General features: G+C 62.1%; 99 protein-coding genes, 1 tRNA gene and 4 pseudogenes. 68 read left to right on the top strand and 36 right to left on the bottom strand.

The features are described 5' to 3' along the window. Positions 1–69: 69 nt before the first annotated feature. Positions 70–141: transfer RNA gene (locus VJX68_RS13485), tRNA-Thr, on the bottom strand. Positions 142–383: 242 nt separating this feature from the next. On the opposite strand from VJX68_RS13485, the gene VJX68_RS13480 reads away from it, so the two are divergent. Then, positions 384–743: a hypothetical protein gene (locus VJX68_RS13480; RefSeq protein WP_324096223.1), complete on the top strand. Its 360-nt coding sequence runs from the start codon at positions 384–386 to the stop codon at positions 741–743. On the opposite strand, the gene rlmB is transcribed toward VJX68_RS13480, so the two are convergent. Continuing rightward, positions 744–1,655 carry a 23S rRNA (guanosine(2251)-2'-O)-methyltransferase RlmB gene (gene rlmB, locus VJX68_RS13475; protein WP_324096222.1) on the bottom strand — a complete coding sequence of 304 codons (912 nt, stop codon included), beginning with the start codon at positions 1,653–1,655 and terminating at the stop codon, positions 744–746. Positions 1,656–1,813: 158 nt separating this feature from the next. On the opposite strand from rlmB, the gene lptF reads away from it, so the two are divergent. The 3 genes from lptF to VJX68_RS13460 all read left to right on the top strand — a co-directional run bounded on the left by lptF (position 1,814) and on the right by VJX68_RS13460 (position 5,222). After that, the gene (lptF, locus tag VJX68_RS13470; RefSeq protein ID WP_324096221.1) at positions 1,814–3,004 is read left to right on the top strand and encodes an LPS export ABC transporter permease LptF; all 1,191 of its coding nucleotides are present in this window, start codon (positions 1,814–1,816) and stop codon (positions 3,002–3,004) included. After that, positions 3,001–4,101: an LPS export ABC transporter permease LptG gene (gene lptG, locus VJX68_RS13465; RefSeq protein ID WP_324096220.1), complete on the top strand. Its 1,101-nt coding sequence runs from the start codon at positions 3,001–3,003 to the stop codon at positions 4,099–4,101. Before lptF ends, lptG begins: the two co-directional genes overlap by 4 nt. A gap of 725 nt (positions 4,102–4,826) precedes the next feature. Beyond that, positions 4,827–5,222, top strand: coding sequence for a hypothetical protein (locus VJX68_RS13460; RefSeq protein WP_324096219.1), 396 nt, complete (start codon positions 4,827–4,829; stop codon positions 5,220–5,222). Between the two features lie 700 nt (positions 5,223–5,922). On the opposite strand, the gene moaA is transcribed toward VJX68_RS13460, so the two are convergent. Further along, a complete protein-coding gene (gene moaA / locus VJX68_RS13455) occupies positions 5,923–6,918 on the bottom strand; it encodes a GTP 3',8-cyclase MoaA (protein WP_324096218.1) in 996 nt (331 codons plus the stop codon). Positions 6,919–7,020: 102 nt separating this feature from the next. Here moaA and VJX68_RS13450 point away from each other — a divergent pair, with 102 nt between their 5' ends. Then, positions 7,021–7,695 (top strand): tetratricopeptide repeat protein, encoded by a 675-nt coding sequence (locus VJX68_RS13450; protein WP_324096217.1) that lies wholly within the window; start codon positions 7,021–7,023, stop codon positions 7,693–7,695. Positions 7,696–7,711: 16 nt separating this feature from the next. Here the strand turns inward: VJX68_RS13450 and VJX68_RS13445 are convergent, their stop codons facing one another. After that, positions 7,712–8,305, bottom strand: coding sequence for a hypothetical protein (locus tag VJX68_RS13445; protein WP_324096216.1), 594 nt, complete (start codon positions 8,303–8,305; stop codon positions 7,712–7,714). Positions 8,306–8,338: 33 nt separating this feature from the next. Beyond that, positions 8,339–8,674 carry a gamma-butyrobetaine hydroxylase-like domain-containing protein gene (locus VJX68_RS13440; protein ID WP_324096215.1) on the bottom strand — a complete coding sequence of 112 codons (336 nt, stop codon included), beginning with the start codon at positions 8,672–8,674 and terminating at the stop codon, positions 8,339–8,341. Positions 8,675–8,753: 79 nt separating this feature from the next. Between VJX68_RS13440 and VJX68_RS13435 the strand changes: the two genes are divergently transcribed. The 3 genes from VJX68_RS13435 to VJX68_RS13425 are packed head-to-tail and all read left to right on the top strand — an operon-like array spanning position 8,754 to position 11,348. Beyond that, positions 8,754–9,230: a flavin reductase family protein gene (locus VJX68_RS13435; protein ID WP_324096214.1), complete on the top strand. Its 477-nt coding sequence runs from the start codon at positions 8,754–8,756 to the stop codon at positions 9,228–9,230. Positions 9,231–9,243: 13 nt separating this feature from the next. Then, complete coding sequence (locus VJX68_RS13430; protein WP_324096213.1) at positions 9,244–10,314, top strand: glycoside hydrolase family 88 protein; 1,071 nt, start codon at positions 9,244–9,246, stop codon at positions 10,312–10,314. Beyond that, on the top strand, positions 10,293–11,348 hold the full coding sequence (locus VJX68_RS13425; RefSeq protein WP_324096212.1) for an isocitrate/isopropylmalate dehydrogenase family protein: 1,056 nt from the start codon (positions 10,293–10,295) through the stop codon (positions 11,346–11,348). Before VJX68_RS13430 ends, VJX68_RS13425 begins: the two co-directional genes overlap by 22 nt. A 370-nt stretch (positions 11,349–11,718) precedes the next feature. Here the strand turns inward: VJX68_RS13425 and VJX68_RS13420 are convergent, their stop codons facing one another. Beyond that, positions 11,719–12,594 (bottom strand): 5'-3' exonuclease, encoded by an 876-nt coding sequence (locus VJX68_RS13420; protein ID WP_324096211.1) that lies wholly within the window; start codon positions 12,592–12,594, stop codon positions 11,719–11,721. 331 nt (positions 12,595–12,925) lie between these two features. Here VJX68_RS13420 and VJX68_RS13415 point away from each other — a divergent pair, with 331 nt between their 5' ends. The 6 genes and pseudogenes from VJX68_RS13415 to VJX68_RS13400 all read left to right on the top strand — a co-directional run bounded on the left by VJX68_RS13415 (position 12,926) and on the right by VJX68_RS13400 (position 19,031). Beyond that, on the top strand, positions 12,926–13,933 hold the full coding sequence (locus VJX68_RS13415) for a SphA family protein (protein ID WP_324096210.1): 1,008 nt from the start codon (positions 12,926–12,928) through the stop codon (positions 13,931–13,933). 3 nt (positions 13,934–13,936) lie between these two features. Then, a pseudogene (locus VJX68_RS19355) lies at positions 13,937–14,671 on the top strand (PAS domain-containing protein); the annotation flags it as partial. A gap of 34 nt (positions 14,672–14,705) precedes the next feature. Next, positions 14,706–17,918 (top strand): PAS domain-containing hybrid sensor histidine kinase/response regulator, encoded by a 3,213-nt coding sequence (locus VJX68_RS13405; RefSeq protein ID WP_324096208.1) that lies wholly within the window; start codon positions 14,706–14,708, stop codon positions 17,916–17,918. A 133-nt stretch (positions 17,919–18,051) separates the two neighbouring features. Next, positions 18,052–18,348: pseudogene (locus VJX68_RS19350) on the top strand (alpha/beta fold hydrolase); the annotation flags it as partial. Positions 18,349–18,364: 16 nt separating this feature from the next. Then, positions 18,365–18,541, top strand: a pseudogene (locus tag VJX68_RS19345) (alpha/beta fold hydrolase); the annotation flags it as partial. 112 nt (positions 18,542–18,653) lie between these two features. Beyond that, on the top strand, positions 18,654–19,031 hold the full coding sequence (locus tag VJX68_RS13400; RefSeq protein WP_324096207.1) for an alpha/beta fold hydrolase: 378 nt from the start codon (positions 18,654–18,656) through the stop codon (positions 19,029–19,031). A gap of 5 nt (positions 19,032–19,036) precedes the next feature. On the opposite strand, the gene VJX68_RS13395 is transcribed toward VJX68_RS13400, so the two are convergent. The 4 genes from VJX68_RS13395 to VJX68_RS13380 form a co-directional block, all read right to left on the bottom strand. Continuing rightward, positions 19,037–19,417, bottom strand: a complete 381-nt coding sequence (locus VJX68_RS13395) for an EthD domain-containing protein (RefSeq protein ID WP_324096206.1) — start codon at positions 19,415–19,417, stop codon at positions 19,037–19,039. A 7-nt stretch (positions 19,418–19,424) separates the two neighbouring features. Further along, positions 19,425–20,666, bottom strand: coding sequence for an FAD-dependent oxidoreductase (locus VJX68_RS13390; RefSeq protein ID WP_324096205.1), 1,242 nt, complete (start codon positions 20,664–20,666; stop codon positions 19,425–19,427). A 1-nt stretch (position 20,667) separates the two neighbouring features. Beyond that, a complete protein-coding gene (locus tag VJX68_RS13385) occupies positions 20,668–24,027 on the bottom strand; it encodes an adenylate/guanylate cyclase domain-containing protein (RefSeq protein ID WP_324096204.1) in 3,360 nt (1,119 codons plus the stop codon). A gap of 117 nt (positions 24,028–24,144) precedes the next feature. Continuing rightward, positions 24,145–24,672, bottom strand: a complete 528-nt coding sequence (locus VJX68_RS13380) for a YybH family protein (protein WP_324096203.1) — start codon at positions 24,670–24,672, stop codon at positions 24,145–24,147. 355 nt (positions 24,673–25,027) lie between these two features. Between VJX68_RS13380 and VJX68_RS13375 the strand changes: the two genes are divergently transcribed. The 5 genes from VJX68_RS13375 (at position 25,028) to VJX68_RS13355 (ending at position 28,842) form a co-directional block, all read left to right on the top strand. Beyond that, on the top strand, positions 25,028–25,390 hold the full coding sequence (locus VJX68_RS13375) for a hypothetical protein (RefSeq protein ID WP_324096202.1): 363 nt from the start codon (positions 25,028–25,030) through the stop codon (positions 25,388–25,390). Beyond that, positions 25,339–26,205 carry a hypothetical protein gene (locus VJX68_RS13370; protein ID WP_324096201.1) on the top strand — a complete coding sequence of 289 codons (867 nt, stop codon included), beginning with the start codon at positions 25,339–25,341 and terminating at the stop codon, positions 26,203–26,205. The genes VJX68_RS13375 and VJX68_RS13370 overlap by 52 nt, the downstream gene beginning before the upstream one ends. A 381-nt stretch (positions 26,206–26,586) precedes the next feature. Continuing rightward, positions 26,587–27,330 carry an RIO1 family regulatory kinase/ATPase domain-containing protein gene (locus tag VJX68_RS13365; protein ID WP_324096200.1) on the top strand — a complete coding sequence of 248 codons (744 nt, stop codon included), beginning with the start codon at positions 26,587–26,589 and terminating at the stop codon, positions 27,328–27,330. Positions 27,331–27,400: 70 nt separating this feature from the next. Continuing rightward, complete coding sequence (locus tag VJX68_RS13360) at positions 27,401–28,216, top strand: SDR family NAD(P)-dependent oxidoreductase (RefSeq protein ID WP_324096199.1); 816 nt, start codon at positions 27,401–27,403, stop codon at positions 28,214–28,216. A 5-nt stretch (positions 28,217–28,221) separates the two neighbouring features. Continuing rightward, positions 28,222–28,842: a TetR/AcrR family transcriptional regulator gene (locus VJX68_RS13355; RefSeq protein ID WP_324096198.1), complete on the top strand. Its 621-nt coding sequence runs from the start codon at positions 28,222–28,224 to the stop codon at positions 28,840–28,842. On the opposite strand, the gene VJX68_RS13350 is transcribed toward VJX68_RS13355, so the two are convergent. Together VJX68_RS13350 and gspD are read right to left on the bottom strand one after the other, a co-directional pair. Next, positions 28,839–29,759 (bottom strand): lysophospholipid acyltransferase family protein, encoded by a 921-nt coding sequence (locus VJX68_RS13350; RefSeq protein ID WP_324096197.1) that lies wholly within the window; start codon positions 29,757–29,759, stop codon positions 28,839–28,841. The two genes, VJX68_RS13355 and VJX68_RS13350, sit on opposite strands and share 4 nt — an antisense overlap. 160 nt (positions 29,760–29,919) lie before the next feature. Continuing rightward, a complete protein-coding gene (gspD, locus tag VJX68_RS13345) occupies positions 29,920–32,637 on the bottom strand; it encodes a type II secretion system secretin GspD (RefSeq protein ID WP_324096196.1) in 2,718 nt (905 codons plus the stop codon). Positions 32,638–32,852: 215 nt separating this feature from the next. Between gspD and VJX68_RS13340 the strand changes: the two genes are divergently transcribed. The 18 genes from VJX68_RS13340 (at position 32,853) to VJX68_RS13255 (ending at position 49,277) form a co-directional block, all read left to right on the top strand. Beyond that, positions 32,853–34,145, top strand: coding sequence for an FtsX-like permease family protein (locus VJX68_RS13340; RefSeq protein WP_324096195.1), 1,293 nt, complete (start codon positions 32,853–32,855; stop codon positions 34,143–34,145). Next, positions 34,138–34,860, top strand: coding sequence for an ABC transporter ATP-binding protein (locus VJX68_RS13335; protein WP_324096194.1), 723 nt, complete (start codon positions 34,138–34,140; stop codon positions 34,858–34,860). Before VJX68_RS13340 ends, VJX68_RS13335 begins: the two co-directional genes overlap by 8 nt. A 238-nt stretch (positions 34,861–35,098) precedes the next feature. Beyond that, on the top strand, positions 35,099–37,531 hold the full coding sequence (gene bamA, locus VJX68_RS13330) for an outer membrane protein assembly factor BamA (RefSeq protein ID WP_324096193.1): 2,433 nt from the start codon (positions 35,099–35,101) through the stop codon (positions 37,529–37,531). Positions 37,532–37,717: 186 nt separating this feature from the next. After that, entirely contained in the window at positions 37,718–38,368 is a 651-nt protein-coding gene (locus VJX68_RS13325; protein ID WP_324096192.1) for an OmpH/Skp family outer membrane protein, read from the top strand. A 32-nt stretch (positions 38,369–38,400) separates the two neighbouring features. Then, positions 38,401–38,856, top strand: a complete 456-nt coding sequence (fabZ, locus tag VJX68_RS13320; protein WP_324096191.1) for a 3-hydroxyacyl-ACP dehydratase FabZ — start codon at positions 38,401–38,403, stop codon at positions 38,854–38,856. Continuing rightward, positions 38,853–39,647 carry an acyl-ACP--UDP-N-acetylglucosamine O-acyltransferase gene (gene lpxA, locus VJX68_RS13315; RefSeq protein ID WP_349255916.1) on the top strand — a complete coding sequence of 265 codons (795 nt, stop codon included), beginning with the start codon at positions 38,853–38,855 and terminating at the stop codon, positions 39,645–39,647. Before fabZ ends, lpxA begins: the two co-directional genes overlap by 4 nt. Continuing rightward, complete coding sequence (locus VJX68_RS13310; protein ID WP_324096189.1) at positions 39,628–40,455, top strand: LpxI family protein; 828 nt, start codon at positions 39,628–39,630, stop codon at positions 40,453–40,455. The genes lpxA and VJX68_RS13310 overlap by 20 nt, the downstream gene beginning before the upstream one ends. Further along, on the top strand, positions 40,436–41,398 hold the full coding sequence (locus tag VJX68_RS13305; RefSeq protein ID WP_324096188.1) for a Gfo/Idh/MocA family protein: 963 nt from the start codon (positions 40,436–40,438) through the stop codon (positions 41,396–41,398). The genes VJX68_RS13310 and VJX68_RS13305 overlap by 20 nt, the downstream gene beginning before the upstream one ends. 34 nt (positions 41,399–41,432) lie before the next feature. Continuing rightward, positions 41,433–41,879 carry a Fe-S-containing protein gene (locus VJX68_RS13300; protein WP_324096187.1) on the top strand — a complete coding sequence of 149 codons (447 nt, stop codon included), beginning with the start codon at positions 41,433–41,435 and terminating at the stop codon, positions 41,877–41,879. Between the two features lie 25 nt (positions 41,880–41,904). Next, positions 41,905–42,516 (top strand): SCO family protein, encoded by a 612-nt coding sequence (locus VJX68_RS13295; RefSeq protein WP_324096186.1) that lies wholly within the window; start codon positions 41,905–41,907, stop codon positions 42,514–42,516. A 17-nt stretch (positions 42,517–42,533) separates the two neighbouring features. Beyond that, positions 42,534–42,854, top strand: a complete 321-nt coding sequence (locus VJX68_RS13290) for a hypothetical protein (protein WP_324096185.1) — start codon at positions 42,534–42,536, stop codon at positions 42,852–42,854. 97 nt (positions 42,855–42,951) lie between these two features. After that, positions 42,952–43,872, top strand: a complete 921-nt coding sequence (locus VJX68_RS13285) for a hypothetical protein (protein ID WP_324096184.1) — start codon at positions 42,952–42,954, stop codon at positions 43,870–43,872. 62 nt (positions 43,873–43,934) lie between these two features. Further along, a complete protein-coding gene (locus tag VJX68_RS13280; RefSeq protein ID WP_324096183.1) occupies positions 43,935–44,249 on the top strand; it encodes a copper resistance CopC family protein in 315 nt (104 codons plus the stop codon). A gap of 26 nt (positions 44,250–44,275) precedes the next feature. Then, entirely contained in the window at positions 44,276–45,112 is an 837-nt protein-coding gene (locus VJX68_RS13275; RefSeq protein WP_324096182.1) for a CopD family protein, read from the top strand. Positions 45,113–45,197: 85 nt separating this feature from the next. Then, positions 45,198–45,761 carry an SCO family protein gene (locus tag VJX68_RS13270; RefSeq protein ID WP_324096181.1) on the top strand — a complete coding sequence of 188 codons (564 nt, stop codon included), beginning with the start codon at positions 45,198–45,200 and terminating at the stop codon, positions 45,759–45,761. A gap of 10 nt (positions 45,762–45,771) precedes the next feature. Further along, positions 45,772–46,233: a CYCXC family (seleno)protein gene (locus VJX68_RS13265; RefSeq protein WP_324096180.1), complete on the top strand. Its 462-nt coding sequence runs from the start codon at positions 45,772–45,774 to the stop codon at positions 46,231–46,233. Between the two features lie 54 nt (positions 46,234–46,287). Continuing rightward, the gene (gene lpxB / locus VJX68_RS13260; protein WP_324096179.1) at positions 46,288–47,487 is read left to right on the top strand and encodes a lipid-A-disaccharide synthase; all 1,200 of its coding nucleotides are present in this window, start codon (positions 46,288–46,290) and stop codon (positions 47,485–47,487) included. Beyond that, a complete protein-coding gene (locus tag VJX68_RS13255) occupies positions 47,484–49,277 on the top strand; it encodes an ABC transporter ATP-binding protein (RefSeq protein ID WP_324096178.1) in 1,794 nt (597 codons plus the stop codon). Before lpxB ends, VJX68_RS13255 begins: the two co-directional genes overlap by 4 nt. Before the next feature lie 430 nt (positions 49,278–49,707). On the opposite strand, the gene VJX68_RS13250 is transcribed toward VJX68_RS13255, so the two are convergent. Next, positions 49,708–50,229: a hypothetical protein gene (locus tag VJX68_RS13250; RefSeq protein WP_324096177.1), complete on the bottom strand. Its 522-nt coding sequence runs from the start codon at positions 50,227–50,229 to the stop codon at positions 49,708–49,710. 225 nt (positions 50,230–50,454) lie between these two features. Here VJX68_RS13250 and VJX68_RS13245 point away from each other — a divergent pair, with 225 nt between their 5' ends. From VJX68_RS13245 to VJX68_RS13225, 5 genes are read left to right on the top strand one after another with little or no spacing between them, the layout of a single operon-like run. Further along, complete coding sequence (locus VJX68_RS13245; protein WP_324096176.1) at positions 50,455–51,723, top strand: 3-deoxy-D-manno-octulosonic acid transferase; 1,269 nt, start codon at positions 50,455–50,457, stop codon at positions 51,721–51,723. A 3-nt stretch (positions 51,724–51,726) separates the two neighbouring features. Continuing rightward, a complete protein-coding gene (lpxK, locus tag VJX68_RS13240; protein ID WP_324096175.1) occupies positions 51,727–52,842 on the top strand; it encodes a tetraacyldisaccharide 4'-kinase in 1,116 nt (371 codons plus the stop codon). Positions 52,843–52,875: 33 nt separating this feature from the next. Continuing rightward, entirely contained in the window at positions 52,876–53,046 is a 171-nt protein-coding gene (locus tag VJX68_RS13235) for a Trm112 family protein (protein WP_324096174.1), read from the top strand. Then, the gene (locus tag VJX68_RS13230; RefSeq protein ID WP_324096173.1) at positions 53,043–54,266 is read left to right on the top strand and encodes a glycosyltransferase family 87 protein; all 1,224 of its coding nucleotides are present in this window, start codon (positions 53,043–53,045) and stop codon (positions 54,264–54,266) included. The genes VJX68_RS13235 and VJX68_RS13230 overlap by 4 nt, the downstream gene beginning before the upstream one ends. Before the next feature lie 2 nt (positions 54,267–54,268). Continuing rightward, entirely contained in the window at positions 54,269–55,015 is a 747-nt protein-coding gene (locus VJX68_RS13225) for a lipopolysaccharide kinase InaA family protein (protein ID WP_324096172.1), read from the top strand. A gap of 9 nt (positions 55,016–55,024) precedes the next feature. Here the strand turns inward: VJX68_RS13225 and VJX68_RS13220 are convergent, their stop codons facing one another. From VJX68_RS13220 to VJX68_RS13180, 8 genes and pseudogenes are all read right to left on the bottom strand, one after another. Then, complete coding sequence (locus VJX68_RS13220) at positions 55,025–55,408, bottom strand: RidA family protein (protein WP_324096171.1); 384 nt, start codon at positions 55,406–55,408, stop codon at positions 55,025–55,027. Further along, a pseudogene (locus VJX68_RS19140) lies at positions 55,408–57,629 on the bottom strand (RelA/SpoT family protein). Before VJX68_RS19140 ends, VJX68_RS13220 begins: the two are co-directional and overlap by 1 nt. Continuing rightward, a complete protein-coding gene (gmk, locus tag VJX68_RS13205; RefSeq protein WP_324096169.1) occupies positions 57,617–58,228 on the bottom strand; it encodes a guanylate kinase in 612 nt (203 codons plus the stop codon). Before gmk ends, VJX68_RS19140 begins: the two are co-directional and overlap by 13 nt. Positions 58,229–58,291: 63 nt before the next feature. Then, positions 58,292–59,167: a YicC/YloC family endoribonuclease gene (locus VJX68_RS13200; protein ID WP_324096168.1), complete on the bottom strand. Its 876-nt coding sequence runs from the start codon at positions 59,165–59,167 to the stop codon at positions 58,292–58,294. Further along, positions 59,164–60,357 carry a glycosyltransferase family 4 protein gene (locus VJX68_RS13195; protein WP_324096167.1) on the bottom strand — a complete coding sequence of 398 codons (1,194 nt, stop codon included), beginning with the start codon at positions 60,355–60,357 and terminating at the stop codon, positions 59,164–59,166. The genes VJX68_RS13200 and VJX68_RS13195 overlap by 4 nt, the downstream gene beginning before the upstream one ends. Before the next feature lie 18 nt (positions 60,358–60,375). Further along, entirely contained in the window at positions 60,376–61,068 is a 693-nt protein-coding gene (locus VJX68_RS13190; protein WP_324096166.1) for a glycosyltransferase family 2 protein, read from the bottom strand. Continuing rightward, positions 61,068–61,922, bottom strand: a complete 855-nt coding sequence (locus VJX68_RS13185) for a lipopolysaccharide kinase InaA family protein (protein WP_324096165.1) — start codon at positions 61,920–61,922, stop codon at positions 61,068–61,070. The genes VJX68_RS13190 and VJX68_RS13185 overlap by 1 nt, the downstream gene beginning before the upstream one ends. Before the next feature lie 8 nt (positions 61,923–61,930). Continuing rightward, positions 61,931–63,010, bottom strand: a complete 1,080-nt coding sequence (locus VJX68_RS13180; protein WP_324096164.1) for a glycosyltransferase family 9 protein — start codon at positions 63,008–63,010, stop codon at positions 61,931–61,933. A 142-nt stretch (positions 63,011–63,152) separates the two neighbouring features. Between VJX68_RS13180 and VJX68_RS13175 the strand changes: the two genes are divergently transcribed. Continuing rightward, a complete protein-coding gene (locus VJX68_RS13175) occupies positions 63,153–65,522 on the top strand; it encodes a M20/M25/M40 family metallo-hydrolase (protein ID WP_324096163.1) in 2,370 nt (789 codons plus the stop codon). On the opposite strand, the gene VJX68_RS13170 is transcribed toward VJX68_RS13175, so the two are convergent. From VJX68_RS13170 to VJX68_RS13160, 3 genes are read right to left on the bottom strand one after another with little or no spacing between them, the layout of a single operon-like run. After that, a complete protein-coding gene (locus tag VJX68_RS13170; RefSeq protein ID WP_324096161.1) occupies positions 65,519–66,733 on the bottom strand; it encodes an NADH-quinone oxidoreductase subunit D in 1,215 nt (404 codons plus the stop codon). The genes VJX68_RS13175 and VJX68_RS13170 overlap by 4 nt on opposite strands. Before the next feature lie 21 nt (positions 66,734–66,754). Continuing rightward, on the bottom strand, positions 66,755–67,255 hold the full coding sequence (locus VJX68_RS13165; protein WP_324096160.1) for an NADH-quinone oxidoreductase subunit C: 501 nt from the start codon (positions 67,253–67,255) through the stop codon (positions 66,755–66,757). A 9-nt stretch (positions 67,256–67,264) separates the two neighbouring features. Then, positions 67,265–67,618 (bottom strand): NADH-quinone oxidoreductase subunit A, encoded by a 354-nt coding sequence (locus tag VJX68_RS13160; RefSeq protein ID WP_324096159.1) that lies wholly within the window; start codon positions 67,616–67,618, stop codon positions 67,265–67,267. Positions 67,619–67,663: 45 nt separating this feature from the next. Between VJX68_RS13160 and VJX68_RS13155 the strand changes: the two genes are divergently transcribed. The 4 genes from VJX68_RS13155 to VJX68_RS13140 all read left to right on the top strand — a co-directional run bounded on the left by VJX68_RS13155 (position 67,664) and on the right by VJX68_RS13140 (position 71,341). Beyond that, on the top strand, positions 67,664–67,975 hold the full coding sequence (locus tag VJX68_RS13155; RefSeq protein ID WP_324096158.1) for a hypothetical protein: 312 nt from the start codon (positions 67,664–67,666) through the stop codon (positions 67,973–67,975). 69 nt (positions 67,976–68,044) lie between these two features. Continuing rightward, positions 68,045–69,364 (top strand): DUF1329 domain-containing protein, encoded by a 1,320-nt coding sequence (locus VJX68_RS13150; protein ID WP_324096157.1) that lies wholly within the window; start codon positions 68,045–68,047, stop codon positions 69,362–69,364. Positions 69,365–69,509: 145 nt separating this feature from the next. Beyond that, positions 69,510–70,565, top strand: a complete 1,056-nt coding sequence (locus VJX68_RS13145) for a phosphotransferase (protein WP_324096156.1) — start codon at positions 69,510–69,512, stop codon at positions 70,563–70,565. Continuing rightward, positions 70,562–71,341: a nucleotidyltransferase family protein gene (locus tag VJX68_RS13140; RefSeq protein WP_324096155.1), complete on the top strand. Its 780-nt coding sequence runs from the start codon at positions 70,562–70,564 to the stop codon at positions 71,339–71,341. Before VJX68_RS13145 ends, VJX68_RS13140 begins: the two co-directional genes overlap by 4 nt. Positions 71,342–71,344: 3 nt before the next feature. Here VJX68_RS13140 and menA read toward each other — a convergent pair whose 3' ends face one another. From menA to VJX68_RS13115, 5 genes are read right to left on the bottom strand one after another with little or no spacing between them, the layout of a single operon-like run. Then, positions 71,345–72,283 carry a 1,4-dihydroxy-2-naphthoate octaprenyltransferase gene (gene menA, locus VJX68_RS13135; protein ID WP_324096154.1) on the bottom strand — a complete coding sequence of 313 codons (939 nt, stop codon included), beginning with the start codon at positions 72,281–72,283 and terminating at the stop codon, positions 71,345–71,347. 2 nt (positions 72,284–72,285) lie between these two features. After that, positions 72,286–73,494 carry a CaiB/BaiF CoA transferase family protein gene (locus VJX68_RS13130; protein ID WP_324096153.1) on the bottom strand — a complete coding sequence of 403 codons (1,209 nt, stop codon included), beginning with the start codon at positions 73,492–73,494 and terminating at the stop codon, positions 72,286–72,288. Further along, entirely contained in the window at positions 73,494–74,762 is a 1,269-nt protein-coding gene (locus VJX68_RS13125) for a CaiB/BaiF CoA transferase family protein (protein ID WP_324096152.1), read from the bottom strand. The genes VJX68_RS13130 and VJX68_RS13125 overlap by 1 nt, the downstream gene beginning before the upstream one ends. A gap of 2 nt (positions 74,763–74,764) precedes the next feature. After that, positions 74,765–75,457, bottom strand: coding sequence for an HAD family hydrolase (locus VJX68_RS13120; protein WP_324096151.1), 693 nt, complete (start codon positions 75,455–75,457; stop codon positions 74,765–74,767). Positions 75,458–75,517: 60 nt separating this feature from the next. Next, a complete protein-coding gene (locus VJX68_RS13115) occupies positions 75,518–77,659 on the bottom strand; it encodes a transglycosylase SLT domain-containing protein (protein ID WP_324096150.1) in 2,142 nt (713 codons plus the stop codon). 42 nt (positions 77,660–77,701) lie between these two features. On the opposite strand from VJX68_RS13115, the gene VJX68_RS13110 reads away from it, so the two are divergent. The 10 genes from VJX68_RS13110 to VJX68_RS13065 all read left to right on the top strand — a co-directional run bounded on the left by VJX68_RS13110 (position 77,702) and on the right by VJX68_RS13065 (position 86,009). Beyond that, positions 77,702–78,283 carry a Maf family protein gene (locus VJX68_RS13110; protein WP_324096149.1) on the top strand — a complete coding sequence of 194 codons (582 nt, stop codon included), beginning with the start codon at positions 77,702–77,704 and terminating at the stop codon, positions 78,281–78,283. Between the two features lie 5 nt (positions 78,284–78,288). Next, positions 78,289–78,978 (top strand): YggS family pyridoxal phosphate-dependent enzyme, encoded by a 690-nt coding sequence (locus VJX68_RS13105; RefSeq protein ID WP_324096148.1) that lies wholly within the window; start codon positions 78,289–78,291, stop codon positions 78,976–78,978. Continuing rightward, the gene (gene proC / locus VJX68_RS13100; RefSeq protein ID WP_324096147.1) at positions 78,975–79,814 is read left to right on the top strand and encodes a pyrroline-5-carboxylate reductase; all 840 of its coding nucleotides are present in this window, start codon (positions 78,975–78,977) and stop codon (positions 79,812–79,814) included. The genes VJX68_RS13105 and proC overlap by 4 nt, the downstream gene beginning before the upstream one ends. 11 nt (positions 79,815–79,825) lie before the next feature. After that, a complete protein-coding gene (locus VJX68_RS13095; RefSeq protein ID WP_324096146.1) occupies positions 79,826–80,128 on the top strand; it encodes a YggT family protein in 303 nt (100 codons plus the stop codon). Then, the gene (locus VJX68_RS13090) at positions 80,125–80,460 is read left to right on the top strand and encodes a DUF167 domain-containing protein (RefSeq protein ID WP_324096145.1); all 336 of its coding nucleotides are present in this window, start codon (positions 80,125–80,127) and stop codon (positions 80,458–80,460) included. The genes VJX68_RS13095 and VJX68_RS13090 overlap by 4 nt, the downstream gene beginning before the upstream one ends. Positions 80,461–80,585: 125 nt before the next feature. Then, the gene (locus tag VJX68_RS13085) at positions 80,586–80,972 is read left to right on the top strand and encodes an FmdB family zinc ribbon protein (protein ID WP_324096144.1); all 387 of its coding nucleotides are present in this window, start codon (positions 80,586–80,588) and stop codon (positions 80,970–80,972) included. A gap of 65 nt (positions 80,973–81,037) precedes the next feature. Continuing rightward, complete coding sequence (locus VJX68_RS13080) at positions 81,038–82,012, top strand: MDR/zinc-dependent alcohol dehydrogenase-like family protein (protein WP_324096143.1); 975 nt, start codon at positions 81,038–81,040, stop codon at positions 82,010–82,012. Then, positions 82,009–83,991 carry a hydantoinase/oxoprolinase family protein gene (locus tag VJX68_RS13075; RefSeq protein WP_324096142.1) on the top strand — a complete coding sequence of 661 codons (1,983 nt, stop codon included), beginning with the start codon at positions 82,009–82,011 and terminating at the stop codon, positions 83,989–83,991. Before VJX68_RS13080 ends, VJX68_RS13075 begins: the two co-directional genes overlap by 4 nt. Then, the gene (locus VJX68_RS13070; RefSeq protein WP_324096141.1) at positions 83,988–85,553 is read left to right on the top strand and encodes a hydantoinase B/oxoprolinase family protein; all 1,566 of its coding nucleotides are present in this window, start codon (positions 83,988–83,990) and stop codon (positions 85,551–85,553) included. Before VJX68_RS13075 ends, VJX68_RS13070 begins: the two co-directional genes overlap by 4 nt. Before the next feature lie 45 nt (positions 85,554–85,598). Beyond that, positions 85,599–86,009, top strand: coding sequence for an NUDIX hydrolase (locus tag VJX68_RS13065; protein WP_324096140.1), 411 nt, complete (start codon positions 85,599–85,601; stop codon positions 86,007–86,009). A 16-nt stretch (positions 86,010–86,025) separates the two neighbouring features. Here the strand turns inward: VJX68_RS13065 and VJX68_RS13060 are convergent, their stop codons facing one another. The 3 genes from VJX68_RS13060 to thiI all read right to left on the bottom strand — a co-directional run bounded on the left by VJX68_RS13060 (position 86,026) and on the right by thiI (position 89,628). Beyond that, entirely contained in the window at positions 86,026–86,928 is a 903-nt protein-coding gene (locus tag VJX68_RS13060; protein ID WP_324096139.1) for a glycosyltransferase family 2 protein, read from the bottom strand. Between the two features lie 134 nt (positions 86,929–87,062). Continuing rightward, the gene (locus VJX68_RS13055) at positions 87,063–88,235 is read right to left on the bottom strand and encodes a hypothetical protein (RefSeq protein WP_324096138.1); all 1,173 of its coding nucleotides are present in this window, start codon (positions 88,233–88,235) and stop codon (positions 87,063–87,065) included. 187 nt (positions 88,236–88,422) lie between these two features. Then, positions 88,423–89,628: a tRNA uracil 4-sulfurtransferase ThiI gene (gene thiI, locus VJX68_RS13050; protein WP_324096137.1), complete on the bottom strand. Its 1,206-nt coding sequence runs from the start codon at positions 89,626–89,628 to the stop codon at positions 88,423–88,425. A 114-nt stretch (positions 89,629–89,742) separates the two neighbouring features. Here thiI and VJX68_RS13045 point away from each other — a divergent pair, with 114 nt between their 5' ends. The 4 genes from VJX68_RS13045 to VJX68_RS13030 all read left to right on the top strand — a co-directional run bounded on the left by VJX68_RS13045 (position 89,743) and on the right by VJX68_RS13030 (position 93,873). Next, complete coding sequence (locus VJX68_RS13045; protein ID WP_324096136.1) at positions 89,743–90,363, top strand: NUDIX hydrolase; 621 nt, start codon at positions 89,743–89,745, stop codon at positions 90,361–90,363. A gap of 32 nt (positions 90,364–90,395) precedes the next feature. Next, entirely contained in the window at positions 90,396–91,004 is a 609-nt protein-coding gene (locus VJX68_RS13040; protein ID WP_324096135.1) for a TetR/AcrR family transcriptional regulator, read from the top strand. A gap of 32 nt (positions 91,005–91,036) precedes the next feature. Continuing rightward, a complete protein-coding gene (locus tag VJX68_RS13035; protein WP_324096134.1) occupies positions 91,037–92,614 on the top strand; it encodes a sulfatase family protein in 1,578 nt (525 codons plus the stop codon). A gap of 230 nt (positions 92,615–92,844) precedes the next feature. After that, positions 92,845–93,873 carry a glutathione S-transferase N-terminal domain-containing protein gene (locus tag VJX68_RS13030; RefSeq protein ID WP_324096133.1) on the top strand — a complete coding sequence of 343 codons (1,029 nt, stop codon included), beginning with the start codon at positions 92,845–92,847 and terminating at the stop codon, positions 93,871–93,873. A gap of 110 nt (positions 93,874–93,983) precedes the next feature. On the opposite strand, the gene VJX68_RS13025 is transcribed toward VJX68_RS13030, so the two are convergent. Further along, positions 93,984–95,135, bottom strand: a complete 1,152-nt coding sequence (locus VJX68_RS13025) for a hypothetical protein (RefSeq protein WP_324096132.1) — start codon at positions 95,133–95,135, stop codon at positions 93,984–93,986. A 384-nt stretch (positions 95,136–95,519) separates the two neighbouring features. Here VJX68_RS13025 and VJX68_RS13020 point away from each other — a divergent pair, with 384 nt between their 5' ends. Next, complete coding sequence (locus VJX68_RS13020; RefSeq protein ID WP_324096131.1) at positions 95,520–96,698, top strand: hypothetical protein; 1,179 nt, start codon at positions 95,520–95,522, stop codon at positions 96,696–96,698. An 86-nt stretch (positions 96,699–96,784) separates the two neighbouring features. Here the strand turns inward: VJX68_RS13020 and VJX68_RS13015 are convergent, their stop codons facing one another. The 3 genes from VJX68_RS13015 to VJX68_RS13005 form a co-directional block, all read right to left on the bottom strand. After that, positions 96,785–97,411, bottom strand: a complete 627-nt coding sequence (locus tag VJX68_RS13015) for a ribonuclease HII (RefSeq protein WP_324096130.1) — start codon at positions 97,409–97,411, stop codon at positions 96,785–96,787. Between the two features lie 43 nt (positions 97,412–97,454). After that, positions 97,455–97,994 carry a PH domain-containing protein gene (locus VJX68_RS13010; RefSeq protein ID WP_324096129.1) on the bottom strand — a complete coding sequence of 180 codons (540 nt, stop codon included), beginning with the start codon at positions 97,992–97,994 and terminating at the stop codon, positions 97,455–97,457. A 125-nt stretch (positions 97,995–98,119) separates the two neighbouring features. After that, entirely contained in the window at positions 98,120–100,210 is a 2,091-nt protein-coding gene (locus tag VJX68_RS13005; RefSeq protein ID WP_324096128.1) for a lytic transglycosylase domain-containing protein, read from the bottom strand. 250 nt (positions 100,211–100,460) lie between these two features. Here VJX68_RS13005 and VJX68_RS13000 point away from each other — a divergent pair, with 250 nt between their 5' ends. From VJX68_RS13000 to ltaE, 6 genes are all read left to right on the top strand, one after another. Continuing rightward, the gene (locus tag VJX68_RS13000) at positions 100,461–100,976 is read left to right on the top strand and encodes an alpha-isopropylmalate synthase regulatory domain-containing protein (protein ID WP_324096127.1); all 516 of its coding nucleotides are present in this window, start codon (positions 100,461–100,463) and stop codon (positions 100,974–100,976) included. A gap of 24 nt (positions 100,977–101,000) precedes the next feature. After that, on the top strand, positions 101,001–101,429 hold the full coding sequence (locus VJX68_RS12995) for a thiol-disulfide oxidoreductase DCC family protein (protein WP_324096126.1): 429 nt from the start codon (positions 101,001–101,003) through the stop codon (positions 101,427–101,429). Between the two features lie 53 nt (positions 101,430–101,482). After that, positions 101,483–102,913 carry a cysteine--tRNA ligase gene (cysS, locus tag VJX68_RS12990; RefSeq protein ID WP_324096125.1) on the top strand — a complete coding sequence of 477 codons (1,431 nt, stop codon included), beginning with the start codon at positions 101,483–101,485 and terminating at the stop codon, positions 102,911–102,913. Positions 102,914–103,146: 233 nt separating this feature from the next. Further along, positions 103,147–104,013 (top strand): CbbQ/NirQ/NorQ/GpvN family protein, encoded by an 867-nt coding sequence (locus VJX68_RS12985; protein ID WP_324096124.1) that lies wholly within the window; start codon positions 103,147–103,149, stop codon positions 104,011–104,013. A 61-nt stretch (positions 104,014–104,074) separates the two neighbouring features. Further along, the gene (locus VJX68_RS12980; protein ID WP_324096123.1) at positions 104,075–105,109 is read left to right on the top strand and encodes an NHL repeat-containing protein; all 1,035 of its coding nucleotides are present in this window, start codon (positions 104,075–104,077) and stop codon (positions 105,107–105,109) included. A 24-nt stretch (positions 105,110–105,133) separates the two neighbouring features. Beyond that, positions 105,134–106,180 carry a low-specificity L-threonine aldolase gene (gene ltaE, locus VJX68_RS12975; protein ID WP_324096122.1) on the top strand — a complete coding sequence of 349 codons (1,047 nt, stop codon included), beginning with the start codon at positions 105,134–105,136 and terminating at the stop codon, positions 106,178–106,180. Positions 106,181–106,221 lie beyond the last annotated feature (41 nt).

The raw sequence follows: 106,221 nt of genomic DNA, 5'->3' as shown, positions 1-106,221 counted from the left end.
CGGCAGATTTACAGTCTGCTCCCTTTGGCCACTCGGGAACCTCTCCTCCCAAGGCTATCGTGCCGACCAAGCCGATGGCGAGAATCGAACTCGCAACCACCTGATTACAAATCAGGTGCTCTACCGTTGAGCTACATCGGCGAACGACGTTAAGAAGGAAAAGCTATTCGGCGGGGGAACGACTGTCAAGCTAAACGGCGTTTCGGGGTCTGCTTCTTGCCTTTGGTGAGGGGGGGGGCTCCGCGCAGGACGCGGCTTCACTGGATCCGCCGACCAGCCGGCGAGAGCGTTTCACATTCACGGCGCGAAGACTCCGCCTGAAAGTTCCGCAGGTAACAGCACGATACTTGCGCTTATCTACATCAATCGGGAAAGTGATCGTCATGCCGAGAGCCAAACCTACCAGCAGCACCCTGATGGACCTCGAATGGGCGCGAGTCTATGCGGACCGCATCAAGGACGAACTCAAGCTGATTGCCAAGACGCTCTCGGACCTCAACGCGCACGCGATGCATCCGCATCTCGTCAAGGGTGCGGTGGCGCTCAAAGCGCAGATGAAGGAGGCCAGTCAGCAGGTTGGCTCGATGAGAAAGATCGCGAGCCAGTACGAATCCAACTGGATGAGCACGATCAAGAAGGCGCTGGCGCGGAAGTATCCGGGCTTCAACGAGCGCAAATCTAGGCGCGCCAGACCTGCGGCGAAGAAGACTGCGAAGAAATCGCGCCGGATTGGACCGGCTTAGCTAGACTGTTTCTTTCGCAGCGGCGCGGCGGCGGGCGATTTCGAACAACGCCACCGCGGCCGCGACCGACACGTTGAGCGAGCCGACTTTGCCGCGCATCGGGATGTCCACGACGAAGTCCGCGCCCTTCTTCACGATGTCGCGGACGCCTCGCCCCTCGGAGCCAACGATTATCGCGAGCTTGCGCGAGGTGTCGAGCGTGTAGATGGACGTCTCGCCGCCGGGCGCGAGCGCCGTGGTCCAGTAGCCGGCCTCTTTGAGCTGCTCGATCGTGCGCGCGACGTTGCCGCATCGCGCGATTTTCAGATGTATCCACGCACCGGCCGACGACTTGACCGCCGCGGGCGTGATGCCCGCAGTGCGGTCCTTCGCGATGACGATTGCGCCGACCCCGGCGCCTTCCGCCGAGCGCATCAGTGCGCCCAGGTTGCGCGGATCGGTGACGCCGTCGACCAGCACGATCGGGTCGGGCTGATCGGCGAGAATTTGTTCGAGCGGCATGTACTCGTACTCGCGCATCAAGGCGGCGATTCCCTGGTGGCGCGCAGCCGGTCCCGCCAGTCGCTCCAGTCCGGCTTCATCGGCGAACTCGACGCGACCGCCGCCGGTTCTGACGAGATCGATTTCGGCGGCGAAGCGCCGCTCGTCGCCGGATTTCACGTAGAGCACTCGAATCGAGGCGGGCGCCGCGGCGACCAGCTCGCGGATTGGCTCGACGCCGTAGACTATTTCGCGATCGTTGCCGCTCGCGCGCCGCGGCTCGCGCTCGCCCGCATCGACGCGTTGATAGTCGCGCGCAGGGGGCGGCGCCGCCGACGGTTTGGTAGGTGACGCCGGAGAATCGCGCCGCGGCGGGCGCGGCGCGTTGCGGTTGAAGCGCGGATGGCGGTCCTTGTCGCGAAAGTCTCTCATCGTGGAGCGATACTACCAGAGCGCCGAGCAAGTAGCGCGCGTCCGAATTACCTCGCCCGTTTGTCGGGAGAGGCAAGTCAGGAGAAAATCAAATCGCAAGTTTCAATCTGGCGGCTGGATGTCTAGACTTGAGCGCGACAGTTGGCGCTCATCACACAATGAGACTGGCAATTCCGGGATTTGCGATTATCGACCGCTACGTAGCGCGCGAAGTGCTTGCGCCGTTTGCGGTTGACGTCGGTCTGCTGACCTTTGCGCTGGTCACCGGCAAATTGCTCAAGCTGATGGACATGGTCGTCAATCATGGCGTCAGCCTCGGCGAGGTGTGCGGGATAATCGGGTACATCATGCCGGCCTTCCTCGAGCTCACGTTTCCGATGGCGGTGCTGCTCGGCGTGTTGATGGGATTCGGGCGGATGTCGAGCGACCAGGAGATGATTGCGGCGCGCGCATGCGGGGTCAGCCTGTATCGGCTGGCGGTGCCGGTGATGATAGTGGCGCTGGGCGTGTACGCGATTTCGAGCTACTTCGCGTTCTCGCTGCGGCCGTGGGCGAATTCCAATCTGCGCAACAAGCTCTACGAGCTCAGCCAGACCCGCACCAGTGCCGGGCTGAAGGAAAAAATCTTCAACAGCAATTTCCCCGGCCTGGTGGTTTACGTCGACGAGATGTCCGACACCGACTCCAGCATGAAGGGCGTCATGATTTCGGACGCGCGCGATCCGCACAATCAGAACACGATAATCGCCAAGCGCGGAGCGATGGTCCCCGACACCAAGAACAAGTCGATCACGCTGCGGCTGTACGACGGGTCGATCTTCGGCGTCGAGCCGCAGGACAACGCGACGCACGTTACCAGCTTCAAGACCTACGATCTCAGCGTCAGCCCCGAGGAATCGCTCGGCGTGACCGATGTGGAGCCGGACGAGATGAAGTACTCGGTTCTGCGCGCCACGATCAAGGCGGCTCGCGCCAAGGGCAAGCCGGACTACGACGCCGAGACCGAGATGGCGAGCAAGTTCACCGTCCCGTTCGCCACGATGTTGTTCGCGCTGCTCGGCATCTCGCTCGGGCTCAAGCCGGCGCGCGGCGGGCATTCGGAGCGCTTCGGCGTCAGCGTGGCGCTGTTCTTTCTCTACTACTCGCTGATGCGCGTGGGCGAGACGCTGGCGCAGCGCGGCAAGCTCGACTCGTGGATCGCGATGAGCATCCCGGACCTCGTGTTCATGGCGCTGGCGTTCTGGTTCTTCTATCGCGCCGCTTCCGACAAGGCCGACCAGGGCCGGGGCCCCGGCGACGTCATCTGGGATCTGGTCGAGCGCTACGAACGCAGCAGGCAGGCCGCATGAGACTTCGACCGCGCCTATCGCCGGTGATGGATCGCTTTATCGCCGGCCAGTTCTTCGGCCCGTTCATGGTTTGCCTAGCGGCATTCACGGCGGCCTATCTGCTCGGCGACATGTTCGATCGATTCGACGATCTGATCCGCTACGGCGGGCTGGGACTGTTGGGCCTTGAGTACTTCGCGCTCAAGCTGCCGCTGATCATCTCGCAGGTCCTGCCGGTCGCGTGCCTGGCGGGAGTGCTGCTCGGCTTCGCGCTGCTCAATCGCTCGGGCGAGGTGCTCGCATGCCAGCAACTCGGCATCAGCCGGCTTGAGATGGCGGTGCCGGTGCTGCTGGTCGCCGTGTTGATTTCGGGATTTGATTTTCTCATCAGCGAAACCGTGGTGCCCGCCGCGACGCGCCAGGCGAAATATATTTACGCGGTCGAACTCAAGAAGCGTCAGCTGAAGGCGGTGTTCGCCAACAAGCGCATCTGGGTGCGCGTGCGCGACGGCTTCATTTCGGTGGACAGCCTGGACAAGAAGCAGGATCTGCTAACGGGAATCACTCACTATCGACTCGACGGCGACTTCGGACTCAAGGACCTCGAGCATGCGGCGAGCGCGCGATGGGACGGTCACGACTGGGTCGAGGTCGGACTGAATTCTTTCCAGGTCGCGGAGGGCGGCACGGTCACCAAGACTGGTGACACGCGCTTCGATCTCGGACTGACGCCGGCCGACTTCGGGCTGCTGCGCTTCGACCCCGAGGAGTTCAGCCTGTGGGAGCTCGACCGCTACATCGCGGACCTGCGCAGCAAGGGACTCGACCCGGGCGGCTACGTGGTCGATCGAGATCTGAAATACGCGATGCCGCTGGCGTGCGTGATAATGGTCGCGCTGGGGATGGCGCTGAGCCTCGATCCGCTGCCGCGCAACCTGAGTCTCGGCCGCAGCTTCGGGCTGGCAATCATCATCGGCTTCGCCTACTGGACCTCGCTCGGCATCACGTCTGCGTTAGGCCGCTCAGCACTGCTGCCCGCGCCAGTCGCCGCATGGATTCCAAATTTCATGTTCGCAATGATCGCGATCTCAATCTTCCTATTCGGCGAGGAACGCTGACGGTGTCTACATGCGTGCGTGCCGGCTCAGCCGCCGATCTGGTACTTCGTGGCAGGTTGTCCGCTGCTGTTCACAAGAAGTGTTAAGGGACGCATTCTCAACGAGCCGAGTCCGCGCGTGACCGCGCCCGTACATCGCAGTTCGCGCCCGTGGCTGTCAAGAGTGGCTGTCAGAAAGGAAATGCTCGGCTGCCCCCGCGCCCGTCATTACACCGGGCCGCGCGCCAAAGAGGAATCCCGCTATTGGCCCCGTCGCTCCGTAGTGAAGCCGTGCGAAATCAGTTAGCTCGACCTGGCAGATCTGGTTTTCTCGTCAATTTCAGTCGAAGATCTAATTTTTTTGGTGAGTTGATCGCTCGGCATCTCCAGTGATCGCCAACCCGTTGGAGGGGTTGCCCCGCCCCGGGGGGTGTGGGGACTTTTGTGGGGACTCACAATAATTTCCAGTATCGCTCAGTGGCAGTCGCTTTCGGTACGGAGACAAGGATAGTCATTGGCGGACAAGCTCTTGAGGCGTACCGAGCGATACCGACAAACATCGGCTAGAATCGGCTTTTACCCTTGGGGGTGCGTGTGGTCGCCGGTTCAAATCCGGCCACCCCGACCAACCAAATCCTCCGTAATTTTAGCGAGCCTGCGAGCACTCCAACGTGGCAATGGCATTGCGGGTACGCTTATTCCGAGAGTTTGCCTTTAAAGGTGAACGTGCCCGCGCCGGTATCCTCGTTGAGCTTGAAGGTTGCCTTTCCTGAGCCGCTCGCCCCTGCGAACAACCCGCTGCCGCCGGTAATCTCAAACCGAGCGTTTTTGGCCGTTACGTTTGTTGGCGTCTTCCCGCAAGCCGCGCCCCCAAACATAACGTCTAAGTCACCGCTCGAAAATGAATACGTCTCAGTCGAGGTGAACGTACAGCATTTCTTCCTGGCGGCCTTGTTTATTTTACAGCTGCCGAGCGTGGCACCGCCCGCTACATCGCCCATCCCTAGCCCGCTAACGTTCGTTTTGGTGACGGCGCCGGCAAGCGAAAAGCACTCATCGGCGGAACAGGGCGTGACGGGGGTGGCATCGATTGTGCCCGAGCCATTGAACTTGATGACGCTCGCCTTGTCCGGTGAGTTCTGAGCCGCCGCGACATCGCTGGAACCGTCGTCGGCCGCCGGCGAATCCTAGGCCCACGCGAGGCCGTCAGCCCCGATTTTCCCGGCGAGCCCACCAAGGCGGCTGACCGGCAACAAAGCCAACGCGAATGTCGGAACCAGGAAGATGATCTTACGCAACATACTGCATCACCTCTCTGGGGTTTTGAGTTGGCCCGTTGTACGCGACGTATTCGAAACGTCGCAGTAACCCTTAAGCACGTCTCATGCCGCCGCTTCAGCTCGCCAATTCTACGGTTTGCGCGGATCGCGCCAGCGGCCCCGACGCGTTTGTGGCCGTCGGCTACACACGCGCTGTAGCCGTCGGTCGCAACGTTAAACCGAGAGCCGGTTCAAATCCGGCCACCCCGACCAATTGGATTAAATTAGCGGTCCGCGAGAGGACGCCAACAGAGCAGTACCTTCTCTGCGAATCTAGTGGCGCTGCGGAACCTCGATGGGGGCCACCCCGCTGGGGGCGGGGGTGTCCGATTCTGGTGCCAAATTGGCATCTTCCGTGTCAATCGGGCCGCTCGCGCGTGGACCAGGTTCTCGCCTAGTTCGCTCTGCCGGAGAAACGTTCGATGGCCGAAAGAGGCGGATTCTTGACTCGGTGGCTGTCAAGAGTGGCTGTCAGAAGCGCTACGAAGGCCAAAACGCATTGAGTCTATTACGAGATCCTAGTCCTATCCGCCGATCTGATACATCGAGCGATCCTGCGTCGAGCGGCCTTCGAGTAGGTGGTGGCCGGTGGGTTTCAGCTCGACTGCGCGTTTGAGAATTCGCGCGACGTCGGCAATCACATCGCTCGAATTCGAGCGGAGGGCCTTGCGGACGTCGAGTTCGTCGTCGTTTAGCAGGCACAGGTGGAATTTGCCGTCGGCCGTCAGGCGCATTCGGTTGCAGGTGCCGCAGTAGGGCTCACTGACCGGGCTGATTAAGCCGACGACGCCGCGCGCGCCTGCAATCCGGTAGTTGCGTGATTCGTCTGCGAGGTTCTCCGTGGGAAGTTCAGTGAGTGGGCCGAGCGCCGACTCTATTCTCCGCCGCGTCTCGATGTTCGACACATAACGCTTCATCGACAACGTCGCGCATTCGCCGCCACCCAGCGGCATCAGCTCGATAAATCGCACGTGCCAGTCGCGCTCGACCGTCAGGCGCGCCAGCTCGATGACGTCGGATTCGTTGTAGCCGGCCGTCACCACCGAGTTGAGCTTTATCGGCATCAGACCCGCCTCTTCGGCCGCGACAATCCCGCGCCATATTTTCTCGAAGCTGCCCCATCGCATCTGCCGCTCGACGGTGGCGGCATCCAGGCTGTCGAGATGCACGTTGATTCGATTCAGCCCCGCCCGTTTCAGGGGATGCGCAAGCTCGGTGAGCAGGAGCGCGTTGGTGGTCAGCGCCAGTCCGTCCACGCCGGGCACGCGCGCGAGCCGCTCGACTATCTCCGCGAGATCGAGCCGGAGGGTCGGCTCACCGCCGGTCAGCCGGAATTTACGAAAGCCCACGCTGACGGCGGCGCGCGCAACGGTCTCGAACTCGGCCGGGCTCAGCAACTCGTCCTTGGGAAGAAAGCGCAAACCCTCAAGCGGCATGCAGTAAACGCATCGCAGGTTGCATGCGTCGATTACCGATAGCCGCAGGTAGTCTATCTCACGATTGAAGGAGTCGCGGGGCACGAAACCATAGTTATCGGAGCAGCCCGCTCGAAACAACTTCGCCGCGCGGGGAGACTCAATCTTGCCAATTCGCCCGCGGCGCCTATTATCGTTGGTATCGTGATGAACAGTGACGTGAACATGACTGGCCGATTGGGCGGGAAGTTGCGATTGAGCCGGGTGCTCGCCGTCGTGATCGCCGCATTGGGTTTCCTGGCGATCGCATCGTCGAGCAACGCGGCCTCAGCCAATCGCGCCGAATCCGACGCTGTCGTTGCCGAGGCGGAAAAGCTGGTGATGCAGGCGGGTCAGGCCGATCCGGTCGATACGAAGTTAATTCACCAGGCGATGGACAAGCTGCATGTAGCGCTGAAAATCGACCCGCGCAACGATTCGGCCTACGTGGACCTCGGCTTCTGTTATGGCGTTCTGCGCGACGGCGATACCGCGATCGGTATGTATCGCACGGCGACGGAGTTGAATCCGTCGGGCAGCAACTTCATCGAGCTGGCGGATGTGTACCTGCGCGTGGGCGATGCCGAGGACGCGCTGCTCGCGGCCAACGCCGGAATCGTCAAGGATCCTTCCAACGCGCGGCTCTACAACGCCAAGGGCTTGGCGCTGAACGATTTGCAGCGCTTCGACGAAGCCGAAGAAGCATGGGAGAAGGCGCTGCGGCTCAATCCAAACCTGAAAGTCGCGCAGGCAAATCTGGACGCGCTAAACGCCGGAGCAACCGGCCGCGGCAGTATCAGCAAGCATTCCGCGCAACCGCCGGCGTCCAGCCCGCCGCACTAGCGATGCGCGACGATAACTACGGAGCGTCGCCGACTGACACCAGCACCAGGTACGGCGTCATGCGATCGTACACGAAGCCGTCCACCGCTACCGGCTTCGACGGATTCGCCGCCGCAGCGTTCGCGAGCTGAGTGCGCAGTTTCTGGTCTCCAACCACCTCCAGCCGCTTGCTCAAAATCAGGCGATACAGGCTTTGTCCAAGTTCGTCGCCTTGATCGAGCTGCAGGCTGTTGCTCATCGTATCGCCGTTGATCGACATCGGAATCTCGCGGCCATCCACGCGCATGCGCACGATTTGCTGATCGATCGTCAACCCTGACTCGTCCTTCGTAAGGCGTCCGACCAGCCTGATCTCGTGATAGTGATTCGGGTCGTTGGTCGGGAACGGAAAAAACTGTAAGCCGTTCATCGCCGGCCCGGTGCCGCTTGATCGGCCGTTGCCCCCGCCGATTGCGCGCATATTGATCGCGATTCCGCTGACATGAAATGCTCCCATCGCGCCAATACTGCCGGCGCCGCCGCCGACCCCGGCGGGTCCTGCCGTGGCCACCGTGGCCGTCATTGCGAACGTCAGGGCCGCCGCGAGTCCAGCGATTGTTTTGCCAATCATCGATGAATCCTCCCCGCGATGCGGTTTTCGCTGCTAGCCGCCAGTGATCGGACGCTCAGGCTCCGCCACACAGTAGGCGCATCGGCAGAGACTTCTGAGTTGAGGCATCGTGTAGATAGTTTCGTGCCCGTCGACCCATCCGATAAACACCGCGGACTCGCCCAGCCGCGAAAGCTGACGCATGCGCAGGCTGGCGGGCGGCACGTCGCCGTTCACGTTGCCCTTGCACGCGTCGCACAAACATCCGCGGCGCAAATTTTCCAGCGGGAAAATACTGTCGTGACCGTCAACCCATTGCACGCCGACGGCGTAGCGCCCGACTTCGTGCAGCCCTTTGATCTTCGGAGTCTTTGACTTGATTAGCGCCATCGGTGCAGTCTCTGCGTGAGTATAACCCGCGCTCCACTTGGTGTGGAGACGTTATTTTTGCAGAAGGAGTTTCCTGACCATGGATGAAAAAGCAAAAAAACAATCGCTATTGATGATCCCGTACGGATTGTTCGTCCTTGGGGCCGCTCACGGCGGCACCGCCACCGCGGCGACCGTCAACTGGGTCACGCAAGCCAGCTTCAACCCGCCGCTGGTCGTGGTCGGGATCAAGAAGGACTCGGGATCGCACGCGATGGTGAAAGACTCGAAAAAATTTGCGCTGTCGATGCTAGCGGCCGGGCAGAAAGGGATCGCGGGCGCGTTCTTTCGTCACGTCGAACCGAAGGACGGCAAATTCGGTGACTTCGCGTTCGAGAACGGCGCCAACGGCGCGCCGATCATCAGCGATGCGCCCGCGTCGGTCGAATGCGAAGTCGTCGGCTTTTACGAGCTCGGCGATCACAGCGTCATCGTCGGCAAAGTCACCGAGGCGCACGTCAAGCGCGACGCCGACGCGCTGACGATGAAAGAGACCGGATGGAACTACGGCGGCTAAAGAATCCAGATTCATGGATTCCACCGAAATCAAAATCGATAGACTAAGAGCCGCGCTCGAGCGGCTGACGGCGAACGCCAGCCGCGAGCTGCTCGTCAAGCAGCCGCATTGGGGGGACGCGATCCTGTGCGACGGGCTCATTTACGCCGCGCGTGCGCTGAAATCCGACGCACCCGTCGCGGCTGCAGAGCGATGGTTTGAGCCGAAGCTCGCGGCGGGTCCGCGCACCAACGGATGGTTCTGGTTCTGGGCGGCCGAAGCGCTGCCGGCGCTCGACCTGCATCTGAAGACGAACGACGAGCGTTACCTGGATTACGCGCGTGCGATCGCCGGCTTCATGGAAAACTCGGCGGTACGAACTCCCGACGGCGCGTTCGTCCCGCATCCGCCGGCGCTTGAAGTGTGGATCGACGTCTGCTACTTCACCGCGCCCGCGCTCGCACTGCTCGGCCGAATCTCGGGCGACGCCGCGATGGTCGAGCGTGCGGCGGATCAGATGATCCTTCATCGCGATCATCTGATCGACCCAAACAGCGGACTCTTCTGGCACGTCGTGTACGTTGAGCGGAAATCGCATTCGCCATGTTTGTGGGCGCGCGGCAATAGCTGGTTTTCGATCGCGGCGCCGCAAGTGCTCGCCGAAATCGAGGCGGCCGGCGGGACTCAACAGCTTGCGGCAAAGGTCAACAAGATACGCGAGGCGCTCGCGGGTCAGCTCAACAATATCGTCTCGCTGCAAGACGAGTCAGGCTTGTGGCGCACGGTGATCGATCGCGACGATTCGTATCTCGAGGCGTCATCCGCTGCGGGATTCGCACTGGCACTGGGCCGCGCGATTCGGACGCGGCTGCGGGGCCTCGACGCGGCGCGCGCGCGCGAGGCGTACTCGCGTGCGCTGGGCGCGATTTGCGCGAAGATAGATGCGCACGGCGCATTCACCGGGGTGTCGCAGCAGACGCCGCCGGGCGACTTTGCCTTTTACAATTCGATCGAAATTGGGACCGCGCCGTTCGCGACCGGCGTGTGCATGATGGCGCTCAGCGAGGCGATTGAGGCAGGAGCATGGCAAACAAGAAAGTCGTAGTGTTGCCGGGCGATGATGCGGCGCCGGAAGCGATGAGCGCGACGATGGACGCGCTGCGCGCCTTGAAACTTCCGATCGATTTCGTCGAGTTTCCGCCCGGCGAGAAATGGGTGCGCGGCGAGACCGACGCTGCCGCGCGCAAGGCAATCGACGCGTCCGACACGACGCTGTTCGGCTCCACCTCGGGCAAGACCACCGCCATCACCTATCTCAGATGGGGCAAGCAGACCTTCGCCAACGTGCGGCCGGTGCGTTACTCCAAGGGTTTTCATAGCCCGCTGGCGAGGCCCGAAGGAATCGACTTTGTGATCGTGCGGGAAAATCTTGAAGACCTGTATCTCGGGCTCGAGGGTCCACTAGCGGCTTTGGCTCCGCTCAAGCTGATGAGCAAAATACTGCGCGCGCCGCTCGACACGTCGGAGCGCGGCATCTACGCGATCAAAGTGATCACCGAACGCGCGACGCGGCTCGTCGCCGAGTTCGCCTGCCAGCTTGCGATCAAGCGCAAACGCGCGGGTGGCAAGGGCAAGCTCACGTGCACGTCGAAGTACAACATGTTGCGCGAGTCGGACGGGCTCTTTCGCAGAATCGTCGAGGAAACCGCGGGCAAGTATCCTGAACTAAAGTACGAGCAGTTTATCGTGGACGACTTCGCGCGACGGCTCGTGCAATCGCCGCATCATCTGGATGTGGTGGTGGCTCCGAATCTCTACGGCGACATCCTGTCCGACGCCGCGGCGGGAATCATCGGCGGGCTGGGGCTCGCACCCAGCGGATGCTATGGCGCCGACTACGCCTACTTCGAGTCGGTGCACGGCACCGCGCCCGATATCATGGGGATGGGAATTATAAATCCTTCCGCGACGATGTTGTCGGCCGCGTTGATGCTCGACTACCTGGGCTTCAGCGCCGACGCGTCGCGCCTCGATGCCGCCGTGCGCAACGTGTACGCTGACGGCCGCGTGCTCACGCCTGACCAGGGCGGCACGGCGAAGACCTCGGAGTTCACGCGTGCGGTGATTGCGAATCTGTAGCTATGCCCAAAGTGCATCTCGATACTGACTTAGGTGGCGACATTGATGAGTTACTGGCGCGTCAGGCAGAGGTTTTCGCTTCAGACGAGAAGATGGGCGAGAGCTATGGCGCGAGTTGCGCGAGAGTGCCGGCAGACATAATAAACTTCCAGCACGACCCGCTAGCATGCGCGATCGCTCTCGGGTGGTCTGATGGAGTCGAGATAAGAAGAGGTTTACCTTGAAGAAGAAGGCGGATGGCTTCACGAGCGAGTCGATAAGTCCGGCCGAAAGATGAGACTCGTGACCAAGGTCGATGGACCTCGATTAGGCGAGTTCTGGGTCAACCGTGTAACCAAGGGCTGAGCACGGAAGCGCGGCGCGCGACGAGTCATCGCCATCGCTTCGGGGCTGTTGCCAACCGTTCGACGCCGAGGTCCTTGCACCATTGTTCGAAGACCGTGCGAGGAACTCCCTGGAACTTTAGAGCTTCGAGGGAGGCGTCAAGTGGAACCGTGTCGATCAGCGTTGCCAGTCTGCGGTATAGGAGGGCTTCGTCGCGACACTCTGCCAGTGTCGCTGCCAGTTGGAGCGCGCCGCGCGGCTTGACCTTCCACTCGGACGCATCGGCGGGGATCCGTTCGAGATGCTCGTAGGCGCCGATCAGAATCGCCGCGCTCTTCTTGCCGAATCCGGGTAGCCCGGGAAACCCGTCGGCGGTATCGCCGGTCAGCGCGAGGAAATCCGGCATGCTCTCCGGTCCGAAGCCGCGGTCGGCGCGAAACGCCGACTCGTTCGTCACTTTTTTCTGGCGGCGGTCGACCTTGACCACGCGCTCGCCCCGGATGCATTGGCCGAGGTCCTTGTCCGGCGTGAGAATTCGCACCTGATCGACTTCGTAGCGAAACCGTCGCGCGCCGCTGGCGAGTCCGTCGTCCGCCTCATATTCGCGCATCGACCAGACCGTCACGCCGATTGAACGAATCGCACGTTCGGCGCTATCGAACTGAACACGCAATTCGGCCGGAACACCGTCGTCGCTTTTGTATTGCGCGTAAAGGTCATTGCGAAACGAACGAATCGGATTGTCGAACGCAACCGCAATATGCGTGACCCCTTCATCCGGGTCATGCAGCAGCGCCAGCATCGACTCGACAATGCTGACGGTGGCCTTGGCGTCGGCGCCGGATGGATCGCGATGATCCGGGCGCGGCGAATAGTGCGCCCGATAGAGCTCGTAGGTTCCATCGGCCAGATGCAGCCTCATGGCCTGAAGATAGCATGTGAGAGGAAGGGCGAATCACGTAATTTTACGTGAGACCCACCTGGGTTTCACACTTCCTTGGGTAGGGGTAACCCCTGCACCTTAGTGTTAAAGAAAAGAAAGATGCGGGAGTTCATCCCTATTAGAAGTTCTTTTGTTTCGTCGCGCCCGGGGCGGGGGTTTCCTTACTGCGTGCCATTCGCTGTTCCATTTTGACGCCTAGTTCCGATGACTTTGTTGGCCCGGTTGTCTTTGCTTGGCTGGCGCGTCGATTCGGCAGCAAAACGGATGGCATCCCGCTTGCACATTTGGCGATGTGGGACCCTTCCCCATCATGCGGGACGGAGTGCCCGCTGGCGGTGCGATGGCGCCGTCGAGGTGTACGCGAGCGCGGCGTAGCGCGGCGGCGACGCGGCTGCTGTCGGTTAGCGGCGCGGCGATAGTCGCCTTGGTGTCGGCCGCCGGCGTCGTTCACGCGTCGGAGTACGGAGTTGGCACCTATCGGCCGGGGCAGGTTGACCTGTTTGCCGGAATGCTTCCGGCGCCGGGCGGCGTGCTGGTGAAGAATTATTTTCTATTTCAGGACGCGAGTCTTACCGCGCAGCCCAACAACGCGCCGGTGCGAGCGCATACGCATACGATTACCTACACCGATGCCACCTTTGTGATCTACACGACGCCGTGGCGGGTTTTCGGCGCTAACTGGGGAGTCGCGACGCTCGCGCAGACGCGAATCGCCGATCAGACGTTGCGGGTCACGGTGATAGGAGGGCCAAGTTCGACTCAACGCTCCACGGTTGGGGGATTTGGCGATCTGATCGTATCGCCGTTGATGTTGAACTGGAATTTTTCGAAGTTTCACCTGGTCAGCGCGCTGATGTTTTACGCGCCGACGGGCAGTTACGACCGTCGCTACATTATCGATATCGGGCTGAATCGATGGGCGGTGGAGCCCAACTTCGGCGTGACGTGGCTGGACCCGGAAACGGGGCGGCATGCGTCGTTGTTCGCCGGCTATACAGTCAACGCCGAAAATCCTTCGACGCATTACCTGAGCGGCCAGGAATTTCACGCCGACTTCGTCCTCGCGCAGCATCTGCCGCACGGACTGGTTGCGGGGATAGCCGGGTATGCCGTTCAGCAGACCACGCCCGACTCGGGCAGCGGTGCGAATCTGGGCGCGTTCAAGGGGCGGGTGATTGGGCTGGGACCGCTGGTAGGAGACACCGTCCCGATCCTGAAAGTACCGATCAGTTTTTCTTTCAAATACGACTTCGAATTCGCCGCGCAAAATCGATCGACGGGAAATGAGCTATGGCTCACGGCGTCGTTCCGCTTCTGAGCCATGCAAGAAGACCGTCAGGAAGACAACGATGGCGTGAACGATGGTCCACTGGAGGAGAATAGCGGCCATGACAACTTGCCTATGGGCGCCGTGCCGGTGGCTGACGGCGCCGGGGACAGCGCCCGCGCCGCGGGCCAACTTCGTGCGCAGGAGGCGTTCTACAGAAACATAATCGAAGGCGCCGACGACGTGACCACCCTTCTCGCGCCCGACGGAACCGTTCTTTACGCGAGTGCGGCAATGGCGGAACGGACCTCGCTGGGCTACGCGCCCGGCGAGGTCGTCGGACGGAATTCTCTCGAAATCATCCATCTCGACGACCAACAGGCAGTCTTGCAGGCGATTGTTCAGGACTTGGCAGGCCATCCCACGACAATCGAAGCGAGAGTGCGCAAGCGGGACGGCACCTGGATGTGGGTGGAAATGAGGGGCAAGGCGATCGTTGGGCTCGATGGCAAGACGATGGTCGCTGTCTATTCGCGCGACATCACTGAGCGCAAACGCCTTCAGGAACGACTGAAGAAGAGCGAGGAGTACTACAAGTCGCTAGTCCACGCTTCCTCGGATCTCATCACTGTGATTGATCAGTCGGGAGCGGTGCGCTTCGCAAGCGATTCGACGAAAAGAATCTTAGGCTATCAGACGGACGAGGTACTCGGTCGGCCACTACTCTCGTTTGTTCATGAAGACGACCTCAAGGCGGCGGAACGGCTCGGCAAAGCCGCTGCGTCTCCCAAACCATTCTCCCGACCTGCTCACCGAATACCGCATGCGGCGCAAGGATGGTACTTGGTGTGCCGGGGAGGGTACCGGCAGCACTGTCACGGGTCCCGAAGGCGAAACGCTCGTGGTGATCAATACGCGCGATATCAGCGAGCAAAAGCGAGTCGACCGCGAGCACGCGCTGCTGGCGGCAATCGTGGAGTCCTCCGACGACGCCATCGTGAGCAATTCTCTGGACCAGCGCATCACGACCTGGAACAAAGGCGCACAGCGGCTGTCTGGCTACACGGCGGAGGAAGCGATCGGGCAACCCGCCAGCCTCTACATGCCGCCGGAATTGAGAGCCTGGGCCCAGGCTTTCCTCGAAGAACTCAAGACCCGTCTCGATCAAGTCCAGAGCTTTGAAGTCCCGTGCATGTGCAAGGACGGCAGGCGGGTGGACGTGTGGACGGTCGTTGGCGGAATCCGCGATCGCGACGGGAAGCTAATCGGCATCTCGGCGATCCATCGCGATCTCACCGAGCGCAAGCGCGCGGACCGCGAGCAGGCGCTGCTGGCGGCGCTGGTCAAGAGCTCGGAGGACGCGATCATCAGCCACTCCACGGACTTCCGGATAACCAGCTGGAACCGTGGTGCGCAAAAGCTGCTCGGCTACACGGCGGAAGAGGCGCTGGGTAAACGGCCGTTCGATCTTTACGTTGCGCCCGCGGACCGCGCGATGGATCAGGCGCGGCTGATGCGCGACCTCGCAGTGATAAGAGAAGACCCCGAGGCGAGGCGCCAGCGCGAAATGCCGGTGATCAGAAAAGACGGCACGATTCTCGACACGACCATCGTCGGTTGCGGGATTCACGATTCGAACGGAAAGCTGATCGGTTTGTCGACTATTGTGCGCGACGTTACCGAGCGCCGGCGGGTCGCGCGTGAAAACGCGGCGCTCGCGGCAATCGTCGAATCGTCCGACGACGCGATCACCACCATCGCGCCCGACCTGCGCATCACCTACTGGAACCGCGGCGCCGAGAAAATGTTCGGCTTCACGGCGGCGGAAGCGATCGGGCAGCCGTTCACGCTGCACATCGCGCCGGAGCGCCACGCCGATGCGCTGGAAATCATCGACCGAATCAAGGCGCATCCGGAGGGGGTGGTTCGCCTCGAGGCCCCCAATCGCAGAAAGGACGGCGCGGTGGTCGAGGTTTCCACGGTCTGTTTCGCGATCCGCGATGCGCAAGGAAAAGTCGTCGCCATCTCCGGCATCCAACGCGACATCACCGAACGCATACGCGGCGAGCGCAAGGCGGCGTTACTCGCCGCAATAGTTAATGCTTCGGAAGACGCGATAATACTCGTGTCGGCGGAGGCCGAGATCTTGTTTTGGAATCCGGCGGCGGAAGCGGCCTACGGCTACACTGCCGAAGAGGCGATTGGAACAGGAATCGAGCTGTTCGTTTCGCCCGATGAGCTTCAGGAAACTGTTGAAAGAACCATTCGCGTCGTTGAGACCGGCCAGCCGGCATCGTGGGAACAAAATGCCCGCAAAAAAGATGGCACGACGTTCGTTTCCGCAGTCAGCATTTTTCCGATGCGCGATGCGGACGGCAAGGTTACCGGCGTAGCCGGCATCGGCCGCGATATTACGGCGATGAAGGAAACCGAGCGCCAGCTGGTCGCGGCACGCGAAGCGGCGTTCGCGGCTTCGCAAGCCAAATCGGAATTCCTGTCCAGCATGTCGCACGAGATTCGCACGCCGATGACCGCAATCCTCGGGATGGCCGAGCTGCTGGCCGAGGGCGAGCTGAATGCCGAGCAGCGCCGCTACATCGAGATCCTGGGCAACAACGGCCACGCGTTGCTCGACCTGATCAACAGCATCCTCGATCTCGCCAAGATCGAGAGCGGCCGCCTGACGCTCGAGCAGGTCGCCTTCGATCTCAGCGAGGTGGTGGAGAAGTCGGCGCAGACGCTGGCGATCCGCGCGCACGCCAAGAGGCTGGAGCTGATCGTCAGCATCGCGCCCGAGGTGCCGATCGCGCTGCTGGGCGATCCGCTGCGGCTGCGACAGGTGCTGATCAATCTGATCGGCAACGCAATCAAATTTACCGAACGGGGCGAGGTGCTGGTTTCGGTCGAGCGCGAATCCGCGCCGGGCGAACGGCTGCGCTTGAAATTCAGTGTTCGGGACACCGGAATCGGAATCGCAAAGGATAAGCTGCCTGCTTTGTTTGCCGCGTTCTCGCAGGCCGACAACTCGACCGCGCGGAAGTACGGCGGCAGCGGGCTTGGACTCGCGATCGTCAAGCGGCTCGTCAACCTGATGCAGGGCGAGGTCATGATAGAGAGCGAGCTCGGCAAGGGCAGCGTCTTCAGCTTCACCACGCCTTTCGAACTGGAGCCCGATGCACCCGCACCCGCCGCGGCGCCGATGCTCGACCTCGCACAAGTCGCGGTGCTGATTGTCGATGGCAACCAGACGGGGCGCGCGGTTCTGTGCCGAATGCTGGGTGGGCACGGCGCAAGCGTGACGGAAGCCGCGTCGTATCAGGCAGGCGTAGCCGCGATCAGGCAGGCCGTCAGCGCGGGCCGGCCGCCACGGATCGTGCTGCTGGACGATCGGATCGCGTCGACGGACCCGCCAGAGCTGACACAACTGATCGCGGCGGCATCGCAGTGTAGAGCATCGATCGTCGCGACGATCCATTGCGACAACCTGGCCGCGGATATTTCGCGGCTGAAATCTCTGAAGCTGGAAACCTACCTGGTCAAGCCGATCGGCATGAGCGAACTTGCCAAGGTGGTTCACCACGCGATCATGGGCAATACCGGCGACGCTACACAGGAGCCTGGCCGTATCGCGAGCACCGCCGAGCAGCCGCAGATCGTCAATCGGCCGCTCAAAATTCTGTTCGCTGACGATTCGACCGACAACCGGACGCTGATCCGCGCATTTTTGAAGAAGACGCCCTATCATCTCGACGAAGTGGAAAACGGCAGACAGGCCATCGATGGTTTCATCGCGGCGGGCGACTACGACCTGGTGCTCATGGATATCCAGATGCCGGAAGTCGACGGCTACGCGGCGACGCGCGCGATTCGCGTTTGGGAGCGCGCACACAATCGCACGCACACCCCGATTATCGCGCTGACCGCGTCAGCGTTCCCGGAAGCGATACGCCTCGCGCGGGAGGCTGGATGCGACTCGCACCTGGGCAAGCCGATCAACGAAGCAACCCTGCTGCGCGCGATCTACGGCGCGGTCTAAGAACCTCATCACTTCAATTGAGGCGCCACTGTCGCGGCAAGCGATTGCATCCGGCGGTTAAACCGTGCACAAACATTTTGCGACAGTGATCGCGGAGCGGAAAAATCAGTCAGAAACGCGAGGCAGACTCGATATGTCCACTTTGAACTGGCCCCAGGGCCGCCCTGTGAAGATTGCGCCGCGGTCGAATCAGCCATCGATAAGCCTTACGGTTCACGAAACCGGCGAGGGGCCCGCGGTCGTGTTTTGCCATGGGTTTCCGGAGCTTGCCTACTCGTGGCGGCATCAGCTGCCGGCGGTCGCGGCGGCGGGCTTTCGCGCGATCGCTCCCGATCAGCGGGGCTATGCGGAGTCGAGTGCGCCCGCAGCGGTCACTGACTACGGCCTTACCGAGTTGACGGGAGACATGGCGGGACTGCTCGACGAGCTGAAGATCGAGCGCGCAGATTTTCGTCGGACACGATTGGGGCGGCTTCGTCGCGTGGGCGATGCCGGTGCTGTATCCGGAACGGACTGCGGGCGTCGTCGGAGTATGCACGCCGTACATGGCGATCCCGCCGACCTCGGTCATGCGCGCGATGGTCAACGGAAAAGACGAACGCATGTACATCCTGTGGTTCCAGGAACCCGGCCGGGCGGAAAGCGTGATGGATCGCCAAGCGCGCCTGATCTTCGATCGCCTGATGCGCGCGCCGGTCGAGCCCGCCGAAGCCGCCAAGCGCATGATGGCGAGCGGTGAATCCTTTCCGTCGGATCGAGGAGTTAAAACCCGACACTGCGCCAATAGTCACAAGCGAAGAACTCGACACCTATGTGGACACATACGAGAAGAGTGGGTTTCGCGGCGGTATCAACTGGTATCGGAACATCGATCGCAATTTGCGCGAGCATCCTGAGATCGGCGTCGCCAAGCTGACGCTGCCGTGCCTGATGATCACTGCCGAGTGGGACGGAGCGCTGCCGCCGCGGATGGCGGCCGGGATGCCGGCGCTATGCTCGGATCTGGAAATGCACAATATCGAGCGCGCGGGGCATTGGGCTCAGCAGGAGTTCCCGGACGCGGTGAATGAGACGATCGTGGATTGGTTGACGCGCCGGTTCAAGAAAAGCTGACTTGACTACTTTGTGTAGTCGAAGATTTCGTGCTCTTCGGTCAGGAAGATCGATGAGCGCTCGAAATCTACAAATTTCGATTCATCTTCGAGCAGCGCTCGCGCCGCCTCAGCGCCATCTTTGAGCGTGCCGCCTCCGCTGAAGTCCTCGAGACTGTCCCACCATACCTCCGTGATCCCGTCGTAGGTCTCCGTCATCTTTGGGCGGGTGCCGCGAATCTGCTTGCCCGCGTCTTCGAACACGGTGTGGCTCTGCACGTATTTCTTCGCGCGCATCGATTTCGCGAAGCTGCGCACCAGCGGTCCGTGCTTCTTCAGCCAGTACTCGTGGAAATCTTTTTCGGAGATGTCAGCGCGCTTTCGGACTACGTAAACAAGTTTGATCATAACAGCCTCATATTGCGCGTAGCCGATCGAGTATCGTCTCGTCAAACATTTCAGCCGGCAACACTTCGGGTCCGACGAAGGTTGCCGGAGTCACGTCGGGAAAACTGTTGCGCATCCGTTCTTCTCGCACTCTCATGCGGCGCTCACGGGCATGATCGCCGAATTCCGCGTTGAGGATTGAAAACGTCGAGGCCGCGAGCCTGAGTCGGCGCATCCGCTCGCGCCGCTCTTCCGCGTACGGTCGAAAAGTGTCCGGCGTCCAGCTGCGATTTTCGAGCATCAGGTCGCGTACGATGCGCACGTCGCGATAGGTGATCGACAGCCCCTGCCCGATGATCGGATCGTTGTGGCCCGCGGCGTCTCCAATCAGCACGACGCCGGGGACGTATGGCGCGTCGGTCCAGGTGTCCTCGTTGCCGTAGGAATTGCAGGGACCTGACGGAACGCCATTGGCGAGATGCTGGCTGCCGGGAACGGTCGCGAGGCGGAAGGCGTCGAGAAAGCGGGCCTGGTTGTCGGTGCCGGCGAAGCGGCGCTTGTCGTCGATGCCATAGCAGATGTAGAGCCGCACGCGCTCGGACGATTGCGGAAACGCGAGAAAGTTGATGCGCGCCTCGGTGCCGAAAATCTGCAAATCCGCCGGCCATCCGGTGGTGCCGTCCACCAGCATCCCGGCCATCAGGTGATGCGTCGGATCGCGATGCTGCTCGATGCCGGCCTGCGCGCGCACGGTGGAGTTGCGGCCGTCGGCGCCGATGACAATACGCGGATTGAACTTGTGCTCGACGCCGTCATGCCTGAATCGCACTTCGGGCGCGGCTCCCGGCATCACCTGCAAGTCGGTCACGCCGCGGATCAGCTCGGCGCCTGATTTGTTTGCTTCGGCGTCGAGCAGATCGCACATCACAGGATGCCGCATGCACAGCGGCGACTTGAAGCCCAGGCCCTCGAAGGCCATCAGATCGAGCGGCTGCGATTCCGCGGTGGCGGCGTCTATATCGTCGCCATAGGAGATGTGGCGCCCGAGATGATGCCCGCCGGCGGCGAGCAATGCTTCGTACAGGCCGAGGCGCTGCGTTTCCGCGACACCCCACGGCGCCAGCCATTCGCCGCGAACTTGATCGACATGGACGAGCGACTTCTCGAGGAGCGTCACCGCGATGCCGGCACGAGCGAGCACCGTCGCGAGCGCTCCGCCGCCGATTCCCGCACCGACGATTACGACCTCAGGATTAGTGTGTGTTCCCACGTTACGCGCCCAATTCCTCGAGCAGCGCCTTCGCGTCTTTCAGGTCAGGTGTGTCGAAGCCCTCGGTGAACCCGTTGTAGATGCCGGTGAGTATCGTGCGCGCCTCATCGCTGCGATCGGTGTCGCGCAGCAATCTCGCGAGACTCATGTTGGCGCGCAGTTCGTATAACTTCGCGCTCTGGCGGCGAGCGACTTCAATAGCTGCTCGGAACCATTTTTCTGCTGCGAGTTGGTCCGGCGCAGCCCGCATCATCGAAAGCTCACCCTTGAGCCGGTAAACGTCAGCCTCATCCTCACGGTTGCCAGCACTCTGCACGCGTTCCAGCACTTGATCGACCAGCTCGCCAGCCTCGCTTGAGCGGCCGGCCCGAAGGTATTCCTCAGCCAATGGAAAGAGGCACCAGGTTGGAATCACGACGCCAGTTGACTCGGCCGCCTCGATACCTCCGCGAATCTCGGCGATGCCTTCCTCGACTTGCCCTCGGTAACTCAGCGCCCAGCCTTTCATGATGGTCGCCATCCACACTTCTCTCCCCAATCCATGCTCAATCGAAGTCTCGATACATATCCTTGAATGCTCCAGCGCCGACTGTGGAGACCGGCACCAATGGTCAAGCCTGCTGGCAATATTGAAAGCCGTCGCAGTCGAATCTGGCAGGCCGAGACCTCGAACCCAGGCGAGTGTTTCATCGCGCCGCTCGATCGCCTGGTCGCCGAACCCAAGCATCAGCAGCACCGATGCGAGAATCGAACGGCCCACCACCAGATTCTGGAGCGCTGGCCCGCGAAGATCGCGGAATCCTGGTGAGACCAGTGGCTCCAGGCACCGCCGCGCAGCTGGGTAGTCTCCGATCCAAAGCAGGACCTCGCCGAGGGCGCCGCCAGCCAGAGCTGAATTGACGGGATCGCTCGAGCGCCCGGCGAGCGCCATTTGCTCTTCGGCCAGATGTCTGGCTTCCTCCAGTTCCAGTCTGAACAGACTCGACCATCGTAGTCCATCCAACATGAGAAATAGCTGAGCGTCGTCACCGATCAGTTTGCAAAGCTCTCGCGCGCGGTTGAACGAGAGTATCGCCCCCGGCGCCGTCAGTCCGGTAGTCGCCTGGATCAACTGGCCCTTGCCGATCTGAATGCGGAGTTCAGCGCGCGAACGCGCGGGACTGTCGGCAAGCGTGCGGACTCGCTCCAGACCGGCATCGAGATAAGCCTCGGCCTCGCGGTAGGCGGCACGCTGGGCTGCCTGTTCGCCAGCGCGGCACAGGTATTCCGCCGCCTTCGCCCCATTCTCGCTGCGGCCATAATGACGCGCCAGGTCGGCCAGATGATCATCGAGCGATGATACGTACAGCGATTCTATCGCTCTCGCGGCGCGCTCGTGTAGCATTTTGCGGCGCTCGCTCAGGATCGAGTTGTAGGCGACCTCGTGGGTCAGCGCGTGCTTGAAGGTGTATTCGATGTCGCCGGCGGCAGGCTGCTCGTAGATGAATTCGGAAAGCTGCAGATCGTGCAGCAAACGGTTCAGTTCTTCTTCCGATTTAGTGACCACATTCCGCAAGAGGCCAACCGTAAACTCTCTTCCGATCACTGCCAGCGTCTGCAACAGTTCCTTCCCATCGGCCGGTAGACGATCGATGCGCGAAGCGAGAATCGCCTGCACGGTGGGCGGTATCTTCAACTCGTTAAGAGTCTTTGTGAGCTTGACCGTTCCGTTGCGCACCAGCGCTCCCTCGTCGAGCAGCACCTGGACCGTCTCTTCCATGAAGAACGGGTTGCCCTCGGTGCGCTCGATGATGACGCGTTTCAAAGCCGAGATGTCAGGGCCGTCGCCGAGCAACGCCGACAGCATCTCGTCGGCGCTCTCCTTGCCGAGCGGATCGAGCCGCAACTGGATGTAGTAGGTCTTGCTATTCCACTGATGCGAGTATTCGGGACGATAGTTCACCAGCAGCAGAAGCCTGGCCGTGCCGATCGAATCGGCGAGCAGATTGAGCAGCGCCTGTGTCTCGTCGTCGATCCAGTGCAGGTCCTCGAAGATCACCATCAGCGGCTGATTGAGCGACTCGCGCAGCAGGATGCGTTTGATCGCGTCAAGCGTGCGGCGGCGGCGCACCTGCGCGTCCATGTCACTCAAAGGGTCGTCCGCTTCCGGGATGGCGAGGAGAGAGTAAAGATAGGGGAGCGTGTCTTCCAGCGAGCGGTCGAGGATTACGATTTTGCCGGCCACTCTTTCTCGGCGCCTGCGCGCGTCGTCGGCGCTGTCGATGCCGAAGTAAGAATGCAGCAGGTCGATCACGGGCAGGTACGCCGACGCCTTGCCGTGGGAAACCGAAAAGGCCTCGAGCACCATCCATCCCGATTGCGAGACCGCCTTAAACTCGAAAAAGAGGCGCGACTTGCCGGTGCCCGCTTCGGCGACCGCGGCGGCGATCTGCCCCCGTCCCTCCCGGGCCAGTTCGGCGGCGTGTTTGAGCGCCTCCATCTCGCGCTCGCGTCCAACGAACTTCGTAAGTCCGCGCCCGGCCGAGCGTTGCAGGCGCGTGCGCAGCGGCCCCAACCCCGTCACTTCATAGACGTTGACTGGTTCGTTGACGCCCTTGACCTTGGTCGGTCCCAACGGCTTGAGCGCGAAATACCCCTCGACGAACTTGCGCGTCTGCTCACTGGTTGCGATCGAGCCTGTGGGCGCGACGGCCTGCATCCGCGACGCCAGGTTGGTGGTGTGCCCAATAGGCGTGTATTCGACGTGGCCGCCGCCGGTTGAGATCGACCGTACGACCACTTCGCCGCTGTTAGTGCCGATGCGGGCTTCAATCGGCATGCCGCCATCGGCAACCAGTTTCGCCGAGTAGCGTTTCAGCTCCTCCTGCATCCGCAGACCGGCGTACAGAGCGCGCTGCGGATGGTCTTCGTGCGCGACCGGCGCGCCGAACAGCGCGAAGATTCCGTCGCCGGTCGACTGCACGATGTACCCGTCATAGCGCCGCACCGCCTCGATCATGAGCTTGAGCGCGGGGTCGACAATCGCGCGCGCCTCTTCGGGGTCGAGGTCCTGCTCCAGCTCGGTCGAGCCCTTGATGTCGGCGAACAGCGCGGTGACCGTCTTGCGCTCGCCCTCGAGCGCGGCGGAAGAATCGGATTGTTCCGGCCTGATCCGAATCCCCGGCGCGGCGGGCTCTGATTCAGATGCCTTCGCGCCTGCTGAAGAGGCGCGCGCAAGCGTGGCGCCACACTCTCCGCAGAACTTTTCGCCTGGCGTGTTCTCGGCGCCGCAGGACGGGCACCGGGGATTCAACCCCGTGCCACATTGCGCGCAAAACTTTCGCCCTTCCCGATTTTCGGCATTGCATTTTGAGCAGCGCATCAGGTCACCCGGAACTCAGACACGCTAGCACGACTGACTGCCAGGCGTATCGTGCGAAGTCGGTAACCGGGCTCTGGTTAGCTCCATCAGCAACGCACAACAAACGGCACAATATTACTAGGGCTTCGACATCAGATCGGCTTTCCCGCTCGCCAGATCCACCGGAAATGAGTTGTGCTCTTGGACGATCAGCCACTTTCCCGTGATCTTCTTGAGGCAGTCAGTGGTCCGAATGACCATCTCGGTCTTCGCACCGCTCTTGTCCGTCGAGACCATGTGGCTGGTGTAATGCGCGAAGGCAAGCTTGCCGTCAGCGGTGATGTCGAGGTCGCTTATCTGATTCGTCATCGGGCCGGCGGCGGCGGTCGCAAAGAAGCCCTCGAAGTCCTTGCGATAGGCGGCAGCACCGACGTACTGGCGCGGAGGAATGGTGTCGAACACAAAGAGATCCTCCCCCGGAGAGTAAAACTGCATAATCTTGTCAACATCTTTGGCGGCGATCGCCGCGGCAAGTTGTTCTTCCAGCGCCTGGATTTGCGCCTTGTCGGCCGAATCGGCCCGGGCATTGAATGAGATCCCCAGTAGGACGATTGCAAAGGCGATGGTCCCCATGGCTAACAGTTTGCTTGTGTGGTTCGAATTCATGCGACTCCTCCCGGAACTTTTTTGGATTGATGCCCCTCGGTTACAACACCGCCACCGAACACTCACACTTCTATGGAAACACGGGAGCGAGGAGATGATGCCCGCTCGTCGGTGGTCGTTTCTCACGGACCCACGGCGATGTCAAGACTTGGGGAGTAACACTTATCACCACTGGATTGCCTTCGACGGAAATCCCGGCTAAGCAGGTTGACCGTAGAGTAAGGGGCGCATTTTTGGGGGAATCCGAGTTGGCAGGTTCGTTGCGATAGTCGCATACGCATGCGTTGTCGCCGCATTATTCTGCAACCTCGCTGCTGCGCAGGACGGCGCTCTAAGCGGCGACGAGGCAGCGGTGGTGAAGGCGCGCGTTCAGAAGATCCGCGGACTCAAGCTCAAGGCCGACGTGCCGGTGACCTACCTCAGCGTCGCGGATACGGAAGCCAGGTTCAGAGCCGAGTTCGCGCGGGAGATAAGCCAGGAGGAAATCGACACCGGCGTCGAGGAGAACAAGATGATCGGTCTGTTCCCGCCCGATCTGAAAATCGAGCGCAAAGACCTGGCCGATATGACGCTGGAGCTGGCGGGCTTCTACGACGACCATCATAAGGACATCGTGATCATGATCGGCCTGTCACGGTCGCGCTGCCGGAGCGCTATCGAAACGCCGTGTCGCAGTACAAGAAACTCGAAACCGTGGGGACGCTGGGGCACGAGCTGACCCATGCGCTCCAGGACCAGCACTTCGATATCGAAGCCGCGCAAAAGAAGTACAAAGGCGATACCGATCGCGAACTCGCCTACAAGGCAATCGTCGAAGGCGATGCAACGCTGTCGGGATTTTCAGTGGTGAATGGGCGCGTCGATGACCAGACTATGGACTACTTCGACACGCATCTGCAGGACATCGTGCCGGTGTTCATGGGACGCATGGAAGGCAAGCCGCGCGCGATGACCTACCCCTTCATCTTTCAATACACCGAAGGAGCCCGTTTCGTCGCCGAGGCTTACCATCGCAACAAATGGGCCGGCGTGAATGCGTTGTTCACAGGACCGCCGCTATCGACGCAGCAGATCGTGCATCCCGAACTTTACTTCGACACTCCCACTCCCGCCAAAACCGTCAAGCTCGCCGGCTACGAGAAAGTTCTGCACGATTGGAAAAAGGTCGACGAGGATACGCTCGGCGAGCTGATGCTTAAGATCATGATCGAGCGCACGATGGGTGAGGGTACGCCGTACGTCGAGGCGGCGAGCAAATGGGCGGGCGATAAGATCGTCGCGCTGCGGAAAGGCAAGTCGCTGACCGTGCTCTGGATGCTCGACTTCCGCAACGCGGGTGCCGCCGACAACTTCGCTCAGCTCTACACGCAAATCCTCGACAAGGTCATCCCCGGCACCACCGCCCGCAAGCTTGAGCAACGGGGTTCGGCGGTCTTCGTAATGATCGGCGACGGCGCCATCCGCTATCACGAATTCATCCCCGAAGTCTGGAAGCAAAGCCGCATCGACGGCGCGCCGATCGAAGCCCCGTGAATTCCTGGCCTGTCTCCCTCATCCGCGGCCGGCGATGGACGATTGACTTGGCAGGCGCGCGCGCGGATATTTTCATTAACTCCCTGACGGGAGGTGCACATGCAATGAATAGCCACTTGAAAGATCTTGCCGAATCGCGCGTGAGTGCGCCTCCGCCGCTGACCAGTCGCCGGTAAACCAACCGGATATTCCCGACATCGTAGCCACGGAGGCAAAAGCTCCCCTGGCTTTTTTGCGTCTGTAGCGCGCGGCGCGCGCGTGCGATTTGACGATTCGATTTCTTCACGTTTCGAAAACGCAGGAGGACCAAGCCATGAGGGAAAAAGAGCGACAGAAAACCAGAGACGCGCGAAACACAACTTCTAACTATTGGGGCAACAGATGACTACTGCTTTAGAGATCGACGAAGAATTACTCGACGCGTTCATCGGTGATGGATCGATAGCCGACGTCCTATACGTGGTCAGGAGCGGGAAAGAGGCGACTGTCTATTGCTGCCGCGGCGCGGCGGCGTCAGGAGGCGGGCTGGTCGCTGCGAAGGTCTACCGTCCGCTCGACCGCCGCAATTTTCGCAACGATGCGATTTACCAGACCGGCCGTGACGCCGCGATGGAAAGCCGCACCAGGCGCGCGTTGGCAAATAAAACCCGTCACGGGCGCGATGTGCAGTACGGGGCCTGGATCAACGCCGAATTTCAGACCATGCGGATGCTCCACGCGGCAGGCGCAGATGTGCCCGAGGTATTCTCCCGATCGAATGGCGCGATCCTGATGGAATACTTCGGCGACGAGGAGGCCGCCGCGCCGATGCTCAATCGCGTCACGGTGCCGCGTGAGCAAGCGGAACAATTGCTGCGTCGAATTATCGACAACGTCACGCTATGGCTCACGAACCATCTCGTGCATGGCGACTTGTCGCCGTACAACCTCCTTTACTGGGAGGGCAGAATCGTCGCGATCGATTTTCCGCAGGCGGTCGATGCGCGGATCAATCCGAGTGCGAGAGCGTTGCTCGGCCGCGATCTGGAAAACGTGTGCGGGTATTTCTCGAAGTACAGGATTCGTTCGGATGCGGAGAGGATCGCAAAAGCATTGTGGGCGCATTACCGCGCGGGGAGGTTGTGAGCGAACCAGGCTGGACAATATCGATACAGAGCTGTATCGTATGTGTAGGATGAAGGAATTTGAGAACAAAGTGGCAATCGTCACCGGCGGCGGGATGGGCCTGGGACAGGCCCTTTGCGAGGAGCTGGCGCGTCGAGGGTCCGCCGTCATTGTTGCGGACATCGACGCCAACGCCGCCAAACAGGTGGCTTCCCATATTGCGCAGAGCGGCGCACAAGCTCGCGCGGTGCGGGTTGACGTTTCGAAGCAAGATGACGTTGCGCGCCTGATCGAGACGACGGTCTCCGAGTTCGGGCGGCTTGATTACATGTTCAACAATGCAGCGATCTTTATCGGCGGCGATGCGCGCGACGTCTCCGTGGAACAGTGGGACCGCGTCCTCGCGGTAAACCTGCACGGCGTCATCTACGGGACGATCTACGCGTATCGAGTCATGGTGCAACAAGGACACGGACATATCGTCAACGTTTCCTCCGCCAGCGGCCTGACTCCGCAGCCCGGAAATACATCCTATTGCACCTGCAAACACGGAATAGTCGGGCTCTCGCTCTCCATGCGATTTGAAGGGGCCGACCTGGGCGTGAAGGTGAGCGCCGTCTGTCCGGGTGACATGAAGACCAGCGTCTATGAGAACATGGTCGTCATGAATATGCCGCATGATGAGGTGGTCCGGGTAAGCCGGCGTTCCCACTTTCCAATCCGCCAGATAAGCGCTGAAAAAGCCGCGAGAGAGATCCTGCGAGGAGTGTCCCGTAACCAGGCGCTGATCATCTTTCCCGGGGCAGTTCGATGGATATGGCGCATCTATCGCGCGTCTCCGCGCCTGATTTATTGGGTAAGCCTTCGCCGGATGAGGATGTTTCGCAAACTTCGGATTAGCGCCTGAGCGATGTGAATCCTGCGAAACGCAAGGCCAAGGCCGGCCGCGGGCGCCCGCGCGATCCGGCAGCAGATGCGGCAGTGCTTCGTGCCGCGCTGGAACTCTTTGTCGAGCACGGCATCGAGGGCTCCAGCTTCGAGCAGATTGCGAGACGCGCCGGCGTCGCGCGCACTACCATCTACCGTCGATGGTCATCGCGGGAAGATCTTCTTGCGCATGCGATGGACATGTCCAGGAAAGCGCCGGAGCGATCTTTGACGGCTGCGGCCCGTGTTCCGCCGAAACGGATGGCGGAGGAACTGATCAACGCACTCTCCGAGACGGTTAGCGCGCGCGACTATCGGAAGATGGTTGCAAAACTAGTCGGCTCGGTACCGGACTCTCCGGAGCTGATGGCGGTCTATTGGAACACCTATTTGATCCCGCGGCGCAGGATCGTCGCCGAGACGATCGATCGAGCGCGCGAGCGAGGCCTCGTGCCGAAGGAAACTGATTCGGAGATTTTGCAGGACATGATCGGAGGCGCGATCATGTATCATCTGCTGATTCGTCCGGGTCACAAGAATCGGAAAGACATGCGTGCTTACATCCGCACACTGATGCGCCACGTCTTTCCCGGGGAGAGGACCTAGTAGAAGCGGGGTTCGCCTGGGGGGCGGGTTTTCCAGCGGCGGTGGATCCAGTTCCAGTGATCGGGATGCTCGCGGATCATCGCCTCGAGCGTGTTGGTGTAGAGCTGCGTGTATTCGCGGACGGCGGCCTCACGGTTGCGGGGCTTTTCGGGATAGAAGGCGGGCAGAATTTTGATGTGGTGATGAATCGTGTCGCCCTGGCGCACCATAAACACGGGCATCACGGGTGCGCCGGTGGCGATCGACAGCCGTGCGATGCCGTCGCTGGTCGATGCGGGCATCCCGAAGAAATCGACGAACACGCCTTTGCGCACGTCGAGGTCGAGCGCAATCGCGATCATCCAGTTCTGTCGCAGCATCCGCATCATCTCGCGGCCGCCCGCCTTGCGCTCGATGATGCGGTTGCCGTAGCGGACGCGCTGGGTGCAGATGGCGGCGTCGATAAGGGGATTGCGCAGCGCGCGATGGACGATGGCGAGACGGTAGCCGTAGATCGATTGCGCAATCTGCATCAGCTCGAAATTCCCATAATGCGCGGTCAGCACGAACAGCCCACGGCCGTTGGAGCGGCGCTCGGCTTCGTCCCAATTTTCCTTGCCCTCGTAGGTGGCGACCTGCTCGATATCCGCGCGGCTCAGCTCAGGTAGATGGGTCCATTCGGCGAGCACGCGGCCCCAACTGCGATACATCTTGCGCAGGATGTTGAGGCGCGCCGCCGGCGTCATCTCGGGGAAGGCTATCTCCAGGTTTTTGAGCGCGATCGGGCGGTTGGGGCGATCGAAATTCATCGCCCATCCACCGAGACGCGCGCCCGCACGCACCGCGCGCTCCAACGGCATCGCACGCAGCGCCGCCGTCACGGCGGTGATGCCCGTGTATTCGATGCGGGCTTTGACGGGACCGATCTGTCTGGCCATCGAGGATCGAGAATGGTCAGAGAGGACGGCGGCGCGCAAGCGTGGGGATGGGAAAGAACTTAATTGTAGTAAAACCCCACCATTGGGTCTGTCTGTATCCTAACCTCTCATTGTCCGAGGAGAGGTTAGGATCGCGGAGAGGACGCGGGAAGCACGAGGCTTACGGGGAGATACTCGGGGTGACGCCTGCCTTCGTCGCGTCCAATGCGCCAGATGATGCTGTGACGCCGTCTACCGAGACTTTGCCGGCACCAGGATCGAGCGGCGTTGCGCCGGTCGAGACGAATCGGCCGGATGACGCCGAGTACGGCGGCGCTGTGGCGATCGTTGCCGACGTCGCCGAGTCGGCGCCCACTCTTCCAAGCGGCGCCGGGTACGGAGCGCTCGCGTAACCGCTGCCGGTCGTTGTCGTTGCTGGGGAGTTCATCGAGGTCGGGCCAATCTCGGTGGTGTTAAATGGCGTCTCACCGCTCGACGGCGCGGACTCGTACGCAGCGCCCGGATTTTCGGGTCCCGGAGGCGCCGGCGGACCGCCATATGGCGCGTTCAGGTCGGCGGCGGGCGAAACGGGGATCGAGAAGCTCGGCTTGTAGACCTGGCGGATCTGCGAGGCCGGCATATCATGGATTTCCTTGCGGCCGAGCGAATTCACGAACTGCTGGCGTTCGTCGAGGGCGAGCTCGCGCAGCTGGCTCTTGTTGCGAATAATATGCGGAGTCAGGAAGACGATGAGGTTGTCTTTCTGCTTGTCGCTGCTCTTGTTGCTGAACAGGTTGCCAAGGACCGGGATGTCGGAAATGAACGGAACGCCCTGATTGTTCTGCGTATCCTGGCTGGCGAGCAGGCCGCCGACAACCGCGGTGCGATGGTTCTGGATCAGCACGCTGGTCGAGGCCGACCGAATGGTCGTGGTCGGTCCGAGCGTGTTGTTCGCAGTGCCGCCGACGACGTTGGAAACTTCCTCATAGAGGTCGAGCTTGACGTAGTCGCCCTCGGAGACCTGCGGCACGATATCGAGCGAGATGCCGACGTTCTGGCGCTCGACCGAGTTGAAGATTTGTCCGGGCAATCCGGCGTTGGCCGAAGCCGAGCCGACGAAGGGCAGGTTCTCGCCGACGACGATCATCGCTTCTTCATTGTCGGCGGTAAGCAACGTGGGCGCTGAGAGCACGTCGGCGTGGGTGTCGGTTTCCAGCGCCATGATGAGTGCGATGTCGCAGGGGAGGGTCAAAGAGCCGGTAGTAGTGGTGGTCGTCCCGGTCGCGGCTTGAGCCGCAGAGAGCGCCGCGCCAGTTATCTTACATGTGGTATTCGACGCCAGTCCGAGGCCAAGGCCGGTGACTTGCAGCGGGTCGGCGAGCGCATTCTGGAGCTGTCCGAAATTAAGCGCGCCGGCGCCGAACACGCTTCCGCCGCCCACGCCGTTGGAGTAGAAATTGACGCCCAACTGGCGCTGGCGCTCGGCGGAGACCTCGACGATGACGGCTTGAACGAAAATCTGGACGCGCGGGGTGTCGAGGTCGTCGATGATCTGCTTGAGGGTTTGCCAATCCTGCGGCGACGCGCTGATAACCATCGCGTTGGTCGCGGGGTCGGCGGTGATATTTACAGGATAGGAGAAATCGATGCTCTTGCCGGCCGAGCTGGCCGACGCCGGACCGGTATTGGACCCGCCGCCACGGCTGATCATCCCGCCACCTCCGCCGCCGCCGCCGAAGCCGCCGGAGCCGTTCGTGCCGCCCATGCCGCCGCCACCGCTCATCGAGCCGCCGAAGCTCGCGCTACTAGCCATCCCGCCGATGCCACCCATACCGCCCATACCGCCGAAGCCGCCGCCCATTCCGCCGCTGGCAGCGCTATTGAAGCTGGAGCGGCCGAGCGATCCCTTGCCGGTGGTGGGAGAGAGGGTGGTCGGGCCGCTGCCGCCGTTGAGCAGGTTGTTGAGCACCTGGACCATCTCGAGCGCCTGCGCGTTCTTCAGGCGATAGACGTGGATGCGCGAGGTGGCCAGCGGAGGATTGACGTCGAGCTTCTGGACTATTTCCTGAATCTCACGCATCTGGAGCGGCGGCGCGAGGACGATGAGGCAATTGGTGCGCTCATCGGGGATGACCTTATAGCCCATCCCGGGACCGGTTGCGGAAGGCGCGACGCCCATCTGGGGCCGAATCATCTGGGGGTTCGCGCCGTTGGCGGTCCCCATCTTAACGGCCATGAGTTGATCGATTTCGGGCGCGAGCTCACCGGCAAAGGCGAGCCTGAGCGGAATGACGACAATCGATTGCTGCTCGCCGCGCACGTCCAGCGCGCCGATTATCTGGAGCAACCGCTCGACGTTGTAAGCGTCGTCGGTGACGATGACGGTGTTGTCAGCGGGAAACGCCGCTACCAGTCCATCGTGCGAAACCATCGGCTGGATCACGCCGATGACGGACGCGGCGTCGATATTCTTGAGCCGGACCATCCGGGTCACGTACTCGTCGCCGCCGGTCTCGGCGGGGGTCTGCGATTCGGTAAGCTTGGCGATCGAGCGGACGTTGCGTGCGGGCTCAATCTTGATGATCTTGCCGGCCTGAACGGTGGTGAAGCCTTTTACCTGGAGGACGGATTGGAAGATCTTGTAGGCCTGCTCGGGCGTGACCTTGCTCGGCGAGATGATCGTAACCTTGCCGCGCACGGATTCGTCGATGATGAAGTTGCGGCCGGTGATCTCGGAGATGAACTTGGCGAGAACGGGAATGTCCACGTTCTGGAAGTTCATTGTGATTGTATTTTGGGGAGGCAGCGCCGCGGAGTCGGCGGCAAAGGGGGAGGCTCCAATATCAGCAGCGGCGAACAGCAGTGCGGCGGTCAGCGCCCCAAGCAAAAAACGGCTCATGCGAGAACCTCCGCATTTCGGGTCAAAACGTCGTGAGCATATTTCACCACCGCCGCGTTGTGCAACCCGGATTGTTGCAAATGTCACAGTGCTCGGCGACTATGACGATCACCGACCCGATTTGATTCAATCGAAAACCAAAAAAAGTAGTAAGGCGCAGGGGTTACCCTGCCAGGGAAGAGCGAAACCCACGGCGGGTTTCGCTACAATTTCGGATGGTGACCAAATTGCGCTACGAATTTTTGATCGGGCTCAGATATATGCGGGCGCGGCGGCGCGAGCGATTCGTGTCGCTTATCGCGATCATCTCGCTGGCCGGGATAACTATCGGGACGTTCACCTTGTCGGTCGCGCTGTCGGTGATGAGCGGATTCGAGAAAGATCTCCGCGCGCGGCTGCTCGCGTTTACGCCACAGATAACGATCGAGCGCAGCGACGGCGGCGTGTGGAATCCCAGCGAGCTCGAAAAGAAGATCGCGGCGATGCCGGGGGTGATGGCGTCGGCGCCGTTCGTCACGTCGCAGGTGATGGCGGTGTCGAGCACGGACTCGGGCGCGCCTGGTCTCGTGTCGGGCGGAATTCTCCGCGGGGTCCAGCCGCACGACAACGCCGTGCTCAAGGAATTGAAGGACACGCTCGAGGACGGGACGCTGACGGATCTCGAGACAACGCATCCGGTGACGGTGGCCGATAAGGGCGTCAAGCGGGTGGTCGAGCTGCCGGCCGCGATCCTCGGCAAGTCGCTCGCGTTCGAGCTGGGGGTGAGACCGGGAGATCCGGTGATCCTGATTTCGCCGGCGAGTTTAGGAGCGGGAATCGGGCCGCCGCGTCTCAAGCGATTCGTGGTGACGGGATTCTTTCATTCGGGCATGTACGACTTCGATTCGACGCTAGTGTTTGTCGCGTTGAAGGACGGACGCGCGCTGCTGGCCGACGATGCGTCGCTCGAAAGCGGACTCGAACTGCGGCTGGTCAACATGTTCGACGCGCCGACGATACGCGACAAGATCGCGGCGATGGCGGGGCCTGATTTCGAAGTGTCGGACTGGACGACGGCCAACGCACCGCTGTTCGCCGCGCTCAAGCTGGAGAAATTCACCTACTTCATGGTGCTGCTGCTGATCGTGCTGGTGGCGGCCTTCAACATAATCGCGACGCTGGTGATGGTGGTGATGGAACGGCGCAAGGAGATTGCGATCGTGCGCACGATGGGCGCGCGGGCAGCGTCGGTGGCGTCGATCTTTCTGTGCGAGGGCGCGGCGCTCGGCGTGATCGGCACGATTCTGGGCGTCGGCGCGGGATTCGTGACGGCGTTCACGATCGGCAAGTATCACCTGATTCATCTGCCGGCCGACATGTTCATGGTGAGCTCGGTGCCGGTGATGATTAATCCATGGAACTTCGTCGTGGTGGCGGCGGCAACGATCGTTCTGTGCCTCGCAGCGGCAATCTACCCGGCGTTGCAGGCCGCGCGCCTCTCGCCAGTCGAGGTGATTCGCTATGAGTGAGGCGCGCGCGGCGGCGAAACCGAACGCCGCGAAGGGGCGTCTTATCGAGGTACGCGGCCTCGACAAGACATTCTATGACGCCGATCGCGAGATTCGGGTGCTGCGCAATCTCGATCTCAATGTCGAGGCGGGCGAGGAGGTCGCGGTGGTGGGGCAATCGGGAACCGGCAAGTCCACCCTGCTGCACATAATCGGAAGCCTCGAGGAGCCGACCGCGGGCAAAGTCTATTTCGAGGGCGAAGATTTGTTCGCGCTCGATCAGAAATCGCTGGCGGAGTTCCGCAACCAGAAGCTGGGTTTCGTGTTTCAATTCCATTACCTGCTGGCGGACTTCACGGCGCTGGAAAACGTGATGATGCCGGCGCTGATCGGCCGTATCGACGACGCCGAGGCGAGCCGGCGCGCAACCGAGATGCTCGAAATCGTGGGGCTGGGCGACAAGCTAAAGCGCAGGCCGGCGGAACTGTCCGGCGGTGAGCAGCAACGCGTCGCGGTGGCGCGCGCGGTGGTGCTGCGGCCCAAGCTGCTGCTGGCGGACGAGCCGACGGGCAATCTCGATCCGCATACGGCAAGCGGAGTACACGAGCTGTTCCACACGCTCAATCGCGAGCTCGGAATAACGCTGGTGATCGCGACGCATAACGAACAGTTGACGCGCAGCGTCGGCCGCGCGCTGCGGCTTAGTGAAGGAAAGCTGATGGACGAGCGCAGGTGAGAGATTGAATGGTTCCGACTCTTACCTCGCCCGTTATTCCACAGGAGAGGCGGCCGGCGGCATCGCGGCCGGCAGGTGAGGGTTCTAGGGTTCTGTGGTTCCGGCAAGCTGTCGAAGTACGCCACAGAACCCTCACCTAACCTCTCCCGTAAAATAACGGGCGAGGGATCAGAACGGGTGTTTGGTTTACATGGGGGGAGCGATTGGTTAGTTTGGTCGCCGTTTTTGGTGTGTTTGAGTGACATCCGGAAAATTCAACGCGCGCATGCGGCGCGCGCCGTCATTTTGCGGGCTACGCCGTCCGCATCGCGCGCTATTGCGGGCAAATTGCACGCTGATATTGGTTTTGGCCGCCGCGATGCTCGCGGCAGCCGTCGCGCGTGCGCAGGGTCCCGCGCCGATAATCTCCAAGATCGAAATAGCCGGCAATCAACGCGTCGAAGAAGACGCGATTCGCATCCACATCACGCAGCAGGTCGGCCGGCCACTCGATCAGGCGCTGGTCGATACTGACATCAAGTCGATCTACCGGTTGGGCTTTTTCGACTCGGTGACGACGCGCGTCGAGCAGCAGGGCAGCCAGAACATCCTTGTGTACCGGGTCAAAGAACGGCCGCAGATAACGGACGTCAAGTTTTACGGGATGAAGGCGATCCGGTCGAACGACGACAAGATAGTCGCGGCGACGAAAGTGCATCCGGGTACGATACTCGATCCGATCGCGGTCAAGGAAACCATCAACGGCGTAACCGCGGTATACGCCGAGAAGGGTTACACCGACGCCCGCGTGACCTTCAAGCCGATCCCGCAACCCGACAACACGGCGTTCGGCGAATTCGACGTGGTGGAAGGGTCGAAGGTCGAGATCACGGAGATCCAGTTCGTCGGCAACCATGCGTTTTCGTCGTCCATATTGCAAAGCAACATGGAAACGCGGCCGTACAGCAGGCTGCTCAGCTGGGTCACGGGGTGGGGCGCGCTCGACCAGAAAAAACTGCAGGAGGACGTCGATCGCCTGACGGCGTACTACTACGACAACGGCTACCTGAATGTGCAGATTCCGCCGCCGCAGGTGGTGCGCAGTGGGGCGAATATAAAGATCGTAATAACGATCGACGAGGGCACGCCGTACCGCGTCGGCCGGATCAACATCGTTGGCAACCTGAAGTTTCCGCGCAGCGAACTGCGCAAGCAGCTAACGATGAAGAGCGGGCAACTGTTCCGCGGCTCAGCGTTGCAGCGGCAGGTGCTGGCGCTGTCGGATTTCTACTCGAACCACGGCTACGCGTATGTCAACGTCGATCCGCGCACGCAACTGGTGCACGCGGTCAAGCGGGTCAACGTGGTGTTCGTGATCAATCCCGGTCACGAAGTGATAATCGACCGCATCAATATCAGCGGCAACACGAAGACCTCGGACAAGGTAATCCGGCGAGAGATCCAGGTGCAGGAGCAGGAGCCGTACAGCGCCGAAGAGATCCGCGATTCTAAGGTGCGGCTGGACCGGCTGGGATTCTTCAGCGACACGCGCATCACGACCGCGCCGGCGTCGCAGCCCGACAAGATAAACCTGGACGTGAACGTGACCGAGGCGAACACCGCCTCGTTCCAGGTGGCCGGCGGATTCGACAGCTATCAATCGCTGTTCGGCAACTTCACGCTGGGCAACACCAACCTGTTCGGCGGGGGCGAATCGCTTATCGCGAATGCGCAGGTCGGCTTCCTGTTCCAGAATTACAGCATCAGCTACACCGAGCCGTGGTTCCTGGATATCCCGCTCGCAGTGGGCATGCAGTTGTTCGACAACAAAACTTACCTGCTGAGCTTCAACCAGTCGTCGGCGGGCTTCACCTTGACGACTACGTATCCGCTGACCGAGCTCGGCTTCAAGAAGCTCGGGCCGTTCTCGCTGAAAGACATCACGGCGGGACTGGGCTATTCGTTCCAGAGCATCGGAATCACCGGGCTGAACCAGTTCACGACTTTCCAGATTGCGCGCTACAAGGGCTACACACAGACTTCTGAAATTACGCCGACGATTCGGCGCTTCACGGTGGACAATCCGACCGATCCGCGCACTGGCACCGTCGAGACTCTGAGTATGCAGTTCGGCGGACTCGGCGGGACCAATTCGTTCATCAAGGGCGTCGCGCATTTTCGATACTTTTACCCGTTCTTGAAGAGCCAGACGCTGGGGACGTTTGTGGTGTCGCAGGGAGTCACGTTCGGCATCGGGACCAACCTGCAAAGCGGGACCGGCGGCGAGTTGCCGCTGTACGAGCGATTCTTCCCGGGCGGTGTCGGCGGTCCGGGCGACGTGCGCGGCTATCAGCTGTATTCGTTGGGTCCGCAAGTGACGATCTTCAGCCAGAACGGCACACCGCTAAGCGTGCAGGACGTCGGCGGCAGCAAGGAATTGCTACTGAGCAACGAGATCACGTTCCCGATCCTGTCGGGATTGGGAATCCGCGGAGTGGTATTCAGCGACGCGGGGCAATCGTTCCGGCTCAAGGACTCGCTCTCCATAGATCAGTTGCAGGCGTCGTTTGGAATCGGCATCCGTTGGAAATCACCGTTCGGCCCGCTGGCAGTGGATATCGCTTTTCCGATCAACCCACGGCCCGCCGACCAGAGCACGGTGTTCGAAGTCGGCGCCGGCTCGCCGCTGTAGATTCGTAGGCGGGCAACAGCGGCGAAACATAAATTTTTTTCGACGAGCGAAACGATGCGGGCGTCCGCAACTGGATTTGATGCTCGATCAAGTACTATGGTGTATATTTCCCATGCACGAGTGGCGCGCAGTGGGAACGTGTTTCACTGTTCGATAGGTAGTCCAAAAGGAGGCTTTCCGGGCTGTATGAGGCAACGGTTGTTCATCGGTGCGATGTTCGGTGCGTTCCTTGCGGTGACGTTCGCGGCAGTTCCCGCGCACGCCGAACTGAAGTTCGCCTATGTCGACGTGCAGCGGGCGCTCAATGAGTGCGACGCCGGCAAGCGGGCCAAGGCCGATTTCCAGGGCAAGGTCACAACGTTGGAGGGGCGTCTGCAGCGGCAGCAAAACGAGGTCCAGTCGCTCAAGGACGAGATGGAAAAGAAGGGCATGCTGATGAACCCGGATCAGCGCCAATCCCTGCAAGACCAGTACGTGGAAAAGCTCAAGAACTTCGAGCGCGACTACAAGGACTCGAAGGACGAACTGCAGGCGAAGGACCAGGAGATCACGGCGAAGATCGTGCACGATCTTGCCCAAGTCATCCGCACGCTCGGAGAGCGCGACAACTACACGATGGTGTTCGAGAAGGGATCGATCCTGTGGGGCGCGCCGGGCATCGATATCACTGACCAGGTGATCCGCAGTTACAATGCGATGCACGTAGCGATCGGCTCGGTCGGCGAGGGCGCTGGCGGCGCGGTTGCGCGCACAAGCATGCAGGCTGAGCAGGCGGGCGCGTCGGAGCCGTCGGATTTCGGCTCGAATGCGGCCAAGAAATCGACCATCTCGAAGTAGCCTCCGAGACAAGGTGCGCGAAGTAATTCCCGGTGCCTGACGGCGGAAAAGTCTCAGAGCTAGAGCGCGTGCTGGGGCTGCTGCCCCATCGCTATCCCTTTCTACTGGTCGATCGCATCGTCGAACTCGTAAAAGGCCGCGTCGTAACGATCAAGAACGTCACCTTCAACGAGCCGTACTTCGCGGGGCATTTCCCAGGGCATCCGGTGATGCCGGGGGTGTTGATCGTCGAAGCGCTGGCGCAGTCGGGGGCGATCCTCGCGCTCAACGAAGTCGGCGGGGACCCGACGCGTCTGTTCATGCTGACGGGACTGGATAAAGTGCGCTTTCGGCGCCGCGTCATCCCGGGCGATCAACTGCGGATGGAAGTAAAAATTCTGAAATTTCATCGTCCGCTGTGGCGGATGCAGGCGGTGGCGCGCGTCGGCGACGAGTTAGCGGCCGAGGCGGAGTTGTCGGCGATGGAAGTCGAGGAGCAAGTTCGATAGCGGGCCGAATCCATTCCTCCGCGGTCATCGACAAACGCGCCGAACTCGACACGAGCGTCGAAGTCGGTCCGGGCGCGGTGATCGGGCCGGACGTGAAGATCGGGGCTGGCAGCGTGGTTGGTCCGTGCGCGATGATCGAGCGCAACACCACGATCGGCAAGCGCAATCGAATATGGCAGTTCGCCGCCATCGGCGCTGAACCGCAGGACCTGAAATTCAAGGGCGAACCGTCGGTCGTCGAAATCGGCGACGACAATATGATTCGCGAGTTCGCGACCATCCACCGCGGCACCGAAGGCGGCGGCATGATCACAAAAGTCGGCAGTCGCACGTTGGTGATGACGTACGCGCACGTCGCGCACGACTGCATCATCGGCGACCACGTGATCCTGGCGGCGTCCACCGGGCTGGCGGGCCATTGCGTGATCGAGGAGTACGCGATTTGCGAGGGCCAGGTCGGGGTGCACCAGTTCACCCGCATCGGTACTCACGCGATCGTGGCGGCGGGCGCCAAGGTCGCGCAGGACGTGCCGCCGTACTCGATGGTGGCGGGAACCGAGCGCGCGCGGCTGGCGGGCATCAACGATATCGGCCTGCAGCGGCGTGGCTTCAAGCCCGAAACGATTGCGGCCCTGAGGTCGGCGATACGCACGCTGTTCTTCTCGAAGCTGTTGCGCGAAGACGCGATCGCGAAGACCCTGGAGGAATACGGCGACCTCGCCGAGGTGCGGCGGCTGGTCGATTTCATAAACAACTCGAAGCGCGGAGTCGTTGGCCGCGAGCGTGAATAAGCTCGGGTTAATCGCGGGCAACGGCGTCTTCCCGCTCGAAGTGGCGCGCGCCGCACGCGAGCGCGGAATAAAAGTCGTCGCCGTCGCGCATGTGAATGAAAGCGAGCGCGCGCTCGACTCGATTGCCGCTGAAGTCACGTGGATCAAAGTCGGCGAGCTGCAAAAAATAATCGACACGTTCAAAAGCGCCGGAGTGTCGGAAACGGCGATGGCCGGCGGCATCTCACGCGCGCGCTTGAAAGACTCGTTCGCGCCCGACGCGCGCGCGCTCAAGATGCTCGCGGGAATCGGGCGCTTCAGCGATGACGCGGTGCTGCGTGGCGTCGCGCGCGAAGTCGAAGCCGAAGGAATCAAGATGATCGATCCGGTGCCGATGATCGAGCATTGGCTCGCACGCGCCGGCGTCGGCGCCGGTCCCGAGCCGACTCCCGTGCAATGCCGCGACCTCGAGCTAGCGTTCGCGGTCGCACGCCGGCTCGGCAGCTACGACATCGGCCAGACAGTCGCGGTCCGCGATGGGATGGTTGCTGCCGTCGAGGCGCTGGAAGGAACGGACGCCGCGCTGCGCCGCGCAGCCGTGCTGGTGGGTGCAGGGCTAATAGTGGCGAAGGCGGCGAAGCCGGGACAGGATATGCGCTTCGATCGTCCCGCGATTGGCCCGGCGACGGTGGAATTGCTCGCCGAGATCGGAGCGGCGATGATCGGCGTCGAAGCGGGCGTCGCGCTGATTCTCGAACGCGATCGCACGCTCGAACTCGCGCGCGCGAAAAACGTGACGATATACGGTTATGCCGAAGCCGGTGTTTGAGCTGCGCGCGGCTGTGATTGGCGCGGGCCGGCTGGGCACTCTGCACGCGCGCAAGTACGCCGCGATTGCGGGAATTAGGCTCGCGCAGATTGTCGATATCGACGCGGAGCGCGCGGGGGCGCTGGCAAAGGAGGTTGGCGCGACAGCGCTGACCGATTACCGGAAGCTCGCGGGCAACGTGGACCTGGTGACGGTCGCGTCGCCCGGCGTGACGCATCATGAGATCGCATCCGCAATGCTAAAAGCGGGTATCGACGTGCTGCTGGAAAAACCGATGGCGGAGACATTGGTGCAGGCGCGCGACCTGGCCGGGCTGGCGTCGGCAAGCGGGTGCATTCTTCAGATTGGACACCTCGAGCGGTTCAATCCGGCAGTCGTGCATCTGCATTCGATCGTGAAAAATCCGCGCTTCGTCGAATGCCATCGGCTCGCACCGTTCACCGAGCGCGGCACGGACGTGGATGTGGTGCTCGATCTGATGGTGCACGACCTTGACGTGATCCTGTCGGTAGCGCCGTCGGAAGTGGCGTCGCTCGAGGCGGTCGGCGTCGCGATCCTCACTGATCGAATCGATCTCGCCAACGCGCGCATCCGCTTTCAGAGCGGGCTAATCGCGAATCTGGTCACGAGCCGCGTGTCGGCGCGGCGCGAGCGCAAGATTCGCTTCTTCCAACCTGACGCGTACATTTCGGTAGATTACGAAGCGCGCAGCATCCAAATTTTTCGCAGAACTCCGCCGGCGCGCGGCGCGCAGTTCCCGACAATTTCGGCGGAGCAGATCGATTTCGGTGAAGGCGATCCGCTGGCCGACGAAGTCAAGGCGTTCGTCGATTCCGTTCGCAACAGGTCCACGCCAGCGGTCAGCGCGGAGGACGGACTCCGCGTGACGGAGCTGACCGAGAGAATAAAGGAAGTGATGCTGACGGATTCGGTCGCGCCTTGACGCGCATAATCCGCTGCGACAGCATTGATCTGCCATGCGTCCTATCAGCCTCAAGATTCTAGGTGGTCTGTTGCTCGCGGCAGGCGCAGCGTTCCTTACATTCACCGCGATCTCGGATTGCACCGAGGTGATAGGAGGCGACGAAGTCGCCATCAATGCCTTCGCGCTGCGCACCGGCACGGCACATCTCTTCTGTTACACCGATGACGCAGGCAAACGGTTGCGTTTCGTGCTCGCGCGCGGCGACGACGGCAAAGTGCGCTCGGTGTTTGACGCATGCCGCCAGTGTTTCGCGTTTCATAAGGGCTACCGGGTGGTTGGAGGCGAACTGATTTGCCGAGTGTGCGGGAATCACTACCCAATCGATCGAATGACTGAAGGCAAAGCCTCGTGCGTTCCTGTCAGCTTGCCGCACGAAGACGATTCGGGAGTCGTGCATATCAAGACTGCGGATCTTAAGGCCGGGCACGCGCTCTTCTGACTATTTGAGTAGCTATAGCACGTTTATGATCGATGTTCGCATAAGGTACTTTATCCGAATTCTCGGGATAGTCAGTGTCGCGGCGATGCTTACTCTATCGGCATGCGGCGATCGCGAAGCCAGGGGAGATTATCCGGCGGCCAACGGGAATAATTGCCTGCCTAATGTGAGCCTGATCGATCAGCACGGAAGCACGTTTTCGCTCGCCTCGCTGAGGGGCAAACCGGTGCTGGTCGATTTCATTTACACTTCGTGTGCGTCGACCTGCCCGATGTTGACGGCAAAGATAGCGGCGATTGCACATCAGCTTGGACCGGCTCTGGGAGCTGATGTCACTATCGTCTCCATCTCGCTCGATCCCGAGCACGACAGTCCCGCAGAACTCGCAAAATACGCGAAGAGTCATGATGCTGACGGGCCCGGCTGGATTTTCCTGACCGGGCCACCGTCGCAAATTGACCAGGTGCTGGCCTTATTCAAGCTCCGCCGGACGCGCGAGAGCGACGGCTCGATCACGCATTCCATCGAGGCGTTCCTGCTCGGCCCCGACGGCCATCAGATTCGCCAGTACAACGCGCTCGATGTGAGCCCGGAAGCAGTGGTCGCCGACATTGATCGCGCGCGGAGCAAAGGGTAAGAGCGAAGTAAGGCGCGATGGTTACCTTATTGATGAACGATAGTTCTTCGCTGCGGCAACTCGCCGCCGCGATGGCGTTGGTCATGGTGATGGCGAGTCTGCCGTCGATCGGCGTGATCATGATCTCCGATCGTTCGGGCCCGAGCATCTCGATGGACATCTGTCATCCGCTGCCATCGCTCGACAACTCGCCGAACATTGTGCCGCTCGCACGCCCGGCGCCTCCGGCGCCCGGCACGCGAATTCTTTCGCACGAGACGCTTTCTCAATTCGTTCCAATTCTGAAATGTAAATTCGCCGAAGCTCCCGATCCGCCTCCGCCCAAGCTGTTCTGCTAGCAGGTCACTTTCACATTTTCGCCAGTGGATGATTGCTCGCGGACGGCGACGGTTCGCGAGCGCAGGACACGGCCGGAACCGGCCGCGGTGGGTGTTTATGCGGAGGAAAATAATTTTCGGGTTGATGGTCGTGTTTGCGATGCGCGCGAGTGCCGCGTACACACACGGAGTGGTAGGTGACTACATATTTCTCGAGCCACTGATTACGCAGGATCCCGCGCCGGCCAACGAATTCGACATTCTGGCGCCGTCCTGGGTGAAGAGCAGCAATGGCAACAGCTACTCAGTCGCATCCTCAATTGAGAAAGTACTATGGATAGATGACAACTACATGCCGCGGTTCAGCGTCGGCGGGGGCAGCAGCTGGCAGCATCAGTCGCCATACCACGGGCCGAACCTCGATGGCTTCGATGGTCTCACGATGTTCGCGAAATGGGCGTTCTTTTATTCGCAGAAGCATGAGTTCCTGGCCTCGATCGGGGCACAAATCCAGTTGCCGACCGGCAATACGGGCATCCAGCCGTCGAGTCGTACGAGCCTGGGGCCGACATTTCTGTGGGAGAAGGGCATGGGCGACCTCCCCAATTGGCCAGTGCTAAAGTACCTGCGGCCGTTGGGTATTCAGACCGACTTTGGCTATGTGCCAGCGCTAGGCGGACCTACCAACCATCACATGTTTTCCGACGCCGTCATCGAGTACTCGCTTCCTTATCTCAGCAACAATGTTCAGGACATCGGATTGAAGTGGCCGCTGCGCAACATGTTTCTGTTCAACGAGTTCAACTACGACCAGCTAATAACGGGACCATCGGGTCAGACCTTTCCCACGATCCTTGCGACGCCCGGACTTGCCTACATCAGCTATCACTTTGAAGTGGAACTGGGCACTCAGTTCGCGCTCAACGACGCGAGCAAAGCCGGAACTCATGCGGCAATACTCGGACTGCTCGATATCTTTTATGACTCGTTCTTCCCGAAGTGGGGCAACAGGACTATCAATCGAGGACCCGGCGAATGAAGCCATCGAGAAAGTGCATATCCGCGGCGGCGCTACTGGCTATTATCACTAGCTATTCGACTATGGCGTCGGCACATTCGTTTCCAGAAAAAGAGACGCCGGCGGCGGGACAGAAACTCGCTTCGCCTCCGTCCGAGATCGTAATCGACTTCGATGCGCCGATAGAGAAGTTGTTCGCCAAGCTGGAAGTTACGGGCGCTGAGGGGCAGAACGTGGCGGTTGGCGCGCCGCAGGTCAGCGATGACGGGATCCGGCTGTCGATCAAGCTCGGCGCGCTGAAACCTGGTGACTACACGGTCAAATGGGCTGTGCTTTGTATCGATACGCATCACACGAACGGTTCATACACCTTTACGGTGGCAAACGGCGGATCGTGATTCCGCAGCCAATATTCGCGTGGCCGTTGGCAGGGTCACAAGTGCTGATATTTGGAACAACAGCCTTTGCACTGATCGCGGCGCCGGGAAATATCGCCGATGGCGATGGATGGAACCGAAACATGGAATCGCTTTGGCGCGTGCTCTCGCTGATCGTACTGGTGATGTCGCCGCTGAGACTTTTGTCCGTCGCGGCGGGAATGGCGGACTCGACCTTCAGAGAAGTGATCCCCGTATTGCCGCAGGTGATGCGCGAGACCTTTGCCGGGCAGGTATGGACGTGGAGGCTGGCGACCGCGCTGCTGTTGGCTCTGGTGGCGTGGATTCCCGCACCGGGGCGATTCGCGACGACGCTAATATGCTTCATCTCGGCGGTTCTGCTCGCATTGCAAAGCGTCACGAGTCACGCGGTGGACAAGGGCGCATTCGCGATCTCGGTTCACTTTGCGCATCAGGCCGCGGCGGGCATGTGGATCGGGGCGCTGGTCTCGTTGCTGATTGGCGCGACTTACGGACATGCGGGCGCCGAGTGGTTGCATGCGGCGACGCCGCGAGTGTCTACGATCGCAGGATGGTCGGTCGCGGCGGTGATTGTGACCGGCGCGATCAGAGCCTGGGATGCGCTGGGATTGCGACTCGACCTGCTGGTGAACTCGCTCTACGGGCGGACGCTGTTGTGGAAGGTCGGCACGGCGGCCACGGTGATTCTGATTGGCGGTTACAACCGGTATCGATTGGTCGGTTCGGTGGGAGAATCGTCAGCGCGAGCGGCGTTGATTCGTAATGTGGCCGTGGAATGCGTTCTGCTGGCCGTGGTGCTCGGATGGTCGGTGGTGCTGGCAAATACGCCGCCGCCACATTGAGTAACGTGCGTTTAACCAGTGACGGACATAAAATTTAGTAAGAGAGATATGTATGAGTACTCACTATAATCTCAGATCTCTGGTCATGGCCGTAGCCATAACGTCGAGTGTATTAGCGGCTGCCGGATGCCATCGCGACTCCGAAAGTGGCGCGGCCGCCGCGAGCGTCCTCACCGACACCAAGCTCGTCGATCAGAATGGCAACACGATCACGCTCACGTCGCTCAAGGGCAAGCCGCTGGTGGTGGACTTCATCTACACCTCTTGTCCGGGGCCGTGCCTGATGGAGACGGCAAAGTTTGCGGACGTCGCGCTGCGGCTGGGCAACGATCTCGGTTCGAAGGTGACGCTCGTTTCGATCTCCGTCGATCCCGAGCATGACGGACCCAAACAGTTGCTCGACTACTCGCGTCAGCAGGGGGCGGATGAGAAGGGATGGTATTTCCTGACCGGCGGTCCCGGAGAGATCGATCGGGCGTTGGCGGGCTTCAAGCTCAGCCGGCAAGTCGAGCCGGATGGTTCGGTCGGCCACCTGGTTGATATGATGCTGGTAGGACCGGATGGGCGGCTGGTGCGCGAATACAACGGCGAAGTCGTGAAAGCCCAGGACATCGTCGACGACGTCAAGAAGACCCTGAACAACGGGTGAGAGGTGCAACATGAGACGAGCGATAATTTTCGGCTCCTCGGTTGCGGCAATCCTGGCGCTGGCATACCTGTGGCCGATGCTCGGCGGTTCAACGGCAAAAGGCAATGCGCGCGGCGCGATGTGCGTCGCGGGTCATTGCTGTTGCACGGGGCGGGCGGAGGCGGAGACCGTCGCGGCGAACGGAGCGCAGGGGCGGTTGACGCTCGATCCAAACCAGTTTTTCGGGCCGGTAAAGGAAGCATACAAGTTCGCGGAGAAAAATCCGGAACTGCTGGCGCAACTGCATTGCTATTGCGGATGTGACAAGGCCGAAGGTCATCAGAGCCTGCTCGACTGTTATCGCAGCATGCATGCGGCGTCGTGCGAAATCTGCACCGGAGAGGTGCTGCTTGCAAAGCGGATGTCGGAGCAGGGTTCGCCGGTCGATCAGATACGCAACGCGATCCGCAGGAATTTCGCGCAGAACGACTGAATCGGACGAGCGGGGCTATTTGCAGCGGCGGGGTTTTCAATCACAATCGCTTCGATGCCGCTGAATGCCGAAGCGCCGCCGCCGGTTGCTGAACGCCTGAAAGAGCCCGCGCGCAGGAATCGCATCATGATCGTTGCCGGCGAGGCGTCGGGCGACCTTCATGGCGGGGATTTGGCGCGTGAAATCCTGGCGCGCGATCCGTCGTGTAAACTGTTTGGAATTGCGGGCGAGAAAATGCGCGCGGCCGGCGTGCGGGCGATCGTCAAGACCGAAGACATCCACGGGCTCGGACTTTCGGAACTGGCCTCGACGATCGGGCGCACGATTGGCGCATTTCGCATGCTGCGCCGAATCATCCGGCGCGAGAAGCCGGACCTCGTGATCCTGATTGACTACGCGGAGTTCAACCTGATTCTCTCCGGCACTGCCCGGCGCAACCGCGTGCCGGTGCTCTACTACATCACGCCGCAAGTCTGGGCGTGGCGGCGCGGCCGCATCGACAAGCTGGTCGATCGCGCGGATCGGCTTGCGGTGGTGCTGCCATTCGAGGCCGAACTGTTCCATCGCGCGGGCGAGCGCGTTTCATTCGTCGGGCATCCGCTGCTCGATCGGATCGCCACGGTCCATAGCCGCGACGAGACGCTCAAGCGCCACGGATTCCCGCCGCGCGCGCGAATCATCTCGATCCTGCCGGGCAGCCGCCGCGCGGAAGTCCGCTACCTGCTGGATCCGATGGTCAAGGCGGCGCGGATTGTCGCGCGCGATCACAATCTTGAAATAGCGCTCGCGCTCGCGCCGACGCTGACCCCGGCCGAACTAGCCGAGGTTGGGCGCGCAGACCTGGCGGGGATCAAGGTTGTCGAGAACGACACCTACAATATTGTCGCGGCGAGCGAACTGGCGCTGGTCGCGTCGGGGACGGCGACGCTCGAGACGGCGCTGCTAGGATGTCCCGAAGTCGTCGCCTACAAAGTATCGCCGCTTACCTATATCCTAGGGCGGATGCTTGTGACGGGAGTGGATTTTATCGGGATGCCGAATATTCTCGCTGGAAGGCAAATCGTCCCCGAGCTAATCCAGGGCGACGTGACGGTCGAGAAGCTGGTGCGAGCCGCCGAGCCTCTGCTGAGCGACACGATACGCACAGACACGGTCGCCGCGCTGAAGGCATTGCGCGAGAAGCTCGGCTCGCCGGGAGCGGCGGGACGGGTCGCGACGATCGCGCTCGGGATGATCGCCAGGACGACCGCATGAAGCTGCTGACCCCGTTGCAATGGCGGTTGTTCGGCTACCTGCGCCGATACCTGTTCCCCTATGTGCTGCTGCTGGGGATTGCGATGGGCGTGCTATCGGCGGCCAGCGCGGGAATCCCGCTGATCATAAAGATGGTGGTCGACCTGGTCACCAATCTCAAAGTGTCTCATCAGCTCGATGCGCACGGCGCATCGAAGCTGCGCGAATTCTCACTGCTGCTCGCGGGATTATTTTTGCTGCGTGCGGTCGCCAACTTTGCCGACGACTACTTGAGCGCCTACATCTCTCAGAAGCTGACGATGGACATCCGCGCCGATCTGAACGAGAGCCTGCAGCGCCAGTCACTGAGTTTTTTCAACCGCACGCCGACGGGCGTGATGGTTTCGCGAATCATCAGCGACGTCGGCCTGGTGGTGACGAGCCTGAGCAGCGGCATATTTTCGATTTTCGGCGACGGCATGTCGCTGATCGCGCTGCTGGTGACGGCCTTCTGGCTCGACTGGCAGCTCGCGATCCTCGCCTTCATCGGTTTCCCGATCGTCGTTCTGCCGATCGCAAGTCTTTCTAAGAAAGTTCGCCGCGAAACCAAGAATCAGCAGAAGCAATTGAGCGGCTTGCAATCGCTGTTGGTTGAAACCTTTCAAGGAAACCGCGTGGTGAAGGCGTTCGGGATGGAGGACTACGAGCGCGCGCGCTTCAATCGAGAGCTCAAGCGGCTGTTCCGCATCTTCATGCGCGTCGCGCGCATCAAGGCGTTCACGGGACCGCTGATCGAGGCGCTCGGTGCGATCGCGGTGGTCGCGGTGGTGTGGTGGGCGGTGGGATCGCTGCAAGCAGGCACGCGCACGCTGGGGCAATTTGCCGGATTCTTTACGACGATGATTCTCGTTTACCGGCCGTTCAAAGCGCTCGGTAAGACCAACAACAGTATTCAACAGGGGCTGGCCGCGGCCGAACGCGTCTTCGAGATGATGGATATGCCGAGCGAGGTTCCCGACGATCCCGACGGAATCGAGCTGCAAGCCGGCCCGCACAGCGTCGCGTTCGAGCACGTCAGTTTCCGGTACGGCGACGAATGGGTGCTGCACGATATCAACCTGGAGATCGGCGCCGGCAAGGTCGTGGCGCTGGTCGGGATGAGCGGAGGCGGCAAATCCACGATGGCGGATTTGATTCCGCGCTTCTACGACGTGCAGCAGGGGAACGTCACGGTGGACGGAATCGACGTGCGCATGCTGCGGCTCAAATCGCTGCGCGCGCAAATCGGCCTGGTGACGCAAAGTACGTTCCTGTTCGACGACACGATTCGCGCCAATATCGCGTACGGAAGCAGCGACAAGCATCTCGAGCGTGTGATTGCGGCCGCCAAGCTCGCCAACGCGCACGACTTCATCTCGCGGCTGCCCAACGGTTACGAGACGATGGTGGGTGAGCGGGGCGTGCGCATCTCGGGCGGGGAGCGGCAGCGAATCGCGATCGCGCGGGCGCTGCTGAAAGACGCGCCGATTCTGATTCTCGACGAAGCAACCTCGTCGCTGGACTCTGCCGCCGAACGGTCGGTGCAGGAAGCGCTCGAGCATCTGATGGCAAACCGCACGACGCTGGTGATCGCGCATCGGCTGTCCACGGTGCGTCGCGCGGACCGGATCGTCGTTGTCGTTCACGGCCGGATTGTCGAAGACGGCACGCACGACGAATTGTTTGCGCGCGGGAAGGAGTACCGAAAGCTCTACGACCTGCAGTTCATGTCGCCCGAAGATCTCGCCGGTAACGGCGGACTCGTGAACTGATATTCACTGTTCGTAAATTCAGTAGTGGTACAGTTTGAATTTCTGAGCAGTTACTTGGCTTACATGCCAGGTTGGATAATCGGTGGTCCGACTATTGCGCGACGGTCAGGCTGCGTGCGACTTCGGCAAACCTCGGGGGTTCGGGATGCCGCTCGCAGAATTCTTGAAGGATGGCCAAGCTTGCCGGATCGTGCGCCAATTGCCGCATCACGCCGATAACCTCCCGGGTATTGAACTGGTGATAGTCGGCGAAGGATTTTTCCAGCCAAGTCCGTGTCGTCGCCCAAATGATAGGTCAGATGCACGTTTTTGAGCATCAGCATCCGGCGGGAGTAGACGATCATGTTGTACAGAAGGGCGAGCGCGACGGAGGGTGCTCCGATGCACACATTGCAGCGGACAAACAATGAACAAAGCGCTCGTCGGAAAATCAGGCAATCGAAGCCAGGGTGGTTTGATCCGACTTCCGACGCCGCGAGAGGGTGATATGTGCGATAGTCGGCCATGTCCGAAACCGTCCGCCGATGTCGATATTGCTGTAGATCAGATAATCGTCTGGCTCGGCGTAGGTTCCCGCGCGATCGAGAATATCGAACAACAGCGGCAGGGGACGTGGCATGCCAAATGAGCCGACGTCGAGAACCGTGCGATCGAGATCGTTGGCGCGCACGAAGGAATTCGGAGCGATGCCGCGGTCTTCGCGCATGCTCACGGAAATCTGGCGCACACCGCCGGCGCCGTCTAACGATGCGGCTTGCTCCATTGTCACGAGGGTCAAATGCTGCGTCCTGGCGTGGGATTCGTTCGCCAGCTGCGAAAACGGGTTGACGACATGCACCAGATAGAAGGGCGCGAAGCCCGGGTCGCGGGGATGCAACCCGCGCAATTCTTCGAGCACGCTGCCCAGAGGCTGATCGGGCTGTTGGATCACGATGGTCGAACCAATTAGCATAGCTCCCCTTTCGCGACCTGCTGTGACGCTTCCCAACCCTCTAACGCCTTCACCATATCAAACATTTCCCAAAGCGCGGAACTCACCCGCGCCGCCACCGCCGGCATGACCTTCAAACTTTGATGGATGCATTGGCGATGGCAGAATGATCGGAGTGGGCTGGATTTCAAACTGTACCTCTACCGTAAATCCGACTCGTCAGGCGTGCGGATCGGCGAAGCTCCGATGCTAAGCGCGCTGTACAATCTGTTGTGGTATCCTGCGCTGCCGTTTGCGCTGCTTGCCGCGCATCCGGCAAACGTGCGCGAGTATCGCGAGCGGCTCGGCCACGGCGATTTTCCCGATACCGTGGGCGCGCCGCGAATCTGGATTCATGCGGCATCGGTCGGCGAGATCGAAGCGATTCGGCCGGTCGCCAACGGCCTGCTCGAACGTCATCCGGGCGCGATCATGGCAATCACCACGATGACGGCGGCGGGACGCGAGGCGGCCGAGCGCCGAATCCCGGGCGCCGCGGCATGGATGCTCGCGCCGCTGGACAATCGGCGCGCGGTGCGTTCCTTCCTGGAGCGCGTGCGGCCGGGCGTGGTACTGATCACCGAGACTGAGATCTGGCCGAACTACTTCATCGAATCCGAACGGGCGGGAGCGACCGTCGTTGTAGTCAACGGCCGTATGTCGGAGCGATCGTTGCGCCGCTACTTGCGCGTGCGCGCCCTGTTTTGCGATGCGCTCGGCCGGGCAGCCCTGATTCTGACGCAGAGCGAGAATGACGCGCGGCGCTACGCGAAGTTCGATCTCGCGGCGAAGGTGGTCGTCACGGGCAACACCAAGATCGAAGCGGCAGATGCGGATGTGGCGAATCAAAACCCGATTCGTCGCGAGCTGATGGCGTTTGCACCCGGGCGCAACATTCTGGTCGCTGGCTCGACGGCGCCGGGCGAAGAGGCCGTTATCGCCGATGCTTACCGTGAATTGCGCAAGGATTTTCCGCGGCTCGCGCTGACGATAGCTCCTCGCCATCTAGATCGCACGGCGGACGTCGAAAACACGCTGCGTGCGGCCTCGCTCGATTACGTTAAGGTGTCGGAACTCAATTCACCGGGCGCGGCGCGCGACGCCGACGTTTTGATCCTCGACACCATGGGCGAGCTGCGCAGTTTTTATCGCCGCGGCGCGATCGCGTTCGTCGGCGGCAGCCTCGCGCCCGGACGCGGCGGGCAAAATCCCGCCGAGCCTGCGCTAGTCGAAGTTCCAGTGCTAATCGGTCCGTATCACGAGAACCAGCGGGACATCGTGTCGTCGATGGTCAGTTCAGGTGGCGCGCGAATCGTCAATAACGCGCGCGACATCGTCATCGAAGCTTCGAAATGGCTGGGCGACGATGCAGCACGACAACAGGCAGGCCGAAGCGCGCGCGCATCCATGAGCAGCGGCGCGGGCGGCGCGCGGCTCGCCTTGAAGCAGCTCGAAGCGCTCATTAATCTCGGCTGACCGATGCCCCCAAGCGAGCCGAGTCCGAATCGCCCACGAATCGAGCGATTGTGGCAGCGCGATCTTCCTGTCCGCCTTCTTCCGGCGTGGCTCGGGCTCGCGGCGGCGTCGGGATTTTACCGGATCGGAGTCGGCGCGCGTCATCTTTATTGGCGGATGGTGAAACGGCGCGCGCCCGTGCTGACGGTGAGCGTCGGCAATCTGACGGTGGGCGGAACCGGCAAGACTCCATTCACGCTGTTCCTCGCCAAGCGCTTGCAGAGCCACGGCCTGCGCGTCGGGATCGTGAGCCGCGGCTATCATCGCGCGCGATCGAGAGCGCGCGCCGAACTGGTGGCTGACGGCGGCCAATTGAAAATCTCACCCGAAGAAGCCGGCGATGAACCTGCAATGATGGCGAAGACGTTCACCGGCCCGATTGCGGTCGCAAAGCGGCGCATCGACGGCATCGAGCTGCTCAGCAAGCTCGGGCCGCTCGACGTGGTGATCCTCGACGACGCTTTTCAGCACGTGCGGTTGAGTCGCGACGTGGATCTCGTGCTGGTGAGCGACGAGCGCGGCTTCGGCAATGGCTGGATGCTCCCGGCCGGGCCGATGCGCGAATCGATCAACGCTCTCGGTCGCGCGGATGCGATCATAGTGACGAACACTGGAACCTGCGCGTCGGCAATTCGACCGTCGCAGATGAAGAAGCTGACCGCGCGCAAAGTACTTCATGCGTCGGTACGGCCGCGCGCGTTGCTGGTCATCGAGAACGGCGCGTGGCGCGAAACCCCGCTGGGGCTGGGGGGACGGCGCGTGCTGGCTGTCAGCGGCCTCGCGGATTCGAGCGGGTTCAACGCGATGCTGCGCGAACTCGACGCGGACCTGGTCGGTGTTTTCGAATATCCCGACCATCACGCCTACACCAACGCGGACTGGCAGGCTATTGTGAACGCGATGCGCGACACTGATCTCGTCGTCACCACCGAGAAGGACCTGGTCAAGCTGGAGCGGTTTCCGTTCCCGCGCGATTCGCTATACGCTCTCAGGCTCGAAGTGACGATGGACGCGGTGGATACCCGCGCGCTCGACGAATTGATATTGGGCCGCGTTACGGCGGCGACGGCGAATGCATAGCGGAAGAAATAAGGTTCGTGGAGGATTTCGGCGATGGCGCTGAGTCAGGAATTGCTCGACATCCTGGCGTGCCCGAAATGCAAGGGCGACCTGCATCTCAACGAGCAGCAGGACGGCCTGGTCTGTAGCGCGTGCAGACTCGTGTATCCGGTGCGCGATGACATTCCAATCATGCTGATCGAGGAAGCCAAGCCGATCGCGTGATCTCGCCGCGGCGCGCGGCCAGCCTGCCTTCCGCGATGAAAACGATCGACTCGACGCGCGCCCGCCAGTTCGCATGGCTCGCGATCGGCATCTACCTCGTCGGGCTCGGCATCTCGGCGACGTTACGGTCTCAAGGCGACTTCAACGTTTACTATCGCTCGGGCCATCGCGTTCTTCACGGCCTCGCTATCTATCCGCCGACCGATTCCGATCGATTCCTGTACGCGCCGATCTTTGCGATCGCGTTCGCACCGCTCGCGGCGCTGCCGCATCATCTTGCGCAATTTGTCTTCTTCTGGATCAACGCCTTTTCGCTGATTGAATTGATCCTCGGCGCAGGTGTGATCCTGTTCGGCCGCGAACGACAACTCCCCGCTGAGCTGATCATCGTACCGGTGCTGCTGTCATTTCGATTCATCGACAATAATTTCGAGCACGGCCAGATAAATCTCCCGACCCTTGCACTGCTCGTGTGGTCGATAATTTACGCCGGCGAGTCGCGCAATAGATGGGCGGGCCTGATGATTGCCGCCGCGATACTGATCAAGCCGTTTGCACTCCTCGCCGCGATTCATCTTGCGCTTCGACGGCGCTTCGGCGCGCTCGGTTGGGCCGTGGCAGCGGGAATCGCGCTCCTGGTCGTACCAATCGTGATCTTCGGGCCGCGCGGATGGCTCGATCAGACGGGTTCATACGTAACAGCGATCGCTTCGATGACAAATCGATATCGCACCATGCTCACGAACCAGTCGGCGGTGTCTGCGGTCGCGCGCATGACGAGTCTTCGCGTCGGGACCGACGCGGAAACCTCGCCGACCGCCACGATTGTCGGAATGGGACTCGAGATAATTCTCGTCGGAGCAGTGTCGCTCTGGGACTGGATGAGCAATGAGGATGCGCGCGGAAGCTTTGCGAGCCGCCTCGCGCTTTGCGGATTTTTCTGCCTGATGCCGTCGTTCGCACCGATTTCGTGGAAAAGCTACTACGCGGCGATGCTCGTGCCGTACATGGCTCTGACCGCCGCGCTGTGGACCGATCGCGCCGCCGGCGCGAGCGCACCAAATTCTGTGTGGATGCCGTTCGCGCTTTCCGTGCTGCTCAATCTCGCGACGGGAAATTATTTGAACCGCATCGCGCTCTTCTACTCGGCGCACTTCATTTCATCATTGCTCGCGGTCGCCGCCATATTCGCTCTGTGGCTCACGAGCGAGGCATCCTAGGCGTGAGACCACCTGCGCAAATGAAGTGGCGCCCCGACCCAAACTTCACGACGTTCAGGATCGGACGCCGCGAACTCGTGATTCATCGCGATATCGCTCCGTACGCCGCGCAAATCATGCAGAAGCTTGGCGCGCTGACGTCCACCGCGGAAGCTGGCGCGGGCAATCGCGGAAGCGCATTTCGGCTTGACCTCGGCGGCGGGATCGAGCTGTTCGCGCGACGGGGGCGCCGTGGCGGGATGATTGCATCGATCCTCAGCGATGTTTACGTCGGGATGACGCCGCACCCGTTGGCCGAACTTGCTGTGACAATCGAAGCGATGCGCCGTGGAATTCCAGTGGCGGAGCCGATGGGCGCGATGGTCGAATGGATCGGTCCCGCACTCTATCGCGGATTCTTTCTGACGCGCGCGGTGCGCGGAATGACGTTATGGGAATTCCTGACGACCGACGACGATCCGACCGTTCGCAATCACGTTCTCGCGCAGGCGCGCGCTACGATCGATACGATGCATAAAAAGGGTCTCTTTCACGCCGATCTCAATCTGCACAACCTGCTGGTGACGCGAGCGCGCGACAGTTTCACGGTAATGATCATCGACCTCGACAAATCGCGGCTTTTCGACGCGCCGGTTTCGGCCGCGATGCGCCGCGCAAACGCCGCGCGCTTGATGCGGTCGGCGCGAAAGCTCGATCCATCGGGGAAATTTCTCGACGCCGCCGCGCTGTCCATTCTGAATCTGGAGTGATCTGGAGATTCAGTCGCGCTTCAGCGCGATTGCGTCGATCTCGATTCGCGCCTTGCGCGGCAGCGCCGCCACTTGCACTGTCGAGCGCGCCGGATACGGCGGATCGAAATGCTCACCGTACACGCGGTTCACTGTTTCAAACTCGGCGAGATCGATCATGAAGATTGTGGTCTTGACGATATCGACGAAGTCCAGACCCGCTGCGGCGAGCACTTCGCCGAGGTTCTGCAGCACGCGCCGAGTTTCGAATTCGATCCCGCCTTCGACGATCTTACCCGATGCCGGATCGAGTGCGATCTGTCCCGAGCAGAAGACCAGCCCATTTTGCTCGACCGCCTGAGAGTACGGACCGATTGCGGCTGGCGCTTGCCTGGTGTGAATCGAACTTTTCATCAATGGCGATTGCCGTTTTGCTGGCCGAGGCGCGACACCCGCATCACGCCGTCGATCGCGCCGATCGAGTTCATCAGATTGTTCAACTGGCGCGCGCTGGTCACGCTAACCTCGAACACCGCGAGCGCGCGTCCGTCGGCGCCGTGCGTCTTCACTTCGGCGGTCGAAATGTTCACGCCCGCCGAAGCGATCGCCTTGGTCATCGCGGCGAGCAGACCCGGCTGATCGGCGCATAGCACTTCGAGCCGAATCGGCCGCGGCGCTTCCTCGCCGTCCTTCCACACTACGGGGACGCGCCGCTGCGGATCGGTGTTGAGCGCATGCGGGCATCCCGCGACATGCACGGTGACGCCACGCCCGCGCGTGATGAAGCCGGTGATTGCCTCGCCCGGGAGAGGGTTACAGCATCGCGCGAATCGCACCAGCATGTCGCCGACGCCCGAAACCACGACCGCACCGCTGGCGGACTTGCGCGCTTCCTTGGCGGCGCGTTCCCGCTGCGCAGGTCCGAGCGGAGTCGGCAGTTTCTCGGGACGATAGAGTTTCAGTTCGTCAGGCGTCAGCAGTTTCCCAAGCAACTGCGCGGGCGTGATTATTCCGTACCCGACCGCGGCGAGCAGACCGTCAACGTCGCGCTGCGAGAACTCCTGGAGAACGCCCTCAAGGCGCTTGCTCGATCTGAGGTGTGTGACACTGAGCTTGACGGGTTCGAGCTCGCGATCGATTAGCGATATTCCGAGATCGCGCGAGCGTTCCGCCTGTTGATTGCGCAGCCACTGCCGGATGCGCGATTTCGCGCGCGCGGTCGCCGCGTAGTTCGTCCAATCCTTGCCCGGCACTTGCTTCTCGGACGTGAGCACCTCGACGGTGTCGCCGGATCGAAGCCGGTAACGCAGCGGCACCATGCGCCCGTTGACGCGCGCGCCCGCCAGATGGTTGCCGACCTGCGAGTGGATTCGGTACGCGAAGTCGATCACCGTCGAGCCGAGCGGAAAATCGAACACGTCGCCCTTGGGCGTGAAGACGAAGACCTCCTCGGGAAACAGATCGTCCTTGACGGTGGACAGAAATTCCTGCGGGTCCTTGAGATTCTCTGCCATTCGATCAGCCGCCGCAGCCATGCGAACCGCTCCGTGTCCTTTTCCTTGAGCTCGCGCGAGTTGCCGTCCTTGTAGCTCCAGTGCGCCGCGATACCTTCCTCCGCGACTTTGTGCATCTCGCGCGTGCGAATTTGCACTTCCATCCGCTGGCCGCGCGGACCGATCACGGTCGTGTGCAGCGACTGGTACATGTTGGCCTTGGGCAGCGCGATATAGTCTTTGAAACGGCCGGGCACCGGCTTCCAGTTCGCGTGCACGACGCCGAGCGCCTCGTAACATTCACGCACCGTGTCCACGATGATGCGGAACGCGACGAGGTCGTAAATCTCCTCGAAGCTGAGCCCCAACTCCTGCATCTTGGAGTGAATCGAAAAAAAATGTTTCGGCCTGCCGGTCACTTCCGCCGTTGCTCCGCTGTCAGACATCCGGCGCGACAGGATTTCGATGACGTTGGCGATGTACTCCTCGCGCTCTCTGCGTTTCGCCGCAACAAAGGCCTTCAGCGCCTGGTAGGCGCTGGGATTCAGATAACGAAACGACAGATCCTCGAGCTCCGATTTGAGCCAATAAATACCGAGGCGATGCGCGATCGGCGCGTATATCTCCATCGTCTCACGCGCGATCTCCTGCTGCCGCTCCGCGGAGAGATGGTCGAGCGTGCGCATGTTGTGCAGGCGGTCGGCCAGTTTGATCAGCACGACACGGATGTCGTTCGCCATCGCGATGATCATCTTGCGGAAATTCTCGGCCTGCTTCTCCTCGCGGCTCTGGAACGTAATCTTCGAGACCTTGGTCACGCCATCGACAAGCTGCGCGACCTCGGGGCCGAAATCCGTCTGCACCTCCGCCAGCGACGCGTGCGTATCTTCCACGACGTCGTGCAACAAGCCAGTGACGATCGACGGCACGTCGAGTTTGAGCTGCGCGATGATCATCGCGACGTTGAGCGGATGCGTGACGTAGGGCTCGCCCGATTCGCGCTTCTGATCGAGATGCATCCGCGCCGAGTAATCGTACGCGCGCCGGATTAGCCCGATGTCCGCTTGCGGATTGTACGTCTGCACTCGCCCGATAAGGCCGGCGAGTTGGTCGGAAGTGCTGCTTTGCGCTAGCTCTTCCACGGCGCGAATTCGCCGCGCAGGCGGCCGACCTTGAGCCGTTCTGCGTTTACGATCGTTTCAAGCCGCAAGACGGATTCATGTACCTCGGCGTTGATAATCAGATAGTCGTATTCGGGATAGGCCTCGGCTTCGTCGCGCGCTTTGTGCAGCCGATGTTGGATCTTCGATTCCTCCTCGGTGGCGCGCCCGCGCAGACGCCCCTCAAGTTCCGCAAAGGTCGGCGGCAGAACAAAGATGCTGACCGCGTCGCGGGGATACGTCGCGCGTATCTGCCGCGCCCCCTGGATGTCAATGTCGAGCAGGACGTCGCGGCCCGATTCGATCGCGGCGTCGAGCGGCCCGCGCGGCGTGCCGTACGATGACTCGAACACACGCGCCCATTCGGCGAGCTCGCCGGACGACTGCCTGCGTTTGAATTCTTCTTCGCTCACGAAGCTATAGTCGATTCCGTCGGCCTCACCTTCCCGCGGCGCGCGAGTGGTCAAGGATATCGAAAATTCCAAACCCGCGATCGCCTTAAGCGCCGCGCGATAAATCGTGGTCTTGCCGGCGCCCGACGGCGCCGAAAGTATGAAGATTATACCGCGTCTCGGCGGCAAAGAGTCACCTGATTTCAAGGGTATAGAAGCCATCAAGCGGGCGCAAAGGCCCTCCACCCTATCCTATTCGACGTTCTGGACTTGCTCGCGCATCTTTTCCGCTTCGGCTTTAACTTCAACCGTTACTTGAGATAACGCCGCGTTCTGCGACTTCGACCCCATGGTATTTACTTCGCGGTTGATTTCCTGCAGCAGAAATTCGATCGACTTCCCGACCTGCCCCTTGCGCTTGAGGATCGCCTTGAGGCCGTCGAGATGCGTACGCAGCCGCGTGATCTCTTCGCTGATATCGCCGTGTTGCGACGCAGACGACGCCTCCTCGTACAGGCGTTTTTCGTTGACCGGCAACTCTTCCAGCAGTTCGCGAATGCGCTTATGAAAATTCTCCAGAATCTCCGCGCGCGTCTGCTCCGCAAGCTTTTCGATCTTCGGCACGGCCGCTTCAATATTGCGAACCCGCGCCGTGAAATCATCGTGCAGGCTGCGACCCTCACGCACGCGCTCGGCATCCAGCGCCTTCAGCGCTCGCACCAACGCCTTCTGGCCCAGTTTGAAAGCACCGCGCGAGTCGTGCTCCTCCTCGACCACGTGAAATATTTCCGGCCGATTCAGGATCGATCCAATGTCCGGATTGCCGCCCAGATGAAGCCGCTTGCCCAGGCGGCGTAGCTCGGCGACGTACAAGTTCGCCAGCCGGTCGTTCACTTCGAGCCGCACGGGCGGCGGCTTCAGCGCAACCGACTTGATAAAAATTTCGACCCGCCCGCGCGCCACGACACTCTGCACCGTCTTGCGAATCTCCGCCTCATGCTCGCCCCATCCGCGCGGCACCGCCAGCTTGAGTTCAAAGAATCTCTGGTTGAGCGCACGCACTTCGGCAATCACACGCGTGCCGTCATGCTCGGCGATCGCCCTGCCAAATCCGGTCATGCTTTTCATGCGACTCCGCCCCCGTGTTCCCGCTTTTTTCTCACACACGCGCTATAGAGCGCGAGCGTCTGCGCGGCCATCCGCTCCATCGAGTAGTGTTCAACGACTTGCGTCCGCGCCAGTGCACCCATCCGCGTTCTCAGCCCGGGCGATTCCGCCAGCCGGCCAATCGCCGCTGCAATTGCGCTAGGATTCTCCGTCGGGACGACGAGCCCTAAACGATCGTGTTCCACTACTTGACGCAGTCCGCCAACGTCGCTCGCGACCACCGGCAGCGCGCTCGCCATGGCTTCCAGAGCGGCCACGCCGAGCCCCTCCTTCAGCGACGGCATCGCGAACACGTCCGACGCCCACAGCAGTTCGCGTGCGTCGTCGATTCTGCCGAGCAGCCTGATGCGCTCAGTGCATCTGACTTGCGCGATTTCGCGTTGGAGCACTTGGCGAATCGACCCCTGACCTGCGATGAGACACTTTACCTTGACGGAATTCCCTGTTGCCGCGAGCGCTCCGATCGCTTCGATGAGATAGAGATGGCCCTTGCGCTGTTCGAGAGCGCCAACCGCCGATACCACAAAGTCGCCGTCGGATATTCCGAGCGCGGTGCGTGCATCGACGCGTTCCTGAGAAGTTGGCGGGCGGAAGCGGTCGCAATCCACGCCGCTGTGCACAACGGTGACGCGCTGGCGATCGACGCCCGCGGCCGCCAGCGAATCGGCAACGCCGGCGGAAATCGCGATCACGCCGTCGACTGCGCGATTGTACAGGTACGGCGCGAACACCCGATTTGGCCTGTAGTCCATCCGCCGCGTAACGACCAGCGTACTGCCGAAGCCGCGCGCAAACGGCGCCATCGAATGCGCGCGCGAAGTATGAAAATGAACGACATCGTAGCGTTCGCGTTTGAGGATCGCGCGCAGCTTGAGGCCCGCCGCCAGGTCGATCGCGTTGCGGATGCGAATCGGATGACATTTTACGCCAGCGGCTGTAGCCTGCTCCCAGAGCCGTCCCGCGGGGTCGCATATCAGCTCGGCACGATGCCCGCCGGCGGCCAGCGCGAGCGTGAGTCCCAGCACCTGCGTCTCGCCACCGCCGAAGCCGAGTTCGGGATCGACGCCCACTATACTCAGCGCCCGGGCCTCAACCGTGTCGCTGTCGGGATTCACTTGGTTGGCGTCGTCATGTTGAACTGTTCGCGTCATATCACGGTTCGGCCGCGGTCAATCGAAAAATCGGTAGTACAGGATTGCGCAGACCGCGGTCAGCGCGTCGCGAAGGCCGATCTTCTTGCCCTCATCGTAGGTCCGCCCCGAGTACGACACCGGCACCTCGTAAATTCGCCAGCGCGCGCGCGCCGCCTTGGCTGTGATCTCGGGCTCGAAGGTGAAGCGGTCGGCGGTGAGCTTGAGCGTCAACAACTTCTCGCGGACGAAACCCTTCATCCCGGTTTCCATATCGGTCAGATTGAGATCGCTGATCATGTCGGAGAGCAGCGTCACCGCGCGGTTCGCAACGTAGTGCCAGAAGAACATGACGCGATGCGGCCCGGAGAGAAAGCGCGAGCCGTACACCATGTCGGCGCGGCCGTCGAGCAGCGGCCCAATCATCGCGGCGTAGTCCCGCGGATCGTATTCGAGGTCGGCGTCCTGCACGAACACGTAAGGATTTTTCGCCGCCGCAAAACCCAGCCGCAGCGCGGCGCCTTTGCCACGATTCACGCTGTGGAAAAAACATTGAACTTGCGGATGGCTGAACTCGCGCAGAAATTTGGCGGTGCCGTCGGTCGAAGCGTCATCGACCACGATGATCTCGGGGTCGAAGCCGCAATCCAGCACCCGCTCGATCACGCGGCCGATCGTCGTGGATTCATTGAACACCGGTATCACCACCGAGATTTTGGTCCGCTCCGCCATCAGCTCCCGCTAGCCTCCCGGCGCGGTCCGAGAGACGACGCGACGCGATCGGCGACGCCGCCCTTACGGTCTTGCGCGATTCTGTCGCGAAGCATCGCGGCGATACGGCGTCGTTCCACTCGCCGGCGTCGTACGGAAAACGTAGCGGAGTAGCCGCACCAAACGCGCATCCGATCCGTGTTCGTGATGCCAAAGAGTTCGAGATGACCCAGTTGTACGAGATTGCGCATCCGCGGCCGCGCGAAGCGGCTCAGAATCGTGCGCCGCGTGCGTTCGTGATCGATGAAAACGAATTGCGGCGGTTCGAGTCCGGTCACGAAGATGTTGAACGGCGACAGGTCGCCGTGGATGTATCCCGCGCGATGCAGTCGCGCGACTTCCGCACCCAGCGCGCGCAACACGACGCGCCTCGACGCGAGCTTCGCACGCCGCAAATGACGCGCGACGCTGAATCCCTCGACGCGCGCGGTCACGATGATCTCGCGGCCACCCCGGCGCTCGGCGCCGAGCAGCAGAATTTCCGGCACTCCAACCGCGTCGGCCCGCAGATGCTCCGAGACCGACGCAACGTGCGCCGCGCGCCTGCGCCTGAATATCCACCTGACGCGATTCAGCCCGCGAATCGGGTCTAGAACTTTGAAATATGCGGCCAAGCCCCCAACCTGATCGAAATGCTCGAACCACGTCTCGGCGTGACGTGAGCGCCGTACCCGCGTTGACAGCGTGCCGTCGATCGCAGCGAACGCGGAATCGATCAGGCGCTCGCGAAGCTCCTCTGAATATCGCGCGTCGTAGTCGGGCAGAAAGAACGTCCACCCGCCGCGCGTCAACGGCACCCCGTCAAAGCGCGTCATCCACCAGCTCATCTCGCCGCTCCGACTCGAGGCATCGCCAATGCGCGCCTTACGGTCACTTCCACTTCTTCGGGGGATATTCGCCGCATACATTCGCGCCCGATCGGGCATTGACGAAGATAGCAGGGATGGCACGGGATCGCGCCGCTGATCGCCAACTCGGCGAAGCCCCACGGCGCCGAGCGCTCTGCGGCCGTGGCGCCCCACAACGATACCACCGGGCATCCAACGGCGGCCGCGATATGCATCGGGCCCGAGTCGGGTCCAAACGCCACGGCGCATTCGGGAAAGATCGCGATCAGATCGCGCAGCGACGTGCGGCCGGCAAGGTTGAGCGCTGGCACATCGTCAAGGTGCCGCATGACTTCGTCGCTAAGTTTCGTTTCGTCGGGACCGCCGAGCAACACGGGAAACAGCGCCGGGCTCTCGCCGTCGGGGCGCGCGACCCTGCGAATCACGGCGGCGGTCGATTCCGGAAAATAGATGCGGCTCGGCCACGACGAGCCAAGAATCACGGCAAGGATCGGACGCGGCGCCTCGCGGAGCAGCTCGAGTGCGCGCGCGCACTCATCGTCGGTCGCGGCGAGTCCAAATTCGATCGGCGACGGGGCGATGCAGAGCGCATCGCCGAATGCCTGGTATTGCTGGAGCTTCAAGCGCATGTTCGGCTGCGGCGCGATCCGATGATTCGAAAAAAGATAATTGAACTCCTTGGTATTCGGCGCGGCGAACCCGAAACGATCGCGGGCGCCCGATATTCGCGAGGTGAAGCCGCTCTTAAGATGACGTTGAAGATCGATGACCAGATCGAAGTGCCCTCTGCGAACCCGCACCAGAAACGGGATGAAAGTCCACGGCGCGTGCGCGCGATCGTACACGATGATTTCGTCGAGCCAGCGATGATGCTCGAGCACCGCCTTCGACTTGGGTTCCACCGCCCAGGCGATGTGAGCGCCGGGCCACGCGTTGCGAAGGCGCCCGAGCAACGGCAGCGCGCGAACCACGTCGCCGATCGCGCCGAGCAGCACGATCAGCACGCGGCGCGGCGGCGGCTCGATTTGCGGGACGATGGCTTCAGGAGAGGACATTTTTGAGACTGGTCGAGGCCGGCTTCTGCTCCAACGCTCGATGATAACGACGCGGACCGGCGCCGCAAAGGGCGGCGCGCAATTGTTCGCGGCGCCGGCATCCGCGTATAAGTGGCGTTGAGATGGCGAAGGAACTCCTCACTTGACGGACGAACCGCGCCGCTCAGGCCATCTCGCCGGGCCAATCACGCTTGCGCTGCTGATCCTGCTCGGACTGCTCGCGATCCGCAGCATCGAGCCCCCACCCGCCGTCGATGAGAACGCGCCCGCAACAGAATTCTCCGCGGCGCGGGCCACCCGCGATGTGCGCGAAATCGCGAAGAAGCCGCACGCACTCGGCTCGGCCGAGAACGATCGAGTGCGCGAGTACCTCATCGGGCGCTTGCGAGAACTCGGCGCGAATCCCGAAGTGCAGACCATGACCGTCGCCCGGCACCGTCGATTTGGACCGGACACGTGGGCGGAGGTGAACAACCTCGTCATGAAGATTCCTGGCACGAACCCGACCGGCGCCGTGATGATCGTCGCGCACTACGACTCGGTACCGAGCGGCCCCGGCGCGGGCGACGACGCGGCTTCGGTCGCCGCAATCCTGGAGACGGTTCGCGCGCTCAAGGCCGGCGCGGCCCCGCTGCGCAACGATCTCATCGTGCTGTTCACCGACGGCGAGGAGCTAGGCCTGCTCGGCGCAAAAGGGTTTGTCGAAACGTACCCGGCGCTCCGCAACATCAAGGTCGTGCTGAACTTCGAGATGCGCGGCGACTACGGACCGTCGATGATGTTCCAGACCAGCGCGCGCGATTCGTGGCTGGTCGATCAGCTCGCGGCCGCGGCGCCATTTCCTTACGCGACCTCTGCCGCCGAAGCCGTGTACAAGCGGCTGCCCAATGACACCGATCTGACGGTTTTTCTTGACGCCGGAATGGCAGGAATGAACTTCGCGGCCGCCGATGGGATCACGCGATATCACACCGCGCTCGACGCCGCCGACCTGCTCGATCAGCGCACGCTGCAGCATCAGGGAACGTACGCACTCTCGATGGCGCGGCAGTTCGGCTCGATTGATCTGAACGCGCCGCGCACCGGCGACGCGGTCTTTTTCGTCGCCGGCGGCAGGTTGATTCACTACTCGGCGCGGCTCGCGATTCCGCTTGCGATCCTCGTGACGATGCTTTTATCCGGCATGATCCGGATTGGAATCCGCGACGGAAGATTTAGCGCCGGCGGTATCGTCGCCGGTTTTGGGATCTACGTGTTCGCAATCGCAGTCTCGGTCGCCGAGGCGCGCGGAGTGTGGTGGCTGATGGCGGCGCTTGCTGGCTGGCGAATGCTGCCGGTCCACACGACCTACGGCGGTTTCTACTTTTCGGTCGCGGCGGATGCTCTGATTTTCGGCACGTTGTGGGTGGCGTACGAGGTGATCGGCCGCCGCTTTCGTCTGCAAAACCTGGGCGCCGGCGCGCTCCTCGTTTGGACATTGATGATGCTCGCCACAAGCATCGTGATGCCCGGCGGCAGCTGCCTTTTCACGTGGCCGCTGCTGTTCGCGACGCTCGCGATGAGCTATCGCGCTGGCGCTACCGGCGTCCTCCCCTCTCCCGCGTTGGTCGCATTGGTGCGGGGAACAGTGATGCTCTCCCCGTTATTCGCTGCGAGCGCCGACGGCACGATCCTTTTCCTCGTAATTTCCGCGATGACCGCCGCCCTGCTCTTCGGCTTGTTCATCCCGTACCTCGACTTTCTGACCAGCGGACGCCGGTGGCTCCTGCCTGGCGTGCTTGGATTTCTCGCAATCGCAATGATCTTTAAGGGCAACGCAGCCAGCTCGTTCGACGCATCTCAACCACATCCCGACAGCATCTTTTATTTTCTCGACTCCGACCGCGAGCTTGCGCGATGGGTCAGCCTGGATTCGCGGCCTGACACCTTTACCTCGCAATTCTTCCAGCATCACGTGCGCGGCGGATGGCTGCCGAAGCTCGCCGGGCTCGCGACCAAAGACACGCCGGAGAGCAACCTCGCAAGCATCTCGCGCGACTTCGCATATCTGAATCGCGGCCGAACGACCGAGGGCGACGCGTCCCTCATCAACGCGCCGCCTCCGGAGCTCAAAGTGCTCGACGACTCGACAATTGCCGGCACGCGCATGGTGAAGATGCATATCGCGTCGGCACGCAAAGCATCGATCGTTTGGATGTCAGTGCCGGTAGGGGTGACCGTGCTGGGCGCCTCGATCGACAGCAAGTCGCCTGGCGATCGCATCACTGACGGATGGACCGGATGGAACTTGCGCACACAGGCGGCCGGATTCGACCTGACGCTCAAGCTCGCGACGCCCGCGCCGTTCGTCGTGACGATTATCGATCAGACCGACGGATTGCCCAAAGTTCCTGGATTCGCAATCAAGCCCCGGCCGGCTGACGCGATGCCGACGCCGTTTCTCTTTTTCGATTCGACGACGCTGGTGAGGAAGAAGTTTGCGATTGGCGGCGAGCAGGTAACGATGCGCTAGCGGTCGCATTCGCCGCCGATCATGTTGATCATTCCGAACGTCGTGATGATGTCCGGGATCATGCGGCCGATCAGCATCTTGTTGAGCGCGCCCATGCCGAGAAAGCACGGCGGCCGCACGCGCACTCGATACGGCCGGCCGCTGCCGTCGCTCACGACGTAAAATCCCAACTCGCCGTTGGCGCCCTCGACCGCCTGGTAAACCTCGCCCGCAGGCACGTGGATGCCCTCCATGATCAGCTTGAAGTGGTTCATCAGGCCTTCGATCGAGTTGTACACCTTCTCTTTCGCGGGCAGCACTACCTTGGGATCGGTGATCGTGACGGGACCTTCGGGCAGCGCCGCGAGCGCCTGCTCGATGATGCGCTTGGACTGGTACATCTCCTGGAAGCGCACGTTGAAGCGATCGTAGTTGTCGCCGCGATCGCCCACCGGCACCTCGAACTGCATCCTGTCGTACCCCAGGTACGGATGCGCCTTGCGAACGTCGTACGACACGCCCGCCGCACGCAGGAGAGGACCGCTCAGGCCGTACGAGATTGCCTCTTCCTTCGAAAATTTTCCGATTCCCGCCATCCGATCGATGAATACGCGATTGCGCGAGAGCAGCTTGTCGCAATCGCTGAGAACCTGGTCGAGCCGCGTGAATGAAGCCTTCATCCGCTCCGCGAAGTCCGCGGGCAGGTCGTGTGTCATGCCGCCAACTCTGCACCACGTCACGGTGAGTCGCGCGCCGGTGACAGCTTCGATCAAGTCGTAGAGAAACTCGCGCGCCTCAAGCATGTAGAATGCAACCGTCGTCGCGCCGACCTCGCTCGACGCCATCCCGAGGCACGTCAGGTGATCGGCGATGCGCGCGACTTCGCTCATGATCATGCGCACGTACTTGCATCGCTCGGTCGTGTCGACGCCGAGCAGGCGCTCGACCGCGAGCGCGAAGCCGACATTGTTGATGCACGGCGATGCGTAATTCAGCCGGTCTGTGTAAGGAAAGCATTGCGTCCACGTGCCCTGCTCGCACATCTTTTCGAATCCGCGATGCAGAAACCCGACCTCGACGTCGCAATCGACGATCCGCTCGCCGTCGAGCTTGAGGTTGAACTTGATGGTGCCGTGAGACGCGGGATGCGACGGGCCCATCTGCAGTTCCATGATCTCGTCGGATGGATCCGACGTCACGATTTTATCTTTCCAGCGAACGGGCAGTGACATGGTTTGTATCGAGTCGTGTAGTCAGCGCGAGGAGCGAATCGGATTCACGACCGGATCGATCTCCGGGACGATCGGTTGGCGTTTGTTGTAGTGGTAGTCCTTGCGCAGCGGATGCCCCTCGAACGAATCGTACATAAGAATGCGCCGCAAATCGGGATGCCCCTTGAAGTCAATGCCGAACATGTCGAAGCATTCGCGCTCGAGCCAGTCCGCCGCGCCCCACACTCCGACGACGCTGCTCACCCACGGCTCGGTGCCATCAACGCCAATCTTGACGCGGATGCGATGGGCAAGGTTGAGCGAGTTCAGTTGATAGACAACGTCGAAGCGCGGTTTGCGCTCGAGCCAATCGACGGCGGTCAAATCGGTCAGGAAATTAAAATCGAAATCAGGCTCGTCGCGCAGCGCGCGGAAAAAATCGTAGGCGCGTTCGCGATCGATTGTGAAAGTCTCCTCGTCGCGCTCATTTTGCGCGCTGAGAATTTCCGCGCCGAAGCGCGCTTTAATTTTTTCTATCAACATCGTTCGCTGTCAGTCCCAATCGAGCGCGCCGCGCTGCCATGCGTAGAGCAACCCGACGGCGAGAATCCCTATGAAGATTAGCGCCTCGACGAAGCCGAACATTCCCAGGTGCCGCAACTCGACCGCCCATGGATACAGAAAAATCACCTCGACGTCGAAGAGCAGAAACAGGATCGCCGTCAGGTAGAAGCGCACCGAGAACCGCCCCCACGCCGAGCCGCTGGGAGGGTTACCGCATTCGAAGGCCTCGCTCTTGATCTCACTGGGACGCTTGGGCCCGAGGATCATATTGATCGTGCACATGACGCCGACGATCACACCGGCGACAAGCAGGGTCACAGCCACGGGATACCAGGTTGTCATTCTCGCTCCGCCCAGAAGCTCTTCCGATACTCATATGAATACCCGATGAGCGCGTCTTTTGGAACGATCTTCGATCATCCAGCGATCATTCAGACGGGCGGGCCGCCGACCGCCAGTGCTTACCGCGAGTGCCACACGCGTGCGAGTATCTCCAGATGCCTTTCCTCAAATATTAGCTGGAAAGGCTCTGCAAGCCTGAATTATTTGGATGCGACCGCCCTGACTGAACAGGCCCGCCAGTCGAGCCAGCTAAAAAATGGCCAAAATCGTGAAATAAACGAAGCAATTCTGCCTACCCGCGATTTTCGATCATTATTGCTATTGACGATTTCGAGCCGTAAGACTAATGACCGGTAGAACATTAAGAGATTGTTGCGGGACTTAATTCCAGACGCCGGCAGTCATTTGCCGAAAGAAGGAGTCGACATGAATCGCGCAATCGGATTGGGAACTCGGTACGTAGGAACTCTCACTGCGTCGCTGCTTGTGGCCTTGATTTCCAGCGCGCCGGCATCGGCCCAGGTGCAACCGGGTGACTTCATTACCCCTGACAACGCCTCGAAAGTACAGGATCTCGTCTCTCCGGGACAGTACCTGCGCGTACTGCACGGGATGACGATCAAGGTCGTGCCGACCGAGCGTATCGACTGGCCGCCGCCGTATAAGGATGCGACGGAGAAGTACTCGAGCCAGGTCCGGCTGACGCCTGACCGTCGCAGCCTGATCGGCTACGTCGCCGGCGAGCCGTTCCCGATCGTGGACGCGAACGATCCTGACGCCGGCACCAAGGTGATGTGGAATGTGTCGTTCCGCCCGATCTCCAGCGACGAGTACGATCTCCGCTGGTTCGACTGCGACAGCGTGTACTGGGGCAAAAACGCGCCCTTCCGCGAAATCACTGATATCGAAGTCGGGCACTACGCCGGCTACAACGAAGTCGGACGCACCGAAGTCGATCCGATGCCGGTCGATCCCGACTTCAAGGCGACCGGCCGCTACTTTCTCGGACTCCTGTACCCCGTGCTCGCGCCACAGTCTGACCGTGGAACCGGATTGATCAAGTTCCGCTACGCCGATCCTAGTATCCAGGACGCCGCTTGGACGTGGACACCCGGCGCTCGCCGCGTGCGCCGCCTTAACTACGCCATTCTCGACACGGCAAGCGGACCGCAGGCATACGACCCAAATCATTACGAGGGCTTCAGCGGCAAGAACGAGAACTACGATTGGAAGCTGCTGGGCGAGAAGACGATGCTCGGGGCAATCAACATAGCAAAGGTGCCTGACGTGCGATGCCCGACCGACGGCGGCGCGAGCCATTGCCCCGACAACTGGCAACTGCGGCATGATTTCATCATTGAGGGTCGTCCGCGTCCCGGCCGCTTCAACTCGCTGTACAATCACGAAGTCATGTACATCGATTCTGAAGCGGACTTCGTGATGTCGAACGACATGTACGATCGCGGCGGCGAGCTGTTCGTCAACTACACGTCGTGGATGCACTATGCGGATCGCTCCGAGCCCGACGCCAAAATCGCGATCTATCCATTCAAGCGCGAGTTTCAGTCCGGCTCCTCGAGCATCAACGTGCAGAGTGGATTCGCCACCGTCTGCTACCACCCGTCGCAGTCCGCGCCCTCACGCGACTCATGGTTCATCAACATGGGCTCAGTTGATCGCAGTTGGTTCACTGCCGATCAGATGGCGCGTGCGGCCGAGGGCGGCCACGCGGTAGGCGGCGACTGACAGAGGCGTGGTTGCGTGAAGAAAGCCGCGCGATTCGCGCGGCTGGGTAAAGCAACAAACAGCGCGGCCTTCCTGGCCGCGCCGGTTTTAACTTGCGCGAGCCACACTCGCGCAGGCATACCCGCGCCGCTAGAATCCATCTCCGATGGATGACAGCGGCGCGTTCCTGGCATGGGCAGCACAGGCCATCGCGCGGCGATGGCCGCGCGCACGGGTCGAAGAGATCGCCGCGCTGCGCGGCGATCTCTCGAGCCGGCGCTTCTGGCGCGTCGCGATAGCGACGCGCGGCGAAGCCGCCGCCCCACCCACCGCCATCCTCGTCGATCTTGGTCCCGACGACCTGCCCCGCTACGTCCGCGTGCTGAATCTTCTCGCAACGCCAATCTCCGAGCCACCCTGGCTCAACGTGCATCGCTTCCTCGCGTCGATCGGCGCGCCCGTCCCCGCGCTCTACGACGCGGACCCCGCGCGGCGGGCGATACTGGTCGAGGACGTCGGCACCATTTCCCTGCTCGACGCCGTCCGCAGTCCTGGCGCCGACACCGCCGACCTGTTCCGGCTCGCCACCACCGAACTGCTCCGCTTGCACGTCGACGGCACCGCGCGAATCGACTCTCGATGTATCGCGCGGGAGATTGCCTACACCGGCCGCCTGTTCGAATGGGAGCTCAAGGAATTTGCGGAAGTCGGCCTCGCTGCCGTCGCACCCGGCGCCGATTTTTCTCCCATCGCGTCCGAGCTGACGCGGCTCGCCGCGCGGCTCGATCGCTTTCCGCGCGTGTTCTCCCATCGCGACTACCACCGCGAAAATCTATTCATCCAGGATGGTCCGCGAATTCGCATCATAGATTTCCAGGACGCGCTGATGGCGCCCGCCGCGCAAGACCTTGCCGTGCTCCTGACGACGCGCGACACCGGCGAAGTCATCACGCTCAACATCGAGCGCCGCATCCTGGACTTCTATTGCGCCGGACTCGTGCGCCGTGGCGCGCACGCGCTCGACGCCGCGGAATTCATGACGAGCTATCACCTCTGCGTTCTGCAGCATGCGCTCAAGATGATCGGGCGCTTTGAAATGTTCGAGCGGAGCGGCAAGACCGGCTATCGTCCCTACATTCCGCACGTGCTCGCAGAGGCGCGCCGGATGCTCGCCGAGATGCGCGCCGACTTTCCCAAACTCTCAGCCGCGCTGATGCCATGAAGGCATTGGTACTCGCGGCCGGGATGGGCGAACGGCTTCGCCCGCTGACTGATGTAACGCCAAAGCCGATGCTCGAACTAGGCGGCCGGCCGCTGATCCATTATCCGCTCGCGATGCTGCGCCGTGGCTCCATCACTGAGGTCGCAATCAACGTGCATCACCTGGCGTCTGTAATTCAGCGCGGACTCGGCGACGGATCGCAACTCGGCCTGCGCATCGCGTACGCACCCGAGCCGGTCTTACTAGGCACAGGCGGCCCGCTGAACGGCCTGCGCGATTTTCTCAGTGGCGACACGTTCGTGATCGCGAACAGCGACACGATCCTCGACCTCGATCTCCGCGCGATGCTCGCGTTCCATCGCGACCATGCCGCACTCGCGACCATCGCGCTGTTCCACCCGGCCAATCTCGACTACTACAGCCGCCTCGAAATAGACGCGAGCCAGAAACTCCGCCGCATGCGCCTGCTGATGGGGCGCGACCCGCTCAAATACGACGACTACCCGCCAGCCCTCGACGCCAAAGTCGCCACCACGCTCTCCCCATTCATGTATTGCGGCGTGATAGTCGCCGAGCCCGCAGTCTTCGACTTGATTCCGGCCCGTCCTCCCTGGAGCTTAATGAACGGGCTGTTCGCCCCGATGGTAGCCAACGCGCAACCGGTATTCGGCTACGTCCACACAGGGTACTTCCGCACGATGGACGATCTAAAGAGCTACAACGCCCTCAAGGCGGAGTTCGCCTCGTCACCGCCGAAGGGAATTCTGACAAAATAGCCGTCACCATCCTGCGAACGCGGCGACGAGAAATGCCGCGATCATCAGCAACCCGAACTCCATGTGAAGCTGGATCGATCGAAACAGCCCGAGATTAAGCTTTTTCGGCTCATTCTCGCGCGTCATGATCCGGATCTGATCGAGTGCACGCGGGATCGTGACAAGCACAACCAGCGCAATCCACGGAATCGCATGCGAGATAATCGCCACGATCGTCGCCACGTAGGCCGCTACATCCAGCGCGATCAGTTCATAGTTCGCGCCCGTGCGTCCCAACATCGTTGCGAGCGTCCGCTTGCCGTGGCGCGTGTCGCTCTCGATGTCGCGGATATTGTTGGCGTGCAGAATTCCCGCGACCAGAAAGCCCAGCGGTATCGAAGCCCACAGCGCCGACGACGAAAAATGCATCGCCATCACGAAGTAAGCGCCCATCACGATCGCCGGCCCCATGAACATGAAGACCGTCAACTCGCCCAGCGCCACGTACGCGAGCGACACCGGACTTGCGGTGTAGAAGTAGCCGGCGGCGACGCTCGGAATTCCGATCGCGAGAATCGGCCACCCGCACTGGTAAACGAGCACCAGGCCCATCAGCGCGCCGAGAGCAAATGCCGCAATTCCGCCGCGCCAGACTTGATCGGCGCTCAGCAGGCCGCGCTGAATCACCATACTCGGGCCGAGCGATTGTTCGCTGTCGGCGCCGCTGCGGAAATCGTAGTAGTCGTTGACAAGATTGGTGCCGGCCTGTATCGCCATCGCTCCCACGAGCGCGAGAGCCATCCGCCCCGCCGAGAAAAATCCCGCCCGCGCCGCAACCGCGACTCCCAGCAGCACCGGAATCGCAGCCGCACTCAGCGATGGCGCCCGAATCGCCTGAATCCAAACCGCCACCGCCCCCGGCCGCGCGCCGCCGCCACCTGCAATTGCGCCTGCTTCTGCCATCGCTAAATCAGCACCTTCGCTTCCTTGAGCCGCGCGATTTCCTCAGCGCTGTATCCGAGCAACTCGTTCATCACCTCATCGGTATGCTCGCCGATCATCGGCGCGCCGCGATACTCGAGATCGATCTCGCTGAACCGCACCGGCAGTCCGGGCACGACGCGCTCGCCGACTTCGCCATGCTTCAAATTAACCAGCATGCTCGACTCCGAAAAGACGGGATCCTTCATCAACTCGGGCGTGCTATAGACCGGCCCCGCGGCGAGACCGCGCGCGCGCAGTTTCGCCACCAGTTCATCGCGCTGATGCACGCGGGTACGCGCTGCGATTTCACGCTCGAGTTCCTCAACATTGGCGAGACGTCCGAAAAGCCGCGCGAATTTCGCATCCGACGCCATCGACGGCACGCTCAATGCCTCGCACAGTTGCGCGAACTCGGCGTCGGTGGCAATCGCAATCGCGATCCACTTGTCGTCGCCCGCCGCGGGAAACACGCCATGTGGCGCCATCGACTCGTCGCGATTTCCTATTGCCGCCTGGTCGCGCCCATTCATCAGAAAATCCATCATCGCTTCGGGCATCATCGTCGTCACCATCTCGGCCATCGACAGGTCAAGGTACTGTCCCTGCCCCGTCCGGTCGCGGTAGTGCAGCGCCGCCAGCAGAAAAAACACCATGCCGGTCCCCACCGCGAAGTCCGGCCAGGTTCCTCCAATTCCGCACGGAAACGAATCTGGATAACCCGTGATATGGCACAGCCCGGCAAAGGCCTGCGTCGTCGGCCCGAAGCCCACGGTCTGCGCGAACGGACCGTCCTGCCCAAGCGGAGTGCCGCTCAACATGATGATGTCGGGTTTGATCTTCACCAGATCGCTGTAGGCGAGATTGTATTTCGCCATGTTGCCTACGGTGAAATTTTCGGTGACGAAATCGCTCCGCCGGATTATCTTGCGCGCGATTTCCTGCGCCTTGGGCATCGCAAGATTCAGTGCGAGACTGCGGCGCGACGAATTGATCGCGTGGAATACTCCGCTGCGGTTGGCGCCGATCGCTCCGTCGGTGCCGGTCAGAAATCGCACCAGGTCAGGCGCACCCGAAGTCTCGATCCTGATCACGTCGGCTCCCAGAGCACCCAGCCACGCGGTTGCGTGCGGCACGGCGTAGATCCATCCGAAATCCGCGACGCGAATTCCTTCCAGCGGCCGCGTTCCCATCAGATGATCCCCGCCTCCGCCAGTGACGCGAGCTCCGCATTCGACCGCCCTAGTCTCTCGCCAAGTATCTTTTGATTGTGCTCGCCCAGCCGCGGCGCTCCGCGCACGATTCGCCACGGCGTGCGCGAGAACTTGCACGGCGCGCCAGGCATCCGCACTTCGCGAGCCGCGGGATGGTCAAGGTCGATGAAAAATTTGCGCGCCTTGTATTGCTGGTTGCCCGCGACTTCGGCCGGCGAATGCACCGGGAAGCACGGGACGTGTTCCGCTTGCGCCTTCTCGAACGCCTCAGTTCGCGTCTGTGTAGATAGCCAGTCCACTACTCCGGCCTCGATCGCATCGATATTCGCGACGCGCCCCAAAATCGTGTCGAACAGCTCGGTATCCATCCACTCAGGATTGCCCATCGCCTTCTTCGCACCGCGCCAGAAGCGATCGGTGCCCGCGCTGAAGCTCACCCACCCGTCCTTGCACGGGAAAACCCACTGCCCAGCGGTCTTGCGGCGGGTCAGGAGCCGCTGAAACGAAGCGGAATCGCGCAGTTCGTGCGAGTAAAACCCGATGTTCGGGCGAATCATGCTGATCGTCGAGAGCCACTGCCCGACGTCGACATGCTGCCCCGCGCCATTACTCTTTCGACTATACAGTGCGCACATCGCGGCGGCCGCCGCTGTATAGCCAGTCAAATAGTCAGATTGCCTGCCACCGAGCTTCAGCGGCGGCTGGTTTTCGGGATCCGTCACCTGATGCCACGGCGTCTCGTAGCCGACGCCGCTCATGTGCGTGGCGACGAGGTCGCCGCCGCGCAGATTCTTGTAGGCCGATTCGGCGCCAAAAAAAGTTATCGATACGACGATCAGTTTCGGAAATCGCGTGGTGAGCGTGCGCCAGTCGAGCCCCGCCTTCTCGTTCACTTCTGGACGATTCGGATTTAAGACAATGTCCGCCGGCGCGAGCAGATCGAATATCAAGTCGCGCCCGCGCGGCTTTTCCACGTCGATCGTCACGCTGAGCTTGTTGGTGTTGAGATACAGATGCAGCCCGCCGGTTTCAGGATCGGGCATCTCGTCGCGAAACGGTCCCAGCGCGCGTTCCTTCGATCCCGTCCGCGGCGGCTCGACCTTGAGGACCTCGGCGCCGAAATCTGCAAACGATTTCGCCGCCATCGACGCCGCCATGAACGGCATCGTGTCGAGGCTCGGCAACTCGACGACCTTTAGCCCTTCGAGCGCGCGCGGCGGCTCTTCGTATTGCTGAAAGCGCGCCATCGCTACTCGACCCGCTCCACTTTCATACTGTCGATTAGGTCGATCAGTTCCGCCATCGTGCGCAGCACGTAGTCGGGCTTGAACTGCGCATGCGTCTGCAGATATTTGAACGATGCCGCGCCCGTGGCGACCGCGACCGACGCGCCGAATCCCGCCCCCATCGCAGCCATGATGTCGCGCGGCTCGTCGCCGACGTACATGCACGCGTGCGGCAATATCGCCGCCCTCAGGGCTGTCTGTTTCAGGCTGTCCGTCTTGTCGAGCGCACGCAGCGAAGTCGTCGTCTGCGTCACGACGTGGTCCAGGTACGACGCGATCCCGACCATCGCGAGCTTCTCGACCAGCCGCTGCGCGTCGCCCGGCCGGCTCGTGATCACGCCCGTCGCATAGCCGCGCCGCTTCAGCTCGGCGAGAGTATCCTGCACGTGCGGCAGCACTTCGAGCCGCTCGGTCTTGTCGATCTCCGCGAGAAAGTATGCGTATGCAAGCTTCGCGTACTCGGGCCTCAGATGCTCCGGCACTCCGAGCCACACGTCGTCGGCGGAAAGCGCCTCGCGAAACCGCTCATGCGTCAGCGGCGGATCGTGCCCGAGCTCGTCGAGCGCGTTTTTCGCCGCGATATACAACGGCCCGTGGATATCGACCAGCGTGCCGTCGAGATCGAAAAAGACCGCCTTGAATTCGCGCGATGCCAAAATTCCTCGAGCTTCCCAACCGGAGTGTGTAGAGATGCCGCGCGAACTGTCAAGCGCGCGCTACGGACTCGGCCGATACAACAGAATGTACTCACGCCGCCCTCCGATCACTTTCTTCACATAGTCGCGCGTCTCTTTGTACGCGATATTTTCGACCCACTCGTCGTCGGGGCCGGGAGATTGCGCGACCCACTTCGACACCGCGTTCTCGCCGGCGTTATACGCCGCGACCGCGCGAAACGGGTTGCCGCCAAACATCTCGAACAGATTTTTCAGATATGCCGTCCCCAGCTCGACGTTGACCGACGGATCGTAAAGCCGGACTTTTTCAGTATCCAAACCACGCTCAGTCGCCATCTTCCTCGCCGTCGAGGGAATCAACTGCATCAGCCCGCGCGCGTTGGAACTCGAGGTCGCATTCGGATTGAACAGGCTTTCCTGCCGCGCCAGCGCGAGCACCAGGTAAGGATCGAGCGCGAGCCGCGTGGACGCGGACGAAAAAAGATCCCAGTACGCGCGCGGATAGCGCACCCGCTCGGCCACGGCATGGCTCATCTGCCCGCTTTTTTCCATGTGCGTCGCCGCGACGATCGCGTCATACCACGCATCCGCGCGCGCAAATCCAGCCAGCACGAATCGCCGCATCTCGATCGTGCCGTCCGCATGTTCCTCGAGCGCCTTCAGCTCCCCGGGCTCAAGTTCCTTCAATCCCAGCGCGCGCAGCGTTTGCAGCCTCTCCAGGTGGTACTCGGCGACTCCGCTGACAGCAGGCGTTGCGCCGGATTGAGGATCCGGCGCCGACGCCGCCGGAAGATCCGGGCTGCTCGCAGCGACGCGACGGCTCGCGAGCTCGGGATAGTAGTTGCTGTCGGTGCTGTCGGCGAGCTGCTCGAAAATTGCGCGAGCGCCGCTGGCATCACCAGCATTTTCCAGCGCCCGCGCACGCCAGTACTCGCACATGTCGCGATTGGTCGGATCCTTAGCGCGCGCGCCCGCGCTCTGGAAGCCCGCCGCCGCGACGCGGTAGTTACGCGCCGCGTACAACGTCCACGGTATCCGGAACCGCGCGTCCTCGGCGGCGTCGCTGCTCGGATAGCGCGCAGCCAGCCGCCGGTATTGCGCGCGGGCCGAATCGAGCTTATGCAGTTCTTCGAAAATCCTGCCGACACGGAGCATCGCACCGGGCGCGAGCTCGCTGCCCGGAAAATTCGCGACGAGCCGATTGAACGTCGCACGCGCGAGATCGTCTTGATCGTCGTGCCAATAGATTAGCGCCAGGGCCTCCAGCGCCGCAGCCGCGTCCGGTCCGCGCGGCGCGATTTGCAGATACTCGAGGATCGCGCGCTTGGCGCGGTCGGGCTCCCGCTTCAGCGCCCGCGCCGTCACCCAAACCAGTTCCGCGCGAACCGCCGGCTCGGGGCTCATCGCGAGTCCCGCGGTTGCCTGCTCTTCCGCCTCGGACAAAGCGCCCTCGCGGAGCAGCAACTGGGACTCGTCGCGATGGTATTTGAGCGAATTCGTGTCGGCGACTTCGGGGTTCGACGCGAGAATCGAATGAACAAGCGCGCGCGCATCGGCGTCCGCGTCGGAGCGCGGATACTTGTCGCGCAGTTCCATAAGTTGCGAATACGCCGCCTTCGGATTGCCGAGCGCCACAAGTGCCCGGGCCTCCGCGATGCGCGCACCCTGCTCGATAGACGCTTCTGGATTCAGCGCAATCAGTCGCGATGCAACCTCGGAGGCCTCCGCGTTGCGGCCAAGCTTCAGCAGGTTTTCCGCCAGCATCAGCTCGCCGCGATCGATCGTCACGCTATCCGGATACAACCTCACGAGACGATCGAGCGTTTCCGCCGAACCGTTCAGATCGCCCTGGTTGTGCTGCGCAAGCGCAAGGTAGTAGAGCGCATAGTCGCCGAGCGCGGGAAAATTGTCGGCGGCGAATTTCAGTCGATCGATCGCGCGCGAATTATCGTGATTCTGGTACGCGCGATAACCGTTGAGGAACGCCGTCTGCCCGTCGGAGGGCGGCTCGTTCGGGGCGGCTACGGGAGCGGCCGACGACTGCGCAGGGATTTGCGCCGCCGCGCCAACCTGCGGAGACGACGCCGCCGAATCTGCCCGCGCTGGCGCCGACGCGCATCCCGCCAGCAGCGCTGCGCATAGAATCATCAGCGCGCCATCGCGCCACCATTTCGCTATCATCTGATCTTGGTTAGCGCATGGTGGGGGCGGCTTCAATTGGAAATGGTCGATTCAACTAAAGTGATTCTTGCCTCGGCGTCTCCGCGGCGCCGCCAGCTTTTGGGTGCAGCAGGAATTTCTTTCGAAGTGATCGAGAGTCGGGTGCCCGAGAAGCACGTCGCGGGCGAGCCGGCGCGCGACTACGCGCTCCGAGTGGCGCGCGACAAGGCCATCGCGGTTTCATCGCGGTTCCCAAACGCGATTGTGATCGGCGCCGACACTATCGTCGTGTGCGAGAATCAAATTCTGGAAAAACCCGCCGACGCCGCGGAGGCGCGCCGGATGCTCGCGACCCTCTCCTCGCGCACTCACACGGTGGTGACCGCCTTTGCGTTGGCGCGCGCCGGAAAAATCCTCGAGAGTTTGCCGGTCGAGAGCCGCGTCACGTTTCGCAAACTCGCCGACGCCGAAATCGAAAACTACATCTCGACTGATGAGCCGTTCGACAAGGCCGGCGCTTACGGAATCCAGGGGATCGGCGGCGGATTCATCTCGCACGTCGAAGGATCGCGCGACAACGTGATGGGCCTGCCGACGGAGCACGTAGTCGCGGCGCTGGCGCGATGGGGCGTGAAGCAGGTTTAGCCAAAATGCCGATTGACCATGCGATCGAAGAGCGGCTGATGATCGTGCGAGCAAGAATCGGCGCGGCTGCTTACAAAGCGAAGCGCGATCCTGCCTCGATTCGGCTCGTGCTCGCGACCAAGACGCAGCCGTGTGACACGATTCGGGCCGCATGGGATGCGGGCGCGCGCGACTTCGGCGAGAACTACGTGCAGGAGGCAATCGCGAAGCGCGCCGAGCTGGCGGACCTGGCCGATATTCGATGGCATCTGATTGGCCATCTGCAAACCAACAAGGCCAAGACTGCCGCTAGCGCTTTCGCTCTAATCCATAGCGTCGATTCCGTCCGCCTAGCCGAGGCTCTCGCGCGCGCGCAACCTTCCCCGCGCGTCCACGCACTCATCGAAGTGAATCTCGGCGCCGAGGCGAGCAAGAGCGGCGTCGCGCCCGATGGAGTCGCCGCCATTCTTGACGCCGCTCGCGGCAAAATAGAAATAGACGGCCTGATGACGATTCCGCCGCCCGCCGCCAGCGCCGAGGCCGCCCGTCCGTACTTCGTGCGGATGCGCGAGCTGCGCGATCGCCTTGCGATACAATCCGGCTATGCGCTAAGCGAACTCTCGATGGGAATGACGGACGACTTCGAAGTCGCTATCGAAGAAGGTGCGACGATCGTGCGGATCGGACGCGCGGTCTTCGGCGAACGCATCAAATGAGGAAACTGGGATTCATCGGGGGCGGCAACATGGCCGAGGCGCTCGCCCACGGCCTTATCCAGCACAAGGTTTTCAAGCCCGCTGACATTATCGTCTCCGACGTGGCGCCCGAGCGCCGCCGCAAACTCGCCCGCACGCTCAAAGTCGCAACGACCCACGACAACACCGAGGTCCTGCGCGAGTCCGCCGCCGTGCTGCTCGCCGTCAAGCCGCAAACGATCGACGCCGTGATGGCGGAACTAGCGGCCGCGCTGTCGAAGCCCGGCGGAAAAGCTGCCGGCAAGGGCAAGCTGTTCATTTCGATTGCTGCCGGCATAACTATCGAGCGGCTGACCGGCGGCCTCGGCAAGCGCGCGCGAGTTATTCGCGTGATGCCGAATGCACCCGCGATGGTCGGTCACGGGATGGCCGCGATGGTGCGCGCGCGAAGCGCAACGCCAGCCGATGAAGCGTTCGCGCTGCGGATTTTCCGGGCGGTCGGCGACGCCGTCGCGCTCAAGGACGAAAAACTGCTCGACGTCGTCACCGCCCTCTCGGGCAGCGGCCCCGCTTACGTTTACCTGTTCGCCAAGGCGATGGCGGATGCGGCAGTCAGCGAGGGAATCCCGCGCGAGCTGGCCCTCCGGATGGCCCTGAAGACGATTCGCGGTGCCGAACAGCTGATGCGCGAGTCCAAGCGCGAGGTCGCCGATTTGATCCGCGCCGTCGCCTCGCCCGGCGGCACCACCGAGGCCGCCCTGCGCCGGTTCGCCGAGCATGGCTTTTCTGATATCGTTGGCGCCGCACTGCACGCCGCCAGCGATCGCTCGCGCGAGCTTGGCCGCGCAATCAACTAGCGAGAGGTCGCGTGTACGCCTGGACCAGCCTGATCGTCTTCATCGCGCAGACCCTCGACGGTTTGCTGACGCTCTATTTCTACGTCGTGATCATTTCGGCGCTGATGACGTGGATCGAGCCGAATCCGTACAACCCGATCGTCCGCTTCATCTATTCGATCACGGAGCCAGTCTTCGATTGGTTCCGCGGTCATCTCCCGGTGATCTTCGGCGGCATAGATTTTTCACCGCTGATCGTGATTCTCGTAATCCAGCTTTTTCAGCGTGTAGTGATTCCGAGCGTCGTGCACGCGTTGATTCCCGCCTACGCATGAGTCCAGGCGGAAATCCGCCCGCGTCAGACTCGCCCTGGATGCGCGTCGCCATCGACGAAGTGATAATCGAAGTCACCGCCCGCCCGGGCGCCTCCCGCCGCGGCGTAATCGGGTTGAGTAGTGATCGCCTGGTAGTCGCGGTCCATTCGCGTCCCGACAAAGGCAAAGCAAACGACGAGCTGATCGAGTATCTCGCCGCCGAAATGCGCGTCCCGCGCTCAGCCCTGATGATAGTCCGCGGCGAAACCTCGCGCCGCAAAACAATCCGAATCGTGACCCACGAACCCACTAAGGTCGCATCGCGACTAAGACAAATCAGCAAACCGAAGTAGGGTCTGCCAACGAATTTGAGGCGAAGCGAAAGCGAAAAATCCACGTTTCGATTGACTGCGTTGCGTTAGATGGTTACCTAGAGTGTAGTGAGGCGCGGGTTTTGATTCGCAGCCTCGATTTTGAGATGCCAATCTACGAATACAAGTGCAACAAATGCGGCGTTTTCGAAGCGATGCGGGGAATCAAGGAAGCCCCGCTCAAGAAATGCCCGACCTGCAAGAGCAAGGTCGAGCGCCAGATTTCGCGCGGCTCATTCATCCTGAAAGGCAGCGGATGGTACGCGACCGACTACGCCAAAAAGAGCATCCCGAGCAGCACCGAGTCGGACTCAGCATCGACCCCAACAACCCCCGCAACCAACGGTACCACAGCATCATCGAGCGACTCGTCGTCAAAGCCAGCCGCCGAATCAAAGCCAGCAGAATCCAAGTCGTCGTCCTCTGAATCGAAACCGTCTTCGAAGTCCAAGCCGTCGTCCGAAAAATCAGTCTCAGCCAAAGCCGCAGACTGATTCTCTTTCCATCCAAATAGTAAGGCTCGTCAAGCCGTAGGGTAGAGACCCTGCGGCTTTTTTGTTTGAATCGACCGCACCTTATGCGCGCGCTGGTATTCGATCGCAATCTGGCATTTCGCGACGACTATCCCGATCCCGTTGCTACACCCGGCGAGAGTATCGTCCGCGTCTCGGTCGCCGGCATCTGCGGAACCGACCTCGAGATCGCGCGCGGCTACATGCAATTTCGCGGAGTGCCCGGTCATGAATTCGCCGGCCGCGTAGTCGAGTCGCAAAACGCCGCGCTCCGTGGAAAACGCGTCGTTGGCGAGATCAATGCGGGATGCGGCCGATGTGCGATCTGCTCCGCCGGTCTAGCGCGCCATTGTCCCAATCGCACGGTGCTCGGAATCCTCGGGCGCGACGGCGCCTTTGCAGAATTCCTTCGTCTGCCGGATATCAACCTGATTCCGATTCCCGATTCGATTCCCGACGACATCGCGGTATTCGCCGAGCCTCTCGCTGCGGCGTACGAGATCTTCGAGCAGGTCCACCTGGCGCGGAATCAGACAATAGCAGTGCTAGGCGACGGCAGGCTCGGCGCGCTCGTCGCGCTCGCGCTCAAGGGCGAGAAGTATCTGCCGATTGTAGCGGGCCATCATAAGGAGAAACTCGCGCGCTTGGCTGAACTCGGACTCGACACCGTCGACGAATCCTCTCTTCGCGACAGATTCGACGTTGTGATCGAATGCAGTGGAAACGGATCCGGTTTTCGGCGCGCAATCGAACTGGTCCGCCCACGCGGAAAGATCATACTCAAGAGCACTGCGGCCGCGACGGCCGAGATCAACCTCGCGCCAATCGTCGTGAATGAAATCAGCGTGATCGGTTCGCGATGCGGCCGGTTTCAGCCCGCGCTCGACGCCCTCGCGGCAGGAAAAATCGATCCGCGCCCGCTGATCGATGGCACCTTCGCGCTCGACAACGAAAACGGCATGGCAGCCTTCGAAACCACGAAAAATCCGCTCAATTTCAAAATACTGCTGCGAGCGCCGTGAGACGGCGGAGCGGCGGTCCTATGCTGGTCGGAATCGACACCGGGGGCACGTTCACCGATCTCGTCGCGATCATCTGCGATGAAATCCGTGTGCACAAAGTGCTCTCGACACCGACCGACCCCGCCGACGCCGTCATCCGCGGCCTGCGCGAGATGCTCGCGGGCAGCGATGCGGCGCCGGAGTCCGTGACCTACAGCTCCACCGTCGCGACCAACGCGCTGCTCGAGAGGAAAGGCGCGCGCGTCGCCCTGTTTACCAACGCAGGCTTCGAAGACCTCATCGAAATCGGCCGCCAGAATCGCGACGACCTGTACGCGCTCGCACCGTCGCGGCCCGAGCCACTCGTCGAACGCGCGATGCGCTTCGGCGTCGCCGAGCGCACCCTGTTCGACGGCAACATCATCGAATCGCTGAGCCGCGGCGAGCTCGCGCGAATTTGCCGGCTCGCGGCGCGCAGCGGCGCAGAGGCATTCGCGATCTGCCTGCTTCACTCGTACGCCAATCCGAAGGGCGAGGAGTCGATCGCGCACGCTCTGGCGCCGCTCGGACGGCCGCTCTCGGTCTCGCATCGGATTCTCGCCGAGTATCGCGAATACGAGCGCTTCTCGACCGCCGTCGTGAATGCGTACGTGGCGCCGCGGATGTCGTCGCATCTGAAAAACCTGGAGACCCGTCTCGAAGGCGCGCGGCTTCGCGTCATGCAATCCAACGGCAGCGCGATCGGCACCGAGCTGGCGCGCGCCGAGCCGGTGCGGACGATTCTCTCGGGTCCCGCAGCGGGCGTGATTGGAGCGGCGAGCCTGGCGCGCGCATTCGGCACCGATCGTTTCATCACGTTCGACATGGGCGGGACCTCGACTGACGTGTCGCTGTTCGATCGCCGCGCGCGAATCCGCACGCTCAGTCATCCCGACGGCTACGCGGTGCGCACGCCCGTGATCGACATCCACACCGTCGGCGCGGGCGGCGGTTCGATCGCGCGAATCGACGCAGGCGGCTCGCTGCGAGTCGGGCCGGATAGCGCGGGCGCCAATCCCGGACCCGCATGCTACGGACGCGGCGAATCGTGCACCGTTACCGATGCCGGCCTGGTGGCTGGCAGATTGGTCGCCGCGAATTTCCTGGGCGGCCAGATGAAGCTTTACCCGGACCGCGCCGAGCGTGCCGTGTCGCGGCTCGCGCACGAGATGAAAACAAATCCGATCGCGGCGGCGCGCGGGATCATTCGCGTCGTCAACGCGAACATGGAACGCGCGATTCGCGTGATCACAGTTGAGCGCGGGTACGATCCGCGCGACTTCGCGCTGCTGGCGTTCGGCGGCGCCGGCCCGATGCATGCGTGCGAACTGGCGCTCGATTTGGGAATCCGGCGAATCGTGATGCCGCGAAATCCCGGCCTTCTGTGTGCGTGGGGAGCGTCGAGCGCTCCCTTGGGCCGCGAGTATTCGCTGACGGTGCGCGAGACGAATCCGACCTATCGAGGTCTGCTCGCGCGCGCTTCGGGACTGGTCCGCCGCGCACGGGGCGAGCTCGCGGCCGAGGGAGCGCGCGCAATTCGTCACGAGCTGTGGGCCGACATGCGCTATCGCGGGCAGTCGTACGAACTCGAAATCGCGCTCACCCCACGATTCATCGCCGACTTCCATTCGACGCATCGCAGAACTTTCGGACATTCCTCGACGAGTGCCGCCGTCGAAGTTGTGAATATTCGTATCCGCGCGGTCGCGGGCGAATCCGCCGCCAAGCCAAAGCGCCTCGCGCGCCAGGTCGGGAAGCCGGTGCCGGTCTCAAGCGGACGAGTGCTGGTAGGTGGACGTGAACGCGCGGTGCCGATTTACGATCGAGACTCGCTCGGCGCGGGCGCGCGCTTGCGCGGGCCGCTCGTCGTGGTCGAGCTGAGTTCCACCGCGTACGTCGCGCCGGAGTTCAATTTGCGTGTGGACGACTTCGGCAACCTGCAGCTGGAGGCGCCGCGATGAAGCTCGATTCGATCACCCTGGCGGTAATGAACAATCGACTTGCGGCGATTGCCGACGAGATGGGCGTCGTGCTCGGACAGACGGCATTCTCGCCCAACATCAAGGAGCGGCACGATTTTTCCTGCGCGATTTTCGACGCGCGCGGCGAGCTGGTCGCACAGGCCGCGCACATTCCGGTGCATCTCGGCTCGACGCCGCTCTCGGTGCGCGCGGCAATCTCGGACCTCGAGCTCGGGCGCGGCGACGTCGCCGCATTGAACGATCCCTTCGCGGGAGGAACGCATCTGCCCGACTTGACGCTGGTCGCGCCGGTATTCATCGGGGTCGAGCGCCGCCCGTTTGCGTACGCCGCCAACCGGGCACATCACGCGGATATCGGCGGGATTGCGCCGGGATCGATGGCGCTCGCGACGGAAATTTACCAGGAGGGTTTTCGATTGCCGCCGGTGAGAATTGTCGCGGGCGGCGAGATCGCGCGCGACGTGATGACACTGTTTCTTGCCAACACGCGAGTTCGCGAAGAGCGCGAGGGCGATCTGCGCGCGCAGATTGCCGCGTTGTCGATCGGCGCCGAGCGGTTGTTGGCGATCGTGAAAACGTCGGGACGGAAGACGGTCGAAGCTGCGATGGACGGGCTTAAGGATTACGCGGAGCGCCTGATGATCGCGGCGCTCCGCGAGCTTCGGCCGGGAACCTACCGAGCGGTGGATTACCTCGACGACGACGGATTCGGCACGGGGCCGATTCCAATTCGCGTCGCGATCAAAATTGGCGGCGGCAAGGCGGTCGTTGATTTCACCGGGTCCGCGCCTCAGGTGCGCGGCTCGGTCAACGCGAATTTCGCGATCACACTGTCCGCGACTTTCTATGTGATGAAATGCCTTGCGGCGGAGGCGGTGCCCGCCAACGAAGGCCTGATGCGCCCGATCACGCTCATTGCGCCGCCTGGCTCGATTGTCAATGCGTTGGCTCCAGCAGCGGTCGCGGGCGGTAACGTCGAGACTTCGCAGCGGATTGTCGATGTGTTGTTTCGCGCGCTCGCCAAGGCGGCGCCGAATCGAATCCCGGCGGCGAGCTCGGGCTCGATGTCGAATCTCACGGTCGGCGGCTTCGACCGATTTCGCGACCGGCATTTTTCTTACTACGAAACGATCGCTGGCGGCGCAGGCGCCGCGAAGAACCGGCCCGGCGTGTCGGGCATCCAGACTCACATGACCAACACGCTCAACACGCCGATCGAGGCGCTCGAGGCCTACTACCCGATGCGGATCACCGAGTATCGAATCCGGCGCGGCTCCGGCGGCCGTGGCCGCGCGCGTGGCGGCGACGGACTGATTCGTGAACTCGAGTGCCTGGCCGATTCGAACGTAAGCTTGCTCACCGAACGGCGGACGATCGCGCCATACGGACTCGCCGGCGGAGGTCCGGGCGCGACCGGGATAAACATTCTGGTGCGCGGCACGCGACGAACCAGCTTACCCGGCAAAACCAATATCGACCTCAAAGCCGGCGAGCGCATTCGAATCGAGACACCCGGCGGCGGCGCCTGGGGTCGTCGCTAAACCCGCAAGTGGCGCATCGGCGAGCGGCCCGCTAGCTTGAGCACGATGGCGGAGCAGCAATTCTATGTGGGCATCCATGGCGTTATCGCCAGTCGCGGGCGAATACTCGTGCTCAAGCGCGCGCCGGCTATGCCGTATCGCGCCGGGAGCTGGGACCTTCCCGGCGGCCATCTTGCGCTCGGCGAGAGTTTCGAGGATTGCCTGTTGCGCGAGGTCAAGGAGGAGACCGCGCTTGATGTCGCGATCGAGCGCCTGCTCGGATTGCACAGCATGGTTTCTGAGCCCTATCTGCAGGCGCTCTACTCGTGCCGGTTGACAGTTTTTCAGAAAGTGCAGCTGCGGCCCGACGAACACGTCGAGCATCGATGGGTCACGCCGGCTGAGCTCGCGAGCCTCGAGCTGATTCCTTATCTCGCGGCAATTCTGAAGCGCGGTATGCTGAGTTACCTGAATTGATCGAGGCGACGCGGCGCTATCTTGCGATCAGGCGGCCGCGCCAGTACCCGAGGAAGTTGGCGCATTCGAGTTCGTGATAAATCGCCCGCTCCGGATCGCCGCGCATCGCGGCAACTGCCATGCGCACGCCGTTGCGGACCAGCTTGTCGAGGCGATTATGGTTTTGCAGTCCCGCAAATGCGGTGCCCATGCCGAAGGCGAAGCTCTTGCGCCGCAGATACGCGCGCGTCATCCGCTCGGGCGCAATCAGATGATGCACAATCGCGCGCGGTGCAAAACCCATGGCGCCGCCGCGCGCGATTATCCGCGCGAACAGTTCGGTGTCCTCGCCTGAGATAGGATTGCCGCCGACCACGCCGAGGTCCTCGCGAAATTTCCCGAAACGCGCGAACGCAGAGCGCTTGAATCCGACATTGGCGCTGAAATAATTATCCAACCGCTCGGCAGATGACGTTGGCGCCGACTCGATCGTACGCCGGTCGTGAACCGCGAGCTTGACCCACAGGCTCGGCCCGAGCCACTTGGGCGGTGGCGACGTCCATCGCGCAATAACCATTCCGCACGCGGCGTCCAGCTCGCGCCGGCGCATGGCATCGAGTAGCTCGGCGGCCCAATCGCGCTCGGCTATTGCGTCGTCGTCGATGAAGAAGATGAAGTCCGACGCGGTTTCGTCCACCGCGCGATTTCGCGCAAAGCTCGAACCCAGGCGCGGTTCGAACACGCGCCGCATCGCAAGCGCCGCGCCACGCGCGGATTCATCGATCACCGCTGCGGTGTCGTCGGTCGATCCATTGTCGATTACGAGGCAGTCGGCCTCGACGCCCGCCGGTATCGCGAGCGACGCGACACTCGCCAGCGTCTCGCGCACCAGAGCCGCGCGATTGTGCGTGGGAATCGCAATTGTGAGTTTGACTGTCAATGCGGTCGCGCGCGCGGGCTGAGCGAATCCGTCGCCGCTTCATGCCGCGTCCCGTCTCGATAATAGCCCAACCGCGCCTCGCACCGGATAACCCGGTGCCGCCGCTCGGCTCGGCGCCGCTGCGGCGGACCGCGTCAGTTCTTGGCCGGCGATTGCGCCGCGGCGGGCGCGGAAGCTGCTGAAGCAGCCGCCGCGGGCGAAGCTCCCGGCGACGGCGACGGCGATGGCAGTACCGCGGGCTTGGGCAGCGGCGCGCTCGATTGCGTGAACACGAGCGACGTGACCGTCAAATCGGGCGTCGCCTTTTGCTGGATGTCGGTCGGGGCCGTGAGGCGGAAACCGAAGTTGCGCGTCTCGCCCGGCACGAACGGCAGCACCGGACGCCCGAAGTTGGTGAACTCGAGCGCCGTCGCGATCGGCGTGTGAACCTCGCTGAAGACATCCTTTTTGGTTTTCCCTTTGCCCTCGGAATACGTGACCGTGAACTGAACCTCGTCGATAGGCTTGTCGCCGCTGTTCGTCATCTTGCCGAAAATTCCCGGCACTCGCGACGCTGACATCTTCATGTCCACATCGCTCAACACGATTTTCGGTACGTACGCCTGCGCGTCGGGGAGCTGCTTCTGCGCGTTTTGTATATCCGCCAACTCGCGCCCGTACTGGAACTTGAGGCCCGCGTTGCCGGTCGCCTGCTCTTTGTCCAGTTCGTCGAGAATTTTCTGATAGGCGGCCGCCGCCTTGTCGTAGTCGTGCTTGTGGTAGAGATCGACGGCGTCCTTGTGTTCCTTGATGATATTTTCTTTGAACGGAAAATCGATGAACAGCCGCCATTCGCCGCCCTGATTCACCATCACCATAGCGTCGTCGTAGGTGACCTTGGGGTACGTATTTTCAGCCAGGTTCTTTTGCGCGGTCGAGTCGGGGGTCTCATCTCCCTTAAGTGAAGCATCGACCGTCCGCTCCCAGAGCGCGAGATCGGGCCGCGTCACGCTGACCGTGACTATTGCCTTGTCGCCGTCGGTCTTCGAGTCGCCGACCTTGTAATCATAAGTGCGCAGCACGCCCTTGAACCAGTCCTTGCTCACCTCGGGGGCCATCGGGACTTCGCCGAGGAACTGATCCATCGTGCGATCGATCTGGTCCTGATGCGACAGCGCCTGGTAGCAGGCCGGGTAATTGTAAAATTTCAGGTTGCTCAGATAGGTTTCCGCGGCGCGCTGGGGCGTATGGCCCTGGCATCCCGCCACCAGAAACGCACAAACCACGCCAGCCGCAAGCATCACACCCTTGGCCTGAATTCTGCTCATTGTCATCGTCGAAATTCCTCTTCACGCGAGCCGCAAACGGTTCGATTCTAATGCCGCTCCCACCAAATACAAGCTCGGCTCATGGGCAATTTCCACCCGTTGGCCGCCGGCTTGGGAGGCAACAGTCTTGCTTATCAGAAAAAAGGCGCGCGATGCGAACGCCCGCCGATCCGGCGTTCGCCAGCATTCACTGCGTTTGGGGCGCTCCGGCCCGAGCCACTCGCACGGCCCGCGGCGGAAACCAAAAACGCTCGACTTCGGTGGCGCGGATCGCATCGTCGATCATCCGCGGGATATCGAATCGCGATTCCGCCGCCTCGACCTCCTCGATTCGCGCCCGCGTCTCGGGATGCGCCGGCACAAACAGCGTGCAGCAGTCCTGGTCGGGCAATATCGATGTCTCGAAGGTACGCAGCCGGCGCGCCTGATCGATAATCTCGTTCTTGTCCATCCCGACCAGCGGCCGCATGACCGGAAACGCCGCCGCCTTCTCGATCACCGCCATGTTTTCCAGCGTCTGCGAGGCGACCTGCCCCAGGCTCTCGCCCGTTACCAGCACCGTCGCGCCTGAACGCTCTGCAAGTGCGCTCGCGATTCGCAGCATGAAGCGCCGGTACAGCACCACGCGCAGCGGACGCAGCGTGTTCGCCACGATCTCGCGCTGCAAATTTCCAAACGGCACCAGCATCAGCGTCGATCGCGCTTGCCATCGCGTCAGATGCGCCGCAAGCTCCGCCGCCTTCTCCCGGCTGGCCGCCGAAACGATCGGATACGCATGAAAATGTACGAAGTCCAGCCTAAGCCCGCGCCTCATCATTCGATGCGCCGCGACCGGCGAATCGATCCCGCCCGACAGCAGCGCCAATCCACGCCCCGTCACGCCGACCGGAAGTCCGCCCGCACCCGGCATCTTACCCGCCGACACGTAGGCGGCGTCGCTCATTATCTCGATCGAAATTGTGAGCTCGGGAGCGCGCAGATCCACTTCGAAGCCGAGCGCCTCCTGCACTTCACCGCCAACCGCTCGATCAATTTCCACCGAATTCATCGCGAACCGTTTGTCCTCGCGCTTGGTCCGCACCGCAAATGTCCTCGCGTTGCTTCCGCTGGCGCGATTGATCGCTTCGCGCGCGATCGATTCGATGTCGCGAGCGGTTGCATGGCTGAGCGAAAAGTTCTGCAGCCCGAAAATCAACCCCGCGCGCTCGGCTGCGGTTTCGTCGCTAAGCTCCTCAGGGATTTGCACCATCAGGCGCGGCCCGACGCTGCGGATATTGCCCAGCCGGTAGTCGCCGAATATATCGCGCAGATTCTGCTTGACCTGGTCCACGAATCGCCACTGATTGCGCCCTTTGAGCGCGATCTCGTGGTATCTGCCAATCAAATATCGCATGTTCTGAAGTCGCTCGCGTGCAGCCGCCGGACTTGAGGTTAGCCCAGGCACGGGCAGCATTGAAAACCGGCCGCGCGCTTGCAAGCAGGCCCTTGCGCGCGATCATCTGTAGTGATGAGCGACGCCACTGCATTCGCCCGCCAGGTCGAGCTCATCCGACGCAAGCTCGCCACCGTCACTCCCGCCCCGCGCGCGGCGCTGGCGAACAAATCGAACGCCGCCGCGGTGCTGATGCCGCTGTTCGAGCGCGACGGCGGCCTTCACGTCGTCTATATCCGCCGCTCTGACCATGTCGCCAGCCATCGCGGCCAGGTCGCGTTTCCGGGCGGACGCGTCGATCCCGTGGATGCGACCCTGCTCGACGCCGCTCTGCGCGAGGCGCACGAGGAAGTCGGCATCCATCCTTCGACCGTAGACGTGGTCGGCGCTTTTCCCACCATGCAAACGACGACCAGCGGAATTGTCGTCGCGCCATTCGTCGGCGTGATTCCGTCCGACGCTCCGCTCAAGCCTCAAATCTCCGAAGTCGCCGAAATTTTCGACGTGCCCCTGGCCGCGCTGCGCGATCCGAAGTTTCGCGGTGACTATGAATGGAAGAGCGGCGGGCCGGGCAGTCGTTCCTCGAAATTTCCGGCGATTCTCTACCGCGGCCAGGTAATCTGGGGCCTCACTTTGCGCATCACGCTGAACCTGCTCGAGCTTCTCGATCCGGCTCCGGTTTCTTCCAATTTGTAATTGCACTGTTAATGTAATAAGTTCCGCGCCTGATGCCACAATTTGCCATCCTCGACGGACGCCTTGCGCGCTCGGCTCGCACGCGCCGCGCCGTGGTCGACGCCCTGCTCGATCTTCTCGGCGAGGGCAACCTGCGGCCCACCGCGGCGCGAATCGCCGAACGCGCGGGCGTCTCGATCCGCCTGGTGTTCCATCATTTCGACGACCTCGAAGAGATCTACAGCGAGCTCGCCGACCGCCAGGCCGAGCGCGTCAAGCCGCTCACCGTGCCGATTGCGGTCTCGATCCCGCTGGCGCGCCGCATCGAGGGATTCTCCGCGCAGCGCGGCCGCCTGCTCGAGACGTTGTCGCCCGTGCGCCGCGCCGCGGTCTTGATGGAACCGTTTCGCCCTGCGCTGGCCAGGCGCCTCAAGCATGCGCGCGATCTGACGCGAGCCGCCACGCTTGCCGCATTCGCGCCCGAACTGTCGAAACTCGCCGCCGATGAAAAGCGGGCGACGATCGCCGCGCTCGACGTTGCTACTTGCTGGGTCGCGTGGGAGCAGATGCGCCGGCATCAGGGGCTTTCCGAAACTGAGGCGCGAGGCGTGATGGCGACGACCATCCGCGCGCTGCTGACAACGGGAAAAGTGAAAACGTGAAAAATGAAATTTCCAGGCGGGAGTCGAAGCCAATGGGACGCAATATCCTTTTCATCACCACCGATCAGCAGCGCTACGACGCGCTGGGATGCAACGGCGGCACGATCGCGAAGACGCCGGTCGCCGACCGGCTCGCCAACCGCGGAATCAACTATCGGCGTGCGCACAATCAAAATGTCGTCTGCATGCCGGCCCGCTCGACCATGATTACCGGCCAATACGTGCGCACCCACGGCGTCGTCGCCAACGGCGTTGCGCTTCCGCCCGATTCGCCGAGCGTCGCGGCTTATCTTCACGAGAAGGCCGGTTACCGCACCGCGCTGCTGGGCAAGGCGCATTTCGAGCCCGCTTTCGATTTGCAGGGGCGATGGTTCGAGAACAATATGGCGCGCCAGAATTCAACCGGCCCGTATCGCGGCTTCGATCGGATGGAACTGGCGATGCATTTGCCGATCGGCGGATGGCATTATTCGCTGTGGTTGCAGAAAAACTACCCCGACGAGGTCGGTGGCTTCGCGCCGATTCTCACCGCGCTTCCCGGCGGCGACACCGGCGCGCCCGAAGTGAAGTACAATCCGATTCCGCGCGAGCATTACCACACCGACTGGGTGGCGGCGCGGACGATCGCATACCTCGATTCGCTCGATCCCGGCGACAACTGGTTCGTGTGGATGAGTTTCCCCGACCCCCATCATCCATGGGATCCGCCGCAGGACGAGGCGCGGCGAATCAATTGGCGCGATCTCGATCTGCCGGCCGGCTATCCCGGCTCGCGCGAGAAAATTGAAAAAATACTGGCCGGCAAACCGCGCCATTGGCTCGATTGGTACCAGGGCCGCTTCGGCAACTTCGAGGGCGGCCCCGCCAGCTTCGTCCCGTGCCAACTGACCGAGAATCAGATTCGCGAAGTCAACGCGATGATCCACGTCGAAAACGAATTGATCGACCAGGCTTGCGGCCGCGTGCTGGCCCGAATCGCCGAGCGGGGATGGGAGGCGCGCACCGACGTATTCTTCACGACCGACCACGGCGAGTTGCAAGGCGACTTCGGCTTGCTCTACAAGGGCCCGTATCACGTTGACGCGCTGATGCGCCTGCCGATGATCTGGCGTCCCGCGCCGTCAGCCAAAATCACGCGTAACGAAATCGCGGAGCCGGTCGGGCAGCTCGATCTCGCGCCGACGTTCTGCCAAATCGCGGGCGTCCCGGTTCCCGACTGGATGCAGGGCAAGCCGCTTCCCATCGCGCCCGGCTCGGGCCGCGAGCGCGTGATCACCGAATGGGACAGCCAGTTCGCCGCGATCGGGATGCATCTGCGCAGCATCCATCGCGACGGCTACACGCTAACCGTTTACGAGAAATCGACTCGCGACTATGGATTCGACCTGGCCAACATTCCGCCAATGCTGGCGCCGCGCGGTCCGATCGCCGATATCCGCTACGACGGCACCGAGGGCGAGCTCTACAATCTGCGCGAAGATCCGATGCAATGGCGCAATCTGTGGAACGATCCGGGCTGCGCGAAGCTGAAGTCCGATCTGCGCGCCGACCTGTACGACAATCTTCCTCCCGAGCGCAGCCCCAAGCTGCCGGTGGAAGCCCCGGCATGAGCAGGGGTGGGGATCACTTTATTGAATGCGGAACCCACCGTGGGTTCCGCACCTCCCTGGGCAGGGGCTGCGGCCCCTGCACCCGATGCTAAGAAAAGATGCGGGCTGCGCCCTGTTAGAAGGGGGCAGAGAACTAGCTGGCAAATCACTTTTGCGAGAGGCTGGCCGAAGTGCGCCCTCGATCGTCAACGCTACGGCGACTGCGCCAAGAACAAGTTGGAGCCTTAGAGATGACACCATTGAAACTGGTCGGCGGCTTCGGCTCGCCATACTCGCGCAAAATGCGCGCCGTGATGCGCTTTCGGCGGATCCCCTTCACGTGGATAATGCGCGGCTCGGCGGAGGACGTCGATATTCCTTCGGTCCCCGTCGCTCTTATCCCGGTGCTCGTCTTCCCTGGCGAGGGAGGACGCGCCGACGAGGCGATGATCGACTCGACGTTTCAGATCAAGCGGCTCGAAAAGCTGTTCTCCGCGCGTTCCATTATCCCGCCCGATCCCGCGCTCGCGTTTCTGGACGCGATGCTCGAGGACTACGCCGACGAATGGCTCACCAAACCGATGTTCCATTACCGATGGAAATACGCGGCCGACATCGACAAGGCCTCGCACGTGCTCGCGCTGGATCGCAATTTGGGCATGAGTCGCGACACGCTGGCCAAGGCGTCCCGCTTTTTTGCCGACCGTCAAATCGAACGGCTGCGCGTGGTCGGCTCGAATGACGTGACGACTCCCGTCATCGAGGCCAGCTACCGCCGCTTGCTGGGTCTGCTTGATTCGCATCTGGTGGCAGGAAATCGGTTCCTCATGGGCGCGCGGCCGGGCGCCAGCGACTTCGGTTTCTTCGGCCAGTTGAGCCAGCTTGCACACTTCGATCCAACGCCCGCGGCAATTGCGGCCGCCGAGACTCCGCGCGTGGTTTCATGGGTCTCGCATCTCGACGACCTCTCGTCGCTCGACGTCGAAGATGCTCGTTGGCTCCGGCGCGAGGATGCTGTCGCCTTGTTGCGCCCGTTTTTGATCGAGATTGGCCGCGTCTATGCCCCCTTTCTACTCGCCAACGCCCGTGCGCTTGCTTCGCGCGCAAGTGAAGTGCGATGCGAGATCGACGGGCGCGCGTGGGTGCAGCAACCCTTCCCCTACCAGGGCAAGTGCCTGGGATGGCTGCGCGAAGCCCGCTTGGCGCTCAGCGCCGCCGATCGCGAATTCGTGGACTCGGCGCTCGAGTCCACCGGCGCCGACGCAATCTTCAGCGGCTAGGGCTTCGCGAGCATCTCGAAGTACGACACGCCGATCAGATCGGGCCGCGGCGCGGCCGGCGCCTGGCCGGTTCATTCCCGGCCCCAGACAAGGCATCGGCACAGACTATCTTACGCGACCTGAATGGTCTCGCTTACCTGAGGAAGAGCTACTGGTTGGCGCGTGCGGAACAACCCGATAGCGCCTCTGACGAGAGCACCTACGCAAAGCGCGAGTCCCGCATGCCCCAAGTAGCTATAGCGCATGAACAAACGACCCTTGAAAATCGCAAAGGGCAGGGTTGCGATCAGAAACCATGCGAAGCCGAAGGCAGCCAGCCGCAGATCCCGGGTCTTGAGCAACCTGGGGAACAAGAGCAGCGCTATTTCCGATACGATCAGGACGCCCAACAATAAGCGCATATAGAATGTGCCGGCGAGTGCGGCCACCTGCGCAGGCATTATGTAGTCCCCCAGCGGGGCGATAAGCCAATTCGAAAAGTCGAGAAAATAGCCAGCGTAGTCGCGCAGCACATTCGAAACCGACCAATCGTAGTCAAACCCCGACGGCTGATGGTGGCGGAGTACAAGGACGAAGAGTATCCACCATGAAAGTGCAATCATCGGATGCACCAGGTATGGACGAAGAACAAACCGGCCGCCTAACAACCTCCCATACACAATCAGCATCGCAGGCAGGACAACCGCTGACTCTTTGCTGATCAGATCCAGGCAGAATGCCAGCGCCGACAAGGCCAGTAGCCACGAGCTATCGGACAGCCGGGAGCGAACGAAGAACTCCACCGAAAGTATTGTGAAGAACACGTAGACCAATCCTTGAAACTCACAGGTGTGCAACACGACCTCGACCAGTGCGAGTCTGGAGGCGAACAGGACCGCCGGGATCATCGCCCACCAAGCGCCCAACCAAAGCGTTGCCAATCGGTAGAGGAGCACGGCATTGAGAACCACGAACACGACGTTGATAAAGTGATAAGCCTCGATCCGATTGCCCAGCGCTATGCCGCCGACATAGTAGTAGAGATTAGTGGTGAGCGGCCGATAAAGACCGCCCCAAGCGCCCCTCTTTACGAAACAGTCCCAGAGGCTGTGTATTTCGTTTTTGTTGTACTGGAAGAACATTGAGTCTTCCCACTGCGGTACGTGCCAATTGTCTACAATCCTCGATCCGTGGGCGGCCGCTAGTCCCGCAGCGCAAAGGACCGCAACCAGGACGTAGATCAGCACGCGTGGCAGACGGTGGACTTTAACCGGAATTTCCATCTTCAATCATGAATCGGATTAGCAGCGACGCCTGGGGGTTTGCAAAGGCAAAGTTCGAGCCCGGTTTTCAGGCCAAAGGAGTTTCCATCGCGCCGCAACAGACCGGACCCGTTCGAAGCGCTTGCGGTGCACAGCTCAACCGGCAAATTGTTCGACGACTTCTTCGGCCTGGCCAGCTAGGGCTTCGGCAGGGGTAACCCCTGCACCCAACGTTAACGCCGCGCTCCGTTGTCGCGCGCGGTCACTGCCGGGGGCGCGCCGTTTCTTAATACCGGCCTCCCGTGCCAACGGGCGGGGAAACTTGACAGCTCGGGAAGCCCGCGCATAGGCTCCCACGACTCGCAGTCTTTATCGCACGGAAATCCGCGTACGCACGGCATTCATTTGAGTAGTTCACGGGAAACCAATCCTGACGATTTGAAACTGATCGAGGCAGGCTTCGACGCCGCGCTCGCGCCCGCCGACGCGCTCGCGAAAATCCGCGAGCTCAAGGGCAGCGCCGGCATCGCGGACGGCGCAATCGCGCGCGCGCTCGGCAAGATTGCAGACGCTGGCGCCGCCGCGATGCTCGCGGAGATGGAAGCCGGCGCGGCCGGCGCTATCCGGCGCGAAGTCCGCCGCGCGCTGTACAAGCTGAAGCAACGCGGAATCGACGCGCCCGCGGCCACTGCTGCTGCCGCCAGCACCATCCACGACAACGCCACTGAAAAAACCGCGATGCTCTCGCCGATCGACAGCGAAGGCGCGCGCATCGTCTGGATCGTCAAGCCGCGCGTGCAGGGCGGCGTGATCCGGCTGTGGGCGCTGATCTCCGAGCGCGAGGGACTGGTCGGCGCGCAGAACGGCGCGCTGTCGCGGCGCGAGCTGAAATCCGAACGCGAAGAACTCGAGCGGCGCGCGCAGGTCAAGCTGGTTGACGCCGATTGGCGCGTCGCGGACTTTATCGCGTGCGAGGCCTGGCGCGTCACGCCCGAGTCGCGGCGCGGTCACGTGGGAAACTTTCTCACGCTGCGCTCCGAGTTGATCGCGTCGCCGCCGCCGACTGAACTGCTTCATCCGGTATATGCCGAGCTCGGCGCCGAGGCGGCCGGCGAGCCGTCAGTCGAGCTGCTCAAGGAACCGGAACTGCTCGAATGGCGGCTGCCCGACGCGATCCTCAAACCCTACGTCGAGGAGATTGCCCGCGCCGGCGAGAGCGTGATCGTCTTGAATCCGCTCCACAAGCAGGAACGCGTGAATGCCGTGATCGATCGCGCGACTGCGGAACTGCTGACGGGCGGCAACGGGCGCGCAGTCCAGCGGCGGCTCGAGGATCTCGCGTACTACATGGCGCGGGTCGGACGCCGCGCGCAGGCGGGATGGGCCGCGGCGGCGGCGGCACGGCTGCGCGACGAAATCGACGTGACGAAGGTGCTTTTCTTCCAGGCCTTCATCCGCACCCAGCTTGGCACGGTAGCGGCGGCCGAGCAGCAGAAGGCCGAGCAGGAGCCGCGGCTGATCATGACTCCGGCCGAGGCGATGCGCGCGCGCGAAGCCCGCGAAGCAAGGACCCGCCGCCGCTAGCCACGCTTCGATCCCGATCCGCGCCGCCACAATCGAGCGACCGTTGCGTCGATTCGCCTGGATACCGGCGCGCGGGTCAGCGAGAGTCAGAGTAGTGGGCGTTGGACGGCGGCGGCGACGGGCCCGAACGAGCGCCGATGAATCGGCGACGGGCCGAGCCTGGCGAGCGACTGCATGTGCTCGCTGGTGCAATAGCCCTTGTGTTGCGCGAAGCCGTAGCCGGGGTAGAGCGCGTCGAGGGCGACCATCATGCGATCGCGCGTGACTTTGGCGACGATGGAGGCGGCCGCGATGCAGAAACTTTTGCGATCGCCGCCTACGATTGGGGTCTGCGGAAGTTCGAGGCCCGGAATCAGGCGGCCATCGACGAGCACGTGGCCGGGCGCCAGATTCAATGCGGACAGCGCGCGGCGGCTCGCGGACATCGTGGCCCAATAAATATTGAGGCGATCGATTTCGGTGACCTCGGCGATGCCGACGCCGACCGCGATGGCGCGGTCGCGGATCGGGGCGAACAGTTGCTCGCGCTGTTCGTGGGTCAACTGTTTGGAATCGTGCACACCGCTGATGAATGTCTCGGGTGCGAAGACCACGGCGGCCGCAACGACGGGACCGGCCATCGGACCGACGCCGGCCTCGTCAACGCCGGCGACGGCGTCGATGCCGAGTTTCCACAGGCGCCGTTCGTAGCGCAGGTCGGGCCGCTTGCTCATCGCGATAGTCGATGCTCGTCAGTCACCGGTTGCGTGTCGTGGTTTACGCCATCCGTTTCAGGCGCGCTTTGCGAATCGTTTCAGCGGTTTCATCGGGAGCGCCGATGTCGTTGAGACGGATCGCGTAGTCGGCGCTGGCGGCGGACGCGATCGTGACGTCGCCAAGTCCGATCATCCGTTGACCGACGCGCTTGCTGACCTCGACCGAGCGGATGTCGGCCAGTTCCATCTCGCGACGGCGTGACGCGAGCAGCCCGCGCTTTTCGATCAAGCGATCGGAAGTGAGACTCCAACTGATGGTCCTGGCGCGAATCATGGTGACGATGAAGGTCAGCGCGCCGACGCCGATTACCGCGAAGCCGGCCTGAATCGGTTCGCGCTTGACGTACAGCCAAATGGCGCCCATCGCGATCAGCACTCCGCCGAAGAGGAAGCCGTTGGCGTAGTACCATAGCGAGGGACGGAATTGGGCGAGCGCGTACTCGCGCACGGTGGCGGGCTTGGGCGCGTACATCCGCGCACCGCATCGCGAGCAGAAGGCGGCGCCTTGCTGGGTGTCGTTACCGCACTGGGGACATCTCATCGCGCCGCCTCAAGCCACCGCATCGGGAACAGTGTCAGCCGGTGCGATTATGATGATGCCGGGCGCGTCGCGTCAATTGAAACCGCGCCGACGCCGGAGGATGGAGAAGACGCGGACTGCGCATCTTAGTTGGCGGAGGGGTGGCCCCAGGCGCGGGCGCAAGTGAGGATGTCGATCGGGGTTCCGTCCTGGACCGCGCGGTACTTGTCCCAGAAGCTGGAATCGATTCGTTTGAGCGCAGGCGGCTCCCGCCGCCGACGCCATCGATTGCACGCGCCCGGACCGCCGTTGTAGGCCGCGTAGGCAGATCGGGCGAGATGGCCGGCGACCGGCACGGGATCGAACTTGGGCTGAGCGGACGCATAGCGCATCATGCGCGCAAGAATCTCGCAGCCCGCGCCCGCATTGTAGAGAACGTCCCACTTAAGGCGATCGAGATCGTAAAACCCGCGCCAGACGTGCTTATTCACCTGCATCAGCCCGATGTCGCCGGTTGCAGATTCAAGCCATCGGATGCCCGCCCGGGCCATCACGAACTGTCGCCAGCAGCTTTCCTGCCACGCCGCACTGCGCACGAGCGTCACATAGGTGGGGGAGTCGCCGGGGTCAACGGCGCTTTCGCCGAGTTGGCGTTCGGCGCTGAGATCGAGCAGCAGGCCCATGTCGCGGCGATAAGTCTGGGCGTTGTCTTCGGTGACGACGAGACGGTAGAGGCGATCGGCGACGTCGCGGAGGCGGGGGAGCATCGCGCGCTCGTCGTCCTTGTCCTGCTGGGCGGCGGCGGCCTCTCGTGGCGACAGGACGGAGAGCATCCGCAAGAGGAGAGGAGCAAGGCGGACGATTCGGCGCGATGCTCGACGGCTGGCGCCGGGTCCGGGCGACGGGAGAGGGATGGAGCTGCCGGGAGACGCATCCGCCGCAGGGGTGCTCGCGCCACCTGAACTCGGAGACGCGCTGGGGGCGGACGGCGGCACGTCCTGTTCTTCGATTGGGTGGCGGCTGGCGGGCGGCTCGGGGACGGCGAAAAGTTTTTTCAGGTCACGATCTTCGCGGTAGTTGAATTGAAGCGGATCGCCGGGCGCGCCGGGCGCCATGATATGCGCGAGGCGGCGAAGGTCGGCGGCCGAAATGCGCATCCCAAGTGCGGGCGCCGCCTGATCGAGCGCAAACAACGCGTCGCCGGCCGAGATGAACGACATGAATTCGAACGCGTGCGCCCCGAGCATCCCGCGCCGGGCGGCGGCGCGCACCGCGTCGTGCAACTGACGCCATTCGTCAAGGAACAGCACGCGCACCGGATCGGGCTCGGCGGCAGCGGGCGGATTATTCAGCGCCTGGACGAGGCGGTAGCGGCTGTCGAGCAGGATTTGCAGCAACTGGTCGCGGAACGGTTGGTCGCCGACCGCGTCGCCGAGCTGCTTGATCGAAAAAACCAGAAACGCGTCCCACTGATCGAGCGTGTCCTGAAAGGCTTTGAGCTCGGCGGTCGTGGGCGACGCGGTCGCCACCGGCGCGGACGCGGGCGGGGCCGCTGCACCGGGAATTGCCGTTGGAGTCGGGACGTCGGGGATCGTCATCACGAGCGTGACTCGGATGCCGTCGTCGAGCGCGACGATGTCGGGCTCGGCGGCGAGCGATGCGATTGCGGCGCGGACGCGGCCGGCGGCCTCGGGCGCGATCGAATCCGAGACCATCGCGCCGAGCTGCGCAACGGCGGGTTTGAGGTCGTAAGAAAAGTCGTCGAGCTGCGGAATGAGATAACTCTTGATCAGGTCGAAGCCCCGACTGGCGAGCTGCGTTTTCTGATGAGCGGAGTCGTAGAGATTCAAATCGGTGAAATGAAATTTAAGCTGGAGGCCGGGCGCGATGTATGGGACGCCGAGCGCCTCGACGATGCCGCTCCATTGGATAGCGTTGAGGCATTGAGAACCCATCGAGACGCCCAAGCCGAGGCTGTCGGCGGTTTCGAGCTTTACGGTGGCCGGGCCGCCCGCGGTGGCGCGTGAGAACTCGGGATTTTCAGCGTAAAGAAACTGGCAATCGTCGATGCCGTTCCAAAGCTGAGCGCGTCCGCCGGGCGCGGTAAAAAGATTGCGCTTGAGCGCTTCGCGCAGTGCGAGGTAGTCGATGGTGAGCGGAATCCTGACCTGGGTGGCGCGGGCGGGATCGGGCCGGGCGAGGAAGATTGCGATGGCAGCCGCGGCGACTATCAGCAACCTAACTGCTGACGCCTTCGCTCGATGGAAGGGCAACAATCGCGAAGCGAGGAGGCGTGGCGAATCAGCTCGATCGAGGGTTATCATGAATTACCGGTTTTGCCGATCATTGCGATTTTGTTGCGCGCGCATCGTCAGCGCACGCGAGTCACGAGTCAACCATTATGGCAAGTCTATTCGTCCTTGAAAGCCACGGCGTCGCTATTGATAATCAAAGTGGAAGCATAGCGGGAAATTGCGGGTAAGCCCGATGAGTACTGAACGTCAGGCAGACTTTTACGAAGCGGAACTGCCGCAGGCGTCGCTCGAACTGGCCAAGCTGCGCGCCTCGAGCGACTACGTGGCGCCGTTCGAGATCGTGCGGCGGCGGGTGATCGACGACGTCAACGAAGGCAGGATGACGGTCGATGCGACGGTCGTAATCCGAATTGGCAACGTCGAGGAAACCGAAGCGGCGTCGGGCGTCGGCGTGTTGCACGCGCTCGACGTGGCGCTGCGCAAGGCGCTGCTGAAATATTTTCCGTACCTCGAGCCGGTGAAGGTGATCGAAACCTACCAGCATGCGACCGGCGCTTCGACCGAGGCGGACGTCGTATCGGTGAAGAAATTTGCCGACGGGGAGTTGGTGTGGACGACGCTGGCCAAATCGTCGAACACGATCGAATCGGCATGGGTGTCGCTGCTCGACGGCTACGAATGGCGAATCATCAACGAGAACGCAAGGCTGCACCGGATGAATGCGAATCCGAGGTTGTCGAGGCGCTGACCCCGAAGGGGCGAGGCGATCGCGATGAGCGCGGGTGAGCGAGCAACTGGCGACGGCAAGGCGACGGCGGGCAAGCTGGCGATTTTGTACGACGGGTCGTGCGAGATGTGCCGGGCGAGTCTCGACGGAATCCTGCAATTTGACAACTCGGGAGCGATCGAGCCGCTCGATCTACATCGCGAAGAAGTGCGCGCGCAGTTTCCCGGGTTGAAGCTGGAAAATCTGCTAGAGGAATTGCACGCGGTGGACGAGAGCGGGCGCGTGTACCGCGGCGCGCGGGCGATCAACGAAATACTGCGGCGGCAGCGCGGGCTGCGGGGCTATCTCGCGTACCTGTGGTACCTCCCGCCGTACGCGTGGCTGGCGGATCGGCAGTACAAGCGGATCGCCGCGTCGCGATACGCACGCGATGCGCGCGGCAAGTTGAAGACACCGGCAGTCCCGGAGCATTAACGGCGCGCCTTGTTCGAGATCGCGAGCGCACGGTAAGCTGTACGCCTGCACTCGTGAAACCATTCTACATTTTCAATTCGCTGAGCCGCGCGGTCGAGGAATTTCAGGCGCTCAAGCCGCCCGAGGTGACGCTGTATTCATGCGGGCCAACGGTCTATCTGCCGCAGCATCTTGGGAATCTGCGCGCGTACGTGTTCGTGGACAGCCTGCGCCGGTCGCTGGAGTTCAACGGCTACCGGGTGCGCCACGTGATGAACGTGACGGACGTCGGCCACATGACGGGGGACGTGGACGAAGGCGAGGACAAAGTCGAGAAAACCGCACGGGCGCAAGGGAAATCGCCACTGGAAGTCGCAAACTATTATTTCGAGCAGTTCCGGCGCGATTGCGCCGCGCTCAATCTCGAGCCGCCGCAGGTGTGGTCGCGCGCGACCGATCATATCGGCGACATGATCGCGCTTAGCGCGAGAATTATCGACGCGGGATTCGCGTACGTCACGAAAAGCGGGGTGTACTTCGACGTCGAGAAGTATCGCGGGAGCAACCGGGCCGGGCGGCTCTCGCGTCAGAGCCTCGACGAGCAGAGCGCCACGCAGCGCCTCGAGCATTCGGCCGACAAGCATAGCCCGCACGATTTCGCGCTGTGGGTGCTCGACCAGCCGGGCCATCTGATGCAATGGGAGAGTCCGTGGGGACGCGGCTACCCGGGCTGGCATATCGAGTGCTCGGCGATGGCGATGAAGTACCTGGGCGAGACTATCGACATCCACACCGGCGGCATCGATCACATCCCGGTGCATCACGAGAACGAGATCGCGCAATCTGAAAGCGCCACGCACCAGCCGTTCGCGCGCTACTTCGTGCACAACGCGTTCCTGGTCGGCAGAGAGGGGGCCAAGATCAGCAAGAGCGCGGGCAAGTTCCCGCTGCTGAGCGATCTTGGGGCGGCGGGGATCGATCCGCAGGCGTTTCGAATTTTCTGTTACGGCGCGAAGTACCGTTCCGAGATTGCATTCAACGACGACGCGATCCGTGCGGCGCAGAGCAATCTCGATTATTTTCGGGAGTTCGCGCGCAGCGTGCCGGCCGGCGCGGCGGCGGACGGGGTCGAGGCGGCGGGATGGGCAGCGGAGTACTACGAGCGCTTTCACGGCGCAATTAACAACGATCTGAACACGCCGCAGGCGCTAGCGGTGGCTCTGGAACTGATCGCGGAAGCATACCGGCGCAAGGATTTCCGGGCGTGGCCGACATTGCGAGCGCTCGACGCGGTGCTGGGGCTCGACCTGGCAAAGCATCGCGAGTCGGCGCACGCGGGCTCGATCGAAGCGGACGTGCAGCAATTGATCGACGATCGAACGGCGGCTCGCAAGGCGAAAGACTTTCAACTCGCCGATGAACTGCGCAAGGAAATCGAGCGGCGCGGCTACGAGGTCAAGGATAATCGCGACGGCACGGCGACCTATCAGCAGCGTCGCGGCTGAGCAGGGGTGACCCCTGCACCCATCAATAAAACAAAGATGCGGGCGGAGTTCACCCTGAGCGCCGCCGAAGGCTCCGGTCTGAAGCATGAGTGAGGAGAGAAAAAATCCGGCGTTGCGTGGAGGGCCGGGCGCCTGGAGGGGGATTTCGGGGCGCAGGTTTGCCTTGAATGGTTGCGCGAAAGTCTCTTAGAATCGCGCCTTGACGAGTCAAATCGTCTGCCCAGAAGGAAGCGATGGGGATCGAGTTAAAGAAGTTCGACACCAGGCTGCAGGCCGAAGGACCCGAGGTACGCCATCTCGATCCGGCTGCGGCGCCGTTTTACCTGCCGATTGGCGACGAAGTGGAAATCTTCACCGCCGCGTACAAAGCGCGTCTGCCCGTGCTGCTCAAAGGACCGACCGGGTGCGGCAAGACGCGCTTCGTCGAGCACATGGCGCATCAGCTGTCCTCGCTGGCCGACGGACCCAATGAGTTGATAACGGTTGCGTGTCACGAGGATCTGACCGGCAGCGACCTGGTGGGGCGCTTCCTGATCCAGGCCGACGAGACGGTGTGGGTTGACGGTCCGCTGACGCAGGCGGTGCGGCGCGGCGCGATTTGTTACCTCGATGAAATAGTGGAAGCGCGCAAGGACACGACGGTGCTGATTCATCCGCTGTCGGATCACCGGCGGATTCTGCCGATCGAAAAGCGCGGCGAGACGATCACGGCGCACAACGGATTCCTGCTGGTGATTTCGTACAATCCCGGCTACCAGAGCATCCAGAAAAACCTGAAGCATTCGACGCGCCAGCGCTTCGTGACGATCGAGTTCACGTATCCGCCGGCGGACAAGGAAGTCGAGATTATCGCGCACGAGGCGGGAGTCGAGCAGGATATCGCGCTGCAACTCGCGGTGCTAGGCGAGAAGGTGCGACATCTGAAGGCGTCGGGATTGGAAGAGGGGGTCTCGACGCGCCTGTTGATCTACGCCGGGGAGCTGATCCGGCAGGGGATTGCGCCACGGCGCGCCGCGACCGTCGCGGTCACGTGGTCGCTGACCGACGAAGCCGACAGCAAACGCGCGATCGACGAAGTGGTAAAGGCGATCTTTCCATAAGTTGCGGCAAGATTGGGGAATCGACGCGAATGACGCCAACAAATTCAGCGAGGTCGCGCAAATGACAGTCTCCGCAAAGTTCAAGGTGATTCTGGTTTCGGTTTCAGCCGCGATGCTCGTTGCAGGCGCATCCGCCATGGCGCAAGAGATGCAGGGGCTCCAGGCACAGACCGGACCGAGGCTGGATTTCCCGGCTGGGCTGGCGAGCGACGGCCGCACGGTTTTCGTTTCGAACAGCCGCAACAATACGATCGGAGCGATCGATGCGGCGTCGAAATCGCTCCGAATCCTCGCCGGCAAACTTTTCCAGCAAGGCAGCAACGACGGCACCGGCGATTCGGCGCGCTTCAACAGCCCGGACGGGATGGCGATCTCCGGGCAGGATCTCTATCTTTGCGACACTGACAATTCCGACATCCGCAAGATCAATATCGGCAGCGGGACGGTCACCACGATTGCGGGGACGGCGAATATCGGGGGCACCGAAGACGGCACCGGCTCGGCGGCGCATTTCAACCTGCCCACGCAGATCGCGACCGACGGCACCGCGCTGTACGTAGCCGACAGCGGCAACAACACGATCCGGCGCATCACGCTTGCCGACATGAAGGTCAAGACGATCGCAGGACAGGGGGGCACGGCGGGCAAGACCGAGGGAAATCCGGACAAGTCACAGTTCAGCGGACCGCGTGGAATCGCGGTTGACAAAAAAGCCATCTACGTCGCGGATACCGGCAATGACGTGATCCGCAAGATCGATCTCTCGACGCTGCAGACCAGCACGATTGCGGGCACCGGCGCGGAAGGGGACAAGGACGGTCCCGCGCTGGAAGCGCAGTTCAACAATCCCGGCGCGATATGCACCGACGGAACGACGCTCTACGTGCTGGACGCCGACAATCATTCGATTCGCAAGATCGATCTCACCGCCAACACCGTAACCAAACTGACGCTGGTCAACGGGCATATCGGTTCGGGCTGCGCGCTCAGCAGCGACGGCAAGCAGCTGTACTTCTCCGACACCACGGAAAACGCCGTGGAGGTCGTCGATACGACCAGCGGCAACTTCACCACGGTCTATCCTCCGGGGCAGTAGGGCACGCGCGACGGGCATCGCGTCTTGATCGATCTGCGCAGCGACACGGTTACCTTGCCGACGCCCGAGATGCGCGAGGCGATCGCGCGCGCCGAGCTGGGTGACGACGTTTACGGCGAAGACCCGAGCGTGAACCGGCTGCAGGCGATGGCGGCGTCGATGATGGGGAAAGAGGCGGCGTTGCTCGTGCCCAGCGGCACGATGGGCAATCTGGCCGCGATGCTGACGCATTGCGCGCGCGGGACCAAGGCGATCGTCGGCGCGCGGTCGCACACCAATCTTTTCGAGGCAGGCGGCGCGTCGGCCCTGGGAGGGATCGTGCTGACCGCGATTGCCAACACCGAGGACGGCGAGCTCGACGCGGACGAACTGGCGCGCGAGCTGGGAATGCCGGCTGACGAACATTTCGCGCCGCCGGCGCTGGTGGTGCTCGAGAACACTCACAACCAATGCGGCGGCGCGCCGATCAAGCTGTCGCACATGGCGGAAGTTTCCGCCGCGGCGCATCGCCGAAACCTCCGGCTTCATCTCGACGGCGCGCGAATCTTCAACGCGGCGCTCGCGCTGGAAACGACGCCCAAGGAGATCGCGAGCGCCGCGGATACGGTGTCGTTTTGCCTGTCGAAGGGGCTTGGATGCCCGGTGGGCTCGGTTCTGTGCGGGAGCCGCGAATTTATCGCCGGAGCGCGACGGACCCGCAAAATCCTGGGTGGAGGAATGCGGCAGGCGGGAATAATCGCGGCGGCGGGAATCGTCGCGCTGACCACGATGGTGGATCGGCTGGCCGAGGATCATCAGAACGCGCGCGCGCTGGCGCAGGGGTTTGCGCTGGTGGCGGGACTGAACGTGCGAGCGGTCAAGAATCGAACCAACATGGTCGTAGTCGGCGTGGACGGCGGCTGGGAGGCATTGGGGCGGTTCATGGCGGCGATGCATCAGCGGGGGGTGCTGATATCGCCGCGCGACATGACGTCTTTCCGCGCCGTGACGCATCATGGAATTTCGCGCGCCGATGTCGATCGAACGGTCGCAGCGGCGGCACAAGCGGCCGGCGAAGTTTTCGGCGACTGAAGCCTGCGATCGCGCGCACATGGAAAACCATCGGATGGATT

It is taken from the genome of Binatus sp. (SeqCode) (genome assembly GCF_035272065.1).
Classification (GTDB): domain Bacteria; phylum Desulfobacterota; class Binatia; order Binatales; family Binataceae; genus Binatus.
Note: the sequence above shows the minus strand (reverse complement) of the source record. Positions and strands in the feature narration are given on the sequence as shown.

Excerpts from the sequence above, each read along its gene's own strand:
- VJX68_RS13480 (WP_324096223.1), top strand. The coding sequence starts at position 384 with ATGCCGAGAGCCAAACCTACCAGCAGCACCCTGATGGACCTCGAATGG.
- rlmB (WP_324096222.1), bottom strand. The coding sequence starts at position 1,655 with ATGAGAGACTTTCGCGACAAGGACCGCCATCCGCGCTTCAACCGCAAC.
- lptF (WP_324096221.1), top strand. The coding sequence starts at position 1,814 with ATGAGACTGGCAATTCCGGGATTTGCGATTATCGACCGCTACGTAGCG.
- lptG (WP_324096220.1), top strand. The coding sequence starts at position 3,001 with ATGAGACTTCGACCGCGCCTATCGCCGGTGATGGATCGCTTTATCGCC.
- VJX68_RS13450 (WP_324096217.1), top strand. The coding sequence starts at position 7,021 with ATGAACAGTGACGTGAACATGACTGGCCGATTGGGCGGGAAGTTGCGA.
- VJX68_RS13445 (WP_324096216.1), bottom strand. The coding sequence starts at position 8,305 with ATGATTGGCAAAACAATCGCTGGACTCGCGGCGGCCCTGACGTTCGCA.
- VJX68_RS13440 (WP_324096215.1), bottom strand. The coding sequence starts at position 8,674 with ATGGCGCTAATCAAGTCAAAGACTCCGAAGATCAAAGGGCTGCACGAA.
- VJX68_RS13435 (WP_324096214.1), top strand. The coding sequence starts at position 8,754 with ATGGATGAAAAAGCAAAAAAACAATCGCTATTGATGATCCCGTACGGA.
- VJX68_RS13430 (WP_324096213.1), top strand. The coding sequence starts at position 9,244 with ATGGATTCCACCGAAATCAAAATCGATAGACTAAGAGCCGCGCTCGAG.
- VJX68_RS13425 (WP_324096212.1), top strand. The coding sequence starts at position 10,293 with ATGGCAAACAAGAAAGTCGTAGTGTTGCCGGGCGATGATGCGGCGCCG.
- VJX68_RS13420 (WP_324096211.1), bottom strand. The coding sequence starts at position 12,594 with ATGAGGCTGCATCTGGCCGATGGAACCTACGAGCTCTATCGGGCGCAC.
- VJX68_RS13415 (WP_324096210.1), top strand. The coding sequence starts at position 12,926 with ATGCGGGACGGAGTGCCCGCTGGCGGTGCGATGGCGCCGTCGAGGTGT.
- VJX68_RS13405 (WP_324096208.1), top strand. The coding sequence starts at position 14,706 with ATGCGGCGCAAGGATGGTACTTGGTGTGCCGGGGAGGGTACCGGCAGC.
- VJX68_RS13395 (WP_324096206.1), bottom strand. The coding sequence starts at position 19,417 with ATGATCAAACTTGTTTACGTAGTCCGAAAGCGCGCTGACATCTCCGAA.
- VJX68_RS13385 (WP_324096204.1), bottom strand. The coding sequence starts at position 24,027 with ATGCGCTGCTCAAAATGCAATGCCGAAAATCGGGAAGGGCGAAAGTTT.
- VJX68_RS13380 (WP_324096203.1), bottom strand. The coding sequence starts at position 24,672 with ATGAATTCGAACCACACAAGCAAACTGTTAGCCATGGGGACCATCGCC.
- VJX68_RS13365 (WP_324096200.1), top strand. The coding sequence starts at position 26,587 with ATGACTACTGCTTTAGAGATCGACGAAGAATTACTCGACGCGTTCATC.
- VJX68_RS13350 (WP_324096197.1), bottom strand. The coding sequence starts at position 29,759 with ATGGCCAGACAGATCGGTCCCGTCAAAGCCCGCATCGAATACACGGGC.
- gspD (WP_324096196.1), bottom strand. The coding sequence starts at position 32,637 with ATGAGCCGTTTTTTGCTTGGGGCGCTGACCGCCGCACTGCTGTTCGCC.
- VJX68_RS13340 (WP_324096195.1), top strand. The coding sequence starts at position 32,853 with ATGGTGACCAAATTGCGCTACGAATTTTTGATCGGGCTCAGATATATG.
- VJX68_RS13335 (WP_324096194.1), top strand. The coding sequence starts at position 34,138 with ATGAGTGAGGCGCGCGCGGCGGCGAAACCGAACGCCGCGAAGGGGCGT.
- VJX68_RS13325 (WP_324096192.1), top strand. The coding sequence starts at position 37,718 with ATGAGGCAACGGTTGTTCATCGGTGCGATGTTCGGTGCGTTCCTTGCG.
- VJX68_RS13305 (WP_324096188.1), top strand. The coding sequence starts at position 40,436 with ATGCCGAAGCCGGTGTTTGAGCTGCGCGCGGCTGTGATTGGCGCGGGC.
- VJX68_RS13300 (WP_324096187.1), top strand. The coding sequence starts at position 41,433 with ATGCGTCCTATCAGCCTCAAGATTCTAGGTGGTCTGTTGCTCGCGGCA.
- VJX68_RS13295 (WP_324096186.1), top strand. The coding sequence starts at position 41,905 with ATGATCGATGTTCGCATAAGGTACTTTATCCGAATTCTCGGGATAGTC.
- VJX68_RS13290 (WP_324096185.1), top strand. The coding sequence starts at position 42,534 with ATGGTTACCTTATTGATGAACGATAGTTCTTCGCTGCGGCAACTCGCC.
- VJX68_RS13285 (WP_324096184.1), top strand. The coding sequence starts at position 42,952 with ATGCGGAGGAAAATAATTTTCGGGTTGATGGTCGTGTTTGCGATGCGC.
- VJX68_RS13280 (WP_324096183.1), top strand. The coding sequence starts at position 43,935 with ATGGCGTCGGCACATTCGTTTCCAGAAAAAGAGACGCCGGCGGCGGGA.
- VJX68_RS13270 (WP_324096181.1), top strand. The coding sequence starts at position 45,198 with ATGGCCGTAGCCATAACGTCGAGTGTATTAGCGGCTGCCGGATGCCAT.
- VJX68_RS13265 (WP_324096180.1), top strand. The coding sequence starts at position 45,772 with ATGAGACGAGCGATAATTTTCGGCTCCTCGGTTGCGGCAATCCTGGCG.
- lpxB (WP_324096179.1), top strand. The coding sequence starts at position 46,288 with ATGCCGCTGAATGCCGAAGCGCCGCCGCCGGTTGCTGAACGCCTGAAA.
- VJX68_RS13255 (WP_324096178.1), top strand. The coding sequence starts at position 47,484 with ATGAAGCTGCTGACCCCGTTGCAATGGCGGTTGTTCGGCTACCTGCGC.
- VJX68_RS13250 (WP_324096177.1), bottom strand. The coding sequence starts at position 50,229 with ATGCTAATTGGTTCGACCATCGTGATCCAACAGCCCGATCAGCCTCTG.
- VJX68_RS13245 (WP_324096176.1), top strand. The coding sequence starts at position 50,455 with ATGCTAAGCGCGCTGTACAATCTGTTGTGGTATCCTGCGCTGCCGTTT.
- lpxK (WP_324096175.1), top strand. The coding sequence starts at position 51,727 with ATGCCCCCAAGCGAGCCGAGTCCGAATCGCCCACGAATCGAGCGATTG.
- VJX68_RS13235 (WP_324096174.1), top strand. The coding sequence starts at position 52,876 with ATGGCGCTGAGTCAGGAATTGCTCGACATCCTGGCGTGCCCGAAATGC.
- VJX68_RS13220 (WP_324096171.1), bottom strand. The coding sequence starts at position 55,408 with ATGAAAAGTTCGATTCACACCAGGCAAGCGCCAGCCGCAATCGGTCCG.
- VJX68_RS13200 (WP_324096168.1), bottom strand. The coding sequence starts at position 59,167 with ATGAAAAGCATGACCGGATTTGGCAGGGCGATCGCCGAGCATGACGGC.
- VJX68_RS13195 (WP_324096167.1), bottom strand. The coding sequence starts at position 60,357 with ATGACGCGAACAGTTCAACATGACGACGCCAACCAAGTGAATCCCGAC.
- VJX68_RS13190 (WP_324096166.1), bottom strand. The coding sequence starts at position 61,068 with ATGGCGGAGCGGACCAAAATCTCGGTGGTGATACCGGTGTTCAATGAA.
- VJX68_RS13185 (WP_324096165.1), bottom strand. The coding sequence starts at position 61,922 with ATGACGCGCTTTGACGGGGTGCCGTTGACGCGCGGCGGGTGGACGTTC.
- VJX68_RS13180 (WP_324096164.1), bottom strand. The coding sequence starts at position 63,010 with ATGTCCTCTCCTGAAGCCATCGTCCCGCAAATCGAGCCGCCGCCGCGC.
- VJX68_RS13170 (WP_324096161.1), bottom strand. The coding sequence starts at position 66,733 with ATGTCACTGCCCGTTCGCTGGAAAGATAAAATCGTGACGTCGGATCCA.
- VJX68_RS13165 (WP_324096160.1), bottom strand. The coding sequence starts at position 67,255 with ATGTTGATAGAAAAAATTAAAGCGCGCTTCGGCGCGGAAATTCTCAGC.
- VJX68_RS13160 (WP_324096159.1), bottom strand. The coding sequence starts at position 67,618 with ATGACAACCTGGTATCCCGTGGCTGTGACCCTGCTTGTCGCCGGTGTG.
- VJX68_RS13155 (WP_324096158.1), top strand. The coding sequence starts at position 67,664 with ATGAGCGCGTCTTTTGGAACGATCTTCGATCATCCAGCGATCATTCAG.
- VJX68_RS13150 (WP_324096157.1), top strand. The coding sequence starts at position 68,045 with ATGAATCGCGCAATCGGATTGGGAACTCGGTACGTAGGAACTCTCACT.
- VJX68_RS13145 (WP_324096156.1), top strand. The coding sequence starts at position 69,510 with ATGGATGACAGCGGCGCGTTCCTGGCATGGGCAGCACAGGCCATCGCG.
- VJX68_RS13140 (WP_324096155.1), top strand. The coding sequence starts at position 70,562 with ATGAAGGCATTGGTACTCGCGGCCGGGATGGGCGAACGGCTTCGCCCG.
- menA (WP_324096154.1), bottom strand. The coding sequence starts at position 72,283 with ATGGCAGAAGCAGGCGCAATTGCAGGTGGCGGCGGCGCGCGGCCGGGG.
- VJX68_RS13130 (WP_324096153.1), bottom strand. The coding sequence starts at position 73,494 with ATGGGAACGCGGCCGCTGGAAGGAATTCGCGTCGCGGATTTCGGATGG.
- VJX68_RS13125 (WP_324096152.1), bottom strand. The coding sequence starts at position 74,762 with ATGGCGCGCTTTCAGCAATACGAAGAGCCGCCGCGCGCGCTCGAAGGG.
- VJX68_RS13115 (WP_324096150.1), bottom strand. The coding sequence starts at position 77,659 with ATGATAGCGAAATGGTGGCGCGATGGCGCGCTGATGATTCTATGCGCA.
- VJX68_RS13110 (WP_324096149.1), top strand. The coding sequence starts at position 77,702 with ATGGTCGATTCAACTAAAGTGATTCTTGCCTCGGCGTCTCCGCGGCGC.
- VJX68_RS13105 (WP_324096148.1), top strand. The coding sequence starts at position 78,289 with ATGCCGATTGACCATGCGATCGAAGAGCGGCTGATGATCGTGCGAGCA.
- proC (WP_324096147.1), top strand. The coding sequence starts at position 78,975 with ATGAGGAAACTGGGATTCATCGGGGGCGGCAACATGGCCGAGGCGCTC.
- VJX68_RS13090 (WP_324096145.1), top strand. The coding sequence starts at position 80,125 with ATGAGTCCAGGCGGAAATCCGCCCGCGTCAGACTCGCCCTGGATGCGC.
- VJX68_RS13085 (WP_324096144.1), top strand. The coding sequence starts at position 80,586 with ATGCCAATCTACGAATACAAGTGCAACAAATGCGGCGTTTTCGAAGCG.
- VJX68_RS13070 (WP_324096141.1), top strand. The coding sequence starts at position 83,988 with ATGAAGCTCGATTCGATCACCCTGGCGGTAATGAACAATCGACTTGCG.
- VJX68_RS13065 (WP_324096140.1), top strand. The coding sequence starts at position 85,599 with ATGGCGGAGCAGCAATTCTATGTGGGCATCCATGGCGTTATCGCCAGT.
- VJX68_RS13055 (WP_324096138.1), bottom strand. The coding sequence starts at position 88,235 with ATGAGCAGAATTCAGGCCAAGGGTGTGATGCTTGCGGCTGGCGTGGTT.
- thiI (WP_324096137.1), bottom strand. The coding sequence starts at position 89,628 with ATGCGATATTTGATTGGCAGATACCACGAGATCGCGCTCAAAGGGCGC.
- VJX68_RS13045 (WP_324096136.1), top strand. The coding sequence starts at position 89,743 with ATGAGCGACGCCACTGCATTCGCCCGCCAGGTCGAGCTCATCCGACGC.
- VJX68_RS13040 (WP_324096135.1), top strand. The coding sequence starts at position 90,396 with ATGCCACAATTTGCCATCCTCGACGGACGCCTTGCGCGCTCGGCTCGC.
- VJX68_RS13035 (WP_324096134.1), top strand. The coding sequence starts at position 91,037 with ATGGGACGCAATATCCTTTTCATCACCACCGATCAGCAGCGCTACGAC.
- VJX68_RS13030 (WP_324096133.1), top strand. The coding sequence starts at position 92,845 with ATGACACCATTGAAACTGGTCGGCGGCTTCGGCTCGCCATACTCGCGC.
- VJX68_RS13025 (WP_324096132.1), bottom strand. The coding sequence starts at position 95,135 with ATGGAAATTCCGGTTAAAGTCCACCGTCTGCCACGCGTGCTGATCTAC.
- VJX68_RS13015 (WP_324096130.1), bottom strand. The coding sequence starts at position 97,411 with ATGAGCAAGCGGCCCGACCTGCGCTACGAACGGCGCCTGTGGAAACTC.
- VJX68_RS13010 (WP_324096129.1), bottom strand. The coding sequence starts at position 97,994 with ATGAGATGTCCCCAGTGCGGTAACGACACCCAGCAAGGCGCCGCCTTC.
- VJX68_RS13000 (WP_324096127.1), top strand. The coding sequence starts at position 100,461 with ATGAGTACTGAACGTCAGGCAGACTTTTACGAAGCGGAACTGCCGCAG.
- VJX68_RS12995 (WP_324096126.1), top strand. The coding sequence starts at position 101,001 with ATGAGCGCGGGTGAGCGAGCAACTGGCGACGGCAAGGCGACGGCGGGC.
- VJX68_RS12985 (WP_324096124.1), top strand. The coding sequence starts at position 103,147 with ATGGGGATCGAGTTAAAGAAGTTCGACACCAGGCTGCAGGCCGAAGGA.
- VJX68_RS12980 (WP_324096123.1), top strand. The coding sequence starts at position 104,075 with ATGACAGTCTCCGCAAAGTTCAAGGTGATTCTGGTTTCGGTTTCAGCC.